The sequence below is a fragment of the Hydrotalea sp. AMD genome (genome assembly GCF_004100315.1).
Classification (GTDB): Bacteria; Bacteroidota; Bacteroidia; order Chitinophagales; family Chitinophagaceae; genus Hydrotalea; species Hydrotalea flava.
Genome location: NZ_SCKY01000016.1, coordinates 1 through 101,679, shown reverse-complemented (window position 1 = coordinate 101,679; position 101,679 = coordinate 1). Strand labels below are relative to the sequence as shown.

General features: G+C 36.8%; 77 protein-coding genes and 2 pseudogenes. 28 read left to right on the top strand and 51 right to left on the bottom strand.

What is annotated here, in order from left to right:
• The first annotated feature begins 25 nt into the window (after nucleotides 1–25).
• On the top strand, nucleotides 26–154 hold the full coding sequence (locus tag EO766_RS12910) for a hypothetical protein (protein ID WP_502697235.1): 129 nt from the start codon (nucleotides 26–28) through the stop codon (nucleotides 152–154).
• Here EO766_RS12910 and EO766_RS12905 read toward each other — a convergent pair.
• The 12 genes from EO766_RS12905 to EO766_RS12850 form a co-directional block, all read right to left on the bottom strand.
• On the bottom strand, nucleotides 129–3,128 hold the full coding sequence (locus tag EO766_RS12905) for a SusC/RagA family TonB-linked outer membrane protein (protein ID WP_179853196.1): 3,000 nt from the start codon (nucleotides 3,126–3,128) through the stop codon (nucleotides 129–131). The genes EO766_RS12910 and EO766_RS12905 overlap by 26 nt on opposite strands.
• A gap of 508 nt (nucleotides 3,129–3,636) precedes the next feature.
• On the bottom strand, nucleotides 3,637–4,446 hold the full coding sequence (locus EO766_RS12900; protein WP_074419255.1) for an alpha/beta hydrolase: 810 nt from the start codon (nucleotides 4,444–4,446) through the stop codon (nucleotides 3,637–3,639).
• A gap of 59 nt (nucleotides 4,447–4,505) precedes the next feature.
• Nucleotides 4,506–5,843, bottom strand: a complete 1,338-nt coding sequence (locus EO766_RS12895; protein WP_074419256.1) for an MFS transporter — start codon at nucleotides 5,841–5,843, stop codon at nucleotides 4,506–4,508.
• The gene (locus EO766_RS12890; RefSeq protein ID WP_074419257.1) at nucleotides 5,840–6,508 is read right to left on the bottom strand and encodes a bifunctional 4-hydroxy-2-oxoglutarate aldolase/2-dehydro-3-deoxy-phosphogluconate aldolase; all 669 of its coding nucleotides are present in this window, start codon (nucleotides 6,506–6,508) and stop codon (nucleotides 5,840–5,842) included. Before EO766_RS12890 ends, EO766_RS12895 begins: the two co-directional genes overlap by 4 nt.
• Entirely contained in the window at nucleotides 6,495–7,520 is a 1,026-nt protein-coding gene (locus tag EO766_RS12885) for a sugar kinase (protein ID WP_074419258.1), read from the bottom strand. Before EO766_RS12885 ends, EO766_RS12890 begins: the two co-directional genes overlap by 14 nt.
• A gap of 85 nt (nucleotides 7,521–7,605) precedes the next feature.
• Nucleotides 7,606–9,006, bottom strand: coding sequence for a glucuronate isomerase (gene uxaC / locus EO766_RS12880; protein ID WP_074419259.1), 1,401 nt, complete (start codon nucleotides 9,004–9,006; stop codon nucleotides 7,606–7,608).
• Between the two features lie 69 nt (nucleotides 9,007–9,075).
• Complete coding sequence (locus EO766_RS12875; protein WP_074419260.1) at nucleotides 9,076–10,716, bottom strand: UxaA family hydrolase; 1,641 nt, start codon at nucleotides 10,714–10,716, stop codon at nucleotides 9,076–9,078.
• Nucleotides 10,717–10,727: 11 nt separating this feature from the next.
• Nucleotides 10,728–12,269, bottom strand: coding sequence for a tagaturonate reductase (locus EO766_RS12870; protein WP_074419261.1), 1,542 nt, complete (start codon nucleotides 12,267–12,269; stop codon nucleotides 10,728–10,730).
• 6 nt (nucleotides 12,270–12,275) lie between these two features.
• Nucleotides 12,276–13,307: a pectinesterase family protein gene (locus EO766_RS12865; protein ID WP_074419262.1), complete on the bottom strand. Its 1,032-nt coding sequence runs from the start codon at nucleotides 13,305–13,307 to the stop codon at nucleotides 12,276–12,278.
• Between the two features lies 1 nt (nucleotide 13,308).
• Nucleotides 13,309–13,929, bottom strand: coding sequence for a hypothetical protein (locus EO766_RS12860; RefSeq protein ID WP_074419263.1), 621 nt, complete (start codon nucleotides 13,927–13,929; stop codon nucleotides 13,309–13,311).
• Between the two features lie 5 nt (nucleotides 13,930–13,934).
• Nucleotides 13,935–14,228: a hypothetical protein gene (locus EO766_RS12855; RefSeq protein ID WP_143439112.1), complete on the bottom strand. Its 294-nt coding sequence runs from the start codon at nucleotides 14,226–14,228 to the stop codon at nucleotides 13,935–13,937.
• Complete coding sequence (locus tag EO766_RS12850; protein ID WP_074419265.1) at nucleotides 14,221–16,023, bottom strand: SusC/RagA family TonB-linked outer membrane protein; 1,803 nt, start codon at nucleotides 16,021–16,023, stop codon at nucleotides 14,221–14,223. Before EO766_RS12850 ends, EO766_RS12855 begins: the two co-directional genes overlap by 8 nt.
• Before the next feature lie 176 nt (nucleotides 16,024–16,199).
• Between EO766_RS12850 and EO766_RS12845 the strand changes: the two genes are divergently transcribed.
• Nucleotides 16,200–16,739: an acyl-CoA thioesterase gene (locus tag EO766_RS12845; protein WP_245634889.1), complete on the top strand. Its 540-nt coding sequence runs from the start codon at nucleotides 16,200–16,202 to the stop codon at nucleotides 16,737–16,739.
• Between the two features lie 22 nt (nucleotides 16,740–16,761).
• Here the strand turns inward: EO766_RS12845 and uxuA are convergent, their stop codons facing one another.
• From uxuA to EO766_RS12820, 5 genes are all read right to left on the bottom strand, one after another.
• Nucleotides 16,762–17,934 (bottom strand): mannonate dehydratase, encoded by a 1,173-nt coding sequence (uxuA, locus tag EO766_RS12840; RefSeq protein ID WP_081298652.1) that lies wholly within the window; start codon nucleotides 17,932–17,934, stop codon nucleotides 16,762–16,764.
• A gap of 252 nt (nucleotides 17,935–18,186) precedes the next feature.
• Entirely contained in the window at nucleotides 18,187–19,821 is a 1,635-nt protein-coding gene (locus tag EO766_RS12835) for an endo-1,4-beta-xylanase (protein WP_074419266.1), read from the bottom strand.
• A gap of 26 nt (nucleotides 19,822–19,847) precedes the next feature.
• Nucleotides 19,848–21,629: a RagB/SusD family nutrient uptake outer membrane protein gene (locus EO766_RS12830; RefSeq protein ID WP_074419267.1), complete on the bottom strand. Its 1,782-nt coding sequence runs from the start codon at nucleotides 21,627–21,629 to the stop codon at nucleotides 19,848–19,850.
• A gap of 17 nt (nucleotides 21,630–21,646) precedes the next feature.
• The gene (locus EO766_RS12825; protein WP_074420120.1) at nucleotides 21,647–24,853 is read right to left on the bottom strand and encodes a SusC/RagA family TonB-linked outer membrane protein; all 3,207 of its coding nucleotides are present in this window, start codon (nucleotides 24,851–24,853) and stop codon (nucleotides 21,647–21,649) included.
• 125 nt (nucleotides 24,854–24,978) lie between these two features.
• Nucleotides 24,979–27,165: a glycoside hydrolase family 3 C-terminal domain-containing protein gene (locus EO766_RS12820; RefSeq protein ID WP_074420121.1), complete on the bottom strand. Its 2,187-nt coding sequence runs from the start codon at nucleotides 27,163–27,165 to the stop codon at nucleotides 24,979–24,981.
• A 173-nt stretch (nucleotides 27,166–27,338) separates the two neighbouring features.
• Between EO766_RS12820 and EO766_RS12815 the strand changes: the two genes are divergently transcribed.
• From EO766_RS12815 to EO766_RS12745, 16 genes and pseudogenes are all read left to right on the top strand, one after another.
• Nucleotides 27,339–28,361 carry a LacI family DNA-binding transcriptional regulator gene (locus EO766_RS12815; RefSeq protein WP_074419017.1) on the top strand — a complete coding sequence of 341 codons (1,023 nt, stop codon included), beginning with the start codon at nucleotides 27,339–27,341 and terminating at the stop codon, nucleotides 28,359–28,361.
• Between the two features lie 51 nt (nucleotides 28,362–28,412).
• Nucleotides 28,413–29,465 carry a LacI family DNA-binding transcriptional regulator gene (locus tag EO766_RS12810; protein WP_074419018.1) on the top strand — a complete coding sequence of 351 codons (1,053 nt, stop codon included), beginning with the start codon at nucleotides 28,413–28,415 and terminating at the stop codon, nucleotides 29,463–29,465.
• Nucleotides 29,466–29,498: 33 nt separating this feature from the next.
• Nucleotides 29,499–30,251, top strand: coding sequence for an SDR family NAD(P)-dependent oxidoreductase (locus EO766_RS12805; protein ID WP_074419019.1), 753 nt, complete (start codon nucleotides 29,499–29,501; stop codon nucleotides 30,249–30,251).
• A gap of 19 nt (nucleotides 30,252–30,270) precedes the next feature.
• Nucleotides 30,271–32,853 (top strand): glycosyl hydrolase 115 family protein, encoded by a 2,583-nt coding sequence (locus EO766_RS12800; RefSeq protein WP_074419048.1) that lies wholly within the window; start codon nucleotides 30,271–30,273, stop codon nucleotides 32,851–32,853.
• 1 nt (nucleotide 32,854) lies between these two features.
• Nucleotides 32,855–34,801, top strand: a complete 1,947-nt coding sequence (locus EO766_RS12795; RefSeq protein ID WP_074419020.1) for a sialate O-acetylesterase — start codon at nucleotides 32,855–32,857, stop codon at nucleotides 34,799–34,801.
• Nucleotides 34,802–34,809: 8 nt separating this feature from the next.
• The gene (locus tag EO766_RS12790) at nucleotides 34,810–35,604 is read left to right on the top strand and encodes a polysaccharide deacetylase family protein (RefSeq protein ID WP_218331788.1); all 795 of its coding nucleotides are present in this window, start codon (nucleotides 34,810–34,812) and stop codon (nucleotides 35,602–35,604) included.
• 36 nt (nucleotides 35,605–35,640) lie between these two features.
• Entirely contained in the window at nucleotides 35,641–36,717 is a 1,077-nt protein-coding gene (locus EO766_RS12785; protein ID WP_074419022.1) for an endo-1,4-beta-xylanase, read from the top strand.
• 11 nt (nucleotides 36,718–36,728) lie between these two features.
• Entirely contained in the window at nucleotides 36,729–37,004 is a 276-nt protein-coding gene (locus tag EO766_RS12780; protein ID WP_218331790.1) for a family 43 glycosylhydrolase, read from the top strand.
• A 20-nt stretch (nucleotides 37,005–37,024) separates the two neighbouring features.
• Nucleotides 37,025–37,608: pseudogene (locus EO766_RS18465) on the top strand (family 43 glycosylhydrolase).
• Nucleotides 37,553–37,762 carry a hypothetical protein gene (locus tag EO766_RS12770; protein ID WP_218330632.1) on the top strand — a complete coding sequence of 70 codons (210 nt, stop codon included), beginning with the start codon at nucleotides 37,553–37,555 and terminating at the stop codon, nucleotides 37,760–37,762. The pseudogene EO766_RS18465 and the gene EO766_RS12770 overlap by 56 nt, the downstream one beginning before the upstream one ends.
• Before the next feature lie 11 nt (nucleotides 37,763–37,773).
• Nucleotides 37,774–38,403, top strand: a pseudogene (locus tag EO766_RS18460) (beta-xylosidase family glycoside hydrolase).
• Between the two features lie 62 nt (nucleotides 38,404–38,465).
• Entirely contained in the window at nucleotides 38,466–40,115 is a 1,650-nt protein-coding gene (locus EO766_RS12765; protein ID WP_074420399.1) for an acyl-CoA carboxylase subunit beta, read from the top strand.
• A 16-nt stretch (nucleotides 40,116–40,131) separates the two neighbouring features.
• The gene (locus EO766_RS12760; RefSeq protein ID WP_074419024.1) at nucleotides 40,132–40,923 is read left to right on the top strand and encodes a PhzF family phenazine biosynthesis protein; all 792 of its coding nucleotides are present in this window, start codon (nucleotides 40,132–40,134) and stop codon (nucleotides 40,921–40,923) included.
• A gap of 56 nt (nucleotides 40,924–40,979) precedes the next feature.
• On the top strand, nucleotides 40,980–41,465 hold the full coding sequence (rnhA, locus tag EO766_RS12755) for a ribonuclease HI (RefSeq protein WP_074419025.1): 486 nt from the start codon (nucleotides 40,980–40,982) through the stop codon (nucleotides 41,463–41,465).
• Between the two features lie 66 nt (nucleotides 41,466–41,531).
• On the top strand, nucleotides 41,532–42,095 hold the full coding sequence (locus EO766_RS12750) for a UbiX family flavin prenyltransferase (RefSeq protein ID WP_074419026.1): 564 nt from the start codon (nucleotides 41,532–41,534) through the stop codon (nucleotides 42,093–42,095).
• A 7-nt stretch (nucleotides 42,096–42,102) separates the two neighbouring features.
• A complete protein-coding gene (locus EO766_RS12745) occupies nucleotides 42,103–43,131 on the top strand; it encodes a glycoside hydrolase family 53 protein (protein ID WP_287101261.1) in 1,029 nt (342 codons plus the stop codon).
• Nucleotides 43,132–43,288: 157 nt separating this feature from the next.
• Here the strand turns inward: EO766_RS12745 and EO766_RS12740 are convergent, their stop codons facing one another.
• On the bottom strand, nucleotides 43,289–45,829 hold the full coding sequence (locus tag EO766_RS12740) for an ATP-dependent Clp protease ATP-binding subunit (protein ID WP_074417551.1): 2,541 nt from the start codon (nucleotides 45,827–45,829) through the stop codon (nucleotides 43,289–43,291).
• A gap of 87 nt (nucleotides 45,830–45,916) precedes the next feature.
• On the opposite strand from EO766_RS12740, the gene EO766_RS12735 reads away from it, so the two are divergent.
• Together EO766_RS12735 and EO766_RS12730 are read left to right on the top strand one after the other, a co-directional pair.
• Nucleotides 45,917–46,321, top strand: coding sequence for an STAS domain-containing protein (locus EO766_RS12735; RefSeq protein WP_074419027.1), 405 nt, complete (start codon nucleotides 45,917–45,919; stop codon nucleotides 46,319–46,321).
• 136 nt (nucleotides 46,322–46,457) lie between these two features.
• Nucleotides 46,458–47,363, top strand: a complete 906-nt coding sequence (locus EO766_RS12730) for a ribonuclease Z (protein WP_074419028.1) — start codon at nucleotides 46,458–46,460, stop codon at nucleotides 47,361–47,363.
• Here EO766_RS12730 and EO766_RS12725 read toward each other — a convergent pair.
• The 6 genes from EO766_RS12725 to EO766_RS12700 form a co-directional block, all read right to left on the bottom strand.
• Nucleotides 47,360–48,514: an alpha/beta hydrolase gene (locus EO766_RS12725; RefSeq protein WP_074419029.1), complete on the bottom strand. Its 1,155-nt coding sequence runs from the start codon at nucleotides 48,512–48,514 to the stop codon at nucleotides 47,360–47,362. The genes EO766_RS12730 and EO766_RS12725 overlap by 4 nt on opposite strands.
• Before the next feature lie 71 nt (nucleotides 48,515–48,585).
• Entirely contained in the window at nucleotides 48,586–49,215 is a 630-nt protein-coding gene (lolA1, locus tag EO766_RS12720; RefSeq protein WP_074419030.1) for an outer membrane lipoprotein periplasmic chaperone LolA1, read from the bottom strand.
• Nucleotides 49,216–49,423: 208 nt separating this feature from the next.
• Entirely contained in the window at nucleotides 49,424–52,087 is a 2,664-nt protein-coding gene (locus EO766_RS12715) for an FtsK/SpoIIIE family DNA translocase (protein WP_074419031.1), read from the bottom strand.
• 140 nt (nucleotides 52,088–52,227) lie between these two features.
• Nucleotides 52,228–52,620, bottom strand: coding sequence for a DUF423 domain-containing protein (locus EO766_RS12710; protein ID WP_074419032.1), 393 nt, complete (start codon nucleotides 52,618–52,620; stop codon nucleotides 52,228–52,230).
• A gap of 2 nt (nucleotides 52,621–52,622) precedes the next feature.
• On the bottom strand, nucleotides 52,623–53,216 hold the full coding sequence (locus EO766_RS12705) for a shikimate kinase (protein WP_081298623.1): 594 nt from the start codon (nucleotides 53,214–53,216) through the stop codon (nucleotides 52,623–52,625).
• 9 nt (nucleotides 53,217–53,225) lie between these two features.
• On the bottom strand, nucleotides 53,226–54,410 hold the full coding sequence (locus tag EO766_RS12700) for an acyl-CoA dehydrogenase family protein (RefSeq protein ID WP_074419034.1): 1,185 nt from the start codon (nucleotides 54,408–54,410) through the stop codon (nucleotides 53,226–53,228).
• A gap of 273 nt (nucleotides 54,411–54,683) precedes the next feature.
• On the opposite strand from EO766_RS12700, the gene EO766_RS12695 reads away from it, so the two are divergent.
• Nucleotides 54,684–55,865, top strand: coding sequence for a cation:dicarboxylate symporter family transporter (locus EO766_RS12695; RefSeq protein WP_228733112.1), 1,182 nt, complete (start codon nucleotides 54,684–54,686; stop codon nucleotides 55,863–55,865).
• Here the strand turns inward: EO766_RS12695 and EO766_RS12690 are convergent, their stop codons facing one another.
• Entirely contained in the window at nucleotides 55,866–56,651 is a 786-nt protein-coding gene (locus EO766_RS12690; protein WP_074417561.1) for a S1/P1 nuclease, read from the bottom strand.
• 227 nt (nucleotides 56,652–56,878) lie between these two features.
• On the opposite strand from EO766_RS12690, the gene EO766_RS12685 reads away from it, so the two are divergent.
• Complete coding sequence (locus EO766_RS12685) at nucleotides 56,879–57,601, top strand: response regulator (RefSeq protein ID WP_074417562.1); 723 nt, start codon at nucleotides 56,879–56,881, stop codon at nucleotides 57,599–57,601.
• An 88-nt stretch (nucleotides 57,602–57,689) separates the two neighbouring features.
• On the opposite strand, the gene EO766_RS12680 is transcribed toward EO766_RS12685, so the two are convergent.
• Nucleotides 57,690–60,170, bottom strand: a complete 2,481-nt coding sequence (locus EO766_RS12680; RefSeq protein ID WP_074417563.1) for a S9 family peptidase — start codon at nucleotides 60,168–60,170, stop codon at nucleotides 57,690–57,692.
• 114 nt (nucleotides 60,171–60,284) lie between these two features.
• Between EO766_RS12680 and kynU the strand changes: the two genes are divergently transcribed.
• Nucleotides 60,285–61,550 (top strand): kynureninase, encoded by a 1,266-nt coding sequence (kynU, locus tag EO766_RS12675; protein ID WP_074417564.1) that lies wholly within the window; start codon nucleotides 60,285–60,287, stop codon nucleotides 61,548–61,550.
• Between the two features lies 1 nt (nucleotide 61,551).
• Nucleotides 61,552–62,163 carry an SGNH/GDSL hydrolase family protein gene (locus tag EO766_RS12670; RefSeq protein WP_074417582.1) on the top strand — a complete coding sequence of 204 codons (612 nt, stop codon included), beginning with the start codon at nucleotides 61,552–61,554 and terminating at the stop codon, nucleotides 62,161–62,163.
• On the opposite strand, the gene pyrF is transcribed toward EO766_RS12670, so the two are convergent.
• Entirely contained in the window at nucleotides 62,155–63,000 is an 846-nt protein-coding gene (gene pyrF, locus EO766_RS12665) for an orotidine-5'-phosphate decarboxylase (RefSeq protein WP_074417583.1), read from the bottom strand. The two genes, EO766_RS12670 and pyrF, sit on opposite strands and share 9 nt — an antisense overlap.
• A 55-nt stretch (nucleotides 63,001–63,055) precedes the next feature.
• A complete protein-coding gene (locus EO766_RS12660) occupies nucleotides 63,056–64,423 on the bottom strand; it encodes an alpha-amylase family glycosyl hydrolase (RefSeq protein WP_176712967.1) in 1,368 nt (455 codons plus the stop codon).
• A 248-nt stretch (nucleotides 64,424–64,671) separates the two neighbouring features.
• Between EO766_RS12660 and EO766_RS12655 the strand changes: the two genes are divergently transcribed.
• Complete coding sequence (locus EO766_RS12655; RefSeq protein ID WP_074419037.1) at nucleotides 64,672–65,763, top strand: tryptophan 2,3-dioxygenase family protein; 1,092 nt, start codon at nucleotides 64,672–64,674, stop codon at nucleotides 65,761–65,763.
• A gap of 6 nt (nucleotides 65,764–65,769) precedes the next feature.
• On the opposite strand, the gene EO766_RS12650 is transcribed toward EO766_RS12655, so the two are convergent.
• Nucleotides 65,770–68,340, bottom strand: a complete 2,571-nt coding sequence (locus EO766_RS12650; RefSeq protein WP_074420701.1) for a WD40/YVTN/BNR-like repeat-containing protein — start codon at nucleotides 68,338–68,340, stop codon at nucleotides 65,770–65,772.
• Between the two features lie 97 nt (nucleotides 68,341–68,437).
• Between EO766_RS12650 and EO766_RS12645 the strand changes: the two genes are divergently transcribed.
• A complete protein-coding gene (locus tag EO766_RS12645) occupies nucleotides 68,438–69,148 on the top strand; it encodes a hypothetical protein (protein ID WP_143439422.1) in 711 nt (236 codons plus the stop codon).
• A 554-nt stretch (nucleotides 69,149–69,702) separates the two neighbouring features.
• Here EO766_RS12645 and EO766_RS12640 read toward each other — a convergent pair.
• The 4 genes from EO766_RS12640 to EO766_RS12625 all read right to left on the bottom strand — a co-directional run bounded on the left by EO766_RS12640 (nucleotide 69,703) and on the right by EO766_RS12625 (nucleotide 72,514).
• Nucleotides 69,703–70,251 carry a cupin domain-containing protein gene (locus tag EO766_RS12640; RefSeq protein ID WP_074419040.1) on the bottom strand — a complete coding sequence of 183 codons (549 nt, stop codon included), beginning with the start codon at nucleotides 70,249–70,251 and terminating at the stop codon, nucleotides 69,703–69,705.
• Nucleotides 70,252–70,547: 296 nt separating this feature from the next.
• On the bottom strand, nucleotides 70,548–71,081 hold the full coding sequence (locus EO766_RS12635; protein ID WP_074419041.1) for a hypothetical protein: 534 nt from the start codon (nucleotides 71,079–71,081) through the stop codon (nucleotides 70,548–70,550).
• 68 nt (nucleotides 71,082–71,149) lie between these two features.
• Nucleotides 71,150–71,698 (bottom strand): cupin domain-containing protein, encoded by a 549-nt coding sequence (locus tag EO766_RS12630; protein ID WP_074419042.1) that lies wholly within the window; start codon nucleotides 71,696–71,698, stop codon nucleotides 71,150–71,152.
• A 249-nt stretch (nucleotides 71,699–71,947) separates the two neighbouring features.
• Nucleotides 71,948–72,514 (bottom strand): dihydrofolate reductase family protein, encoded by a 567-nt coding sequence (locus EO766_RS12625; protein WP_074419043.1) that lies wholly within the window; start codon nucleotides 72,512–72,514, stop codon nucleotides 71,948–71,950.
• A gap of 425 nt (nucleotides 72,515–72,939) precedes the next feature.
• Here EO766_RS12625 and EO766_RS12620 point away from each other — a divergent pair, with 425 nt between their 5' ends.
• Nucleotides 72,940–73,155, top strand: coding sequence for a hypothetical protein (locus EO766_RS12620; RefSeq protein ID WP_074419044.1), 216 nt, complete (start codon nucleotides 72,940–72,942; stop codon nucleotides 73,153–73,155).
• Nucleotides 73,156–73,424: 269 nt separating this feature from the next.
• On the opposite strand, the gene EO766_RS12615 is transcribed toward EO766_RS12620, so the two are convergent.
• The 8 genes from EO766_RS12615 to EO766_RS12580 all read right to left on the bottom strand — a co-directional run bounded on the left by EO766_RS12615 (nucleotide 73,425) and on the right by EO766_RS12580 (nucleotide 81,882).
• The gene (locus EO766_RS12615) at nucleotides 73,425–74,063 is read right to left on the bottom strand and encodes a hypothetical protein (RefSeq protein WP_074419045.1); all 639 of its coding nucleotides are present in this window, start codon (nucleotides 74,061–74,063) and stop codon (nucleotides 73,425–73,427) included.
• 213 nt (nucleotides 74,064–74,276) lie between these two features.
• Nucleotides 74,277–74,834, bottom strand: coding sequence for a lipocalin-like domain-containing protein (locus EO766_RS12610; RefSeq protein ID WP_074419046.1), 558 nt, complete (start codon nucleotides 74,832–74,834; stop codon nucleotides 74,277–74,279).
• A gap of 357 nt (nucleotides 74,835–75,191) precedes the next feature.
• Nucleotides 75,192–78,245, bottom strand: a complete 3,054-nt coding sequence (locus EO766_RS12605; protein WP_218330640.1) for a DEAD/DEAH box helicase — start codon at nucleotides 78,243–78,245, stop codon at nucleotides 75,192–75,194.
• A complete protein-coding gene (locus EO766_RS12600; RefSeq protein ID WP_074419445.1) occupies nucleotides 78,246–79,571 on the bottom strand; it encodes an ATP-binding protein in 1,326 nt (441 codons plus the stop codon).
• Nucleotides 79,572–79,579: 8 nt separating this feature from the next.
• Nucleotides 79,580–79,792, bottom strand: a complete 213-nt coding sequence (locus EO766_RS12595) for a DNA methyltransferase (RefSeq protein ID WP_074419444.1) — start codon at nucleotides 79,790–79,792, stop codon at nucleotides 79,580–79,582.
• 33 nt (nucleotides 79,793–79,825) lie between these two features.
• Nucleotides 79,826–80,236: a PH domain-containing protein gene (locus EO766_RS12590; protein WP_074419443.1), complete on the bottom strand. Its 411-nt coding sequence runs from the start codon at nucleotides 80,234–80,236 to the stop codon at nucleotides 79,826–79,828.
• A gap of 172 nt (nucleotides 80,237–80,408) precedes the next feature.
• The gene (locus tag EO766_RS12585; RefSeq protein ID WP_074419442.1) at nucleotides 80,409–81,209 is read right to left on the bottom strand and encodes an HTH domain-containing protein; all 801 of its coding nucleotides are present in this window, start codon (nucleotides 81,207–81,209) and stop codon (nucleotides 80,409–80,411) included.
• 187 nt (nucleotides 81,210–81,396) lie between these two features.
• Nucleotides 81,397–81,882, bottom strand: coding sequence for a hypothetical protein (locus EO766_RS12580; protein ID WP_074419441.1), 486 nt, complete (start codon nucleotides 81,880–81,882; stop codon nucleotides 81,397–81,399).
• A 95-nt stretch (nucleotides 81,883–81,977) separates the two neighbouring features.
• Between EO766_RS12580 and EO766_RS12575 the strand changes: the two genes are divergently transcribed.
• Nucleotides 81,978–82,430 (top strand): hypothetical protein, encoded by a 453-nt coding sequence (locus EO766_RS12575; RefSeq protein ID WP_074420699.1) that lies wholly within the window; start codon nucleotides 81,978–81,980, stop codon nucleotides 82,428–82,430.
• Here EO766_RS12575 and EO766_RS12570 read toward each other — a convergent pair.
• The 10 genes from EO766_RS12570 to EO766_RS12525 all read right to left on the bottom strand — a co-directional run bounded on the left by EO766_RS12570 (nucleotide 82,381) and on the right by EO766_RS12525 (nucleotide 101,255).
• Entirely contained in the window at nucleotides 82,381–82,710 is a 330-nt protein-coding gene (locus EO766_RS12570; RefSeq protein WP_143439138.1) for a hypothetical protein, read from the bottom strand. The genes EO766_RS12575 and EO766_RS12570 overlap by 50 nt on opposite strands.
• A 33-nt stretch (nucleotides 82,711–82,743) precedes the next feature.
• A complete protein-coding gene (locus EO766_RS12565; protein ID WP_074419439.1) occupies nucleotides 82,744–83,121 on the bottom strand; it encodes a hypothetical protein in 378 nt (125 codons plus the stop codon).
• On the bottom strand, nucleotides 83,121–86,333 hold the full coding sequence (locus EO766_RS12560; protein ID WP_074419438.1) for a type I restriction endonuclease subunit R: 3,213 nt from the start codon (nucleotides 86,331–86,333) through the stop codon (nucleotides 83,121–83,123). The genes EO766_RS12565 and EO766_RS12560 overlap by 1 nt, the downstream gene beginning before the upstream one ends.
• Complete coding sequence (locus tag EO766_RS12555; protein ID WP_074419437.1) at nucleotides 86,330–87,319, bottom strand: virulence RhuM family protein; 990 nt, start codon at nucleotides 87,317–87,319, stop codon at nucleotides 86,330–86,332. The genes EO766_RS12560 and EO766_RS12555 overlap by 4 nt, the downstream gene beginning before the upstream one ends.
• Before the next feature lie 113 nt (nucleotides 87,320–87,432).
• Entirely contained in the window at nucleotides 87,433–89,802 is a 2,370-nt protein-coding gene (locus EO766_RS12550) for an AAA family ATPase (RefSeq protein ID WP_074420698.1), read from the bottom strand.
• Between the two features lie 4 nt (nucleotides 89,803–89,806).
• Nucleotides 89,807–90,859 (bottom strand): restriction endonuclease subunit S, encoded by a 1,053-nt coding sequence (locus tag EO766_RS12545; protein ID WP_218836738.1) that lies wholly within the window; start codon nucleotides 90,857–90,859, stop codon nucleotides 89,807–89,809.
• Between the two features lie 64 nt (nucleotides 90,860–90,923).
• Complete coding sequence (locus tag EO766_RS12540) at nucleotides 90,924–92,498, bottom strand: type I restriction-modification system subunit M (RefSeq protein ID WP_074419434.1); 1,575 nt, start codon at nucleotides 92,496–92,498, stop codon at nucleotides 90,924–90,926.
• Nucleotides 92,499–93,155: 657 nt separating this feature from the next.
• Nucleotides 93,156–95,204, bottom strand: a complete 2,049-nt coding sequence (gene drmB, locus EO766_RS12535; RefSeq protein ID WP_081298712.1) for an MrfA Zn-binding domain-containing protein — start codon at nucleotides 95,202–95,204, stop codon at nucleotides 93,156–93,158.
• 2 nt (nucleotides 95,205–95,206) lie between these two features.
• Nucleotides 95,207–98,863, bottom strand: coding sequence for a helicase-related protein (locus tag EO766_RS12530; RefSeq protein ID WP_074420697.1), 3,657 nt, complete (start codon nucleotides 98,861–98,863; stop codon nucleotides 95,207–95,209).
• Nucleotides 98,856–101,255, bottom strand: a complete 2,400-nt coding sequence (locus EO766_RS12525) for a DISARM anti-phage system protein DrmE domain-containing protein (RefSeq protein WP_143439516.1) — start codon at nucleotides 101,253–101,255, stop codon at nucleotides 98,856–98,858. Before EO766_RS12525 ends, EO766_RS12530 begins: the two co-directional genes overlap by 8 nt.
• Nucleotides 101,256–101,679: the final 424 nt, after the last annotated feature.

The window sequence follows — 101,679 nt, the reverse complement described above, 5'->3', positions numbered from 1 at the left end:
ACGACGATACAAAAACAGGTGGAAGATCGAAAGAGTCTTTGCCTGGATTCAGCAGTTTCGACGTTGTCAAACAAGATTTGATTACTATGATGCTAATTTTCTCGGATTTGTACAATTAGCTTGTACAATTATATTATTAAGAAACTACTTTTGAGATACGCTCTACCAGTTTCAGGATCAAAAGGAACATTTTTATCAACACCAAAAGTCAACAAATTGGTACCACTTATATAAACCGTTACATTAGTTAAATGTGCCCTTTTGATTAATGATGATGGAAGCATATAATTCAATTGTATATTTCTTAATCGCACATAGTCTCCCTTATATAAATACCTGGTAGATATTCTGTATCCATTTTTATTTCCACCATAAATTATTTTTGGAACTCTGGTTATGTCACCAGGTTTTTTCCATGCATTTAACTGGCTGTTCATTTGATTGAAGGCACCATAATATGCACCATCACTGTTTAAATAAGACCCCCACTGATCAAATAAATAATTACCGTAATTATAAAACAATTGTGCATCTAATGAGAAGTTTTTATAAGTAAAACTGTTGGTAAATGAACCATAATATTTTGGAGCAGCCGACATGCCGGTTAAAGCCAATTGTGTAGCTGCATAATTATTGGTTTTTGTTTTACGTGAGGCATCTGTATACCAGTTAGGATCGCCATTTGTAGGATCTACCCCAGCATATTGACGCAAGTAAAACTCTTGTAAATCATGGCCAACAGTATAGTAAAATGCACCGGAACTGATTGATTTATTTTGGAATAATGACTCAACAGTATTTTTATTGTGGGCAAAATTAAATGTTACAGTCCAGGAGAAATTCTTTGTGACAATCGGTTTACCACCCACAGTTATTTCTATACCCTGATTTTTTACACTACCAACATTACTTAACTGACCACCAGGGAAACCGGAGGTTGGAGATAAAGTTGTATTGGCCAACAAATCAGATGTAGTTCTACTATAAAAATCAACAGTTCCAAATAATCTGTCTTTGAATATACTAAAATCAACACCCACGTCGAAAGGCTTATTTTTTTCCCAGGTCAGGTTCGGATTGCCAATATTTGAAGGGGCGCTTCCAGGTATACCTGTATAGTTATTTCCATAACCATAAGTAGCTAAAGCCTGATAATTACCGAAGCCTAATGAGTTACCATTAGAGCCATAAGAGGTACGCAATTTTAATAAATTTATCCATGCAATATTTTTCATGAAGTTTTCTTCATTCACATTCCAGGTAGCACCAATGGAGAAGAAATCACCATAACGATTATTTACCCCAAATACAGATGACCCATCTCTACGAAAACTTCCACTAATTACATAACGATTTTTGTAGTTAAAATCAGCATTTGAGAAAATTGAATTTGTAGCATTCCCACTTGGAAGAGCATAGGCTCTGGTAGGAGTAGCTGCAGATGCAAGATATTGTAAAGCAAGTGTTCCAGGGAAGCCCTGTGCCCTTGCCTGTAAAGTGTAATAGTTATATTGCTGTGCCTCGTAACCTAATTTGGCATCAAAATAAACATCATTTGCTTTGTTCAAATTTTGCCTAAAGTCAGCAAAATTACTCCATGTCCAGTCAAATACTCTAGTATAGGCAGAAAATGCATCACCACCATGTGAGTACCCATCACCATAAAATGGGTTTCTATATTGATCTTCCTGAATGGTAAAGTATTCACCAGAGTAACGGCTGGTAAATTTTAAGTTTTTTAATATCTGAAATTCACCTGAAACATATCCTCTTAAGGTGGTTTGTTTAGCTGTGTTCTTATTATAGGTTCCCTGAACGAGGGGATTATAGATGCCACCATGAAGAGGAAATTCACCGGCAGCATCATTGTATTTTAATGAACCATCAGCATTACGAGGGCTATACCAGGGTAATAAAAAGAAAGATTCTAAAACCGGATTTGCAAAAGCACCTCCGTTGTTAGGAGTTGACTGTTCGCTGGTACTTCCATTTAAACCAGTAGCAAAAGTAATTTTATCTGTTGCATGGTGCGTTACAGAAATACTACCATTGTACCTTTTAAAATAAGTATTCAACGTGGTACCATCCTGATTAAAATAACCACCACTGGCATAAAACTGTGTTTTATCGTTCCCGCCACTTAAACTCAAATTGTATTGTTGCTGAGTAGCATGGGGCTGATTAACCACATTAAACCAGTTGGTATTTACAGTTGAATCAACTCCAAAACCATTTACAGGATCATAAATGATGGCATTTGCACCTGTATTATTAGCTGCATAACCGGCATTGATTAATGCTTGTTGATAAACAGTCACTTCTTGTGAAGTTGTTAATGGTTTTACACTTGGATTGTATGCTCGGGTATTATCTCCAATTTCAGTACTAAAATTCAATCTGGTTTGTCCGGCTTTACCTTTTTTGGTAGTTACTAAAATAACACCATTAGCAGCACGTGAACCATAAATGGAAGTAGCCGCAGCATCTTTTAACACCGTAATACTTTCAATATCATCCGGATTAAGAGAACTCAAGACATTAGCTGTTGTAGTATTTACAGTAAAATCGCCTGTTGATGCAATAACGCCATCAATTACCCAAAGCGGTGATGCACTGGCATTGATAGAACCAATACCACGAATGCGGATATCAGTGGCGGAACCCGGTGCACCGGATGATGAGGTAGACTGTAAACCGGCAACATTTCCTTGTAATGCTTTATCAACAGATGTAAACGGTTTGTCAGCAACAACATCTCCTTTTAAAGTTGCTACAGCACCAGTTACATTTGTTTTTTTAGTAGTACCATAAGCTACTACTACCACTTCTGACAAATCAGATGAGCCGGACTGCATTTGTACCATCATATTTTCACGAATGGGTAATTGCAATGCGGCAAAATTAATAGCCGAAAAAGAAAGTGTTTTAGCAGACTCAGGTACTTTAATACTAAAGGTACCATCGGCATTTGAACTGGTGCCTAACTGGGTACCTTTCACTAAAATTGAAACGCCTGGTAACGGAGTACCCTTTTCGTCTAAAATTTTACCTTTAATCGTTCTAGTTTGCGCCCATAGTGAGCCGGAAGCCACAATGAGGCACAGGAAAAACGTCAGAAATTTTCTCATGGTTTTTGATGTTTGGTTTAAAAATGTTGCATTTGGGTAAATCATTCAAAACAATGAATGCTTGGCTATTATAAAAACTGCATGCATGCATTGCAAAGAATATATTTCTAAAAATTTCCTATTCAAAAACAGTTACAGTCAAGTTGTGTTAATTATAAAATGAGCGTCAATAATATAAATAAGCTGCATTGCTTATCATAAAAACGTTAAATAATTTTTATTTAACACAAGCCGTGAAGTTATTGCCAGACAAGCATTCCATCGCCTTAAACAAAATTATAATTTGCTTAAACTATAATTAATTATTGATTAAGAAAAATAAAATGACCCTTAGGTGGTAAAAAGCAATGCTAAGGAATTGCACTACGATTTAAGTGAAAATAAAATAAGGAGTTTAAAGAAAAAAAGAAGAACTTAAATGCCTGAATGTACAGCGCAAGCATTAGTTAAATAAGCGACTAATTCTTCTATAAGAATAAAAAATCAGACAGTAACTATAATATTAAAATTAATCAAAATGCAGTGCCTGCAACCACCCCATTACCTGATTGGGCCATTGATTTAACCAGGGGTCTTGCTGTGCCATACCAAAACCATGTCCACCATGATCATAAATAAAAAGTGAGGCTCGAACATGATGCGCATGCAATTGCTCATAATACATTAAACTGTTTTGAACGGGAACCGAAGTATCATCATTGGCATGAAAAAGGATAGCAGGAGGTGTTTTTGCAGTGATATTTTTTTCTGCAGATAAGCTATCCATTAAAGCCTGAGCAGCAGGGTGTTCACCTAAAAGCATTTTTCGGCTGTAGGCATGAACAAAAGGAGATTCCATTGTAATAACAGGATATACCAAAATTGAAAAAGCCGGAGTAATTGTATTTGCATTCATTGGATTTAAGGTAGAAATGGTAGCTGCTAAATGACCGCCTGCAGAGAAACCCATAACGCCAATTCTGTCCTTCCGGATACCAAATGTTGCAGCATGTTCATCAATATAATGCAAAGCCTTATTTGCATCATTGTATTGCGCCGGATATCGATGCCCTTGTTGTGCTTCATTGTTTAATCGATAATGCAATACAAATACATCAATACCATGTGTATTAAAAAAATGTGCCGGCAATACACCTTCTTTTTCCCAAGCCAGGTGTGTGTAAGCACCACCCGGACAAATCAAAATGGCTGTTTTTGCTGAGCCTGAACCAATTGCCCGGTAATATTCCATATATGGCCTAACAGAATCGAATCCGTTATTTACAATACCTGTTTCATTGTTGTTGTATAAATAAATACGTTGTTGCGCTGAGAGCATAAAAGTTATTTGACAAAAAATTACAAGGAGAAAAAATGATGAACGCATAGCTGTAACATTTACAAATCGGTAATCGGTTTAAATCGGGGTACCAACACTTTCATGATTGACCAAGCAAAAATGTAAGCAAAGGCACATACCAAAAATAAAATTAAATAAGCAGATTGTGGATTGTTTTTAAAAGCATCTGTTAACCAGCCTGCTAACAATTGCATTAATACACCTCCTATCCCACCTGCTAAACCACCAATTCCTGTAACTGATCCCACTGCTTTTTTAGGAAACAAATCGGATACAGTTGTAAATATATTGGCCGACCATGCCTGATGTGCCGCAGCAGCAATACAAATTACGATGAGCGCATAGATATATGCGTTATTACCAAACAAAGCAACATCACCAAAATATTGTGTTGCAATTAAAACAATTGGCAACAAAGCAATGAGCAACATTGCTTTCATTCTGGCTTTAAAGGTTTCCATACCTTTATTAATAAAATACATCGGGAATCCCCCGCCGGCTACACTTCCTATAATAGCCACTCCATAAACTGTGAATAATGGCAACATAATTGCTTCACCTTGCATGTTAAATTGCTTTTTCATATAATCAGGTAACCAGAATAATAAAAACCACCAAACACCATCCGTCAAAAATTTTCCTATAAAAAATGACCAGGTTTGCCGGTAAGTCAGCAATTTTATCCATGGTATTTTTTCTTTTATTACATCATCACTGCTACTTGGTATATCATCACTATGTATATATGCAAATTCAGCTTCAGATAATTTTTTTTGCTTTGCCGGTGTATTATACAATACAAACCAAAATATTAACCAGATTAAACCAATGGCACCCGTAAATAAAAATGCCATGCGCCAGCCTTCTACCTGACCATTGAACCAGGTATTTGCAGCTAACAAGGGAACGAGTAATGCAGCAATCATTGCACCTACATTGGCGCCACTATTAAAGATTCCAGTTGCAAGTGCTCGTTCTTTTTGGGGGAACCATTCGGCTACTGTTTTAATAGAAGCAGGGAAATTACCGGCTTCACCAATACCAAATAAACTTCTTACAATTACATGTTGATAAACTGCACCGCCACATAAAGCATTGAGCATACCCATAACAGACCAGAAACTCAAAGAAAGCGCCAATCCTAATTTGGTACCAATTTTATCTATAATGGCGCCTGCAAAAACTGTTACACCTGCATATAAAGCAGTAAACCAGGCAGTAATCATTGCAAAATCAGAATTCGACCATCCATATTTATCTGATAAAATAGGTTTCAAATACCCAATTACCTGACGATCCATATAGTTGATGGTTGTAGAAAAAAAGAGTAATGCAACAATAGTCCACCGATATTTACCAATTTTATTCTTTATCATGCAGTTTGTTTAAATTGTTGAATGATGTAAAGTATATCTTGAACCAAGCTGGTAAGCGCATCAAATTTTTTTTCTTGAATGAAAGCAGATGTAATCAGTTTACTTCCCATACCTACACCAACGGCACCGGCTTTTAGCCATGCCCTTATATTTTCTGCATCGGTTTCAACACCTCCGGTAACCAAAAAATCGATGGAGGGAAATAATGGTCGAATTGCCTGTATATAATGAGGCTGTAAAACATTACCCGGAAAAAGTTTTAATAAAGACCATCCTGCTGAATATGCAATATGAATTTCGGTAGGTGTCATACATCCCGGAATCCATAATATTTTGTTGATGTAGGCCACATCAGAAACATCAGCATCAAACACCGGGCTAATCAATACATCAGCACCTGCTTCAATAAATAAATTTGCATCCTGTGGCGTGGTAATTGTTCCTATACATAATAATAAGTCTGGCATAGTGCGATTACGCTCTGATACCAGTATTTTAAAATTTTGCAACGCATTTTCGCCCCTATTGGTAAATTCAATAGCTCTTATACCACCTTTGTATAATGCATGCGCAATAGCAATGGTTAATTCTGCATCAGCATGATAGTATAGCGGCAATATACCTTGTGATGTAATGATAGAAGCTGCTTGTTTACGATTGTGCATATTGTTGTATTGTTTTTTGTATGTCTGCAATAGTTTGTCGGGTAGTATCGCCCACTTCCTGCAATTTACCAAATGCAGCAGCTGCAGCAAAATTGAGGATAGTTTGTGGGTCTTTCTGTTGAATTAACCCAAAAATTAATCCTGCCATAAAACAATCGCCACTGCCTACTCTATCTTTTACACTTGTACAATGCATATTAGCTGAAACATATAATTGTCCATTTGTGTACAATGTACCATAGTATTGTATGCCTCCATTGAATGTGTCGAAACGAAATGTATTGGCAATGGTATAGCATTTAGGAAAATGCTGCAAAATATATTCAGCAGTTGAAACTGCATGCGTAAGATAGGCTGACTTTTCAACATCTTCTTGCCCTGATAGTTGAAGCGGGGCACCTAATAAAGTATTAGCCGACCAAATATTACCCATTATCACGTTGCAGTACTTAGCCAAAACAGGAACAATATTTGCCGGATTTCGATTATTTTGCCAAAGCGATGCTCTAAAATTTAAATCCAGTGAAATAGTTATATTTTTTTGCGAAGCTACTTGCAACATTTCTTCACAAACCTTTACAACAGTATCATTTAATGCAGGAACAATGGCTGAAAAATGTATCCAGTTAATTTCTTCAAGCACTTTTTCCCAATGAATGGTACCGGGCTGTAAAGTAACAAATGAAGAAAATTCCCGATCAAAATAAACGTGTTTATTTTTAACATCAGTACCCTGTTCTAGAAAGTAAAGCCCTATCCGTTTACCTTGCATCTGAATATGGGTGGTATCAATGCCATCATTCTTTAAACCCTGAATAATATCTTTCGCTAAAAAATTATCCGGCAATGCAGTACAATAAGCTACCGGCATATTCCATTGAGCCAGCGCATATGCCACATTTAATTCAGCTCCACCCACATAAACAGGCAGTTGATGTTGCTGTAACCAAACGCCATTTGATTGGGGCGACATTCTTAATAATAATTCACCAAAGCACAATATTTTTTTCATAAAAGTATTATACTAAACAAATTGACAACAAGGTTTTAATGAGCAAGAGAAGTGTAATGTAAATTCAAATTCCATTATTCGTTTTTTACCAGTTAAAATAATTTTTAGCATTGTAAAAGCAAATGTCCTGAATAACTTTTCCAATCCATGGAATATCATTCGGCAGTTCACCATTTTCAATTTCTTCTCCAAACAAATTACATAAAATTCTTCTGAAATATTCATGCCGCGGATAAGATAAAAAACTCCTTGAATCTGTAAGCATACCCACAAAACGACTTAACAAACCCATATTTGATAGTGCATTCATTTGTTTCACCATTCCGTCTTTTTGATCAAGAAACCACCATGCAGCACCGAACTGAATTTTACCTGCAACAGAGCCATCATTAAAATTGCCCACCATTGTTGCCATTAATTCATTGTCGGCAGGATTTAAGTTGTATAAAATGGTTTTCGCCAATCGGTCATCGTTATCTAATTTTCCAAGAAACTTAGATAAGTTTTTTCCTTGTTGAAAATCACCAATAGAATCCCAACCGGTATCGGGGCCTAATGTGGCTAACATACGAGAATTATTGTTGCGTAATGCTCCCAGATGATATTGTTGTATCCATCCTTTTTCCCAATTCCATTCTGCAAAATGAACCAACATAGCAGATTTAAACTTACGCTGTTCCAAATCATTTAAATGTTTGCCTGAATGTACTTTATTGAAAATACTGTCAATTTCAGAACCTGTAAAATCTTCTGCATAAATTTCTTCTAACCCATGATCACTTACACCACAACCCATTGAAGCAAAAAAATCATGTCTATTTTGTAATGCAAATAAAAAATCATCGAATGAAGAAATTGAAATATTGGTTACCCCTTCTAATTTTTTAAGATAACTATTGAACTTTTCGGGATCTGCCACGTTCATGGCGTTATCAGGACGAAATGCAGGCAAGATAGGAATTTCGAAGCCATCATTTTTTAACTTCTGGTGATATTCAAGTGTATCTGCAGGATCATCGGTAGTACATACGGTATATACATTCATTTTACGCAACAAACTTTTTACTGAATAATCAGGTTGCTGTAACAAAGCCGTGCATTGTTCATAAATACGATCTGCAGAATGTTCGTTCAATATTTCAGTAACGCCAAAATAACGTTTCAGTTCCAAGTGCGTCCAATGATACAATGGATTTCGTAAGGTGTAAGGAACAGTAGCAGCCCATTGCGTAAATTTATCTTTATCAGAAGCATTGCCTGTGCAAAATTGCTCATCCACACCATTGGTGCGCATGGCTCTCCATTTATAATGATCACCATATAGCCAAATTTGTGTAATATTTTTAAACCTTACATCGTCTGCAATTTGTTGTGGAGACAAATGACAATGATAATCGATAATGGGCATGGATTTAGCAAATTCATTATATAATTTAACTGCCGTTTTATTATGTAATAAAAATTCTTCATCTAAAAACTGTTTCATATTCTTGTATTTATACTTTCAATTAATCGTAATTTTTTATTCATCTGTAATACACGATGTAAGATTGTATTACAAACTTACACCCCGCTTCCAGGGAATAAAGTCATCCTGATTTAGTAAAACTGCTTTTGGTATTACTTCACCACTGGCTGCTTTAATACAATATTCTAAAATTTGTGTACCCATTTGTTCAATTGTTAAATCACCTTCAATAACGGGGCCGGTATTAATATCGATAATATCTTGCATTTTTTGTGCTAAAGCGGTATTACTGGATACTTTAATAACGGGACAAACTGGATTGCCGGTTGGCGTACCCAAGCCTGTAGTAAATAAAATTAAATTAGCACCACTGGCCGCTTTTCCGGTAGTTGCTTCCACATCATTACCCGGTGTGCAAACCAAACTCAATCCGGGTTTAACAGCTTTTTCAGTATAATCGAGTACGTCTACAATGGGTGATGTGCCTCCCTTTTTGGCAGCGCCTGCACTTTTAATAGCATCTGTTATCAAGCCGTCTTTGATATTTCCCGGAGATGGATTCATATGAAAACCAGAACCCACTTTTAATGCAGCGGCACTATATGATTGCATTAAATCAATAAATTTTTTGGCTATGGTTTCATTGTTCATCCTATCAATCAACTCTTGCTCTACTCCACACAATTCAGGAAATTCGGCCAACAAAACTTTGCCTCCCAAAGCAACCAACAGATCGGCACAATAACCAACTGCCGGGTTTGCAGAAATACCACTGAATCCATCACTTCCACCACATTTAACACCCAATGTAAGTTTAGACAACGGTGCAGGCTTTCTACCAATTTCATTGATTTGCATCAGCCCTTTAAAAGTTGCTCGAATGGCTTCAGCAATTAGTTTGCTATTATTACCAATTTGCTGCTGTTCAAAAACAAAAAGTGGTTTTTCGAAGTTGGGGGTATAGGATTTAATTTCTGATAATAATTCCTTTAATTGAAGATTTTGGCAACCTAAACTTATTACGGTTACGCCACCTACATTTGGATGATTGGAATAGGCTGCTAATAATTTACCAAGCACGGCTGCATCTTGCCGTATACCGCCACAACCGCCCTGGTGATTGAGGAATTTAATGCCATCAACATTTTTAAACAAGCGGTTTACAGCAGGCTTTGAAATAGTTTCAAAAGTAATGTCATCAATAGATTCATTATTTTGATAGGCTGCTATCAAATGCCTGGTAAAGTTTTTGTATTGATCAGTTACTGCATATCCCAAAGATTCCTGTAATGCATCTTTAATTACATCCAAATTCCTGTTTTCACAAAATACAGTAGGTATAAATAACCAATAATTGGCTGTTCCTACACTTCCATCGCTTCTATGATAGCCATTAAAGGTTACATTTTTAAATGCAGAAACATCCGGTGGATGCCACTGATAATGGCCTTCCCTGTAAGCATAAGGCTCTGCTGCATGTTTCAAATTGCCGGTAGTCATTAATGACCTTGCAGGTATAAATTGTTGGGCCTTACCAACCAATACGCCATACATAAAAGCAGCATCGCCGGGTTGCATATCATGTATAAAAAACTTATGCTTAGCAGGTATATTCTCAATTAAGGTATATTTTTCACCTTGAAAGGATACTGTTTCGCCATTTTTCAAATCGCGTAAAGCAACGATCACATTATCTTTTGGATGAATTTTTATAACAGAATTTTTCATAACAATTATATTTAAATAACAGCATTTGCATTTTGTTGCTGCAAACTATTTTTTAATACCTCTAATACTTTTCCTTCCATTAATTCTGTTAAGAAAGCTTTTACCTGAATGGCAAAAGTATTACTGGTAGTTGCATCCATTCCCATAAAATGTACATCTGTTAAAACAGTTTGAACTAACTCATCGATACTGCCAACTTCATTCCAAAGCTTATTTAATTGCAATGCAAAATCATCCTGAACAATTAATTGTTGATTGTGTTGTAGCTGAACGGGTTGCTCTAATGTATTCAATTCAGTTTTCATGAAATATAAATAACCCGCAAAACCCAAAGCCATTAAAGGCGGAACAGTTTTAAACTGTTGTAAATACTTTGTTATTAAAGGCACATTTCGCATCTTCATTTTAGAAGTATACTGCATGGTAATACTAAACCAATGGTGGGCAATAGCAGGATTTCTGAAACGATCCAGAACCTGCAATGCAAATTGTTTGGCTTTGTGCTGGGTTAATTTTTCACTCAGAATAACGGGTGTAATTTCATACAACATTAAATTCGTGATAAAGGAAGCCATTACTGAAATATCCATAGCATCTTTCACAGTATCAAAGCCGGCAAGAAATGCTAATCCGCACGAAAAAGTGTGTGTACCATTCAACAAACGCAATTTTAATTCTCTATACATGGAAATATCATCATCTATAATTACACCATTATCGGCTGCAGCAAAAGATAATATTGATTTAGTTCTATCACTCGATGTTTCAATTGCCCATAAACGATATGCTTCACTCATAATCATTAAATCATCCTGATAGCCTAATTGTTGAGCAGCAAGATCTGCATCCTGTTCAGGTAATTTACCGGGAACAATTCTATCAACCAGCGAGTCACAAAAATCATTGGCATCCTGAAGCCACTGAATAAATTCATCTTTTAAGCGGTTTATTTTCGCTAATTCAAGCACAATTTGTTTTAACTTTTTTCCATTATTTACAATCAATTCTGTGGGAATGATGACCATTCCACTTTCGGGCCTTCCATTGAAAATAGTGTACCGGTGATATAAGAAAGCAAGTAATTTCCCGGGATAAGAAACAGGTGGTGCAGCAAAAATACCATCTTTGGGAAGCAATGTAATACCCACCTCCGTTGTATTTGAAATAACAATCTGCATTTCAGAATTAGCAGCACAAGATAAAATTTCGTTCCAAGCATCATTAGCATTTAAAACCCTGCTAATGGCAGCATTTAACCAATATTCCTGAATAGTAGCATTGTTTTCAATACCTCTAACAGCAATCGTGTATAATCCATCTTGCTCGGCAAATGCATCAGCATTTCCGGAATTGGTTGATTTTACTACTACTATTCTTCCATTAAAGATACCTTTCTTATTTGCTTTATCCACAAAATAATCAGGTAAGCCTCTTAACAGCACACCCGTGCCAAACTGAATTATTTTTTCAGGCAATGAAAATATGGCTTCATGCGGCAACGATAGTTTGTTATTTTTTCGAATAGAAGCCAGTGTTTTTTTAGATAGTTGCATACGCTTTTAATTTAAAATTGGATTCCATTTATCCCCAAATATCCAATGTGCATTAATATTTTTAGCAAGTGGTGCCCCTTTTGCTGTTTGTAAATTATTTTTAAACCAGGCATAATCGCCACCGGCTTTATGACAGTTATTGTAATACACCCAATAGCCCCATTGTATAATATTGTTAGTAGGCACCAAATAAATGGGTTTGTTAGCCATATTTGCTGCGAAGTGACAATCAATTAAATAAAATTGTGCATCTCTATGAAACCTGCCTAATATAAAACCATCATATCCTTTAAACCGGCAATTTTTTAATACAGTTTTGGCATCTTCATTGGCAGAGCCATCATGCCAAATACAGGCCGGTCCGGTAGTGGCAATAAAAGTGCAATTCTCTGCATAGGCCCACCCCCGTGGGCAATAAAAATCAACACCGCCCATCATGGTACAATCTTTAAAATAAAACATACCTTCAGTTACATTCCACGGACTTACAGTATCGCCACCAAAAGCTTTTAAATTACAATTAATAATTTGTAAACGAGTAGTAGCAAATGTTCGCAGTGCCATTTGATGCCCATCTTTTCTTATTTTCTTTACATAGTTATCGACAGTATCTGAAGCACAGCGCACAACGCTTGTATTATTTTCAAAACCATAGGTATTTTGAATGGTTAAGTTTTTAATGATTATATCACTTCCACTTATATTTAGTGTTGCTACCCCCCAATCATCTGCATGATTGCAACGCCATATATCACGTGCAATAGATTGTGTAATGATGGTTTTGTTTTTATCTTCTCCTAACAATTCAATCCAATTGTGTTGTATAAATATTTTCTCGTTATAAGTTCCATTTCTAATAAAAATGACAACTTTTTTTGAAGTCTGTTCGGGAATGCTGTTAACGGCATCTTGGATGTGTTGAAAGCATGCAGGATTGTTTTGGCAAACAATAAGCGTATCGGCCTGAGCAGTTACATCTATACAAGTAGCTAAACTACTAATGACAAAACATATGAATATAGATAAGTGTTTTCCCATTTTATTGATGCTTTACTTTTTGAATAAGCCATTGAACCCAATTATTTGCAGCTGCATAATTTTGGTATTGTTCAGGCAATTTTCGTCCATCAGTATATTCATTATACAACCAGGGATCTCCGGCTACAAAAACAGTTCCTTTACCATAGTTTGCTACTGCAAAAATGGTTATATCCTTTTTAACTAAAGCTGCATAAGCAGGCTTTTTAACTTTGATGGAACAGATTTCCTTTTCAAAAATGGTTTGAACATCTGGTAAAATCGGATGATTATCCGGAACAGATATGGCACCATTTTCAAAATTTTTTCCTACAACCTTTTGATAATTATCTTCATTTAATTGAATGCCGAAACATTTCGTTAACTGATTCATGTGTACAAAATCTGCATTGCCTTTGTCATTATGCAAAATAGCCAATACCCGACCGGTATATTGCCATAAGGCAGTTAAATCCTTAAGTACCAGCGCATCTTCATAGTTCCATTTACGCCTAGCATTATTCGCATTTACATGTTCGCTTAAAATTGTTGCATCTGCTATTTTTTTTGACAACGCAATATCCTCACAAAATACAACCTGCGATGATGTGATGAAAAAAAACAGAAACAATATTTTTTTCATAACGTTTAATTCAATTGAACAACGTTTTTATTTGCGCCAAAACCGGTTTTTAATACTTGAATTGAATTTTGCAAAGAAGTGTTTTTCAATACAATGTTTTTTGTACGCCCACCTTGTACTTCCAATAACAATTGTGTATTTTTATTAAATTCAAACTTGTTAAAATAAATAGCACTACTGTTTAAAATGTACACCACCGGTTTAGTTTCCTGCACATTCAGATGAAAATTATTGAGCTGCATATTTTTAGCTTCTTCAATATCTACCCCCGCTTTCGTGTGTATAAATAAATCACTCAATTGTATATTTTTGTTCGTAAACATAATTGATTCTCTCAAAAAATGAAAGCGATGTATATTTTGTAATAATTTGTTTGGGATAACCTGTAAAACTGGTGCCTAAAGATAAATCATTAAAGGCTTTATCAATAGGTGTAAAAGTGGGGATGTTTTTGAATAAATCGTAAGTAGATTCTGTTCTTACCTGATAAGTTTCCTGCCCTAACAAAACATCAATATCATGCTTGCCACCTAAATTTTTAAGCGAATAAGTAAAAACATTTGAGTTATTGATAGATGTGCGATTGCTGGTATCTAATTCAACCACCGGCTTAGCACCACCTTGTATAATAGAAACAGGGCTAATAGAATCGCTGTATTGGCGATTGATATAATGATTATAGTCGTATCCGAAAGTAGAACGGAAGGTTAAGTTTTTGGTAATTTGATAACTAACGTAACCGGAAATATTCAAACCATCAGTTGATTTTTTGCGGTATTCAGCATTAGATAACGCAATGGGGTTGACTAAAAACAACCCGTTTCCGGTACTGTTATCTACTAAACTGGGGTCAATAACATCGGGAGTTGTAATATTGGGTGATAAGAAAGGCCTGTATTTTACTGTATTACGCAAACGGTTATATGTTGATCCATTGGGAGAAGATGTACCGGCACCATACACATTTTGGTTCAGATAACGAAAAGTGGCACTCATTCTTATTTTCTTTCCAATTCTTTGATCTACTCTTAAATTAATGAGGTTACGGTAATAGTTAGAATTTAATACCACTGTTTTATCAGTATTATTGGTGTAACTTAAATTAAAAGTGGTTTTATTATTACCTCCATTTACGCTAACATTATTGCTTTGCATCATACCATTTCTGCCCAACACTAATTTCTGCCAATCTACCGGTGCAATACTTTTATATACTGATAAAGTATCCCAGGTTGTTCCATAGGTTTTTGCAAATGTGGCACTATCGGTTGAATTTGATCTGGAACGCTCATAATTCCATCGAATAAATTCCCAGGGACTCATAACGGGAAGTTCTTTGGCTAATTTTTCTAAACCAATAAACCCGTTGTACGACATACGGAGTTTACCCTGTCTTCCGCCTTTTGTTGTAATAATAACTACGCCATTGGCACCTCGTGCGCCATAAATGGCAGTAGCTGCTGCATCTTTCAATACATCAATACTTTGTATATCTTGTGGCGCTAAAGAAGCTAAAGCATTTTCAATTTGTACCCCATCAACAATATATAAAGGAGAATTATCTTGTGTAATAGAACCACCGCCACGAACACGAATGGTAATATTTGCATCTGGTGAACCTTCAGAACTGGTAATTTGAACCCCCGCCAATCGTCCTGCTAATGCCTCGGCAGCAGAATTGATGGGAATATCTTTTAAATCTTTCGCTCCGACAGAAGATACAGAAGCCAATAAATCTTTACGTTTTACGGTTTGATAACCAATTACCACTACTTCATTGCCCGCATCATTCGTTCTGGTAAGGTGTACTGAAATATTGCCGGCGGCATGCACATCAACCGTTTTAGTAGCATAACCAACATAGCTGATCAATAAACTGTTTTTATCGCCATCATTAAGAACAGATAAAGTAAAATTTCCGTTATTATCTGTTTGAACACCTTTCTTTGAGCCTGCAATGACAACGGATGCACCGGCTAAAGGTTCATTATCCTCACCCACAACTCTTCCTTTAATTTGTCGGGTAGATATTTGAGAGAAGGCAGTAAAGCATACAGACAAGAGAATACATACAAGTGTGCCAATTTTTTTCATACAGCAATTTGTTTTTAAAACATACAACAAAAAAAGCCGGGTATTTATAACCCTTATTTAGCAATCGTTTAAAGCATTTGGTACTTCAATGCTAATTAGATATTTCGTGTTGGCATAGCATTAACAATTATTTTTTTACGCAAACGTTCCCGATAACGATGGAGTTGGTAATGCACATGACAACGAAACCTGCTTCTATCTTTTTAGCATCCATTCAACTATACCACTACTTACATTTATTTTTCCAGTTCAATGAAATATGTTATTTTGATAAAAAAAATATGGAGGGCTTTTTTAAAAATGTTACAATCCGTTGGAGTGATCTGGATCCCAATTTTCATGTAAGACATAGTGTTTATTATGATTGGGGTGCTTATGTAAGAATTTGCTATTTGAACGAAACCGGTTTAACGCCACAATTACTTTTGCAACACCATCTTGGTCCTATTCTTTTTAGAGAGGAAGCCATTTTTAAAAAAGAAATTCATTTTAATGATGTGATTTATGTAAATGTGAGTATGCGTTCAGCAACAGCAAGTGGTACCCGTTGGAGTTTACAACATGAATTACTAAATAAAAATGGAACTTTACATGCCATTATTAATATAGATGGTGCCTGGATGGATACGAAAGCACGTAAATTAACCGAACCACCTGAAATTTTTCTTCAAAAATTTTTAGCAATGCCAAAAACAGAAAATTTTATGCTTTTGTAATTGTTTGAAAACAATATGATATTTAGCTGCGCGATATAGCCAACTCTAATCCTCTTAATTCCGCCAAACCTCGTAAACGCCCTATGGCTGAATAACCGGGATAAGTTTTCTTTTTCAAATCATCCAACATTTGATGCCCATGATCAGGACGCATCGGTATACTTATTTTTCGCTGTTGCATAACTTGCCACAATGCTTTTACAACAGCATACATATCTACATCTCCTTCTAAATGATTGGCTTCATAAAAATTACCATCCGCATCTCGTTTTGTGCTGCGGAGATGAATAAAATGGATATGACCTGCAAAACGCTCAATCATGGCTAATAAATCATTATCAGCCCTTACACCAAATGATCCGGTACAGAAACAAATACCATTGGCAGATGAGGGTGCTGCTGTCAGTAAATCTGCCACATCGGCTTCAGTGCTTACTATTCTGGGCAAACCAAGCATCGGGTAAGGTGGATCATCAGGATGAATAGCCAATTTTAAACCTGTCGATTCGGCAACCGGAACAATTTGCTGCAAAAAGTAAAATAAATTTTGCTTTAATTTTAAAGCGTCAATCGCTTTATATTCCTGAAGTGCTTTTAAAATTTGTTTGGGTGTAAACCTTTCCTCACTTCCGGGCAACCCAAGGAGGGCATTATTAAAAAGTGTTTTTTTTTCTTCCTCATTCATTGATTGAAATGTGTGCCATGCATTTTCTTTTTCAATAGCTGTATATTCTGCTGCTGCACCGGGCCTTTGCAACATAAATAAATCAAATGCAATAAAAGTCAGTCGGTCAAAATACAAGGCTTTACTGCCATCGGGCATGGTATAATTTACATTTGTGCGCATCCAGTCTAATATGGGCATGAAATTATAGGTAATTACCTCTAAGCCACATTGAGAAAGGTTTTCAAGGCTTTTTTTATAATTAGTAATGTATACTTCGAAATTTCCTTTCTGTTTTTTGACAGCCTCATGCACGGGCAAACTTTCTACAACAGTCCATTTAAGGCCAACAGCCTCAATCATCTTTTTTCTTTCCAGAATGGCATCAACAGACCAAACATCACCTACCGGAATATGATGCAGTGCCGTTACTACACCGCTACAGCCGGCTTGTTTGATATCTTGTAAACTTACAGGGTCAGTTGGACCAAACCAACGCATGGTTTGTTGCATGAAATATTGTTGATTCATAGATGAACAGGAATTATTTTATAAAATATGCCGATGAAGAATCACCGGCAGTTACTAAACGACTACTTATGCATAAAGATAAAGCGATAAGGAGTTTTGTACACAAAATTTTTGGGGGAGACAATTCAACTACTATTTGTTTTATTGAATATTGTTTGTAAGTAAAAGATAAGCTAACAGGCAAAGGGGGTTTGTTGCCATGTTAACTTATCTTACTTAATATATGCACGGTTAAATCATTTGCATGAATTATTATTGTTGTGCTTTAAGTGCATTTAAAAATCCACTATATGCAGGTTTTCTTGCAAAATTGGCATCAAATAATAATGGGTTATCAACTTTTTTCTGAGATGTGATAATCCAACTTTCAGGATCATCAACGCCCCAAACTGTAATGCCATAGCGTTGCGCTTTGGGAATATATTTTAAATAAGAGTTTACAACATAATTATACATATCTGCCTGATAGCCATAAAATAGTGAGGTTGGCATAAATCCGGTTTTATCATTCGGATTAATACGAACATCTAATTCTGAAATTCTAATCAATAAGCCGGTAGCTGCCAGTTTTTGGAACATAGCATCAATACCTGCATAACTGGTATTCCAGGCAATATGCATTTGTGTTCCAATGCCATCTACTTTTGCACCATTTGCTTTTAAAAATTTAACATACGAAATCAACGAATCTAATTTTACTGAATTAGATTCTAAACCATAATCGTTTATGAACAATAATGCATTAGGATCTGCCGCTTGTGCATACTGAAATGCATGCAGGGGATAAGTATTTCCCATATAATTTGACCAAACCAAAACATCCGATCCTGTTATGGAAGTATTACTGTTATTGCGCAATGTACCATTATCGGCAAATAATTCATTGATAACATCCCAGTCTTTTACCACTCCTTTATATCGGGTAACTGTATTGGTAATAAAATTATTGAGTGCCGAATCTAACTTCACCGCAATTTGCGAGCCTGATGGCGCTGCTATTACCTGCTTTACACTGGCATTATCAATATAATAGGTATTAGCGGCTTGCCCCATGTCAAACAAAATTCTGGTTTGAGGTGAGTTTGCAGTGATTGTCCAGGTAATTAATTGCCAGCTTGTGCCAATGGTCTGATCTCCCTGATATTGGGCAGAACCACCGCCACTGGTTTGGGTAGAAAGACGGATAGAACCACCCGCAGCTGCTGCATATACCCAATAAGAAACGGTATATTGATGACCAACCGTTGTATTAAACAAATCACTGGCTACCTGAACTTTCCATTGACTACCGGGGTTGGCAACAGGATTAACCACCATCATTGCACGTGTGCCACTATGCACTTGACTCGGGGTTGTTGTTACAGAAATGGTAGCACCGTTAGATGCATTATAAGTTGACCAGTTACTAAAAGAAGTTGCATTACCCAACTCAAAACCGGGATTCGCCAGTAATTCAGTTGCTGCAGGAATTGTAATACCAGCATAACTTTTTAAGTAAGTAGCGTTTTGGTTTTGATGCCAGCCTAAAGTATGTCCATAAATTTGTAAACCTGCATTTACACATGCATTCACCAGTGCATCTGTATTGGTATAATTTAAACTACCATCATTTTGAACAATAGCGCCATGCTTCATTTGATAACCAAACGTTACACTATTTGCTTCCCGGGTAACTGTTCCGGCATAAACCGGATTATTCAACATAGGGGTGTAATCAATTGCCAACCCAAACGGAAAACCATCTGCTGTGGCTGCTGTTTTAATCAATCCGAATGTATCTGAATAATTGCCCGGATTCATAATATTATTTACCGGAACCTTTTTGCAGGAAGATAATCCTGCATAACAGCAAATCGGCAAGGCTATATAAAGCAATACTTTTTTCATATAATTTGTTTTCTTATTAAAAAAAATTAATACCCCGGATTTTGATATTGTGCCCTATTTGCATCAGCAGTAGCATTCAACTGACTTTGGGGAATAGGCCTGAGTGTATGAAATGGTTGAATATTTGCGGCACCATCCGGATTATACAATTGTACACGCTGCACCAATTTACCGCGCATGGCCAGATCGGGCCATCTTAGGCTTTCGCCGCATAATTCTCTGGTTCTTTCATCTAAAATAAAATCAAGTGTTACCTGCGATGCATTGATATCCATTGCAACTACACGGGCTGATAAGTCGGATGCAGATAAACCGGGCCTGTAAGCAGCTCTCTCCCGAATTACATTGATAAGTGTAACTGCCTGATTAACCTTTCCGGTTTGAAAAGCAGCCTCAGCAGCCAATAAATACAATTCAGATAATTTTGCAACAGGAAATGGGCGTCCGCCCTCATCATTGGCCTGCATTTTTTTACTGTCTTCATATTTGCGTAAAGAAGGATAAATATTTTGGGTGGTGGTACCTCCAATAATATAAAACTCTCTCGGAGCAATTACCCTGTAAGGTTTTGGAATGGCATTCATAGAATCGGCCATTGCATTGGTATATGCCAAAACAAAAGCGGTATCACCTACATTAAAACCGCCACCTGCCTGGGTTGCCAGCCATACCGTTCTAAAGCTGCCATCATATCTGCTATCATTCAATTTATCAGCAAAAGCAACATTATATAACCATGCTGTAGGGCAAAACCTTCTAATTGGCCTGCCATATAATACAGTTCTTGTTGCACATGGCGCAGTAGATGAATTTGCCTTAGGTGATTTAACCGTAGTATAATCGGGAGTAAAATCATTGCTTGCATCTACACCTTTACCGCCTCCAATGCCTGATGGATTACCTACTTCATTATCGTTATTATCACCCGGAATCCTTTCAACAGAGTATAAAATTTCCGGATTATATTCATTCCCTTCTCTATTCACATCAGCAAAATTTTGCAGTAAAGATGTTCCGTACTTAGCCTGATTATTAATTACTTCCATTGCGGCATTATAAGCATTTGCAAAATCAGAACTTTGTTTTGCGGCAGAGTATGCTCTAAAAATATAGGTTCGTGCCAGCATTAAATAAGCTGCCGCTTTTGAAAGTTTGAATGTATTGGCCGGGCGCTGGTCGGGCAAGTACTGTGTAGCATAGGTAAAATCATTAATCATAGCCTGATAATCTTTTACCAGCAAATCGGTGGTAGGTAAGCGATTAAAACCTTGATATGGAGTTGCGTTAAAATGCAAATCGCCTGCACCTAAATCAGTAGGTACTGCACCAAATTGTTCAACCAATAACAAATAGTATAACCCACGGAGAAAACGCGCCTGGGCAACAATTCCATTACGAATGGTGGTATCCATGTTTACAGTTGGGGCTAAATCAACCACTGCATTGGCTAAATTAATATTGGAGTAATTTCTGTTCCAAGGCGTCAATATGGCGCCGTTAGAAGCATCTAACGTATAATTACCTAACGTTAAATAATCAGCAGTACCACCGGCACCGGTTCTTGGCTGGTCTGCATAGGTCCATTCATCTGTTCCGTCACAGGTAATACCTACTGCACCTTCTGGGCCGTAATTAAAGCGCATACCGGAGTATAAAGCATTAACAGCACTTTGTAATCCGGTAGGTGTTTTAAAATAATCTACCGTAAAAACTGTGTAAGGGTGCTCTTGTAACTTTTTACTACACCCAACACTTAACATAGCAACCAAAGCAGCTGGTATGACTGAAATTTTATACAATGATTTCATATATATTATTTTAAATATTAAAAGCTAATATTGGCACCTACAATAAAATTTCTGGGAAGTGGTGTACTGGCATTAATGGTAACCATGCCATTATTACCACTTCTTAAATTTCCCGGATTTCCCACACCTGCATTACCTACATTGGTACCAATCGGGTCAATACCGGTTTGGTTTTTATAGGGAGAGAAAAGAAAACCAACATTATCTACTGTGAAATACAAGCGAATTGACTGTGCATTAACTCTTTTCAGCATGCGATCTCTAAAGCTATATCCCAGATTGATGCTTCTAATTTGAACAAAAGAAGCATTGTAATAACCGAGTGTTGTCCACGCAGTACTAATTGGACTGATGGATGTTGATGGCTCGGGAAACCAGTTGGTTGGGCTGGTTGGTGTCCAGTAATCTACTTTAATACCATTTCTTTTACCATCCATTACCGTTAAATAAGAAGCAACAGGCTGATGAATCTGACTCACCAATAACCCGCCAAATCGTGCGTACGCTACAATCGACAAATCGAAATTTTTATAGGCAAACCGATTGGTCATACCGCCTTGTAATTTCGCATCACCATTACCAATCACATATCTGTCATTATTCGCATCAATTTTACCATCCGGTTTTCCGCCCGGACCGCTATGGTCTTCTAACTTAATTTGACCGGGAACAGAACCATATTGCGCAGCTTGTGCAGCTTCATTTTTCTGCCAGATTCCCAACTTTTTATAATCATAAATTGCTGTCATGGAATAACCAACAAATAACTGATTGGCAATATCCTGTGCTATTCCACTACTTAAGCTAAGCAGCTTGTTCTGATTGAAGAACAAATTCAAATCAGTTGTCCAGCTAAACCCATGCCTGTTTTGAATATTGATGGTAGAGACGGTAAATTCCATACCCTGATTTTGCATAGATCCTACATTGGTTGTATAATTTCCTGAAACACCTGAAGTTGGAGGCAACACCACACTGTACAAAATTTTATCGGTATGCTGATGATAATATTCTATTGAACCGGTAATTCTGTTTTTCAAAATTCCGAAATCAATACCTACATTAACAGTTTTGGTATATTCCCAGTCTAGGTTTGGGTTTGGTAATGCAGAAACATTGTAACCTGTTACAACAGTTGGGCCATAATTATAGCGAATTACATTTCCCGGACTTGCCAAACCATTATTATTAGAAACCAGTCCTAATGATGAATATGGATTAATGGACTGATTAGAGGTTTGCCCAAAGCCTGCCCTTAATTTTAAATTAGAAAAGTTATTGGATAAAAATTTGCTGTTTCTAAAAAATTGTTCATTATTCAAATTCCAACCTGCAGAAACCGCAGGATACTGATGCCATTTATGCCCGTTGGCTAATCTTGAAGAACCATCTATCCTACCGGTGAGCGTTAGCATATACCGATTATCATAATTATAATTTAAACGCCCCATGTAAGATATCAGTGCCCATGACTGCTCACCTCCGCCTACTGCAGGTGCAGGTGTAGGATTTGACAGGCCTAAAGCATAGAATTGAGAAAAATTATCGGTAATTGAATCTTTGCTTACAGAAGTATTATGTGTGTGGTACTCCTGAATACTATACAGACCTGTAAAATTTAAACGATGTTTTTTGATTGATTTATCATAGGTTAATATATTTTCAACAGTATAACCCCAGGCTTCGGCATTGTTTACATAAGCAGTATTCCCTTTTTGAGGTCGGAAATAACTGGGATTGATGCCAGTGGGATCATCTGATGCCTGAAACTGATCATCTTCTTCCTGTGTATAATTTAAACCAATATTGGCACGGTATTTTAAACCGGGCATGATCTGATATTCAGCATACAAACTATTAAAAGTTCTTAATCTTCTTACTCTGTCAACCCAGCTATTGTTATTGTGATTAAGCAACAAGGGGCTGTATTGAATTTGTCTGTCATCATTATTGCCATTAGGTGCAGTAATTATTTTTCCGGTGCTATCATAAGCCGGCATTAAAGGGCTTAAAGCTAATATAGGGAACATGGGATTCACAAATTGAGAACCGTTGGTAACACCCACACTGTTCATGGTATTTAAACCAATTTTTATTTTATTACCTACTTTTGAGTCGATGGTTGCTCTAACAGAATAACGGGTAAAATCCTGTCCGGGTAATAATGCAGTTTCGTTATAATAACCACCACCGAGCGAGAATGTACTACCGTTAGCCGTTCCGCCTGATACAGTAATATTTTGATCCGTTTTATGAGAATTTTGATACATCAGATTCTGCCAGTCAGTAGATTTACCCGAAGCCATATATGCCAGTTCTTCCGGCTCATAACCCTGATTCCATGGAGAGATGTTGCGCATAGCCTGATATTCGGCGGCATTAAATACCGGATATTTATTAGATACGGTTCCAATACCATAATAGCCACTGTAGGAAACTCTGGTAGCGCCTGCTTTTCCACGTTTGGTAGTAACCAACAATACTCCGTTTGCACCCCTTGATCCATAAATGGCCGTAGCCGAAGCATCTTTCAATATTTCTACCGAAGCAACATCATCGGGATTAATATCATTTAAACTACCATCATAAGGAATACCATCTAATACCAATAACGGATCATTCGAACCACTGATTGACCTTGTACCACGGATACGGATTTGCGCACCTGAACCTGGCTTGGTTCCTACTGTCTGTATTTCTAAACCCGCTGCTTTACCTTGTAAGGCTTGTTGCATATTGGCAACCGGTACATCCCTTAAAGTCTGTTCATTTACAGAAGATACAGATCCGGTAACATCACGCTTACGTTGTGTTCCATAACCAACTACTACCACCTGATCTAAATCATTATTGGCAGATTGCAATTGAATAGAAATATCAGATGTATTTTTATTGATATCAATAAACTTGTTTTGATAACCAACATAACTTATTACTAAAGTTGACTTTTCAGGAACAGAAAGTGAAAATGCACCCCGTTCATTTGTAGTAGTGCCAACTTTTAATCCCTGAACAGTAACAGAGGCACCTACAACCGGTTCATTCTTTTCATTTACTACAACCCCTTTCACAATTTTTCTTGACTCATTATTTTGAGCATAAAGTAGCTGAGTGGAAACAATCAATAAAAAAGTTGAGAATATGGCTAATGAAAATGAGAAATGAAACTGCCGTATTAACCTGCCTGGCAGTTGCTTCATTTTTTGAGCAATCATTTTTTTCATAATTATTTGTTTTGGTATTTATTTATTTCTCTTTACTGAGTGGTTCAGTTTAATTATTTTTTTAAATTATTAGCTCGAATTGAAATTATATGGCATAATTAAATTAGTTAATAATGAAATAAAATTTAATTTGATATTATAGAAAGAGATGCTGGTTTAGAAGCACCTAGTTCAATGCTTCGTTTATCCGGCAAGGAGCCTCCTGCATAAATATCAATGGTTCCTTTCGGTAAATATGATTCACCTTTCTCATTTACCAATTCCAACATATCCGGGCTTATGATAAATGAAACTTTTTGAGATGCACCAGCACGAAGATTAATTTTTTTGAATGCTTTTAGAGCATAAACCGGCGCATCCGCAGGTGCATCTTTATGTTGAACATATAATTGCACCACTTCAGAACCATCATATTTGCCGGTATTTTGAACTGTAACAGTAAATTGAATACTGTCTTTTGCTTGAATATTTGATTTACTAACAACCGGCTTGTTATATGAAAAATGAGTGTAACTCAATCCAAAACCAAATGGATACATGGGTGTTGACTTCATAAAGCGATATGTACGGCCCTGCATACTGTAATCATCATAAGGCGGTAATTGATCATAAGACATAGGAAATGTAACAGGTAATTTTCCTGATGGTGAAGATTTTCCAAAAATAATATCAGCTACTGCATTACCCCCTTCTTCACCCGGATACCAGGCCAATAAAACCGCATCTGCCAATTGATGCACTTCTGACAAATTCATTGGACTACCACCTGTAATAATAACAATGATTGGTTTCTTATTCCCCTCTCTTAACTTTTTTAGAAAATCAATTTGATTTTGTGGAATATTATAATTTAAACGATCTCCATAGGTTGAAGAAGCAATTGATTCGCCTTCTTCGCCTTCCAATAATCCTGAAATACCTAATACAGCAATGGTTACATCAGAATTTTTAGCATCACCGGTAGTCCAATCAATTGGATTCGCAGATGGCCTGTCTAATAAACATCCCATTTTATATTGCAACTGACTACCCGTTGCAATATGATTAGCAAAACCTTCTAAAAACGTAACCAACCGGTTATTTACGCCATAATAGTTTCCTAATAACACATCAACGTTCGATGCGTTTGGACCTGTAATAAAATATCTCGGTAAATTATTTTTTAGAGGAAGTACACCATCATTTTTTAGTAATACAACAGACTGTAAGGCAACTTCTTTGGCTAATGAACGATGAGCAGAGCTATTAATAACTGACTCCGATATCTTGTTATACGGATTGGCATTTGCGTCATCAAACATGCCCAGTTTAAAACGAGTAGCTAACAGTTCTGCTAGTGCGCTATCAATTGTTGATTCATTGATTAAATGTTGGTGTACCGCATCAATCAAGGCAGGATATTCAACACCGCAATCCAAACTCACACCTTTTTCAACAGAAAGGGCAACCGCCTCTGCTGCAGTTTTTACATACTTATGGCCTTCATAAATATCACTAATTGCACCACAATCAGAAACAACATGCCCTTTAAAATTCCATTCCTTTCTTAATATATCATCCAACAAAAAAGTATTTGTGCAACAGGGCTCATCATTCGTACTATTGTATGCACACATAACAGCCTCAACATGTGCATCTTTTACCAAAGCTTTAAAAGCAGGCAAATAGGTTTCTCTTAAATCTTTTATAGAAGCAACCGCATTAAAGGAGTGACGCAATCGCTCCGGCCCACTATGTACCGCAAAATGTTTTGCACAGGCAGCTACTTTTAAATAATTGGGATTATTGCCTTGCAGTCCTTTTACAAAAGCAACGCCAATCTTTGCAGTTAACATTGGATCTTCTCCATAAGTTTCCTGCCCTCTTCCCCAACGTGGATCCCTGAAAATATTGATATTAGGTGTCCAAAAAGTTAAACCAGCATATTGTTCATAAATACCACGTTTTACAGATGCAGTATACATAGCCCTTGCTTCATCGGAAATGGCTGTAGCCTCTGCAAAAGCAAGGCTATCATTAAAAGTAGCAGCTAAACCAATTGCTTGCGGAAATACCGTTGCAACACTAGACCTGGCAACGCCGTGCAATGATTCATTCCACCAATTATAAGAAGGTATGTTTAACCGTGGAATAGCAGGGCTGTTATTCATCATCTGACTTACCTTTTCTTCAAGCGTTAAGCGACTGATAAGATCATTTACCCTGACAGGTATAGGAAGAGCTGGATTTAAATAAGATGCAGATTGGGCTATAGCAAAATGAATTTGCAGCAACAAAAAGAAGTAGGTTAATTGATAACTAAACCTTTTCATAAAGCAAGCATTTTAGGTAACAGCAAACCTTTTAACAGGTCATAATTTTATAAAAGCATTCGTTTGACAAAACGAATATAGAAAAGAATTTTAAAAAATGCAACCGATTGCAAAAAAATTTTAAAAAAAATTAGAATTACTTTGTACCGCTTACTAATTATACATTATTGAACATGGCTCCTGAAAAAGAAGTTACTATATACGATATAGCACGGTATTTAAACTTATCGGCGGCAACTATAAGCCGCGGATTAAAAGACCATCCTGCCATCAACAAAAAAACAAAGAAAAAAATTATAGAAGCCGCAAAAACATTAGGGTACCGCAGTAATATGTTTGCCAGTAATTTGCGGACACGACAAACCAAAACTATCGGTGTAATTATACCCCGTTTGAACAGCTACTTTATGTCAACGGTAATTGCAGGCATTGAAAGTATTGCCAATGAAGAAGGCTATAACCTTATCATCAGTCAGTCGCTGGAAAGTACCGAAAAAGAAGCTGCAAACGCCATTACCATGTTCAACAGCCGCGTAGACGGGGTGCTGGTTTCATTAGCATCAGATACAAATAACGTAGACCACTTCAACGCTTTTCTACAGAAAAAAATTCCAATCATTTACTTTGATAGGACAATGGCTACATCTGACTGCATGGGCATTTCGATCGATAATTTTAAAGCAGCATTTGAAATAACTACGCATTTGATTGAGCAGGGTTGCAAACGCATTATGCATTTGGGAGGAAATATTACCCGCAACGTATATGCCGACCGTTTAGCCGGCTATAAAGCAGCTTTAAAAAAAGCAGGCCTACCTGTTCACGAAAATCTGATACAATTCAGCAATTTAAGCGATGAAGCAGGTACAGAAGCAGGAAAATACATTTGTTCGCTTACTCAAAAACCAGACGCAGTATTTGCCGCAAACGATACCTGTGCCACTTATTGTATGTTGTATTTAAAACAACATGGCTATAAAATTCCTACCGACATTTTGTTTGCCGGATTTAACAACGACCCCATCAGCAAAGTAGTAGAACCCAATTTAACTACTATTAATTACCCGGGCTATGCTATGGGGCAAATTGCGGCCACTAACCTCATCAATCACCTTAAAGGCATAGCCGATATCAGCACAACAAATATTGTTATTCTAAGATCCGAACTCATTATAAGAGCATCTTCAAAAAAATAAAAATTTGTCAATTGGTTCAAAATACAGAACTTTACGCAACCGATTGCAATTATGACCCCAAAAAAAGATGTTACCATATATGATATTGCCAGGCAGTTGAACATTTCTACATCAACTGTAAGCAGAGCTTTACAAGACCATCCGGCTGTAAACAAGCTTACCAAAAAAAAAGTATTCAAAACTGCCAGAGAAATTGGCTATCAATACAACACTTTTGCAGGCAGTCTTCGTAAAAAATCAACCAGTACCATCGGGGTAATTGTGCATGAATTAAACAGTAATTTTATTACTTCCGTTTTAGCAGGAATTGAAAAGGTAACTTCAGAAGCCGGTTATGATATTATTATTGCACACTCATCAGAAAGCTATACAAAAGAAGCCGCTAATGCCGTTAACTTATTTCATAAACGCGTAGATGGATTAATTGCATCATTAGCATTCGACACAAAAAATCTCGATCATTACCAACCTTTTCATAAAAAAGGCATTCCGATAGTGTTTTTCGATCGGGTTGAACCAACCGATAATAGCACTGTTGTAGTAATTGATAATTTTAAATGTGGATATCAGGCAACCAAACATTTAATTGATCAGGGCTGCAAACGCATAGCACACATAACTGCAAGCTTAAACAGAAATGTGTATGCACAACGATATCAGGGTTACAAAAAAGCCCTATCTGAACATAATTTACCTTTTGAAAAAAAACAAGTTATTATTAATGACCTGAGCGAGGAAGCTGCCCGTAATGCAGCATATCAATTATTACAATGTACACAAATTCCGGATGGTGTTTTCATTACAAATGATTTTACTGCAGCTGTCTTTATTCAAACATTAAAAGAAAATGGCATTGTAGTTCCAGACGATATTGCCATAGTAGGTTTTAACAATGATGCCATTAGTAAGTTGATTGAGCCAAAAATTACTACATTTAATTATCCGGGTATTGAAATGGGTGAAATAGCCGCCAGGCAACTGGTTGCTCATTTAAAAGGCGAACAAAACCTGCAGCTCACCAATACAATTATTATCCGTTCTGATTTAATTATACGGGAATCTTCTCTTAAAAAACATACCCCACTTAGTATTGCCGGAACCTAAATAAAGAACACACTAAAAAATAATTTAATTAGCATGACTAATAACAAACCTTTAAAAACAGCTATCGTTACCGGTGGTGGCTCCGGAATAGGATTAGCAATTACTGAATTGTTCATTCAAAATGGCATACGAACCATTATTATTGGCAGAGATGTAAAAAAATTGCAAGCAACTAAAGAAAAACTAGGCGAATTATGTATTCCCATAGCATTTAATCTGACAGAGTTTGAAAAAATTTCGGAATTAACAGATTCACTAATAATGGAATATGGCCCCATTCATACGTTGGTAAATAATGCAGGAATTAATTTAAAAAAAGATTTTATATTAGTTACGCACCAAGAATTTGAAAATATACTATCAACAAACGTAACAGCGGTATTTGCACTCTCTAAAGCGGTGGTTAAACATATGCGGTCTGAAAAAAATGGCAATATTATCAACATTAGTTCAATGGCTTCGCAATATGGCATTCCAAAAGTAATTGCTTATACCGCATCTAAAGCTGCTATTGAAGGCATGACAAAAGCAATGGCAGTAGAGCTTTCGCCAATGGGTATACGTGTAAATTGTATAGCACCCGGATTTATAGCTACTGAAATGAGCGCCAAAGCACTAAATGACGATAAAGAAAGAATGCAAAAGGTACTTTCAAGAACACCTCTTGGCGTTTTAGGAAAGCCTGAAGATATTGCTGCGGCAGCTTTATTCCTATCATCAGATGCTGCAAAATTTATTACCGGAACCATTTTGCCTGTTGATGGCGGCAATTCAATTGGCTTTTAACCTCAAAAAGAATGATGCTATGATAAAAAAAACAATAGCAATTGTTTTATTCATCGGATGTGTGCATGCAATGTTCGCTCAATCGTTTATTGTTTTCAACAAACAGGAAAATACCTGGAATATAACTGACCCCAAACAAAACCTGTCAATTTATACCGATGATACAGATGACTGGCTGGTGCAAAAATCAGCAGCTTTGTTGCAATCTGATTTAGAAAAAGTGATTGGCAGAAATATTGCACTTACACATGATTTACAACATGCACAGGAAAATTTAATCATAATTGGAAGCATAAAAGGTTCAACAACTATCAACAGTTTAAAAGAATCTCATCAAATAAATGTAGATGCCATTAATAGCCAATGGGAAGCTTTTCAGTTACAAACAGTTGAAAAACCTTTTAAAAATGTATCGAAAGCATTCATCATTACCGGAAGCGATAAACGTGGAACGGCTTACGGAGTATTTGAGTTTTCGAAACAAGCAGGAGTTTCTCCATGGTATTGGTGGGCAGACGTTCCAATTGAACAGCATAAAAATATTTTTATAAAAAATGGAATACACACATTCAAATCTCCAACCGTACAATACCGAGGCATATTTATTAATGATGAAGCGCCTGCATTTTCAGGATGGGCAAAAGAAAAATTTGGCGGCGTTAATCACCATGTGTATGAAAAAATATTTGAATTGCTATTACGTTTAAAGGCAAATTACTTATGGCCTGCTATGTGGGGCAATGCTTTTAATAATGATGATACCCTTAACCCGATTTTAGCAAATAAATACGGCATTGTTATGGGCACATCGCATCACGAACCAATGATGCGGGCACAACAGGAATGGAAACGATATGGGCATGGTGAATGGAATTACCAAACCAATCAGGCTGTATTAGATTCTTTTTGGAAAAAAGGAATCGAGAATATGGATCATCACGAAAGCATTGTTACCATTGGTATGCGTGGTGATGGGGATGAACCGATGACGACCGGTACTGCTACTGCATTATTAGAAAAAATAGTAGCACGTCAAAGAAAAATAATAGAAGAAGTAACACATCTACCTGCAGCAGAAACGCCACAAGTTTGGGCATTGTATAAAGAGGTGCAAGATTATTATGATAAAGGCATGCGTGTACCCGATGATGTTACATTATTATTGTGTGATGACAACTGGGGCAATATTAGAAGATTACCAAAACTTTCTGATACAGGAAGAACCGGAGGTTATGGCATCTATTACCACTTTGATTACGTAGGTGACCCAAGAAATTACAAATGGATTAATACCAATAATATTGCAAGAGTTTGGGAACAAATGCATCTGGCCTATGAATACCATGTTAGAAAAATATGGATTGTAAACGTTGGAGATATAAAACCAATGGAATTACCCATTAGCTTTTTTTTAGATTATGCATGGAATACGCACCAATGGGATGCAGATAAAATATTGCAATATCATGTTCAATGGGCTACACAGCAATTTGGGAAAAAATATGCCAATAAAATTGCAGACATCTTAATTAAAGATGCACAATATAATAGCAGAAGAAAACCGGAGTTATTGTCACCGGAAACTTATAGTCTGATACATTATCATGAGTTCCAAAGAATTGTAGATGAATACACTCAAATTGAAAATGAAGCAACAAAAATTAATCAGTTGTTGCCACAAAAATATCAGAATGCATTTTATCAATTAGTATTATATCCGATAATAGCAAGCTCCAATTTGAATAAGATGTATTTGGCAGCCGCAAAAAACAGATGGTATGCCAATCAAAACAACAGTAAAATAGCACAATTATATGGCGATAGTGTTCATTATTTTTTCAAAAAAGATTCGTTGATGGCCAATTATTACAACCACGAGCTATCCAATGGGAAATGGAATCACATGATGGATCAAACACATATTGGCTATACCTACTGGCAACAACCGCCGGTCAATAAAATGCCGGAAATTTATTTAACACCATTTTCGGATAGTACCCATCATCAATCAGAAAAAAACACAAAGCAAATTCATCCAAAATTTTTTAACAATAGCATTGCTTCAAAAAATAAAAATTATTTCATGGAACAAGATGGATATGTGTCAATAGAAGCAGTACATTTTTCAGAGCAAACCCAAAGTAATGGTATGCACTGGCAAAAAATTCCATATATCGGTAGAACAAACGGTGGTATTACTGCATTTCCAGTAACGGCACAACAACAAAATACAGGCACCAATGCCACTACATTAGTATATTATTTTTATGCAACAGACACTGGTAGTATAAAAATAAATGCATACTTCTCTCCCACATTAAACATCCACCATGATGAAGGACTAAAATATGCAATTGCAATTGATCAGGAAACGCCTCAAATCATATCCATCAATAAAAATGATGATAATCCAAGAAAATGGGGCAAATGGGTGTCAGATAATATCATTATTAAAACAACCGGCCACCATCTTCAACAACCCGGATTACATAAAATAACTTATACATTAATTAACACAGCCGTGGTGCTTCAAAAATTAGTGATTGATCTGGGTGGTTTAAAAGAAAGTTATCTGGGACCACCAGAATCAAAAAAAAATTAAAATGAAATACCTCATTCCCATTTTTTCATACTTCATACTGTGTATGCATCAACCGGCATTAGGGAATGTAACATTACCCAAATTGGTTGGTGACAGTATGATATTGCAAAGAAATGTACCTGCTAAAATATGGGGATGGGCATTGCCGGGTGAAGCAGTTCATATTCAATTTATTTCAAAAGATTTTAACACCATTACCGGAAAGAACGGGCATTGGGAAATTACATTACCGGCTATGCAGGCCGGTGGCCCTTATTCCATGAATATAATAGGTAGCAATCGCATTGTATTGAAAGATATATTCATTGGTGATGTTTGGGTATGTGCCGGACAGTCAAATATGGTACATCAATTGGGCATACATCTTTATACTTACGCCAATGAAATAAAGCAGGACAATTTCCCACAAATCAGGCAATTCATAGTGCCTGCCACTGCCAATTTATTAAAGCCTGATACTAATTTTACTTCAGGCAGATGGAACTCTGCTACCGGACAAAATTTGCTGCAATTTTCAGCAGTTGCCTATTTTTTTGCAAGAAAATTATTTGAAAAATATCATATTCCTATCGGCATTATTAATGCTAGTGTTGGCGGCACTTCTATTGAAGCCTGGATCAGTGAAGCAGGATTAAAACCTTTTTCTGATATTCAAAATTTAATACAAAAAAACAGAAATAACGAATATATACAGAAAAAAATAAATAAAATTTTGGCAACAAATAAAACTTTACAAACCATTTTGGAAGATGATAGAGGAATAACAGAAAGCCCAAAATGGTATGATACCAATTATATTCCTAAAGAATGGCACAACATGAATGTGCCCGGATATTGGAACGATCAAAGTATCCGTAATGTAAATGGTGTGGTATGGTATAGAAAAAACATACACATACCCAATACTTTCACTGGCATTGCTGCTGAATTAGCATTAGGCAGAATAGTAGATGCGGATGAAGTATACATCAATGGCATATTAGTTGGTAAAACTGCTTACCAATATCCACAACGTTACTATCATTTGCCTACAGGTATTTTAAAACCAGGTAATAATACCATTGTAATTAGAATTACGAATACAAATGGAAAAGGTGGTTTTGTGCCGGATAAACCATATTATATTGCCGCTGCAAATGATACTATCGGTTTAAAAGGTGACTGGCAATTTAAAGTTGGCATAGCATTGCCTCGTAATCAAATATTTTCCAATAACTTTTCAATCCAAAATCAACCTGCCGCTTTATACAATGGAATGATTGCATCCATTACAAATTACACTATCAAAGGAATATTGTGGTATCAGGGTGAGAGCAACATCTCAAATGCAGCACTATATATTCGACTATTCTCTACACTTATTCAAGACTGGCGTAATAAATGGAGGCAGGGGAATTTGCCCTTTATTTATATTCAACTTCCCAATTATGGAGCAGTTCATTATGAACCTACAGAAAGTGATTGGGCTATTTTGCGTGAAGCGCAATTAAAAACATTAGCAGTTCCAAATACAGGAATGGCTGTTACAATTGATTTAGGAGAATGGAATGACATTCATCCTTCCAACAAAAAAGAAGTGGGCATCCGTTCAGCATTAGCTGCCGAAAAAATTGCTTATCAGGAAAACAATATTGTTTATTCCGGCCCAATATATCAATCTTCAAAAATAGAAAGTGATTCCATCATCATCCGCTTTAATCACGTAGGGAATGGTTTAATATCCATTGATGGTGAGTCTTTAAACCAATTCGCAATTGCCGGAGCAGATAAAAAATTTGTTTGGGCAAATGCAAAAATTGAAAACAATACAGTTGTGGTTTGGAATAAAAATATTCAACACCCTGTATATGTTCGATATGCATGGGCAGATAATCCGCGTGACGCCAACCTATATAACGCGAACGGATTACCGGCTGCCCCCTTTAGAACAGATACAGATAATAAATAATGAAAACAATGAATTTATATTATTTATTTATTGCACTTTTATTTCCGTTATCTGCCCTTTTTGCACAAACAGATACTACATGGAATCAAAAAAAATGTGCAGTTGTACTTACTTATGATGATGGTTTAAATATAGATCTTAGTCATGTAATTCCAGCTTTAGATTCAGTGAATTTAAAAGCTACTTTTTATATATCAGATTATTTCAACGGTTTGAATGCTCAGCTTCTGCAATGGAAAAAAGTAGCAGCTGAGGGGCACGAACTTGGCAACCACACCATCTGGCATCCTTGCGATAGCAGATTATCGGGAAGAAATTTTGTACAATCTGATTATGATTTAGCCAACTACACTGTAAGAAGAATGGATAATGAAATTATAGCCATGAATAATTTCTTACAAGCTATAGATGGTGCAACAACCCGAACCTTTGCCTACCCATGTGGTGATACTAAAATACATGATACGGATTATTTAGCACCCTTATATAAAAATTTTATTGCTGCCAGAGGTGTAACACCCATGATGCAAAAAATAAACGAAATTAATATATACAACATAGGCTGCTACATCATGAATGGGCAATCTGGTGCAGCAATGATTGAGTTGGTTAAACAGGCTGAACAAACCCATTCCTTATTGGTATTTTTATTTCATGGGGTTGGTGGCGGGCATAGTTTAAATGTTAGGCTGGATGCGCATCATGTATTATTACAATATTTAAAAGCCCATGAAAATAGCATTTGGGTTGCACCGCTAAAAACAGTTGCTGCTTACATCAAAGAAAAACAAAACAAAAAATAAACAATCATCTACATTTTTATTTATTAAAACTTTACCATGAAAAGAAAACTTTTCCTTCTCACTACTTTTATAGTCCGAATTTTATGGCATGCAGATGCACAAAACAAATTGGGTTTAAAAGACTATTACAAAAACTATTTTCCTATAGGGGTGGCAGTAAGTGCCAAAAACATCATGAGTAGCGATACAACATTTATTTTAACGCAATTCAATAGTGTAACACCGGAAAATGCCATGAAAATGGGGTCCATCCACCCTAAAGAAAATGAATATAATTTTAAAGAAGCAGATGCCATAGTAGATTTTGCACAACGCCACCACTTAAAAGTAAGAGGCCATAATTTGTGTTGGCATGAACAAACACCTGATTGGATATTTACGGATAATGAAGGAAATCTGGTATCAAAAACCGAACTCTTAAAAAGATTAAAAGACCACATTTTTGCCGTAGTAAAAAGGTACAAAGGAAAGGTTTATGCATGGGATGTTGTAAATGAAGCCATTGATGATAACAGTACCCATTTACTACGTAATTCATTATGGTACCAAATATGTGGTATGGATTATATTATAAAAGCATTTGAATATGCACATGAAGCTGATCCCAATGCCATTTTATTTTATAATGATTACAATACAGAACGACCTGAAAAAAGAGCCAGAGTGTTTCAATTATTAAAACAACTCAAAGCCCTGCATGTACCGGTAATGGCAGTGGGTCTGCAAGGACATTGGAGTATCTATGAACCCACGCAAACTGCATTGCAAACAACCATTCAATGTTTTACAGCATTAGGGCTTCAGGTGCAAATTACAGAACTGGATATTTCAATTTACCACTGGGAAAAAAATATCAGAACAAAAACCAATACAGATATCGATACATACACTGCTGCATTAGAGAACAAACAGGCACAACAATATAAAATGGCTTTTAATTTATTTCGGCAAAATAAAAAAAGCATAACCGGTATTACGTTTTGGAATTTGACAGATAAATACACTTGGTTAGACCACTACCCAATTCCCGGAAGAAAGAATTATCCTTTATTATTCAATGCCAACTATCAACCCAAAAAAGCATATTGGGATGTGGTGAACTTCAAACAATAATTTCTGAAAACATGAAAAAACTGCTACTACTTCTTGTAGGATTATATTTATGGGAAACAGGTTTTAACCAAACAACCATAGAATACCAAAATCCAATATTAGCCGAATTTTATCCTGACCCCAGCATTTGTAAAGTAAAAAATGATTATTATCTCACCAATTCTACTTTTGCCTGTTTTCCCAGGTTACCTATTTTTCATAGTATCGATTTATTGCATTGGGAACAAATTGGCTTTGCATTAAACAGACCAGAACAACTAAATTTATTAGATGACGAAGGGGTTTAAGGGGTTTATTTGCTCCTGATATTAGTTATCATAATGGTACATTTTATATTGTTTGTACCCTTATTGATAAACTGGGTAACTTTATTATTACAGCGAAAAATCCGGCTGGTCCCTGGAGCAATCCTGTTGCAATACAGGAAATAAATGGCATTGATCCTTCTCTATTTTTTGACACAACTACAAACAAAACCTATTTATTATACAACAGTGTAGCACCCAATAACAAGCCATTATGTGATGGCCATCGTACAATTAGAATGGTTGAATTTGATATTAAGCATTTAAAAGTAATAGGTGAGGAAAAAATTATTGTAAATGGTGGTACAGATTTATCGAAAAAACCTGTTTGGATTGAATGTCCACATTTGTTTAAAAAAGATGAATATTATTTTTAATTGCATCAGAAGGTGGTACAGCCTATAATCATTCTGAAGTAGTCTTCAGGAGCAAAAAAATTGAGGTATATTATGATTCTTATCATAATAATCCCATCTTAACACAACGTCAATTAAATCCCAACCGACCTTTCCCCATCACAACTACCGGGCATGCTGATTTTACTCAATCAAAAAATGGAGACTGGTTTGCTGTTTTTACCTTATGAAGCCGACTATTATAATACAGGAAGAGAAACTTTTATGGCACCGGAAAAATGGATAAATGGATGGCCTGTTATAACACAAGGTAATGAAGTGATTCAATACCATAATCCCAAAACAAATACTTTACAAGAAAGTGCCACACATATAATTATTTAAGTTTAACATGCATCGATTCTTTTAGGAACCAACAATTAAACTTAAGTTGGCAATTTTTAACAACCCCATTAAAAAAATGGTGGAACTTAAATAAAAGTGGGCTAACCATTCAGCTACAGCCTGTTACCTGCAGTGATTTAACAAATCCCTCATTTTTAGGCTGGCGACAATCACACTTAAAAGAGTATGCCAGTACACCTTTATCTTTTACTACCAAAAATGAAAAAGCCGGTTTACTAATTTTTCAAAATGAACATACTTTTTATTATTTGTGCCAATCTATTGAAAATAATGAACCAATCATTCAATTGTTTCAGGCGGAACATTCTGACACCGCTTCAAAAATAAAATTGGTTGCTTCTAAAAAATGACAATTTCCACTTCAACTTAAAATTGAATCAAATAATTAATTTTATTCATTTTATTATGCAACAAAACAAAACGAATAGTAATTGCTAAAAAGAAATTTAGATGCAAAAGTTTTGAGCACAAAGGTTGCCGGTGGTTTCGTTAGTTGTATGTATGCCTTATACGCCACATCATTGAGAAAACAATCAGATAATCAGGCCTTATTTCATTGGTTCACAATTTGTAATCAGGATACGATATATCCAAAACTAAATTTTAAAATTGAGCAATAAAACTATACTACGTTTCCTTCCCACAACAATTCCCTATTTTTGTCATACTAACAATTGTTCGTATGACAGATATTGAATTTAACAGAAATGAAGATTGGATGAAATTAGCAAATAGCGCAGTTAAAAAGCAAAAAGAAAAAATATGGCTGGGGGGTGGAAAAAAAGCCATAGAAAAACAACATCAAAAAAATAAACTTACGCCCAGAGAACGTATTGATTATTTAATTGATAAGGGCAGGCAATTTTTAGAATTGGGAACATTTGCCGGATGGGATATGTATCATGAGGAGGGTGGCTGTCCTGCCGGTGGCACAGTGGGTGGTATTGGAACAATTAGTGGCCGTCAATGCGTTATCATTGCAAACGATCAAACTGTAAAAGCCGGCGCCTGGTTTCCAATAACCGGGAAAAAGAATTTACGGTTACAGGAAATTGCAATGGAAAATAAATTACCCATTATTTATTTGGTGGATAGTGCCGGCGTTTACCTGCCTTTACAAGATGAAATTTTTCCAGATAAAGATCATTTTGGCCGTATTTTCAGAAACAATGCCAAAATGAGCGCCATGGGTATCACACAAATTGCAGCAGTACTGGGTGCCTGTGTTGCAGGTGGTGCTTATTTGCCTATTATGAGCGATGAAACATTGATGGTTGAAGGGAATGGCTCTATTTTTCTAGCAGGCTCTTACTTGGTAAAAGCAGCTATTGGAGAAGTAATTGACAATGAAACTTTAGGCGGTGCCATTACGCATACCGAAATTAGCGGAATAGCAGATTATCGGTTTAATACTGAACAAGAATGTTTAGACCATATTAAAAGAATGATACAGCAAATGGGTCATTTTCCCATGGCGGGCTTCAATAAAATTACAGCGATACCCCCATTTAAAAATGCAGAAAAAATATACGGTATCATGCCGGTTGAAAATGCCAAGCCTTATGATATGCATGAAATCATTGAAAGAATTGTGGATGCAAATGCTTCGGGCACCGGCAGTTCTTTTGAACCTTTTAAAAACGATTATGGAAAAACAATTATTTGCGGATATGCAAGAATTGAAGGCTGGAGTGTAGGTATTGTTGCCAACCAACGCTTAATTACAAAAAACAAAAAAGGAGAATTACAAATGGGTGGTGTAATTTATAATGATAGCGCCGATAAAGCTGCTCGTTTCATTATGAATTGTAACCAAAAAAAAATACCAATTGTTTTTTTACAAGATGTTACGGGTTTTATGGTTGGCAGCAGAAGTGAACATAGTGGTATCATTAAAGATGGTGCAAAATTAGTGAATGCGGTTGCCAATTCTGTAGTACCAAAAATTACCATTATTATTGGTAATAGCTATGGGGCTGGTAATTATGCCATGTGCGGAAAAGCCTATGATCCACGATTTATTTATGCATGGCCTAGTGCTAAAATTGCCGTAATGGGTGGTGAACAGGCTGCTAAAACCATGCTCCAAATTCAGGTGGCAACCCTAAAAGCACAAGGCAAAACAATTACTGAGGATGATGAAAATAAACTATTGAATGATTTAAAAGAAAAATACAATCAGCAAACTACTCCTTTTTATGCGGCTGCACGGTTATGGGTTGACGAAATTATTGATCCTCTTGCTACAAGGTATTATATTGCAGCAGGAATAGAAGCAGCCAATCACAATGCTGATATTCCCGATTTCAAAACAGGTGTTTTTCAGGTATAATCATAAAAAATATTGAATGAAAGCTTATCCAATTTATCAGGTTGATGCGTTTACAGATGTGTTATTTGGTGGCAATCCTGCTGCAGTTTGCCCTTTACAATCATGGCTTCCAACAACTACTATGCAACAATTGGCCATGGAAAATAATTTATCCGAAACAGCATTCTTTGTGCAAAAAGGTAATTTATTTGAAATCAGATGGTTTACGCCTGAAATAGAAATTGATTTAGCCGGTCATCCTACATTAGCCACTGCATTTGTAATTTTCAATATTTTAAAAACTGCAACCGATACAATTCAATTTGAAAGTAAAAGCGGTACTTTAATTGTAAAAAAACAAGGCGATCGTTTCATAATGAATTTCCCTTCCAGAATGCCAGTAAAAAAAGAACAGGTGCCACCTGGTTTACTAAAGGGATTCAATATAGTACCTTTATCAGTTTGGAAGTCGAGAGATTATTTACTCATTTATCCTGATGAGGCTACTGTTCAAGCATTAGTGCCGGATTTTAACCAACTCAATACTGTTGAAACACTGGGTATAATTGTTTCTGCTCCTGGCAATGCATCTGATTTTGTATCAAGATTTTTTGTACCCAATTCTGTTATTGGGGAGGACCCTGTTACGGGTTCAGCACATGCAACATTGATACCCTACTGGCATCGGGTGCTAGGCAAAAATCAAATGCTTGCCAAACAAATATCTAAGCGTGGTGGTAATTTATGGTGTGAGATGTTAAACGACCGCGTTACCATTGCAGGTAATGCTATTTTATATATGAAAGGTGAATATTATTTATCGGAATAAAATATTTTTTCGTAATGGCTTTATATTGATTCTTTGATTATCTGTATGTTTACAGCATGCAAGCCGCTCAAACAACACTTAAAATTTATACAGATGGCGCTTCCAAAGGCAATCCCGGACCCGGAGGCTACGGTATAGTAATGCTTTGGGGAGAAGTTAAAAAAGAATTATCAGCCGGATATCGGCTTACCACGAATAACAGAATGGAATTAATGGCAGTAATTGTTGCATTACAGTCGCTCACCAAAAAAAACATACCTGTTACTATTTACACAGATAGTCAGTATGTTGTAAACAGTGTTGAGAAAAAATGGCTTGATAACTGGATTAAAACCAATTTTAAAGGTGGTAAAAAGAATAAAGACCTTTGGTTAAAATACCATCAAATAGCTAAAAATTTTGAAATAAAATTCAAATGGGTAAAAGGGCATGCCGATAATCAATGGAACAACCGTTGTGATGCATTGGCAACTGCTGCTGCAGATGCTGAGAATTTATTGATTGATGAGGGTTATGAAAATGAAGTGAATTTATTACAATGAGTAACAATTGATTGCAGTTCATGATAACTATTAAGGTTTATTTTTGTTATGTAAGCAAATAAAAATATGCAACATAAAATCATTGTAGCGATAACAGGAGCAAGCGGATCTATTTATGCAAAATTATTATTGGATAAATTAGTTGCACTCAAAAATCAAATTGCTGAAGTGGGTATTGTAATGAGTAATAATGCCAAAATTGTATGGGCTACTGAATTAGGCAATTCTGATTATCTCCAATATCCTTTCAGATATTATGATAAAAATGATTTCAATGCTCCGTTTGCATCGGGTTCAGCTAAATTTAATACCATGATTGTTGCCCCTTGCAGTATGGGCACCATGGGCAGAATTGCAGCAGGTGTCAGCGATGATTTACTCACCCGTTCAGCTGATGTGATATTGAAGGAAAGAAGAAAATTAATTTTAATGATTCGAGATACACCCTATAACTTAATTCACATTAGAAACATGGAAACAATTACCCTTACAGGCGGAATTATTTTACCAGCAACCCCATCCTTTTATCATCAACCCACTACCATAGAAGCTGTTGCCGCTTCTGTGGTTGACAGAATTTTGGATATTGCCGGTTTGAATATTGAAACATTTAGATGGGGAAGTAAATAAAAACATTATGAAAAAAATTTTCTTACTCATTGCAGTCACCATTTGTTGTTTCAATATGGGTTGCTCAAAAAGTCAGCCAGCAGTAACCTACAGTCGTAATGATACTACACTTTTTTTTAAGGGTGCCGATGTTAGCTGGGTTACAGAAATGGAAGCAGCCGGCATTTCATTTTACGATTCAACCGGTACTAAAGCTGATTTATTTTCTATATTAAAACAAAAAAAAATTAATGCCATTCGACTAAGGGTTTGGGTAAACCCCACAAACGGATGGTGTAATACCAACGATTTAATTGTAAAAGCAAAAAGAGCCCAACAGGCAGGCATGAAAATTATGCTCGACTTTCACTACAGTGACAGTTGGGCTGATCCGGGTAAACAACCCAAACCTGCCGCCTGGTTAAACTTATCGTTTCCCTCACTGGTAACAACATTAGGTACTTATACTACCCAAGTATTACAAGCTTTGCAACAACAAAACATTACCCCCACCTGGGTACAAATAGGAAATGAGGTAGACAATGGAATGTTGTGGGAAGACGGCCGGGCATCTACCCATATGAATCAGTTTGCAGCACTTATTCAATCGGGATATACTGCGGTAAAAAGCTTTAATGCAAACATTAAAGTCATTGTACATGTATCAAATGGATACAATAACAGTTTATTCCGCTGGCTGTTTGATGGTTTGCACGCAAATGGTGCACAATGGGATATTATAGGTATGTCATTATATCCGGATAGTACCAATTGGCCAACTTATAACACTCAATGCATTGCCAATATGAATGATATGATTGCCAGATATCACTCATCGGTTATGATATGTGAAGCAGGAATGCCGGTAAACCAACCTACTATTTGTCGTCAGTTTTTAACTGACCTTATTCAGAAAGTTCGTTCTATTCCCAATCAACAAGGTATAGGTGTATTTTACTGGGAACCCGAATGCTACAATAACTGGCAGGGTTATAATTTGGGTGCTTTTGATAATGCAGGGAAACCAACCGTAGCAATGGATGCATTTCTGCAATAAAAAGAGGCTGTATCAAAAGTGCTATGCAGCCTCTTTTTACTCGGTAAGAGAGGGCAGAGCATTGGAGAAAATTTTCGTTTATGCAAATCTCTGCCCCTTCTTTTTGCTTTTAATACATCCTCATACTCATTCACGCATCAACAATGAAATATTTCAGTTATGCTTTCGCATTCTCTTCTTCCGGAGCTCTTTTTAACTGAAATATAATTTTCCCGTTTTCTTTATCGAGCGAAGCAATTAATACATCGCCACTTTTTACATGCATATTTAATATTTCCTCTGCCAATGGATCTTCCAGATATTTTTGAATGGCACGATGTAAAGGTCTTGCGCCGTATTGCACATCATAACCTTTTTCGGCAATAAAGTCTTTCGCTTCATCCGTTAATTCAAGCGTGAAGCCCAGATTCACAAGGCGCTTCATCACACCCTTCATCAAAATATCAATAATGCTGAAGATGTTTTCTTTGGTAAGAGCATTAAAGATTACCACATCATCAATCCTGTTTAAGAACTCAGGTGAAAAGGTTCTTTTCAAGGCCTTTTCAATCACTGCTTTATTATTTTCTTCTTCATTCTGAATTCTGGCTGCTGTAGCAAAACCAACACCACTACCAAAATCTTTTAACTGTCGAACGCCAATGTTGGAGGTCATGATAATCAAAGTGTTTTTAAAATCAATTTTCCTTCCTAACCCATCTGTCAGTTGGCCGTCATCCAACACTTGCAATAAAATATTATAAATATCTGGATGTGCTTTTTCAATTTCATCTAACAAAATAACGCTATATGGTTTACGACGTACTTTTTCTGTTAATTGGCCGCCTTCTTCATAACCAACATAACCCGGAGGTGCACCAATTAAACGGCTTACCGTAAATTTCTCCATATATTCACTCATATCAATACGTATCAACGCATCTTCCGAATCGAACATATAACGTGCTAATGAACGGGCCAATTCTGTTTTACCAACGCCGGTAGGGCCTAAAAATATAAACGTACCAATAGGTTTCTTAGGATCTTTTAACCCCACTCTATTTCTTTGAATGGCTTTTACAACTTTACTAATAGCTTCTTCTTGTCCTACTACCATTCCTTTCATATCGTCAGCCATTCGGCGAAGTTTATCAGTTTCAGCTTGAACCATTCTTTTTACGGGTATACCGGTCATCATACTTACTACTTCGGCAATATCTTCTTCGCCAATAGGGTACCGCTTATTTTTACTTTCTTCTTCCCAAATAAGTTTAGCCTTTTCTAATTCTTCACCCAAACGTTTTTCTTTATCGCGTAAAGCAGCCGCTTCTTCAAAGCGCTGACTTTTTACTACCCGATTTTTTTCGTTTTTAACTTCTTCTATTTGTTTCTCTAATTCAACAATTTCTTCTGGAACATTGATGTTTTTCAAGTGTACCCTTGCGCCTACTTCATCTAATACATCAATCGCTTTATCGGGTAATAACCGATCGGTCATATACCTATCGCTCAATTTTACACAAGAATCAATAGCCTCTTCATCGTATACTACATTATGAAAATCTTCATACTTGCTTTTAATGTTGTTCAAAATCATAATGGTTTCAGGAACACTTGGTGGCTCAACCAAAACTTTTTGGAATCGGCGATCTAATGCCCCATCTTTTTCAATATACTGCCTGTATTCGTCTAAAGTAGAAGCACCAATGCATTGCAATTCACCACGAGCAAGGGCGGGTTTAAAAATATTAGAGGCATCTAATGAACCACTGGCGCCACCTGCACCAACAATGGTATGAATTTCATCGATAAACAAAATAACGTCTCTGTTTTTCTCTAATTCATTCATAATAGCTTTCATGCGCTCTTCAAACTGACCTCTGTATTTGGTACCTGCTACCAGTGCAGCCAAATCGAGCGATACAACTCTTTTATCAAACAAAACCCTACTCACTTTGCGTTGTACAATACGCAATGCTAAACCTTCTACAATGGCTGTTTTACCTACACCCGGTTCGCCAATTAAGATGGGATTATTTTTCTTTCTGCGAGAAAGAATTTGCGAAACCCTTTCAATTTCAGCCTCACGGCCTACAATTGGATCTAAAGAATTGGTTTCCGCCAATTTAGTAATATCGCGGCCAAAATTATCTAATACCGGGGTTTTACTTTTTACATTGCCTTGTTTGGCTGAACGTTGCTGATAGGCTTTTTGTTTTTCATCATCAAAATCATCTTCACCCTCATCAGAGAATTCATTTTTGGGCGGAGGTGCTGAATTGGTACCTACCATTCCCAGTTCATTTCTGAAAATATCATAGTCCACATCAAACTGATTTAAAATTTGCGTAGCGATATTTTCTTTATTCTTCAGAATGCTTAACAGTAAGTGCTCTGTTTCTACCAACGGACTTTTTAATGCTTTGGCTTCCAATACGGTTACCCTTATTACCTTTTCGGCTTGTTTGGTTAAAGGCAAACTATTGATGTTGGCAATATTTTTTCCTGTTTTATCTTTTACGGCCAGTTCAATTTCCTTCCGTAATTCATACAGGTCAACATTCAATTGCTTCAACACTTTTATAGCAAGATTTTCACCATCTCTAATTAAGCCTAGCAACAAGTGTTCTGTGCCAATAAAATCATTCCCCAACCGCAAAGCTTCTTCGCGACTGAATGAAATGATTTCTTTTACCTGGGCTGAAAAATTATTATCCATAATCTTTTTGGATTTATACAATTATAACGAATATTTTTGATCAAAGTTGCTTTCAACTTATTCACAAAATGTTTAGAAATTCTTTTTATGAAAGTCAAAATTGATACCAAGGAAAAATTTACCGTTTTAACCCCTGAAGTACCTAATATTTATGACAATATGGCTGATGAATTGGCTGCTGCATGTCAACAATTTCTTCAGGCGCCTATCAAAAATCTAATTTTAAAATTAAGCAATGTTCAAGATATTGACGGCAATATAGCGCAAAAGATTATTGATTTGCAACAAAGTTTTTACGATAAAAGTGCTTCTTTTCTGGTTTGTGAAATGAATAAAAATATTGAGGCTGTTTTTGAACAGAACGATTTGATTGAAATGTTGAATTTTACGCCTACAGAATGCGAGGCATGGGATATTGTTCAAATGGAAGAGATTGAACGGGAGCTTTTAGATTCAAACGATTTTTCTTTTGATACGGATGATATGTCATAAACTGTTTTTTAGTTTTACATTCATTTTTTTATTATATTGAAGGAAAAAGAGCAGCATTCAATATAATTTTTAACAATTTCTTGCAGCTATTCCGGTATTAAATTGCCTCCCATACACTGCAAAAAAAATTCACAATATGTTTGGTGTAACTATTTTAGGGAATAACTCAGCGCTGCCGGCTTATGACCGTCACCCTACTGCACAGGTAGTTACCCTGAACGATCAGCTTATATTAATTGATTGTGGAGAAGGCACACAAACACAATTGTCGAAATACAAAATCAAACGAAGCAAAATCAATCATATCTTAATCTCGCATTTACATGGCGATCATTATTTTGGATTGCCGGGATTAATTACCAGCATGGGTTTGTTAGGAAGGGAGCAAGATTTGCACGTGTATGCACCTGCTGCATTAGAAACAATTATTCAATTACAATTGAAGGCAGGAAATACCGATTTACCGTACACATTGCATTTTCATGCCTTAGAAATGTATGATGATTTATTAATTGATGAAAAAAAATTTAGTGTTCAAATTTTTACTACTGAACACCGGGTACCATGCTGGGGTTTTATTATAAAAGAAAAACGAATGCCTCGTAAAATTAATAAAGAAGCGGTACTGCAATATGCAATACCGGCTTCATTTTACGAAGCCTTACAAAAAGGTGAAGATTATACAAACAAAGCAGGCAATACCATTCAAAATAATGTATTAACGATTCCAAATAAAGCATCCAAATCATATGTGTATTGTGCAGATACCCGCTATGCCGAGAAAAACATAAGTGTATGCAGCCATGCATCATTACTATATCATGAAACCACTTATTTACAAAACTGTGAAGATAAAGCTGCGTTACGATTTCACTCTACTTCTATACAGGCTGGTACATTTGCCACAAAAGCCGGTGCAAACAAATTAATTATTGGCCATTTTAGCAGTAAGTATGAAACATTAGATCTGTTTTTAAAAGAAACACAGGCTGCTTTCGCCAATACTGATTTGGCATTAGAAGGTGTAACTTTTTTGGTTTAATACAGTTGCATCAGCCAACGATAAAATGCAGGGAACTCCTCTCTCCAGTATTTTTCCTGATGTGTACCCGGCGGATACACAGAGCGACGAATAGTATGGCTGGGGTAAGCATCTAAATTTTTGATCACCTCATCCATATCAGACAACATGGTGGCACTCTCTTTCCCACCTGCATAAAAATAATAAACCGGTTTAAAATCAGCATGCACAGCGGGTTTTAATTGTTGTGGCGAATAAAGCCAAAATGCCGGTGAAAAGATGCCGGCAGCGCCAAATATATTGGGGTATTTCATGAATGCATAGTAACTAATGATAGCTCCCATACTGCTTCCGGCAATATAAGTATAATGTGGCCCTTTTTTGGTTCTGTATTTGCTATCAATAAAAGGCTTTAATGCATTAACAATAAAATTTATATAATAAAATCCTTCTCCTTTTACGGAATCTTTGCCCACTTTTCCTGCAGGAATGGTATAAGGGCTGTATTCGCTCAAACGCTTGTCCCCACCATTATCAATGCCAACTACTATACAATATTTACCTAATTTTTGCGCTAGTGTATCCAAACATTCATCAATGCCCCATTCGCCTGCAAATGCAGTTTGGTCATTGAATAAGTTTTGTCCGTCCTGCATATATAAAACGGGATATGTTTGGGTTGACTGGTAGTAATTTCTGGGGAGGTACAGCCAAATTCGCCGGGTGCTATGTAATTGTGGAATATAAAAAGCAGTATCAATAATTGAAACTTGCGGACTGGCGGTATAGGGTTTGGGTTTTTCAGGGTAATCATCTTTCCAACCAGCAATGGTAAAAGAAGAATCAATATCCGAATCTACCTGTAAAACCCTGTCATTCATATCACGCCCATCTGCCAAACATTCCACTTTATCAAAACTGCCTCTGGTAAACTTAAAAGCATAATTACCCGGTGTCATATTTTTAATTACAATCCCCACCCTGCTTCCACCAAATGGCTTTAACCGATATTGCTCATCTTTCGGATTCCAGTTGTTAAAATTACCACTTACATAAATGGGCTCATCTTGCCGAGTAGCCACTTTTGTAACCATTAACTTAACGTTAAATTGTGCCTGTACTACCGGTATAAGCAGGAGTAGTAAAGCAAAGCTGAAAATTATGTTTCGCATGTAATAAAGTTAAGTAACCCACATAAAAAAAGCCACCTTTTAGAGTGGCTTATGATTTATTTCATTCATTTTTAATCTAATAATTCTGCATCGGCAGGATAGTTGGCGCGGTTAAAATTAAACATGCCATCCGGCAACTTCGCTGCCGTATTCATGCTACTGATTAACACCACAGTTTTATTGTTGCTTTTATCTAAAATTACCGCTTTTGTTACTAAGTGTTTGAATTTATTGATAAACAAATCAACTTTTTGGAAACTACGCCTGTCATCTTTTGGAAACATTTCTATTTGATAACTACTACCGTTAGAAGAAATGAGTTTATAATTAAAATCTTTATCATAAGAACCGGATAGTAATTTTTGCGGGCTCAATGTTGCTGCACTTTCTTCTACTGAAGATTTTGTAATGGTTTTATTGCCATCATAATTGTAAACATTGGTGCCATCACAAATAATAACAGTTTTACCCTGTTTCAGTAAATATTTATCACCTTTCATAGAAAGCGTTCCTGCTTTAATACCATTGGGCTTTCCTTTACTGGTAATGGATTCCAGCATAAACTTTGCAGTAATTCCTTTGGCTGATTTTACTTTTTCTCCTACCTCATTTAAAACCTTTTTAGCTGCAGGATCATTTTGTGCTTTTACCTGTATTGACGTTCCAATCAATAATCCTGCAACAAAAAACAAATACTTCATTGTTTAAATTTAATTTGAAAAATGAATCAAAACAGCACTGATTAGATCAAACTTTTTTGATTTTTTAAATATTGGGCGCAAAGATAGGGCTTTAAAAATTTTAGACCTGTATTCAGGTGGTTTGTTTAGCGGTTGTTAAAAAAAATGGAGGTTAATGAATGCGTTTCAGCTAACAAATCATCTATGGAATGTTTCAAATCAGCATTTGCTAAGGAATAGAATGCAGGTATTCTTCCAGTTCCGATTCTGTTTTAAAACGTACTTCTCTTGCTTTACTGCCCAAATTAGGCCCAACAATGCCGGCGGCTTCTAACTGATCCATTAACCTGCCGGCCCGATTATAACCCAATTTCATTCTTCGCTGAATGAGCGAAGTGCTACCTACCTGATTTTGCACAATTAAACGCGCTGCATCTTCAAACAGTGGATCACGATCTGTAACATCCATTTCTCTGCCTTCCATATCTTTTTCATCTACATATTCCGGCAATAAAAATGCTTCAGGATATCCTCTTTGTTCCCCAATAAAATTACATACCTTATCTACTTCAGGTGTATCAACAAAAGCACACTGTAATCGAACAATTTCCCCATTGTAATTAATCAGCATATCGCCTTTCCCAATTAACTGCTCTGCCCCTCCTGCATCTAGAATGGTTCTGCTATCTATTTTAGAAGACACTTTAAAAGCAATTCGGGCAGGAAAATTGGCCTTGATGGTTCCTGTAATAATATTTACCGATGGTCTTTGTGTAGCAATAATTAAGTGTATACCAATTGCCCTGGCCAATTGCGCTAACCGGGCAATGGGCATTTCAACTTCTTTACCGGCAGTCATAATTAAATCTGCAAATTCATCTACTACCAATACAATGAATGGAAGGTATTGGTGTCCTTTTTGCGGATTTAATTTTCTTTCTGTGAATTTTTGGTTGTACTCTTTAATATTTCTAACACCTGCTTCTTTCAGCAAATCGTAACGGTTATCCATTTCAATACACAAAGCATTTAATGTGTTTACCACCTTTTTTGTATCGGTAATAATAGCTTCTTCTTCTCCTGGTAACTTGGCCAGAAAATGTTTTTCAATAACCCGGTACAAGCTCAATTCTACTTTCTTAGGATCAACCAGAATAAATTTTAATTGCGATGGATGCTTTTTGTAGAGCAATGAAACCAAAATGGCATTCAAACCCACCGATTTACCCTGACCGGTAGCACCTGCCATGAGTAAGTGAGGCATGGAAGCCAAATCAACAATAAAATTTTCATTGTCAATTTTTTTACCAATGGCAATAGGTAATGAAAAATTATTTTTTTGAAATTTATCGCTCGATATCAGCGTTCGCATACTTACCACCGTTTTCCTGATATTGGGTACTTCAATACCAATGGTACCTTTGCCGGGTATAGGTGCAATAATTCGAATGCCTAAAGCAGCAAGACTTAGTGCAATATCATCTTCCAGATTTTTAATACGGCTAATACGAACTCCAGGGGCAGGAACAATTTCATATAACGTTACTGTTGGACCAACGGTAGCGGCTATGCGTTGTATTGCAATATCATAGTTTTTAAGTGTTGCAATAATTTGATTTTTATTTGCTTCTAATTCATTGGGGTCATGTACAATTTTTTCACTGCCATGTAAATCAAGCAAATCAAGGGTTGGAAATTTATAATTACGCAGTTCAAGTGTAGCATCATAAGGCTCATCTAATACCGGCAATGCTTTTTTTGCAGCAACAAAGGCAACCTCTTCGGAGGCAGGTTTTATTTCTAATTGCATATCAACCGAATCATCTATCATCAATTTCGGCTGCATGCTAACTGATGCATGTTCATGAATAGTATTATTTTGAATGACTGCTTCAGGTTCTGTTGCTGTGTCTAACTCCGTATGCTTATGCATGACATCAACAGACTCATCTGCAATTAATTCTGATTTTTCCAAAGCTATGCCCTGCTGTTTTTCCTGCAATTCAAAACGGATTAAAGGATTAGAGGCATCCATCATTGCTGATTCATCAGGCATAATAACGGTTACATTTTTTCCTCCGTTTTTCAGTTTGTTGGCTGTAACCCAAGCTTCATCTGTTGCAGGATATACCTCCAACGGCACTTCTTCAATTTGTTTATTCTCAGCATCCCATTGTTGGTAAACGGGTATTTCATCAGCAGAAAGTGTTGTGGCTTCATTTGAAGTGATTGGCTGTGAAACATTCCGGTTATTTTTACTGATGCGCTGAGGCCATTTAGGGAGTTTAAAAACAGGATTGAACCGCCATATTACATAAGCAAAAACAGCTATCAGTAAAAATGCTGCGGTACCCAGTTTACCCATCCATTTAATGAACCAGCTATCCAGCATATTGCCCACTGCACCACCCCATGAAAACTGACTGTTGGGTGTAATAAAAGCTGCGGCTACACTAATAATCAATAATCCCACTAAAACATAACGCAAATTTCGCTGAATGGAAAATACCTTTTTGCTAAACAATCCATTTACCCCAATTACAAAGAAAAAAGTACACAACAAATATGCTGCAATACCAAAACCCTTGTACATAAAAAAATGTGCCATATAAGCGCCGGAAACACCAAGTAGATTGTTAATTTTCACATCTTCTAACGAAAATATTTTTATGCCGAATTGCTGCACTTTATCCTGATCATCCTGCCAGGTAAATAAATAAGAAGTAAAAGCAATAAAAAGAAAAAAAGCAAATAAAAGGGCTACCGCACCAGCAATTTTTGTAGTGCGCTCATCCTTCACCACTTCAGATACGGAAATATCTACCTCTTTATCCGGTTGTAATTTTTCAGGATCTGGTGGCGGCGGCACATTTTTTTTTAAGCGGTTTGCCATACTAACAAATATAAGCGAACTACTTGCGAAATTGCCATATTAGAAAAGTATGTGGATTATTTATTGGCAGCGCATCTTTTATTCAGATTACTAAAAAGCCTATCTTTTCAGTGATATAGTGGGAATGATTACAATCTGTATTAGCTTTTCCGATTAAGGGCGACTACCATGCAAAACCATCCTGCTATAAAAAACACCCCTCCTATAGGTGTAATAGGTCCCACCCAAATTAATCCACTGGTATGATGCATGGCTTTCATGATGGTGATGGCATACAATGAGCCACAAAAGAACAAAATACCCACAGCAAAAAATCGGCCTGCTATACGCATCCATTTTCCCGGAAACGATTCGTATAATATCCCTGCAAATAACAACGCCAATGCGTGAAACATTTGATAATGAATGCCTGTTTCATATACATTGAGGGTGTCTGCATCTACCCATTGTTTAAGCGTATGTGCGCCAAAAGCACCTAATATTACGGTAATTAAACCCAGCCAGGCTCCGGTTTTTAAAAATCCTCTAAGCATATTCACGATTGGTTGATGTTGAATTGTTTATTTTCAAAAGATTGTATAGCTGTAATCATTGTTTCTATTTGAAGTTGTTCGCCTTTTAAGTGAATATCGGCTTTACCATAAAAACGGCTTCTTTCTGCTAATTTTTCCGATAAAAAATGCGTGAGTGCTGCTGTATTTTCAAAATTGGCCACCAATGGGCGATGCGATTTTTCTTTGAGCAGTCTTTCAGCCAAAGTATGTACCGGTTCATCAATCCAAATAGTAATCCCGTGTTGGTTCATCCATAACATATTATCATGAAAACAGGGAGTACCTCCACCCGTGGCCACTACAACGCTATTTTTATTGCTAAAAGTTCTCAGTTCGGCTGCTTCTTTTTCCCGGAAAAATGTTTCTCCCTTTTCATTGAAGATGGCAGCAATAGACTGTTGGTATACTTTTTCAATTTGTGCATCTAAATCTACGCCTCCAAAATTCAGTTGCCGGGCAATAGCTTTACACCAGTAACTTTTACCGCTGCCCATCATTCCCACCAAAAAAATGGGGGGAAATTTTGATGATGTCTTTGTTTGACTGAATGATTCATTGTTCATATATAATCTCATCAATCCTGCTTATGTAAATGCATTAAAGCCTGTAATATCCATTCCAGTAATTAAAAGGTGAATATCATGCGTTCCTTCGTATGTAATCACACTTTCCAGATTCATCATGTGGCGCATCACTGAATATTCGCCTGTAATGCCCATGCCACCCAATATTTGCCGGGCATCTCTTGCAATATTTGCGGCAATTTCACAACTATTCCGTTTAGCCATACTTACCTGAGCCGGTGTTGCTTTTGCTTCATTCATTAATACACCCAAACGCCAAACCAATAGTTGTGCTTTGGTAATTTCTGTAATCATTTCAGCCAGTTTTTTCTGCTGCAACTGAAATGCACCAATCGGTTTCCCAAATTGAACCCTTTCTTTGCTGTATCGCAAAGCTGTATCATAGCAATCCATCGCTGCTCCCAATGCACCCCAAGCAATACCATAACGGGCTTTTGTTAAACAATTTAAAGGACCTTTTAACCCTTTAACATTGGGTAAAATATTGGCTTTAGGCACTTTTACATCATGAAAAACCAATTCGCCGGTGGCACTGGCTCGCAAACTCCATTTTCCATGTGTTGTGGGTGTTGTAAAACCTTCCATACCTCTTTCTACAATTACGCCCTGCACTTCACCCGCTTCATTTTTTGCCCAAACTACCGCAACATCAGCAAATGGCGCATTACTAATCCACATTTTAGCACCATTCAAAATGATATGATCGCCTGCCTCTGTAAAATGGGTAAGCATACCCGCAGGGTTACTGCCGTGATTGGGTTCAGTTAATCCGAAACAACCCAACCATTCACCAGAAGCTAATTTGGGCAGATATTTGTTACGCTGTTCCTCATTACCATACGCATAAATAGGGAACATCACCAACGAGCCCTGAACACTGGCAGTAGAACGAACCCCGCTATCACCCCGTTCCAATTCCTGCATCATTAATCCATAACTAATATAATCTAAACCGCCACCGCCATATTGTGCCGGAATGGTGGGCCCGAAGCAGCCTAATTGACCCAATTGTGATACAATTTGTTCGGGAAAAGTTGCATTTTGTGCATATTCTTCTATAATGGGCGAAATTTCTTTTTTTACATAATTACGCACAGCATCCCGTACCATTTTGTGTTCTTCGGTTAATAAATCATCTAACTGAAAATAATCTGGTGACTGGAATAAATCGGTTCTGGCAGCCATATTCTTTTTTTTATTAGAATGAATCGTTGAATTTCAGGAAAACAGGTTTTAAACTACACACCTAATACAATTAAAACAAATGTAACAAGATGCACACATCTCTCCGCATTTTGTTACATTTTTCTTTTAGGATTGCCCTTGCTTCGAACGCAATATTGATTGATGAATTGAATCTTCATCCGGCATCTGTTTTTTTATGAATAATATTTAATGGGTTTCAACTTTATATTTGTATATCAACTACTTGAACATTACACTGCTAAACAAGCTATTTTGAAAAAAATTCTCAGCCACTTAACTTTTTATGTTTTTATTGCAATTATTGCTGCTATTGCATTGGGTGTTTTTTCCCCGGATACAGCCGTTTCCATGAAGTTTTTAGGCACTTATTTCGTTGATTTAATAAAAATTTTTATTGTTCCCATTATTTTCTTCACCATTGTATTGGGTATTTCGAGCATGGGCGATTTGAAAAAGGTGGGCCGAATTGGTATAAAATCCATTATTTATTTCGAGCTCATTACAACGCTTTCCTTGTTGATTGGAATGGGTGTAGCGTTAATACTTAAGCCTGGAAATATTAATAAACAGTTATTACCTGTGGCAGCAGCGGTAAAAGCAACTACTGCATCCGAATCATTTAACTGGCTCAGTTTTTTGCAATCCAATACCACCATTCAAGCTTTATTATTGGCCATCATTGCAGGAATTATTATTAACAAACATAAACACAGAATCAACATTATTCATCAACTAGGCAAATTATCACATTATGTTTTTATTGCACTAAAATATGTGATGTATCTGGCGCCGGTAGGCGCTTTTGGAGGAATGGCTTTTACCGTAGGTAAATTTGGATTGGCTACGCTGCTGCCACTTGCCAAATTAGTGGCTTGTGTTTATGGAGCATCTGCCTTGTTTGTTTTTATGGTATTGGGCAGCATTTTAAAATATTACAATTTAAGTATCTGGAAATATTTGGTGGCTATAAAAGAAGAGCTTTTATTGGTGTTGGGAACCTCTTCATCAGAAGCTGCCTTGCCTACTTTAATGTCGAAACTAGAAAAGATGGGCTGCAGTAAAACGGTAGTAGGTTTGGTAATACCTACCGGTTATTCATTCAATTTGGATGGTACTTCCATCTATTTATCAATGGCAGTCATTTTTATAGCACAATTGTATCAGGTACATTTAAGTTTTGAGCATTTACTGATGTTAATACTGATACTAATGCTTACCTCAAAAGGAGCTGCGGGTGTCACCGGCAGCGGCTTTATTGTATTAACCACTACCCTTACTGCCATACACACCATACCTGTAGAAGGTTTGGCATTTTTATTAGGAGTAGATAAATTTATGAGTGAAGCAAGAGCCATCACCAATTTAATTGGTAATGGCGTTGCTACCATTGTTATTGCAAAAAGCGAAAAGGAGTATGTGAATCCTGCTACCTGATTATCCAAAAATCTGATTCATTAAACCGGCCAAATGCACACCGCCTTTTAATAATTGCTCATTAGCAGTTTGAATATGGTCGTACACATATCGGTAACTTAATTTTTGATCGGGTGCTTTTACTTCAGCATATAGTTTTTGTGCTATAACATAAGAGTCATAAATCCATTGACTAACGGGTTGCTGCATCCAGGCCTGGCGTTGCGCTTTGTTGGTATAATTGATGGCATTGGTATATTCCGTATAGCTTAACTGCTCACTGCTGATTAATTTATCATCCCAAACCGAATGTAAATTGGTAGGCTGGCCAAACCAAAACACTTTAATTTTATTTCCGCCGGCATCTTCTTCCCGGCTAACGTGCATGGGCTGATGTACATCCCCAACGATATGAATCAATAAACGTACATACATTTTTTTGACATCCTTCGATAAGTCTTTGCGTTTTAATTCATTGGCTAAAAAATTAATTTTGGTATATGCATCTGCAATGGTATCCTGCGCCAGATAAGCATTCAATTCCTCCTGCGTTAAATTATCGGCTACATTTATGTAATGCCATGGAGAGATATAATCGTATTCATGATCAGATCTTACAAAATCGGCCCATGTACTGGCTAAAGCCATGGTTTCATTGCCTAAAATATCTTTAATGGCTGCAGCAGCTTTTGGAGTTAAATAACTTTCAGCTATCTGGCCAACTACCCGATGGCCTAACATGCCCCATGCCATTGATGTTAAAGGCACATAAAACAGTATTGCAATAAAAAATAGTTTTCTTCTCATAATCTCATTTTTAAACGAAAATAAAAGATGCTGTTTAAAAAAATGGATTAATAAATTAAGAATGGTTAAATGGGTGAAAATATCTGTTAAAAAGGATTTTTGGAAAATTGCTGCAAAAAAATGTAATTTGCTGCTTGAAATTGTCCCCAACAAATCAAAAAAGAAGATAAAGCATGAAGTTTAGTGGATGGCAGAATTATGCTAATTATTAACCAATACTTACGTGCATGTACAGATTTGTTATGGTAGATGACCACTACCGAACCCATTGGCGCTTTAGAGATTTTTTTATAGAGCGTACCGACTTTGTGATGGAGAAGGCTTGCTACTCCGTTTATGAATTTTTAGTGTATATCAAAGACCTGGAAATTGCAAAGAAGCCCCTGCCTGACTTATTGGTAATTGATATTAATATGCCCGGAGCAGATGGAGCATCGCTTGCCCATTACATGAAGATTTTTTATCCCAATATTAAGATTTTAATACTCACCGTTCATGATACGGAAGAAAACCTATTTAATGCCACACTTTGTCTGGCAGAAGGGTTTATCATGAAGCCCTTCTTTGAAGACCTGATTATTGATGCTTTTCAAAGAATTATGAATGGTGAGGAGTTTTATCTGGATCCCAGAACCTCATTGCCTTATCCTACCATCATTGAAGATTCGTTAGCTTATCGGGAAGTAAAAATCAGAAATGTTAATCCATATAATTATACGGAATTAGAACGCAAGTATCTTATTTTTCATGTAATGGGTCTTACTGTTCCGCGTATGGCTTATTTGCTGGATATTACAGAAGATGAAGTGCGTAATTTGCATGAATTAATGGTAAAAAAAACCGGCATTCAAAATGTTCCAAAAATTAAAGAAGACAGTAATCTGCGTTATTTTTCCATTAAACATAACTTAGCCCGAATGGCCGATTACAGAGCTTTTCTAGCAAGCTAACTTTACAAATAAAAATAGTCTTATAAAAAAGGCCGCCCCATTTTGGAGGCAGCCTTTTTATTGTCTGAAACTTGTGTGCTGTTCGTTTTTACTTACTCATGGGAATATCATTATCCATTTCAGTAATATCTACATTCCGCTCAGTATGATCGCCCATTAAGTATTGTGAAAAATAATCGGCCATGCGCCACCAGAAATACTCAGTCATATCACCATAACCATGTCGTTGGCCGGGCAGCATTATCAAATCGAATCGTTTATTGGCTTTTATGAGTGCATTAGCCAAACGAATGGTGTTGGCAGGATGCACATTGTTATCAATATCGCCAGTAGAAAGCATTAGATGACCTTTTAAATGGCTGGCAATGGTTGGATTTTTATCGATACTATACACAAAACTGGTATCGCCTCCCTTAATTACCTCTTTTACACCATGATGCTTCTCACTCCACCAACGGTTATAAATACTGTTATCATGATTACCCGATGATGCAACGGCTACTTTAAAAAAGTCAGGATATACCAACATGGCAGCTGCACTCATAAATCCACCCCCACTATGCCCATGAATACCCACACGATTGATATCCATGAAACTATATTTATTACATAACTGCTCTGCAGCAGTTTTTTTATCGGCCAAACCATAATCACGTAAATTACCATATCCATACGTATGGTACCATTTGCTGTAAGAAGGGTTGCCACCTCTGTTTCCAACTGTTACTACTACAAAACCCAATTGTGCCAACCGATCGGTTCTGTTCATATTGGTAGAAAATGCTGTATTTACTGCCTCCGTTTGCGGGCCTGGATATACATATTCTATTACGGGATATTTTTTGGTGGAATCAAAATCAAAAGGTTTATACAATACACCATATAAATCGGTTATACCATCATCGGCCTTTACACTAAATGGTTCGGGAAAATGATAACCGGTAGCCATTAAAGCAGATAAATCTGCCGTTTCCAAATTCATAACTGCTTTACCTTCACTGTTGTATAAAACAGAGGCAGGCACAGTATTTACCCTGCTGAAATTGTCTACGAAATAACGGTTATCATCATTCATCTCCACCACATGATCAAAATTCCCCGGATTAAGTAAGGTTAATCCTGTACCGTCAAAATGAATACTATAGGCATGCAGGTAATAGGGATTTTCATTTTTCTCTCTGGCATTGGCAGTAAAATACAATATTCTTTTATTTGCGTCAATGCCTAATATATCCTCGCAATGATAAGGGCCTGATGTGATTTGGTTTTTGAATTTTCCATTGCCATCATACAAATAAAAATGACCCCATCCATCTCTTTCACTCCATTCAATAAGTTCTTTGCCATCATTTACCAGTCCTAACCTCCTTACCTCTATATAAGTATTAAAACGCTCTTCAATTAATGTTTGAATAGTATCGGGCATTACCCAGGCTTTGCAAATATCAATTCTTTTTAAATCGCGGCTGGTACGAGTAAAATAAAAGGCCTGATTATTACCTAACCAAATGTTGGGGCGGGTATCATCATCCCGATTATTCTTTTTATCAGGTGCTGCCCATATGCTAATGTCCTGATCTTTAAAAGCATTTACTTGTAATTCTTTGCCTTCCTGTTTTTGCATGTCAAAAAGATACAAATGATCTACCGGTGATTGTTTTTCACCGGGCATCCAATATTTATACGTTTCTAAAGTAGGCCGGGGTTGTGCAATGCTGTTAATGACCCATAAATCCTGTACATTCCGATTATCTACCCTGGTTAAAGAAAAATAACGGCTATTGGGCGACCAATAAGCCCAAACAGCTTTGCGTTTCTTTTTATTTTTTTCCTTATCTACATTCGATTCACCGGTTCCTGATAAATTAGAGGTGTTGTAATAACTAAAATTTTCAATTCCATCTTTTGTTAAAGCATTTTCTACAATGGTAGAATCGTCTTCATTTTTCAAAGCTCTTTCATAATTCAGCTTATCCATCCAATACAAATTATTCTCTCTTCCAAATAAAACAATGGAACTATCAGGCGAAATATTTGCCCAGGCGGGTTTGCGAATCGGGCGCTTAAAATCTTTCAGTTCCACCAACTCATTGGTATTGATGTTGTATTCAAAATAAAATACTTTTTTCTTTGGTGGGGTTGCTTCATTTTTATTTTTGGAAGTATCGGTTTGCACTTCGTCTAATGAGCTTTTAATTTGAAATTGAATCCAGTTTTCGTCTTTAACAAATTTCAAACTATCAATCGGCAAATGCTGTGCATCAAAAGGGTCTTTTACAATTAGTGTAATGGCAGCAGCAAGCTTATCATTATCAAACAATAACTTTTTTTCATTTTTCGACGGATCTATCAAGAACCACTTTTTACCTGCTGTGGTTTCATACATATACCAAAAACGATTCGATTTTTTGAGCCAGTGCGGATCAACAGATGTACTAAAAATCATTTTCTTTAATCTGTTGGGCGAATATTTTGCGGCCATTTCATAATTGGCTTTTATAACCAATTGTTGGGCATACAATATGGATGTACACACCAATAACACCATCAATAAAAATAATTTTCTCATAGCATTTTTTTGGAAGATTAAAAATAGCCAATTAACCAATACGCAAAAAACCGCTTATCCATAAACAGCCGAAAAATATTTGAAGCAAATAGAGTTAATTTGTACAAACAGAAAATGATGACAGCCTACAGTACAGATTTTGCATTTGCTAAAAATGCCGATGAAAATGATCTTTTAAAAATATATCGTAATGCGTTTTATTTCCCAACCATTCATAACAAAGCGGCCATTTACTTTTGTGGCAACTCATTAGGATTACAACCCAAAAAGGCTGCAACCATCATAGAAACGGAATTGGCTTCCTGGCGTAGCTACGCCATTGAAGGCTTTTTTACCGGCACCCATCCCTGGTTGTATTATCAGGAATACTTAAAACCGGCACTGGCAAAAATTATGGGATGCTTGCCACATGAAGTAACGGTGATGAATACCTTAACGGTGAATTTGCACTTACTGCTGCTCAGTTTTTATAAACCTGATACAAAAAAATTTAAAATTATTATGGAAGCCGATGCTTTTCCTTCCGACCAATATGCGGTTGAAACACTGGTTAAACATTTTGGTTTAGATCCTGCTACTGCTATTATTGAAATTGAACCGAAACCGGGTAATAAAACTTTACAAACCAAAGATATTATTGACACCATTGAAAAAAATGCTGACCAATTAGCCTTGGTTTTAATAGGTGGCATTCAATATTATACCGGTCAATTGTTTGATATAAAAACTATTACAGCTATTACACACAAAGCAGGTGCCGTTGCAGCTTTTGATTTGGCACATGTTGCCGGTAATGTACCGGTTCAGTTACACGAATGGAATGTAGATTTTGCCGTTTGGTGCAGTTATAAATATTTGAATGGCGGGCCTGGAGCAATTGGTGGTACATATATTCATGAACAATATGCCACCGATATTAACTTTCCGCGTTTAGGTGGATGGTGGGGAAATGATGAACAAGAACGATTTAAAATGGAAAAAGGTTTTAAACCAAAAAACAATGCCAGCGGTTGGAACATAAGCACTACACAAGTGATGAATACTGCCGCACTAATGGCATCGCTCGAAATTTTTGAAGCAGCAGGCATGGATGCAATTCGCAAGAAAAGCATAGCATTAACCGGTTATCTGGATTTTCTATTAAAGCAATTACCCGGTATTGGGTTTGAAATGATTACACCCGCAGCACCTGAAGAACGGGGTGCACAATTATCGCTTTATTTTAAAGAAAATGGCAAAACCATACACAGCAAAATGTTGGAAAAAGGAATAATAGTAGATTTCAGAGAACCGGGGGTAATTCGTATAGCTCCGGCACCATTGTATTGCAGTTTTCAAGATATATTTGCATTTTATGAAATATTAAAAAATGAATTTTAATATGAAACCGATTCATCAATTACTTTGCCTCGGCGATTCCTACACCATTGGTGAAGGTGCACCATTGTATGATAGTTTTCCTTATCAACTGATGCAGCTGCTTCGCCAAATGCAGATTCATTGCAATGCGCCCGAAATAATTGCCCAAACCGGTTGGACCAGTTTTGAGCTGGCAGAATATTTAATTCATCACCCGTTCAGCACAAATTATGATTTTGTAACATTATTAATTGGTGTTAATAACCAATACAGAAATTCCGATATTATTGAATTTGAAAATGATTATCAATTCCTGTTACAAAAAGCCATACATTATACAGGGAACCAACCTGGCAAAGTAATGGGCATTGCAATTCCCGATTGGGGTTATTCGCCTTTTGCAGCGCGTAAACATGCAACAAACATTGAAAAAATTCACAAAGAAATTGATACATTGAATGTTATTTGTGAAGCACTTTGCAACAAAGCAGGTGTACATTTTATCAATATCGCCAACTTAACAAAGTATATTGTTGAAGAAGGATATTTTACGGATGATGGGTTACACTACACCGCTACAATGTATCGGCAATGGGCACAAATGATTGCAGCACTGATAAAAAAATTACAGTAATTTTTGAGAAAGTATCTGTTGCATAATCAATTGGTATTTTGCAGCTGCTGCAGCTGCAGTTATTTGAAAATTTTCAGTATCATCTGCATAAATAATGCTTCTACTGGCATTTACTAAAAGTCCAACATTTTTATTCCACCCAAAATCAGCCACTTCATTTAAATTGCCGCCCTGTGCACCAACCCCCGGCACCAGAAAAAAGTGTTCCGGAACAATTGAACGAATTTGTTTCATTTCCACAGTTTTGGTTGCACCTACCACAAACATTAATTGCTCAGTTGTTCCCCAGTTTGCTACTTTTTCTATAACTTTTTCGTACAGTTTTTTTTGTGAATAAGCACCGGAATTACCGCCTGTTTCCTGAACGATTAACTGTTCAAAATCTTCACTGCCTTTGTTTGAAGTTAAGCCCAATACAATGGTGACTTTCTGGTTATACTCTAAAAACGGACGAATACTATCTTCACCCATGTATGGCGCTACTGTTACAGCATCGAAAGGATATACTTCAAAAAACGTGCGGGCATATTGTGCAGCAGTATTGCCAATATCGCCGCGCTTTGCATCAGCAATAGAAAAATGCGTAGCTGGGATATAATGCAAGGTTGCTTCCATTATATCCCAGCCCTTTGCACCCATTGCTTCATAAAATGCAGTATTGATTTTATAACTCACACAATAATCTTTCGTTGCATCTATAATAGCCTTATTAAATTGAAGCACAGCATTGGGCTGCTGCTGTAAATGTTTGGGCAGTCGCTTTAACTCTGTATCTAAACCAACACATAAAAAGCTGTTTTTATTAATGATGTGTTGTGTTAAATTCTTTAACTGCATGATGAAATTATTATTATATAAAATGTATTTTTTTGTTAATGCAATGAAATATATTTTAATATACAAATACCTTATAACCCCAGGCATTTAATGGCAATGACATGCCTTTTGTTACACTCACCTTTTCATTCGTAAATAATTCAGTAGTATTACCTATAATTTGTGGATGATTCAATGTAACGGTAATGGGCTTACTACTCCAGTTCAAAACAACTAAAACTTTTTTATTGTTCATGGTTCGTAAATAAGCAAATACTTTATCATCGGCATTGGTATGAATTTGCATAAATGTTGCATTTGCAGCCAAAGCTTCATTTTCACTTCTTAAATGCAATAACTTAGCATAAAAGGGTGCCCGTTCGTATTTATTAAATATCATAGTATCTTTATCAAAAAAGCGAATAACCCTTAATACAGGTTCTTCCTGGCCGCTGTAAATGAGGGGAACACTTCTCACAATTGTTTGCGTAAATACTGCAAAAGGGGCATGACTGGCGCCGGGCATGGTTGAGAAATCGGCTCCATTCCAGCTATTCTCATCATGATTACTGGTAAAATACATGCGCAAGGCATTTTTGGGAAACAAACTATCTGTTCTATGCAAGGCACTATCTATTGCATAAGCCGGCTTTTTACCTTTTGCAATTTCTTTCATGATATTAAAATCATTCCAGGTATAAGTGGCATCAAAACCATCTTCATTTAAAGCAGGCTTATCGCCTTCGGCCAACATAAAAATATTTTTATCTTTTCTTAATGTAGCAATGCATTTTTTCCAGAAATCATCCGGAACATCACTGGCCACATCACAACGATAACCATCTATTCCGGTAGAATCAATCCAATATTTCATTTGCGCAATCATTGTATCGCGTAATTCATTATTGGCATAGTTTAATTTACGCGTATCGGCCCAATCTGCTGCCATTGCAGGTTTGCCTGTACTGTCTTTCACATAAAAATCAGGATGTTTGGTTAACCAATAATGATCGGCTCCTGTATGATTGGGTACCCAGTCTAATAGTACTTTAAAACCTTTTTCATGGCATAATGCAACCAACTGCTTCCAACCTGCCATTGTACCAAATTCAGGATTTACATCCATATAAGTACTTACTGCATAATAACTTCCTAAGCTGCCTTTACGATCTGTTTTGCTGATGGGATTAATGGGCATAAACCATAAAGTTTGTACACCCATTGCTTTCAGTCGGTCTAAATTGGGCTCAAAAGCTTTAAAAGTTCCGGCAGCAGTGTACTGACGGATATTTACTTCATAAATATTGCCCTGCATAATCCAGGCAGGATGGCCATCAATCATTGCAGTATCACTTTTAGCTACTGCTGATTGCTGATGGGATGACTGGTTACAGGCGGTTAAAAAAACAATGGCGGTTAAAAAGCTCAGGAATGATTTCATCATTTTAAAATTTAATTTTTTAATCCCGCATACTGATGCACACCAAACAAAAATAAAGTTCTTGGCTGAAGTATGCTTTGGAATTGATGTGTAAAATAAACACATTTAAGCAAGTTTAAAAAATATACCAGAAATATACCAGCAAAATGGCATAATGGATTGCAGACAAAACAAAGAGAAAATTAAAAAAACAAAGGAATCTGAATCAGAAGTTTTTTATTTGTACTATTTACCACATTAACGATTGCGTTATGGCAACAAATCAACCTTATTATCATAACTATTTGCAATTAGATAAAATTTTATCCAGCCAGCAGCCCACTAGTTTTGAAAAAGGAAATGAGCCGGCACATGATGAAATGTTATTCATTATTATTCATCAGGCATATGAGCTTTGGTTTAAACAAATTTTATTTGAGATAGATAGTATTACTGCCATTTTCAGAAAAGAAACCATAAATGATAATACGGAAGATGCGGGTATTATTTTGCAGCGCATTAAAAGAATCAACACCATCTTGAATTTATTAAACCAACAGGTACGCATTTTGGATACGATGACACCACTGGATTTCCTGTCGTTTCGGAATTTACTTGTTCCGGCATCCGGCTTTCAGAGTTTACAATTTAGAATGATTGAAGTCAAATTGGGTTTAAAAATGCAACAACGACACCGATCTGATTATTACAAAAGAACCAACAATGGCGGCTTTACGATGACAGATTATTCAATCATTAATGAGGCAGAAGCTACACCATCATTAGCTGAATTATTGAACAAATGGTTAGAGCGTATGCCTTATTTAAAACCGGATTTATGGAAAACTTACCGGCCCATTTCATTAACTCCATCTTCTATTACAGAACACCCTTTCTGGAATGATTACAGACATTTATATGTTACAAGCTTAAACATACATGAAAAAAATAAATCAACAGATTTTGATTTTGTTTTATTCAATCAAAACAATGGTAATCTTACAGAAGAAGAATGTACAGCACTCAGACACCAGTTTACCGCATCTGCACTGCAATCGGCCTTATTCATGATTCTATACAGAAATTATCCTTTGTTCCAAACTTCATTCCAAATTATTGATGCATTGATTGAAACAGACCATTTATTAAGCACCTGGCGCCATCAACATTTAACAATGGTGCGCAGAATGATTGGCATGCGCGTTGGTACCGGCAATACCAGCGGAGCCGGCTATTTAGAAGGCGCTGCACAACAACATTTTATTTTTAAAGATTTAGCCGGCCTGTCTACCTTTCTGATTGAAAGAAAAAAACTACCGGCCTTACCTGAAGCTGTTTTACAGCATATTACTTATACATTGTAGTATACATTATTTTTTAAGTTTTGTTTGTACTTCATTAAGTGGAGCAATATAAATGCTGCGCCCATGTGTTCCTAATATAATTTCGTTGGCAATAGGTTGGATGGCAATATCGTGTATCGGAATACTAAAAGGCAAACCATTATCCCATCCCATAAACGTAATACCATTGTCGGCACTTACATACAATCCGCCATCAGTACCCACGTAAATTACATTTTTGAGTTTGTTGTCTTCTTTTATAACATTGATTGATTCATATGGCAAATCAGCACCAATTGACTTCCAGGTTTTGCCATAATCATCGCTTACAAATAAATAGGGCTTAAAATCATCATTCCGATAACCATTTAAACTTACATACACCCTGCTTTCTTTAAAAGCACTGGCAGTTACCCTGCTAACATATAAGCCTTTAGGTAAACCATCCTGAATAGATTGCCAGGTATAGCCATCATCAAAACTAACATGTAATGAACCATCATCGGCACCGGCATACAACAAACCAAACCTCAAAGGACTTTCACTAATGGTAGTTAATGTGCCAAATGGCACATTGCCCTGTGGTGGATTGGTTGTTAAGTCATTACTTAATGTTTCCAAATCTTCGCCCCGGTGCAATGAACGTTGAAATTTATTACTGCCATAGTATAAAATATCCTGATTATGTCTGCTTAATAAAATAGGTGTTTGCCAGTTAAAACGCAATGGCGCTTCTCCTAAATCGCCACGCGGATGGATATAAATAGTTGAATCCTCTTTTGCATTAGCAGCAGTAACCAACTTTATTGAACTTTCCGATTCTCCCGGAACTGCATCTGCGTCCGGCTCATCAACAGATGCACGCCTGTTTTTATTGCTACGCATATAATTTCCAAACTGAAATCCGGAATAAACCGTTGTATTATCGCTCCAATCAACCTGCACCTGCATACCATCGCCACCGTTAATTGGTTTAAACGCATAGGAACCACTCGCCATCCATCCGGGATTCTCTTTATGGTTTGAAGGGCCGAACCAACTGCCGTTATCCTGTAATCCACCATAAACATTGTAAGGGGTAGCCATATCATAAGTAACGGAGTAAAACTGACCAACGGATGGGGTATTCGCCTTAAACCAATGCGCACCATCATCATAAGTAATATTGCAACCTCCATCATTACCAATAATCATGTGTTGATCATCAGCAGGATTTATCCAGGCTATGTGATGATCGGCATGGGTTAATACATTATTAATTGGTTTAAATGTTTTACCACCATCCTCACTTAATTCAACATCAAAACCGGTAATCACCAATTTATCATCATTGGCAGCACTGGCAAATATTTTACCAAAGTAATAGCCATAGGTATTGTATAATTTCAATTGTTTATCATTCATTTTTTTCCAGGTTTTACCTGCATCCTCACTCCTGTATACTTCGCAACCAATAATGGGTGTTGTGAATAAAGCAGTATTTGCATCCATTAAATAATCCCAAATACAGGTGGGCTTTAATTCATTTGCTTTAACTTTTTCTTTAATAATTTCTGCGGTGTATTTTTCAGGAATCCCATTTCTACGCAGTCGTAAAAAAGTATTTAATTTTTTATTATCTAAAGCAAGGAATGCTTCTTTCGATAAATCTTTAAAATCAGTGAGGGTGTATTTTGATGTATCGGTCATTTTTTTTGCAGTATCGGGCAAATGAAAATTATTATCTACCACAGCATACACCCAATTGGAATGTTGATGAGCAGTTGCTAACCCAATTCTGCCAACGCCTTTGCCAACCGGGAAACCTGCACCTTCATTCGTTATCAACTTCCAGGAATTACCGCCATCCGTACTTTTATAAATACCGCTACTCGCTCCACTTTCTTCAAAGTTAGCAGCAGTGCGGGTTCTGTACCATGCCGCCGCATACAATACCGATGGATTTTTTGATTGAATATCCAGATCTACTACTCCTGTATTTTCATTCACAAACAAAGTTTGTTTCCAGGTTTTACCACCATCTGTTGTTTTGTATACACCCCGCTCTATATTGGGAGAATACAAGTGGCCCAGTACAGCAACCCATGCAATATTTTTATTGGTGGGATGTAGTACAATTTTTCCAATATGATGACTTTCAGGTAATCCCATGTACTGCCATGTTTTACCACGATTGTTTGATTTATATACACCCAATCCTGCATATGATGAGCGACTGCTATTTACCTCGCCTGTACCTACCCAAATGGTACCGGATGTCCAGTCAACCGCTATGGCCCCTATTGTAATCACTTGCATACTATCAAAAACTGGGGTAAAGCTCTGTCCGTTATTTTGGGTATACCATAATCCTCCGGTTGCATAGGCCACATAAAACTGAGTAGGGTTTTTAGGGTTTACGGCTAGGTCAACAACGCGACCACTCATAATGCTGGGACCTACATTTCTAAATGGAATTTGATTAATAACTGATTGAGCTATCAAGGCCGATTTTTTCTCCAATCCCTTCAATCTTTGATCAGCTGAAGTTGGAGGCACTTGTGCAAACAGGCTTATGGCAATACACAAGCATACAGTGGTAAAAGTTAGTTTTAGCATAATTTTCTCATTTAGCATTTCATAAACGAATGCGGAACTATACCGTAAACCTTAATTGCGGAATAAAAAGTACATTCGTAAATCTAATATACAATTTATGCGTTGGTTAATCATACCGCTTATAACTATTTTTCATTCCGGTGTTTTTGCACAATGCAAAACTTTTATGATTTCTGATCGTGGAGATACCCTGAATTGTATAGATATGAACAATAAAAAACAGGGTAAATGGCTCATTCATTTAGATGAATTAAGGGGTGAACCCGGTTATGAAGAAGAAGGAGAATACAAAGACAATTTGAAAGAAGGCAGATGGAGAAGGTACAGTTTGATGGGTGATTTAATTGCCGTTGAAAATTATCGCTGGGGAAATAAAGACGGCCAGCAGGAATATTTTTACAACGGTTCACTTGAACATGTGGAAAGTTGGAAAGCAATAGACCCACAAAAAAAATATGATACCATTTATGTTCCCGATTTGTATGATGAATATAAAGTTGACAAAAAAATCATTAAAATTAATGCATATGCGGTGAAAGACGGGGTTTGGAAATATTATTTACCGGGATCTTCTTCTTTAATAAGAACAGAAACCTACAGTTATGATGCCATCGTAAAGCCAAAGCCCGTTGGTGTGCATCAAAAAGACACTTCAGCAAACACAATCAATAAAAATACATTATTGCAGGATAGTTTACCAAAAGAAAAAGTAAACACCGGTAATAAACCAAAAGAAATTTTACAATTCGAAAAAAAGAACCAGCATCGAAAAAAAGTGAAAGTACGGGATGGAACAACAGGTAATTAAATACTACCTTTTATTATTTTGCAAGGGTTGGCATGCAATTTTTTTCAGTTGACTTTGATTGTTTTGAGGGGATTTTTTTTTATAAATATTGATGGTGTGTGAACAGATAAATTTTAAGTTTTATTTCACCTGTACGCATACAAATAGCTATTTGGAATAAATGAAGATTGGGGTTAGTAGCTGCAAGCTACAAAAAAGTACGCGTAGGCTCAGTCATACGAAGATTGAAAATATTTAGGTTGCTGCTGTGCTGGTATTTTATAATGTCCTGCCCGGAGCCGCCACCGATTGAAAAACTGCTGATGAAGATAACAACAAAAGCTGATAGAATCCCGTCGGCTGGATATGGGCTGATAGCGATATGAAGCTGAGAATATATTCGTCTGCCAGCATAGCAGCAAACTTCCTGTTATGTGTTCGCCCTTCGTCTTGGTAACTCGAATTGAAAGTTTGTGTCCACCGTGGGATTGCTTACAACGGTTCGCAAATTGCCGAAGGTGGCGTTTAGTTTCACGTCATTGTCCCCGATTGAAAAACTTACCCGTCTATTGGCTCTAATACTCACTATATTTTTTGTAATATTTTTTGAACCCAAACAAACGAGCTACGCCACCTAATACGAAACTCATTATTTTTTGGGCAGGAATTGGTGGTCCTGAAATATAAATTTCGTATGTGTTGCTCATAGCCATTACCTGCAGGAACTTTGGAGAACCGTCCGCTTTAGTTTTGCCATCGTTAGCCAGTCCAAAAAACTGCTCAAAAAATATTTCTGTTTTCAGTGCCGGTTCAAATTTTATTTTCATTTTTACAGTCGTGTCGGGCGAATTGTTCCACCATTGGTGTGGTTGCCCTTTAGGAACAACTATTTTGTCTGACGCGCTTAAATGCTTGGTTTCTCCATTCAATTCAAGTCGAAGAGAGCCTGATAGTATTTCAAAATGCTCATTTTGCGAAGGGTGAATATGCCTCACGGGAACATAGCCTTTTGGCGCAACATCAAACTCAAATAAAATGTATTTACCATTGGTGTCGGCACTTGTTTCAACCCAGGTAATTTTTTCACCAGTAATTTTGTTTGTGATTGTTTTTCCTTTTTTCATATTGATGTGTTGTTATTTCTGTTTGGTAACGTTAAGCGATTGTTTGTTCGTTATATTTTTCTTAAAAGTTCGTGTGGGGCTGTCCCACGAAAAGGTTGTCAACCTGAACGCTGTCCGAGAATAAATGTCTGTCCATCCACAATTTTATAAACACAATGCCGTGGGCCGCCCTACTTCTGTTCCGCGAAAGTTCCTTTAAAAAGTAATATGCTTTGCAATAGTTTCCAGAAAGAAAAAATAAAATACTGCAAATGCCTTCACACGACTTTTTAAAAGCGAAAACGATGTTACAAAAATCATTTTCCGCCTTTTATCCTTTTGCCATTATACCAAGTTGAGCCATTCCATACAATGATAGCAACACCCTCATCGTTCGATTTACCAATTTTCCAATTCTTTCCTTCCTGGGCCTTCATCAATTCAATCGGATAATCGCTATCACCGGTTAATCTCCAACTCCCTTTAATAATCTTACCATCCCAACTGCTGTTCCAGGTGTAGCTACCGTTTCCATCAATTCTTATACTTCCCGGAAGTACTCCGGTACCTGCTGAAGTTCGGAGTACCTCAGTTTTGTTTGTATAATCTGGCACAGTGTAGGAAGTACCGGGAACCCAATAATTATATAAACCAAAGAAATAACTCACTTCCTGCTTTCCATCTCGTGCTACCTGCCCCTGCTTTTTACCTGTTGGTTTTATTTCCTGCCCTTTATAAACCTCTATTTCTTTCGCCTTATAGGGTTTTATTTCCTGGGCATTAGCGCTAATAGAAGAAAAGATTGTGAATGCCAATGATAGTACAACTGATGTTTTATTTAGTGTCGACATAAGTGAATTTTATTTTGACTTGTCCTAAAAAAAGTTTACACATTTTGGTTAATAATACTACTACAAGTTTACATAAAATATGTGTTAATACCTATGAGCTTACTGATAAAACCAAGAAGTTTAATAGCTGCATCAGGTGGATTTTTGGCAATGATCTCGTTACGGTAATTGTTCATGAGCACACTCATATACAGTATGGACTTCAGGTTCATTTTAAAATCTTTTGTTCTGTTGTCCGTAAGCTTGTCAAGCACTTTGCAAACGTCTTCAAAATAATTTTCCATTCTAAGAGCAGGCTGGTGCGTATTGTAAACCGTCACAATTTTCTCAGTCGGGTTCCTGAAGGCATGAGTCACTCCTTTGGGAACCGTGAGTTTGTCACCCTTACTTGCAGGCAGCCATTTGTCTTTTAGAAAAAATTCCATCTCACCTTCCAGCACTTCATAGGTTTCAATGGCGTGAGGATGCGTATGCACCAGCGGGCCTTTCATGTTGCACTTTGGTAATAATTCCCAATGCAAGTCTAATGACTTTCCTCCTGTGTCAGAACCAGCTTGCAAAACGGTAAACTTCATACCAACCGGTGTCATGTCAAGCACTTGATTTTTTGTAGCCATGTCTGATAAAGTTACTTTGTAGTACTGTACGATTGCTTGCCGCTAACGAACAGGTATTGTCGAAGTGCAGGAAATAGAAGAATTCCGTCCGCCCCGGTTAACTGCAGCTGAATAAAGATAAAAAAGTTGTTGATAAGAACTAAGACTAAATTACTAACGTCAAGCTGATATGAAGCTAAATTGAAAAATAACAGTTGAAACAGGGCTTCCGTCAGCCTGCACTGGCGTTTTTATTGACAGTCAATTGATTTACAATTTTCCATAATGAAGTGCAATTACACCACTCGCAAAAGTTTTAGACTCTATGAATTTCAATTTAGTAGTCCCAGTTATATCTTTAAATAGCGGCATGCCTTTTCCTAATATTATTGGATTAACAAAAAGCCAAAACTCGTCAATTAATCCTTCATTTAATAACGATTGTGAAGCACTAGGACTTCCAAATATTAAAATATTTTTCCCCTCCTGTTGCTTTAATTTATTGATGTTGTCCGAGAGTTGGTCGCCAATAACTTTGGTATTGTGAAGTCCAGTTTCATAAATAGTTTTAGATAATACAACTTTTGAAACTTTATTATACCAATTTGAATGCTCTATGTCATGTTTTGTTGCGTTTAGTTGTTCGCCTGCTTTTGGCCAATAGCTTTGCATCATTTCATAAGTCACCCGGCCATAGAGTGCTGTGTCTGCTTGTGCTGTCATTGTTGCAACAAAATCAAACATTTTGTCATCTAAATTTATCCAATCCATTTCTCCGTTAAGTCCTGCTACAAAACCGTCAAGTGAAGTGTGCATAAAGAAAATTAAGTTTCTCATTAAATACATTTATTAATTAATAATTTTTTGTCTGTCAAAGCTTTTATAGTGTTGAACTACGCTTGCAGGCAACGTCAACACATTGGCGATGACATGGAATTCAATGTACCTTTCGCCGGAACAGAAGCCGAATAAAGAACTAAAGTACAGAATAAGAACCAAAGTTCAACAGAGAGTTTTCAGCCGGAACAGAAGCCGGATAGCGAACAAAAAGCTGACGAAATGCACGTCAGCCCTGCTATCGTCAAGTCTCCATGTAACCTAAAAAGCTCGTTAAAGAAGCTGTTGAGGCAGTTAAGGTAGCAGTCAATCAAAAATTGCTGCAGTAACTTTTAATTTCATTACCCAAAGCCGACCGGGTATTCTTTCGTCATCGTAAGAGAATCTGGAAAGATTTGACTCGTTGCAAAAACAGAATCAAAGGTATGCTTGCATTTAGCGGTATGGATATTCCTGAACAATATGACAATGCAAGCTGGAGCCATAATTTTATTAACTGGCTAAAAGCTTTGGACTGCAAACAACAAAGCCGCAGAAGGGCACTTGATTATATGATTTCGCAAATGGAGTATTTACGAAAAGAACTTTTATCAATCAGCAATGGCACTGTATTTCCAGGAACAAATAAAACGAAAGGATAGTAAAATTGTAATCATAAAAATTGTAAGAATACTTTTCAACAGGATCCGCTTTGTGCTAATCAACCAACAATCTTATGAATTTGGAATTGTAAAATATTCATGAACCCTGACTACTAAACATGAGGTGTAAGCAATTTACTGCGGCAAGTCTGTAGCAGGGTTTATTTATTTAAAAAAAATAACAAAAACAATAATATTCACAACATGCCAAAAAAATAACCGACAGGCTACCTTAGGTACATAGGATACATTTGTTGGCTGCCTTAATTCTATTTCAATTTATAGCTTGATAATTCCCAAATGCCGTTTCCCGGCAGTGGTCCTAAGCTGTATTCATTTTGATAGAACTTTGTCATTCCAATATTTGGCGTTAACCAAATAGTGTCTTTGGTGAACGAATTAACAACGTAACCAACCGTTTTTGATAATTGGAAAGTATTATCAAATGTGCCTGCTGGAACTGTTAAGTTGCTTTCATTTAAGACTTTTGTTGTGTCACCAAAAAATTTGTCTGTAAACCATTTGTTGTTTACTTGCAAAGGAAAAATATATCTGCGTTTTTCGTCGGGCATTGGGGTTGTACAAGTTAAACATGGTACTCCATAGAAAACTGCCTTTTGTTCGTCAACAACTACGAAAGAACTATCCAGTAAATATTCTTGATTTGTTGCATCTTGTAAAGTGCTTGTCCAAATTGTTGCGCTTTGTCCATCTGGAAGTGTCCCAGTTCCAACAATGTCAACGAAAATGTATTGTTCGCTATTAGAGCCGTCATTGTACTTATAAACCCAATAATTACCTACCTCATTAGGGAAAACTTGATTTGAAGGTGTGTTTGAAGGCGGATTATTTTCTTTATCGCATGATGCGATGAAAAGCAGAAAGAAAAAAGTGAAGTAAGATTTCATAATCTATCTTTTTAAAAGATGACAATTTTATCCACCGAAACAGTGCAAAGATCATGGCAGACAAAGGTTTCGGGCTTTGCGTTGGTGGGCTTTTGAAACCGAAAACTGTCTGCCAGCATCAACGTTTATTAATTGCTCAATGTTTCTATTCCCACTGTCCGCCCACTAACGCAAAACCCGTCGCCTGCTGGCCTTATTGGTAAGCCATTGTCTTTACTTTTGTCGAACCCATTTTAACCTGCGATTTCCATTTAGAATTTTCAGTATTAATGTGTCGCCGCTAAAAGTAAATGCCCGTTTGACGTCTGCCCCCCAAACCGAAGGAATAGAACTTGTTATACGTTTATGCGTAACAATGTTTGCGGTGTCGTCAATACTGTAATTTGCTACATAAACATAACTTGATGAAAATTCAACAACTGCTGCTTTGAGGTCTGGTAAAGACATTGAATCTACTTTCTGCTTAACAAAGTTTTCATTTATTGATTCAACCTCAGTAAACCATTTAAAATCTTTGTATCCTTTTGGTGTTATTTGAACTGCCATGTGTCCTAATCCGTCATATACAATATAACTGTCTCCACCTTTTGCCCAACTATCTTCATGCCATGTACCTGTTGAGTCTTGATTTTCCATTATCAATAATTTGTACATTCCTGCTAAGGATACTTTTTTGGAATTTTTTGATTGATTTGAACAACTTGTCAAAAACAATATAGTTACAAATAATATTGTTAGACACTTAATATTTTTAGGCTCTGGAATTGTCATAATGAATTATGGTTTGTCAAAATTACTATTTGAATTCCGTCCCCCCCGGCTAACTGCTGCTGAATAAAGATAAAAAAGTTGATGATAAGAACTAATGCTAAATTACTAACGTCAGGCTGGATATGCAGCCCAACAGAGTTATTACAACAGTTAAAACACGGCTTTCGTCAGCCTGCATTTTGGCAATACCCCTGCTGTATGTTCGCCCTTCGTCTTGGTAACTTGAATTGAATGTCTGTGTCCACCGTGGCAGGGTGTGTCCCGGAAGCGTGGGAACAAGGCAGGCTCTTTTGCAAGGTTGGCTTCTGTGTGGTGGCTTTGTGTGTCTTGCAAATGTGCCTGACTTGGTGTGTAGGGTCAAACAATTTGTTCTTCCAGTAAGTCTTTCCAGATTGCGAATCCCTTTTTATTGTCAGAATAATCATGCATTATCCGATGGAAACCAGTCGGTTGCCTTTCAAGGAAAACCTGTCTGCCTTTATTTCTGATGATGCTTAATTGGTCGTCAATTTCTTTCAATTTCATTTTAAGTGTCGGTTTGTCTTTAGGAAAATGCCACAAGTAAGTTGCTTCTTCCGTGTCCAATGTCTCCAAAACAATGTGAAACTGTTCTTTTCCTGACAATAGAAATACAAACGAAAATGGACTTAATACAAAACGAATTTTCAAAGTGCTTCTATCGTGTCGTTGTGCTAAGAACTGCAACTGCCTATAATGCTTGTAATTTTCTTTCTTCAATATATTTTCAAGCAATTCTTCGCCTGAACTGTAAAGCGAATTGCTGTTCTGCCCCTGTATTTGATTGATGTCTAAAAGGTTCTCTGATTGCTGCAATGGTTTTCCAATAATATTTTTTGAAACGAAACTGAATTTCACACCTTCAATCACCTCTCGATTTATTTTGTCAATATCATTTGATGTTGCCAATTGAGAAACCAGTTTGCCGTCATCAAACTCTGCACAAATTTGAATCTTCACATTCTTTGATTTAAGTGCTTTTGCAAAGTAGGGTTTCAAAACTTCAAACTCCGGTCTTATTTCAAGATTCTCAATTTCAAATTCAAGTTCGGTTTTCAATTCGGGAATTATATGTTTGAACAAAACACTGCAATAACGAAATTCAAGTTCTCCAATCAGGATTTTTATTTCTTTATCAATGGTAATGATATTTGAGTGTTTAACTTCTTCTTTTGGTTCATCAAATAATGTTGCCTGTCTATCAATCTTCCTGTAAAAAGTGTTTCGTTTTAGAAATAGTTTGTTCAAATAGTCAATTTTAATATCACGGTAATCATAAATAGCCGGCGTGACTTCTGAACGTTGAACTCTGCCAATGTATTGAATCAACTTTCCCTCAAATGAAAACGGATATACAAGAAACAAACAGTTGGCGTTTTGTAAGTCAGTTCCTTCACCAAAGAATTGTCCTGTAGTAATGAGAACTTGGTAATTACCGCCTTTCAGCATTTTCCATTTAGAATTTCTGTTGGCTTCTGAATCATCACCACTCAATGTTATCGTCTCATAAGATTGTTTCAAATACTGGTTTAGAGAATCAATGTGTTCCTTTCTTTCAGTGATTATCACAGCTCTTTTGCCTTTTTTCAATTCAGCATTTACATCATTCAGAATTAACTTGTTTCTTGCTGAATCGTGAATTAGAATTTTGGAAAGAGTTTCAAACGGGTCTGTTTTGGAGTTGAAAGGAATATCAAGTTCAGAATTTCTAATGATAATTTTGGCTTGCTGTGAATTGCTGATTTCACTGGATTTTATTTCAGTAATAACTTCTCCTAAATAAATGAAAATAAGTTTGCCGTCATTGTATTTTCTGAATGGCGTTGCGGTTAACCCGTAGAGATAAAATGTTTTAAGTTTCGCTACTGTATTTCTGAATGTTTCTGCCGGAATGTGATGACATTCATCAATGACTATAGTTCCAAAATTGTTTTTCAGAACCTCACTATTCCTCTTTTCAATTTCCTTTGTTAAACTTTGAATTGTAGCAACTGTGATTTTATTTCCAATCTTACTTTTTCCTTGCCCTATTTTTCCTATTTCGGTTTTGGGAATCCCAAGAAAAGTTTCAATCCTTTCTATCCATTGCTCAACCAATTGTTTCCTGTGAACGATGATTAAAGCAGGTTGCTGTTTATCCGAAATTATTTTTAATGCAACAATTGTTTTTCCAGAACCGGGTGGAGCTACAATTACCCCTAAATCTTTCTTAGTAATTGATTCTACAACTGTTTGCTGATGGTCTCTTAGCTGGGCATTGAATAAATACGGTATTGATTTATGCTTTTTTCTGTCATCAATGAAATCATGTTCAATTTTATTCTCTCTGCAGTAGCGAATTAATTTTCCTATGAAACCTCTTGGAACTATAACTTCGGTTTCCGCTTCTTCCACAAATTTGAAATAACGTTCTGTGCCGAAAGTACTCTTGCCTATTTTCTTTTTGATGATAAACTCTGTACTTGCAAAATTTAATTCTTCTTTCAGAAAATTTATTAATGGAGTTATCATTCCTTCACGACTGATTCTTGCTTCGTTACATAATGTAATGATTAATTTTCCATTGCTTGCTTTTGGTGGAGTGGAAATAGTGAGCGTTGAAACTGATTGATAATGTTTGTTTAATTCTGAAATGGAAACCCTCTTGATGTTTTTCAGGAATTCAAACTGTTCTTTTATTGGTTGTAAAGTTTCTGCATCAATAAAACAACTATTTCCTTGTTCCAATGTTTTTTTGAATAGCGGCAATGCAATTAAATTTCCTAAGCCTTTCCTAGAATGAAAATCCTGATTGGGAAATAAACGGTCAAAACTTGAACCCTTGTCAAATATTGAGAATGCTCCCGATTGTTCAAGAATGGAAATGAAAATCTTCCTGCTCCTGATTGCAGGGTAGGGATGTTCAAAAAAAATCCATACATGTCCGCCTTTGCCTGAACGAGAACGTTCCAAATATGCAGGTATTCCTTTTTCGTTACATACTTTGAGAAATTTTCTTGAATCATGAACCCAATTGTCCTCATCAAAGTCTGCTGCAAGAAACCATGAAGTATTATCAGGCAGTAACGGATAGATTCCGATATATTGCTCTCCTTTTAAATGTTTGGCAATTTCATCATCAGTAAGTCTTAGGTATGTTTTATCTGTATAGTTTTGAAAAGTCCCGCCCTTCATTTTGTGAGCCCGGTATCTGTAGGGGTCGAAATGATATGCAGGCATATAGCCGCTTTTATCAGCTTTTTCCCATCGAATGGCAAATACATCCTCCCGGCCCCTGAAGACCGATTTAAATAATTGTATCTGATTTGCGGAGTTCTCATTCATTGCTGTTTCCCTTAAAAAACCGGCCAATTCCCGGCCAATTAGCGGCCAATACGGCCAATTAGCGGCCAATTATTCTTTTAACTCATACTTGCTTCCCCTTCCTTTTGAACCGGTTTGTTTTATTAGCTCTTTACCAATCAAGTCCTTCAATTCTTCAGTAGCCAGTGTCTTAGCAACTGCATTTATTTCCTGATATTTTGAATTGGTAATACTGCCGTGTTCAACAACATACAATATCGCTTTTACCTGTCGCTCATTCAATCCTAATATTTGTAGCTGGTATTTACTGTATTTATTTTTAAAGAGGGTTACCAATATGCCGCCATCCTGTTCAATAATTTCAGGGTCAGGTAATCCTGCTTCTTTGCAGGTACTGATAATCTTTAATGTTCCGCTTCTCCAAGCATCAATGTAGCCGCCCTTAAAACATACATCGGCGATTAATAAATTTCTTGGCCTTGATGGATGCTGCCGTTTGAGGGAATCCAAACTGATACCGGCAGGCAATTCGCCTTCATTCCAGATATTAAAGTGGTTGTCGAACATACGCATCTGCACAACAGATGAACCTAAGTAATTTCTATGCACTAATGCATTGAGCAACATTTCACGGAGTGCTGCGATAGGATATTCACCTTTCTCAATTCTTTGTATGCCTTCAAACGAAATAGCACGGGTTAGAAACTTCCGGTTTAATTGCTCCAGCACTTCTTTTAGTAAATAAACAATATTGCCTTCAACTGTCTCCTGGAATCTCAGGTCGCTGCTGTCTTTACCGAAGCGGCCAATTTTTACAACGCAATTATTGAAAAATTTTGCCGGGTTCTTTCCAAACAAAACAATGGCTGCCCTTTTAATGTTACCATTATCATCTGTCAGGCGGAGCTTGGCAATCAAATCTGCTTTGCTTAATCCCTCCACATCTGAAATCCTTCCAGCATGAAGTGAAGCTGCTATGTATGATTTTAAACTGGCATCATCAATGTCATCAAGTGTGGCTGTTGGCTCCGCAACTTCATCCCATGTCTTACCACTTTTACGAAGTAAATAATCGGTAAGTGCTGCACCAATCAATTCTTGTTTGGTGCTTCCGCTGCGGTAGTAATACCTGCCACGCAAAGAAATGGGTACTGCATAAGGCTGCGTAATTATTTCAAGGTAGTACAAACCTTTTTCTTCATGCAGATTTATATCAAGTAAAATCCCCATCAGGTCTTTTGCCTTGTTAGGTATTTCATCCATCAGTTTTTTGTAATCACTAATGCCGACTACTTTGCCATTATCATCTTTACCAATGACTATTGCACCACCTTGTGCATTGGCAAAACCACAAACCCATTTCAGGTAGTCATCATGCCAACTTTGTTTATATTCTATATTTTGTTGTTCGGGCATTCTGTTGATTAAATTTTCTTTTTTAATTTATCAGATACAACTTTTTTAACTTCATTTACATTTTTTTTCGCTTCGGTAAAATATTCTTTCTTCAATTCAATTCCCAAATATTTTCTTCCGTTTAACGAGGCTGCAACTGCTGTCGTTCCTGAGCCAAGAAATGGGGAGCCTTCACTGGCATATCTATGAGTTGAAATTTGCAACAAAATTTTCTGGCTCATCAGGTGTCAAAATTATTTTTTTTATCTATTGTCTTAATCAAAACAGTTTTGTTTCTTCTTTGCATACCAAGTCATACTACCAATTTTCGTATTTGCAAATTTCCCAAAATACCCAAATAGTCCACCAACTCCAAATGTCCTAACAGCCCAACCAATTTTTTCTTTGTCTAAATACTCTACACTTTTAATTTGGTTTCTGTCAATTTTAACGTCTGATAAAAGTCTATGAATAATCAATTGGTCAGTCGAAAGTTTATAGTCAATTGGTCTAAATGCGAATGCAATAAAATATATCAATAGTAATGCAGCAGTCGTGTAAATTGGAATTGCTCTACCTGTGTCTTTGAATATTGAGTATTGCCCAAAAATTATAAATGCAAATAATAGAGTTACTCCAATTGTGACTCCTTTTGCTAAATTGTCTAACGATGTTTTGTATGTCATTATTTGAAATTTTAGAGTGTTGAAAAATGCTTGCAGACAACGGTTTAGGGCTTTGCGTTCGGGCGGGTTTCCGGGCACAAAGTTTCAATTTATTACTAAAGTTTAATCGAAGCACAAAGCTCCAAGTTTGCACGTCAGCCCGCCTGACGCAAAACCCGTTAGCCGTTCGGTTTTATAATTTGTCTGTCAATTCTTGAATGATTTGTTGTTTCAATTTCTTTTTAATTTCAGGTGCTTCAAGTTGTAAATATTCAAGACCGACAAATGAATTTCCTTGTTTTCTATTTTGTCGTGGTTCAATGCTTTCAATAAGAATTGCCTCTAAAATGTCGCCCAAATTTTGAATTGTAAAGTCTTTGAATTTTACACCTAAATTTAGTTTTGCGTCCTCTGTCACTGGATAAAAACCGAACCAACTAAACCTGTCCCAGCGTCCAGCAAGTCTGTCTGTCGTGTGGTCTTTTAGTCTTTTGCCAAGAGACTGTTCAATTGCTTGGCCAACATAAACTGTTTCCCTGCTGTCATGCAATAAATAAATACCAATTTGGTCTTTAAAGTTTACTTCGGTCGCACCGATTTGTTGAATGCCCAATAAGTCTGGTTGTGATTTCCAATAAACAAGATTTCTGTTCCAGTAAATTCCAAAAGCATTTATGATTTTATGGCTGTCTTTAGTTACAATTTTGTCGTTTACAATTTCAGGTTCGCTGTCGTCAATGTCATTGTCGTCAGGTTGATTTAAAAACTTGCGTAAGATGTAATAACCTTTGGCTGTTTTTGCAAAGATTGATTTCTCTTTCTTTGTGTTAATGTCAGTTGTAAGGTTTGCACTTACCGTGTCTTGCGGTGTTGCTCCCAATGATTTTCTGTAACCTCTTTCAGCAATAAGTTCAGCAATTTCTGTGTAGTGAAGTTGTTTCTTTTCTTCATTCAACACTTTTTTAATTGCTTCTTTCCATTTTAATTCAGCCATATTTTCTGTCTATTGAATTTTGTTGTTAAGTGTCGTCCTAAACTGACCGCTAACGTTCACGCATTTGCGTTAATGCGGTATTTGAAATTATTTTGTTGAATTAATTGTTTAGTCCAGTAAAGATAAAATGTTCATCACTTGAATTGTCGTCTAACCGCATTAACGCAAATGCTCTTGTTATTTGCAGCTATTTTTTTATAAACTCTGCAACGATTTCAAATTTTTTCTGTCCAATCTGAACTCCTGATGATCTGGTAGAGTTATTAAGATCATGGTTGTCAAGTAATATATATCCAAAATGAGTACAACCTATCTTTCTTTGTTCACCTGGAAATAATGTATATAATAATGTATTTGAAGTAGTGTCGTCATTTGTCAAAGTAGTAATTTTTACTGTAAAAGTTTTGCTCTTCGATGATGATGTATTTGTTAATACTACTTCTTTAGGTACGACTTTCATTTGGTTTATTAAACTGTCAGCCGTTTTTTTATTTTTGAATTCTGTCTCTTGAATTTCCATGTTATTTCCCCCAATTGAAATATCTATTGGCATACTTCTTTTTGTCCATATATAATCCACATTATCACAAGTATTGTTTATGTCCTTAAAGGTAAGTTTGCCGTCTTTACAACTTATAAAAAAAATAAAAAAAGCTAAATATAAATATTTCATATTGAATAGATTTAGTTGCAAATAACGTTCAGGTATTGCTGCAGGTGGGGATTTTATAATGTCCTGCCCGGAACTGAAGTTAAATAGAAATACAAATGTTTAATGTTTTAAAAAAAAGCCGACCTGCGTTTCGTCTGATGGAACAACTGCCCAGTAGCCATATGCTGCTGATAATTATTCTGTCAAGCCGCTATGACTCCAAACCCATGTTGGCAGTAGCCTTAGTCATGTCAACGGAAATGATTGAAAAACTAAAGAAACTGCGTCCTTTGTCGCCCACCGTTAACCAAAAGTATGTGGATGTCAGTTTAAAAATTCTTGATGCAGCCAAAGTTCTGCACCAAACGTACACTCTGGAAGAACTGCATGATTTCGTGTTTTTCAAAGAAGTCCCACAACGCAAGATTAGTCCAGAGCGGCTAACTACTCACTTGTGGGAAATTGTCAAAGAACATTGGTCGGCGACAAAAGCCGAAGGTGAACTTGCTGAAATTTTGGTCAGTCCAGCCTTTCAACAAAAACTCCAATCTGGCAGTTGTAGTCAGTAGGGTCAGATGGCGAAAGCATGTTGATGCCGTAGCCGTGCCCCATTTCATACAGATGCTCTTCCAGTTTGAAATTGATGTTAACCACTTTGCATTTATGTCCCTCAAGGGTTACGATGTCGCCAACAGAAATGAATTGAGAGTTGTCCCACTCTTGCCGCTTAATGTTCAGCAAGTCGTCAAGGTCCTGACGATTGTAGATGTAGCAAATTTCACGTTTGTTGTCGCCGTGATACTTAAAGAGCATTCGTGCAAAGAAGCGTTCTCGCTTTGGTTGTGTCATAAAAGAAATGTTTGTATGGAATTTGCCGAAAGGTTACTGCCAACGGTTCTGAGCTTTGCGAAGTGGCGGATTTTTAGCACTAATGTTTATTAGAATTCCGAATGTTGAGCCTTGCACAAAACTGTCATAGAAGCACGTCAGCCGCCATTTTGCAAAACCCATGTTACAAGCTGGCCTTCTGTCCACCGAGTAGTTGAAACGCTTTGCTGTCAATGGTTTTGGTGTCTGTTTAGAAACTGATTTTTGTCTGTCGTTGTTCTGTGCGTTTGCGTATTTTTTATTTTCAGAAGGGTCGGGAAATTTTTTTAATTCAATTTTTTCAGGGTGGGGCAGGCACACTCTTTGCCAAGTTTTGGCTTGCGGGTCGGCTGGTGCGACTTGGCAATGTGTGTGACTGCTGCGTGGGTTCATTACTGTCTGTTTTTCTTAAAGTTTTCTGCTTGCTCAAATATCTCTACATACACTTCATCTCTCTCCACTGGTGGATAGCCGAACTCATCTAAAATCAAAATCAACTCCACTTTCAAGGCTGATTTTATGTCGTCACGTTTATTCCAGTCAGGGAATTTGGCTTGGCTGTCAACAATGAGTTTTACGGCTTTGGATAAGTCAATGAGTTTGTCGTCAGGGTAGGTGAAGTCGTATTTTTTGCAAAGCTCTTTTAATATGTCGTAAAAGGCTTTTTCTTCAAAGTCAATTCCTAATTCGTCACCTGTTTTAAATTCTTTGTGAACGTCCCAAATAAGGTTTGTCAAGGCTTCTGCCATTTCCTCATATACTTCGCTTCTCAAAATGTCGTTTGCGTCACGGTTGTTGTAGCGTTCAACGATGGCTTGCATTTTCTTGGTGAAGTCAATGCCTTTTACTTTGTTTACTTTTCTGATTTCTCCAATAACTTTAGCAAGTAGCTGTTGAAGCAATTTGATTTTCGTGTTCGGCAGTTGGATTTTATCAATCTTAGCCAAATAGTCTTCATCAAAAATGTCTTGTTCGCTTTCTCCTTCTTCTCCAAGTTTGAAAATTTCTTCTACTCCATCACTTTGCAAAGCATCTTTTATCATTTCCCTTACTCTTACGTTCATCTGTGCTGTGTCAGGGGCATTGCCTTTGGTCAACTTGAAAACAATGGAACGAACTGCCAAATAGAAATGGGTGTAATCTCTTTCGGTTTGGGTCAGTTTTTCGCTTCCTGCACAAATATCATAAGCGGCTTTCAGTCGCTTCACCAAGCCCATAAATCGGGTTTCCATTTCTTTGGTTTGCTGCACAAACTCCGCAGCCATATTTAAGGTGTTGAGTTGCTCTATGGTGCTGCCTTTGAAATACTTTGTATTGTCAAACTTGTGCATCAGTTTAGCCAATAAATCCAAGTGGTCTTTTACCACTACCAACGATTGGTCAATGTCTTCAAAATTATCTTCATCGCCTTTGTTGTATTTGGCAAGGGCAAGATTCATTTGTTTTTTGATACCAATGTAGTCCACCACCAAACCTTTGTTCTTGCCTTCAAACTTGCGGTTTACCCGTGAAATAGTCTGAATTAAATTATGTTGCTGGATCGGCTTGTCAATGTAAATGCTATCTAAGAACGGAACATCAAAACCTGTGAGCCACATATCCACCACAATGGCGATTTTGAAATTGGATTTCGGATTCTTGAATTGTCGGTCAAGTTCTTTTCGGTCATCAGAAGTGCCCAATAAATCCCAAAGTTCTTTTGGGTCGTCTTTGCCTCTTGTCATTACTAACTTAATGCGTTCAATCGGCTTAAGTTCCCGCTTGTCTTTGTCGGTTAATTCTGCACCTTCTTCCGCTTCTCTTATTTCGTTCCATTCTGGTCTAAGGGCAATGATGTTTTTGTAAAGTTCATACGCAATTTCACGGCTGCTGCTCACAAACATTGCTTTTCCTTTTACGGTGGCACCCTCTGAAATTCTGTTTTCGTAATGGGTTACAAAGTCACTGGCAACTTCTTTCAAGCGGTCAGGGTCGCCAAGTATGGCATACATATTTGCCGTTTCCTGTTTGCTTTTGTCAATCTGATATTCGTTGGCTCCCAACTCGGCTGCTTCTTCATAGTATTGCTCAATCTTTTCCAGTTCACCGTTTTTCAAAGCTACTTTTGCGGCTCTGCCTTCATACACAATCCTTACGGTGATTTCATCCTTCACCGATTCTGTCATGGTGTAGGCATCTACTACTTTACCAAACACATCAAGCGTTGCATCAATAGGTGTTCCTGTAAAACCTACATAGGTTGCGTTGGGTAACGAATCGTGCAGGTATTTGGCAAAGCCAAAAGATTTCTTAACTCCGCTTTCGGTTACTTTTATTTTTTGGTCAAGGTTTACCTGACTTCTGTGTGCTTCGTCCGAAATGCAAATCACATTTTCCCTTTCGGTAAGCAGTTGGGTATCTTCTGTAAACTTGTGAATGGTGGTCAGGAAAACGCCACCGCTTTGTCTGCCTTGTAGTTTGGCTCTCAGGTCGGCTCGGCTTTCCACACTTTCCACGGTGTTGTCGCCAATAAATCCTTTGGCATTGATGAACTGTGTCGACAATTGGTCGTCTAAATCTGTTCGGTCGGTAATCAAAACTATAGTGGGACTTTCAAAGTATTCACTTTTCATCAATAACCTTGTCAGGTAAAGCATCGTGAAACTCTTTCCGCAACCTGTGGCACCAAAATAAGTTCCGCCTTTTCCGTCTCCTTCGGGTTTTTGGGCTTTTTTGATGTTTTCATACAAAGCTCTTGCAGCGTAATACTGCGGATAACGGCAAACGATTTTTTCTTCCTTTTTGCTGTTGTCGGGTATGTAAATGAAGTTGCGAATAATGTCACGCAAACGGTTTTTATTGAACATTCCCTGAACCAGCGTAAACATTGAATCTATGCCGTCAACGTCCTTGGCTAGCCCCGCCACTCTACGCCAGGCATAGAAAAATTCGTAAGGGGCAAAGAACGAACCTGCTTTGTTGTTTACGCCATCACTGATTACACAAAAAGCATTGTATTTGAAAAATTCGGGAATATCTCTGCGGTAACGAACCGTTAATTGTTTGAAAGCATCATAAATGGTGGCTTCTTCCCGAATGGCACTTTTGAACTCAAATACCACCAAAGGCAAACCATTGATGTAAATAATGCCGTCAGGGATTCGTTTTTCATTGCCAATGATTTCCAACTGATTCACAAACTTGTAAATATTCGTATCTGCTGGATATTGTTCTTCGGGTTCGGCTGCTATGGAAATTACTTCGTCTTCGTTGGGTTGGCGGTGTTTGTTGAGCCCTGCATAATTGAGAAGCTGAATGTAAATGTCTTTTTGGTTGCGGTCTTCTCGTTTCAGAATAAAACCGTCCGCAAGCATTCTCAAAAAGGTTTTGTTGCTTTCGTATAGGTCTGATGATGGAAGCGATTTGAGTTGAAGAATAATTGAATTGGTTTCATTGAGTGTAATACCCTGCGGTGCATATTGCATTAAAAGAAAATTTCTCAAATCGTCCTCAATCAATACTTCATCGGGCTTTCGGGCAATGGTAATGCCCAAATGGTGGGGAAATCCTTCTTGCCCCAACAACTCGGTAAACGCCTTTTCTAATTTTTCTTCGGTAAATCTCATTTTTTAGGCTTCTTCAATTTTTTTATGTCTTCTTCCAGTTCTTTCAGGCTTTGCTCTTTCTCTAACGCCTTTTGTACAAGTTGGTATTTTTCAAATTCTTCACCCGATTTTTCCAATGCCATTTCGTGGCTTATTTTTCCGGCATGGGTCAATAATTCCCTGCCGTTTAGTTGCAGAATAGTATCCAAACGCTCAATCCAATCTTTCATATACATAGGGATGCGTTGCTGTGCCATGGTTTCAGCAAAGGCAAGGTATTGTTCCACTAAAAGCCCAAGGAGTTTTATTTCATCTTCGTTCAGGTAGTTTTTAGCAATGCTTACGTCAGTTTTTTTTATAGAAACGGTTCCTTTTTTATCATACGACTGCATACCCATCAACGGCAGGGTAGCGTCTGCCCTACGATATACCAACTCGGCTGCTGTTTGCTGGCTGATGGCCCACAGGAGTTTGTTTTGCACCACTTTAAAAAACTCAATGGTCTTTTCATCTTTTGGGTCGTAATCAATGCTGGTGGTGTAGATGTCTTTGATTTTCTGATAAAAAAAGCGTTCCGAAAGGCGTATTTCCCGAATGCGTTCCTGCAGTTCGTTGAAATAATTCATCGTATTGCCGCTCTTAAAGCGGTCGTCATTCAGGGTAAAACCTTTAATAATGTATTCTTTCAACCGTTGGGTAGCCCAAATGCGAAACTGTGTACCCTGGGGCGATTTTACCCGATAGCCAACGGAAATAATGACATCCAGATTGTAGTAAAACGGGGCTTTTTGCTGAAATTCGGAAATTCCGAATTTCTTCATTGTAGTGGTTTCTACCAGCTCGTTTTCCTCATAAATGTTTTTAATGTGCTCGTTGATGGTAGATTTTGCCTTACCAAACAAGGTTGCCATTTGGTCTTGGGTTAGCCAAACGGTTTCTTCTTCCAGCCGCACATCTATTTTGATGTTGCCTTCCTGGTTTTGGTATATGATGATTTCGCTGTTCATAATTGTTTATGGTTAATTATTAATGATAAATGTTTGATTTCTTTAACCATTAACCATTTATCATTAACCATTGTATTTGCCTTTTCTAATTTTTCTTCTGTGAATTTCATTGTCTAAACGTCATGGGAAAAATTATATAAATAATCCATCATTTCTCTTGCAAAACTCCTGATGTCTTCTTCATTGCTACTTGTGAAAATGTGATTATCACCATTTAATGTAGTTCGGAATTCATGAAATTTTGCTCTTACTACATCTTTATCTGAAAATATTTGATCTATCTTATCGCTAAGGTTTGAACAGGTAATTCCATTTTGCTCAAACTCTATCAATTTTCCTATATAAAAATGTGGGAAATATTGGCTTTCCAAAAAAGTCCTTAGATATGTCCTTATATCTTCTTCACTTTCCCTATTTATAAATCGATATATTTTTGAAACAACTCTTTCATAGGTCGTTTCGGTGAAGGTTTTACTTTCAATTCTTCTTAAAAAACTTGTCGAATCGTTTTGAGCAATCTCTATAAAAGAAATAGGGAAATCATCATTCATTGCCCTTTCAAGAAAATTTCTGATAAAGTGTGAATAATGAGTTAGTACAACAATTTGACTTACACTGCGCAGGGTTTCTTTGATTCTATTAATGGATTTTAAAATGCGATTATCATCAAAGCTTGTAACTGGGTCATCCAATACGATTATTGCTCTTTGTTTTTCATCTGGTGAAAGAAAATCCAATCTTGCCCAAAATAATGAAAGTGCCAAGGCACGCTTATCTGACTCACTAAATACCTTGGTAATATTAGAGTCATTAATTTCTACATTCTTGAATTTTACTTTTAGAAAATATACTGGTTGATGACCTCTATTGTCTGTACCTCTTTCTAGGGTGAAGTTTTGACTGCCAAACTGCTTAAAATGATAATCAATTCGAGTATAGAATCTGTCAAGATATTGATTCTGATTGGCAGATAAAGCCTGTTCATTAGCAATTATTCTTGTCTCAATAACAGTGATTTCTCGTTGCTCCGCTTGATAAGAAACACAAGCATCATTTTGCTCAACTCTTGCAATTGCTCTTTTTTTAATCTCAATTTCTGTTTGAAGTTCAGAAATTTTTGTTCTTATCTGGGATAAGTCACGATATGGCTCTTTAAATAATTGAATTGCCTCTCTTATACTTTCAATGGTTTCCGCAATCGCTGATAAATTACTTTGGTAGCTAACATGACTTTCTAATAAGCCAGTAAAATCAATTGATTGAACAGGTTCATGTGGTTTTCTTTCTTTGATGTTAAAAGCTTGAATTACCTGTTGAGAATAGTGACTTGTAAGGTCATTAAGACCTGTTTCGTTTGCTGAATCTATTAACTCATTTAAACGAGTAACTAATGCAGTGAAATCCTCTGTATTTATTAACTGAGTATATTGTAACAATAAAGCCTGCTTTGCTATGACCAAATTTAATGAATTGTAGTTAAGTGCTCCCCACTGTCTTCTTAAGTTTTCAACTTTATTTTCAATATCGGAAATATACTCTCGGTATGCTTCATTAAAATATGAGTGGTAAGCATTAAGTAAATCAGTGGCGTTTTCTAAAGATTGACCACAGAATGAGCAATTATTAGAATCATTTTTTCGAGTGTCTAAACCCTCTTTAATCCATTGCGTGGCGTTTTCAGTTATTTCAAAATTATTTTCAATATGCTCTTGAAGTTTCGCAATTGCAGCAGAACTAATCTCGTTAAACTCACTCTCTAATAGAACATTTGTTTGGTTAGTTAAATCTTGGATATTATTTGTGGGAACAATAAACTGGGAAAAATCTTCAATTGATAATATTTCTGTAGGTCTCTGAAGTCTCTGCTGTTCTTGCCTTAATCTTTGTTCTAATTGAGATAATTGTTGCCTTTTATCTTCGATATTTATCGAGTTTGGGTCTGTAGTCAAAAATGGTGCATACTCTTGTTCTTGCTTTCCTCTTAAATACAATGGAAGCAAATTTGGAAGGTTGCTTTTTTTCTGTCTTAATACTCTTTTATCTTCTGCGATTTGGGTTGCAAGTTGAACTCCTTGTTGTCCAAGAATAAATCTTGTGAAATTTTCTTTATTCTGTCGTTCAATGGAAAGTCCTGTAAATAAATTTTTGTGAATAAAGTCTGAACCAAAAATATGTAGGTAATCATTTGAATGTACCTGTGTCCATGAAGTATTTGAAAAAATACATGGCACTTCATTAGTTGATTGATGTGGCCTGACTGATATTCGAACACCTTGATTTGAAGGAACATTAGGTATTGATTTTCGTGTTGTTATAAATGACGGGTCATTATCTTTGAGTGAAGTGAGTATGTCTGTTAAAGTTGATTTACCTCTTGTGTTAAGCCCGTATATAAAAGTGAGTTTCTCAAATTGAATTGAGCCACCATTATCAAATTCTCTGAAACTGCCAACATTGTTTATACTTATTATTCTCTTTATCATACGTCTAATTTTCAATGGTTTGCTTTTCCATCCTCTCCACCACACCCCGCATCAACACAGGGCAAAGCGGTTTGATGGTATTTTTCAATTGCTCATTGATTCGTTTGCGAGTTTCCAGTGTGTGGTAAATGGTTACGATGGCTTCCTGCACTTTGATGTCGGGAATAGGCAATTTTACATTGCACATATCAGCCCAATCAAAGGTTTCTCTTGCACTGCCCCAAGAATGAAATCTTGCGTATCGGTCAAATTCTGACCGTTTGAAAAACAAGAAAAGATATTCGGGCAATAGAACAGAAGTATCTTTTACTCTGAAAACTGTGTAAGTGCTGGAAACAAGACCTGCTTCTCCGTCTAAAATTGCAATTGAAATTTTCTCTCCGTTTCTTGAAGTAACTGAAACATAACCGAACTCTCGTGGACGAACAATTTTATAATTCGATAAATCAAGTTGATCTTTATTAGATTTGGTTTCCATAAAAACCTTGTTCACACTTATTCCAATGAGATTATCAATCTGCAAATCATTATTCCTTTCATCCGATTGCTCAATATATTCACCAAGCACTTTAGGCTTTTCGGTTTTAATCAGGTTTTCAATGTAAGTATCACATATCAACTGCAAATCTGCTAAGCTGCTTTCGTAGGCTTTTTGGTTATTGAGTAAACCTTGATACAATGCCACATACTTGCGTTGCTCGTCAATGTCGGGAATGGGGATTTCAATATCGCAAAGGCGTTCCCAATCTAAACCACCTCTGACACTCGAATCGCAATAAGTCCAAGCCCTTCTGTCAAATTCAGGACGTTGAAATTGCATCATCAAATATTCGGGTAACAATTTGTTTTTGTCAATTACTTCAAATGTGATGTATGCAGGTGAAACAATTGCAGGTTCTTCATTAACAAACAATGCAACTGGTAAAATTTCATCTCTATTAACGTGCATTAAGTTTGTGGCAAACTGACCTTTTTGTATAAGTTTGTATTTAGACAAATCAAGTCCTGATGCATTGGCAACTGAAGGCATAAAATTCTTGTAAATGTTTATGCCCATAAGATTTGTTGTAATCAAATCCTTGTTTCGATTATTCACAAGCCGTATATAATTGCCAATTCTTTTAAAGCTCATATCCCAATACCTTAAAAGCGTTTATCAATTGCTCCTGTGATGCTTTTTCTTCTTTCAGCAGTACTGCAAAATCCTTTTGGATGCGTTTCATTTCGGTGTTGAAGTCAATGCCGCTGTCACGGTCAACAAACTCAATGTATTTGCTCGGCACCAAAGAAAAGTCGTTGGCTTTAATCTGCTCAAAGTTGGCTGAGTAGCAAAATTCAGGAACGTTTTTATAGGTATTTTGCCAGTCGGTTTGTTGCCAGTTGTGGTAATTCTCGGCAACTCTTGCTATTTCATCATCCGTCAGTTCAATAAACTGCTTTTCAAACTCCACACCCCAACGCCTCAAATCCATAAATAAGATTTCCTGCTCACGGTCTCGGTAGTTTTTCATTTTGCCGTTTACTTCTACGCTTCGGGCTTTCTTGTTTTTATTGATAATCCAAAGCGTAACGCTGATGTCGGTGGTGTAAAACGTATCTCGTGGAATAATCACAATGGCTTCCACCAAATTATTTTCAATCAGCTTTCTGCGGATTTTATATTCTTCACCATTTCCACTCAATGCACCATTCGCCAATATGAAACCAGCCACTCCGTTTTCGCTGAGCTTGCTCACCATATTCAAAATCCAGCCATAGTTGGCGTTGCTTTTGGGTGGCACATCAAAACCTCTCCAACGTGGGTCGTCTAACAATTCATTTTCTGCCCGCCAGTCTTTTTGGTTAAAGGGTGGATTCGCCATTATAAAATCGGCTTTCAGGTCTTTGTGTTGGTCATTCAGAAATGTGTCAGCGTGTTTCTCACCAAGGTTTGCCGAAATTCCCCGAATGGCAAGATTCATCTTTGCCAGTTTAAACGTGGTAGGCGAAGACTCCTGTCCGTAAATGGAAACTTCTTTTTTATTTCCGTGGTGGCTCTCAATAAACTTGATACTTTGCACAAACATTCCACCACTACCACAAGCAGGGTCATAGATAATTCCCTTGTAGGGTTCTATCATTTCGGCAATCAGTTTTACGATGGTCTTTGGCGTGTAGAATTCTCCTTTCCCCTTGCCTTCGGCAATGGCAAACTTGCCAAGGAAATATTCATACACCCGTCCGATAATATCCTGCTCTTTGTCTTTGAGTGTATTTACCTTGTTGATTTCGTCAATAAGTGAAGAAAGTTTGGAGGTGTCCAAGCCCAAACGAGAATAGTAATTGTCGGGCAATGCACCTTTCAAAGCCTTGTTGTCTTTTTCAATGAGGTGCAAGGCGGTGTCAATCAAAAGCGGTAAACCTGCACCGGCTTGATTTTTCTTTTTGATGATGGTGCTCCACCGTGAATCTTCTTCTAAGAAAAACACATTGTCCTTCGCATAAAAGGCTTCCATTTCCAGATACTTCTCTTTGCCTTCGGCAATCAGTTTTTCTCTGTGTTCCTCAAATTTGTCGCTGGCAAACTTTAAGAAAATTAGCCCTAAAACAACGTGTTTATATTCGGCAGCATCCACACCACCACGCAGCTTGTTAGCTGCTTCCCAAAGGGTCAGTTCAATTGGTTTTTCTTTTGTTTCTTTCTTCTGTTTCGCCATTTTATGGTGTCAATATTTAAAATTTTTAATGTCTGCTAAGTTAAGTTTTATCGTTGCATTGTCGTCATAAGTGCGTTGGCAAAAAAATGGCTCTTTTGGTTTTGCGAAGCGTTGGCTTTTGTGTCGGGCAAAACCAAATGTGCCATTTGTGCGGTGGCAATAAAATTGAATTAAAAAAATGTGCGGTGGGGAAAATAAAAAATACAGAAGGGTAGGCAATGAGTGTCGGCTCAGTTGCTGTCCGTTTGAAATATGGTCTGTATGTTGGTCACCTGTCAAAATTAGCGTTTCAATTTATGTTTATTGTCGTCTGCTTGGTCGTTGCTGTGTCGTCTTTTATTCCGTCCGCCCCGGCTGACCGCTGCTGCGTAAAGATAAAAAAGATGATGATATGCACATAGCTAAATAGATAAGGTCAAGCTGGATATGCAGCCCAACAGAATTACAACAGTTGAAACACGGTTTCCGTCAGCCTGCATTTTGGCAATACCCATGTTGTATGTTCGCCCTTCGTCTTGATGACTTGAATTGAAAGACTGTGTCCACCGAAGTAGGGTGTGTCCCAGAAGCGTGGGAACAAGGCAGACTCTTTTGCAAGGTTGGCTTTTGTGTGTCGGCTTTGTGTGCCTTGCAAATGTGCCTGACTTGGTGTACTGGCTACTTGAAGAACCCATAGTTTTTGTCAATCAAAATTCTCCTGTCAAGAAACGAATTGAATTCTTCGCATGAAGTTTCGCTTATCAGCAAACACGAATAACAAGCTGCGTAATTAAGTCCTCCAACTCCTTGTCCATCGCTTTCATAGCAAATCGGGTCGCTGCTGCAATCTCTGGCTCTCAATAAGGCTGAAGAAAGAATCTTGGGAAAGTTTTCGCTGTCGGCTTGCTTAATCAGTCCGCCAAAACTTCCTTCACTTCCTGCAATGGTGTAAATCAAAAGTCCGTTCATTGCATCGCTGTCGCAATAAATTCTTTCCGATACAGAAGAAGAAGGATAGCCGCAAAGAAATTCCAACTCCTTAATGATTAAGTGAGAGAAGCTGTGAATGAGAAGAAACTTTGCCAAGTGAATTGTATTCGTGAACTTATCCTTGCTTATCATTTCGTTTTGATTCATTCGCTGATAAAGAGTGAGAATTTCAGATTTAGCTTTTTCATTCTTCATCAAGTCATCCACAAAAGATTTCATTCTTTCATCGTTCCACTTGATAAAAATTCCTTCTCCGAAATTTTCTACTCCTGTTAAATACTCCGTCTCGTTTGGTTTGTTGACTGTGAACTTTGCTTTCAACGGAATGTCTTTGTTGTCAAAGCGAATAAACTTGTCTCTGCTATTAGAAAAAGTATCTCTGTCCATAGGGCTTAACCTTGTGTAGCCAGTTTGAACAGATGTCAATTTTAGCCGTTTGATTTTTATGATTTTCTCAAAGCCAAAATTCTTTAGAGTATCGTTCAAAGGAATGTCTTCAAGAATCAAATCCTTTTCATCTGATGTGAAGTTTCCAGTTTTCAACAAATACTGATATTCATTCAGCAGATAGTGATATTCGTTTTTGCGAAACTCAGTTTCAGTTAAATAAACTCCTTCGCCTAAAACCTGCTGAATGTCTTTCAATGCAATCTTGGTAACTGCTGCAATTTGTTCGGGTGAGTTTCCTGTTGTGCTCAGTAATCTAATTGTGGCTTTCTGGTCGTGAGTAAGTTTTATTTCAGGTTGTGGGATGAACAAACTGTTCATTACGATTGGATAATAAATACTGTTGCTCGTTCTGATTAACGGTTTGAAAAAAACTGTATAAGTTTTTTGCTGACTGTCTGTAATGGTTCCCTTTCTTCTGCGAAGATTGAAGAAACCTGCAAGTGTTTTCTTTCGGTTGCAACTCTCACATTGAATTGTGATACCTGCTAAGTCAGAAAGTTTTGTTGAACGAATGTATTGAAGTGAAACATTATCACAGCAAGTATCTTGTCCTAAAAGGTATCTGCCGCTTTCAAGTCCTTCTGATTCTTCATCGGTGTTATTGGCTCCTATTCTTTGAGCTGTAATCCATTTCGTCCAGTCAATATCTCTAATCTCTCCGTCAGGCGAAACGAAAACAAAACGGACTTGCTCCAACTTGTGATATTTTCTTTTCGGAGTCCCTGTAAGCAAATTGTCTTTGTAACAACAATAGCAATTCGGTCTGCCTGAAAGTTTTGTATCGTAAACAAATCTATCTCTGATTCTGTCAGGGTCATTTATTCCCTCATCGTTTTTTAAAACATCTTGCCAACCATTCCACCATTCACCAATTGTTTTAAACCTTTCGCATGTCTCACAAAAAAACCATGTCGGAAAATATTCTGCTCTTCCAATCTGATTTTCCTTCGCTGGCATTAAACGGTTGTCCTCGTTCTGTGCATTTGGCGGAACTTGAATTATTCTTTGAAGGTTTTGAAAAATTCCTGTGCCCCTTAAACGATTCAGTAAACGAGGTTCTTTGATTTCAAAAATGTAATTGCCATCATCATCTGTCAGTAAATAATTGCTTTGATTGTTTGCATTAAAAAACCACCACTGATTTATGTCCATCACTTTGTAAGCACCAACTGGACTTTCAATTATTGCCTGAACTCCTGATGTAGCAGTAACTGCCTTTCGTGTCTGTGTATGTATGAAGCGTTTCACTGTTCGCTGTGATTTTCCCTTCTTAAAAATATTTGCCATAGTTAATTTGTCTGTAAATCGTTTATGCGGTAATAAGTTTCTGTGTCGATATCACGAAGTGAATTCATAGTCAGCCAAATTTCTTCAAAGGGGTTCACATCGGTAGATGTCTTTTTCAAAAGCGTTGCGTAAGTCAGATTGTTGATTCGCTTTTTCTTCGCTGCCCAACTCTTAATTAAGTCATCAAGCAAAGTGTTTAAGTAATCGCTGTTGCCGAATCTACCTGTGATGTAAGTTTTAAAAGCATCTGCCATTTCAGGTTCAAAGTGTTTTGCTTCGGAATTTTTTGTCAAGCCCGAAACACTGTTTCGCATAAAGGCAACAAACATTGTTGTCAGCATTTTGCGAATTGTATTTTCAGTAAAAGGAGTAACACTTAACGGCTCAACAAATTTGTAATATGCCTGATGAAACGAATTGAAATTTTCAAAGTAGGATTTATCTCTTGCCTGATTTGGATTGAACAAAGAGAAAACAATTCCGTCATGCTTTCTTCCTACACGACTGCTCGCCTGTATGTATTCCGCTATGTTTCTGGGCATTCCGTTTACCAACATTACATTCAATCTGCTCACATCAATACCAACTGAAATCATGTTTGATGCAAGAACTAAATCCAAACCATCTTTCACATATTCATTTCCTTTCTCCGAAGTTTCAGTTGCGAATTCATCTTCCAACCTTTTCAAAGTCGCTTTGATGTTGTTGCTTTCAATTCGGCTTGTAAGCTCAAGTGAACGACTATCAAGGTCTCTTATCAAATAACGAAGTGCAGAATTATTTCCGAAGTGTCGGTAGAATAAAACATTGGTGTTGATTTGAATTTCATCATTGGTCTTGTTGTAAATCTTCCCTACATCTTTCAATGAGTTGTAGTAAGAAACAATTGTCCAATAAAGATTGAACGCTTTCAATTCATTCTCATTGAAAAGTTTTATTCGTGTGAAAAGCAAGTAGGGAAGAACCCAAAGTTGTGTATTGATTCCCGTTTTTCCTGTTGGCAAAAAACCAACATATTTTCTCTTGCTGATTGTTTCCTTCGCAAAGAAACTGTCGCTGTAAGAAATTCCTGATGGTGGAAAAATGTTTACTTGTTTTCCTGCATACAAGTCGCTAATTTGATGTGAAGTGTTTCGTGTTGTTGCAGTTGAAGAAATAATTTTCGGTTTGCGATTTCCCTTGCTACACAAATAATCAATCACACTTTCAAAGATTCCAACAATTGAACCCAATGGTCCACTAATCAAGTGCAACTCGTCTTGAATTATCAAGTCAGGTGGAAGTGAATCTGAAAACGAATTAAAAAACTTATGTGTCTCGCCTTCTTTTTGTGAAGCAAGAATTGCAAACTTGTCAACCGTGGCGAACAAAAGAGTTGGCGGTTGCTTGTAAAGCATTTCATCAACTACCTGTATAGGCAATCTGCTTGCATGAAATGCACACTTGTTATTCACACACTTGAAATAAAAATATCCCTGTGTGCCTGCCTGACAATCGTAACCGTGTGTCCAACCAGTTGCGGTTTTTGAAACCAACTTTGTTCCGCACCAGGGACAAGCCGTAAGTTGCAATCGGCTTGTGTACTGGTCTGCCTTTTCAAAATTCCCTGTGGCATCTTCCACAATTTTGTTTGCATCATCAGTTCTGTTTGGTGATGCACCTTCTCCAACCCAAAGCCCGATTGAAATTTTTTCCTTGTGCAACTCACTTTCAAAATTTCTTCTCAAAAACTCCAATGCTAAAATTAATCGTGATGCTCTTTCAAATTGTTGTGATGTGAGCAAACGCAAAGTGTAACGCATCAGAATACTTGTTCCCTTTGAAGTTTCTGCATTGTTGCTCAATCGTCTCCAAAGAATTGTAAACGCTGTTGCCGTCAAATATGCTTCTGTCTTTCCGCCTCCTGTTGGGAACCAAATCAAATCAACAATCTTGTTTCTGTCGTCTGAATTTTCATCAATGATTCCTTCAATGCACAAAAGCATAAAAGCCAACTGAAACGGTCTGTATCGTGGTGGCTCTGGTTTGTCGGGATTGATAAAAGTCCAGTCGTTGTAATCTTCAAAAAACTTTAGCGAACTGTATTCTGCTTTTTCAACTTCATCAGTCAAGTGGCGTTCCTTATTTCCAAATCGTCTGTCGTTGCTAATTATCATCTGAATAAACATCGCAGTGTTCGCCAACTGAAAACAATGAAATGCTTTTTCGCTATCGTCTTTTTCTAAAATTTCAATTCCTCGGATTAGCCGTTTGTGATTTGCTTCTTGTCGGCTGACAAGGTTGTTTGCAATCTTTTTTTCTTCTCCCTGAAAATTGTTTGCACTCGTTTGTTGTGTTGCAATCCATTTCTCGTAAAGCGAAACAAAAAGTTTTAAACTCTTTATGATTCCTTGTTTGTCGTCATTGAAATGTGAAAGCTGTTTTACTTCTAAACATTTATTCAAAGCATCAAAGTCATTCGGAAAATCTTCTTTGGAAAAATCATTCTTCATTCCATAAACAATTCTTTCAGGCATGAAAGCAGTTTGAATTACTGTTGGCGTTGGTGAATCATTCCATTGAACTGAACAGTTGTGTCCAACTCCGTAACTCTTGATGTCTCGGTAAATGAAATTGATTTCGTTTTGCTCCTCGTCAAACGGATGCAACTCTGATTGCGACTTGTAAGGTTTGAGAGAAATGTTTTCTACTGAAACATTCGTTTGAAACAAACACTTACGATTCAAGTTCTCATTTGAGTTGCTGTATTTATTTGAAGGGTGGCTTGAATTATTCAGCAAAAGAATTTTCACATAGTTGTTGCCTTTGTATTCGTAGGTCTTAACCATGTAGCAAACTGAAAGGACTTGACTGCCGTATTCCTTGTGAAATATTTCAACCGGCTCTTTTGTATTTGCAACTGGAATTTCTTTGTTGAGAATTTCAATCGCTTCTCGTTTCCAAATTCTACCCAAAAGTTTTTCAAGAATATGAATGTGCTTGTAAACTTCTTTGGTTCCAATGTTTTTGTAGTTCCTGAATTTGTCAAAGTCCAAATATTCTCCGCTTCTTTTTTCTCTACCGCCTCGGCTGCCGTTCAACTTTCTTGAAAGTTGCATGAAGCCATCGTTGTATGTGAGAATGTCTTTGAATGAAAGTTGTGTTTCAATTTCAGCATCAAAGAAACTTTCAAAACCTTCTTTGGAAATGGCAATTTTTATTTCGGGTTGAGGTGGTTCCAACTGGTCGTAAATGCCAAATGAAAAATTCACTCCGATAAATTTTTTCGGCTCAATGCAAAAGGTAAAACCTATGTGGGTAGGGAAGAAAGCGTTTTGAATTAACTGGTAATCTTGTGTATCAGAAGTTTGAGAATTGTCTTCTTCGTTGCCTTCTTCCTTTTCTTCGGCATCACCTGTCTCTTGCCTTTCTTCTGCATTGTCATAATCATTCTCGTCTGTTTCTGATTGGTTGTTGCTGCTCTCAATATCTTCTTCTGAAAGTGGATTGCCCGTTGAAGTTGGAAAATCCTTTTGCGGAAATAAAATTCCTGAATAGTATCTGTTCAAAGGATAATCAGAAATCAGTTCTTCGCTGTCGGGAACTCCAAAAATGTCAGAACCAGTTCCGACTAAACCTTTTTGTATTTCTGTATAGAATGAATCTCTGTAATTAGTCATCGTTATTTGTTGTAATTAATTCAATGTCTTTGATAGTTTTCATTGGTATTTGCGAAACGATATTTTCAATCTCTGCTGTTGTCAGCCACTCGGAAATAAATTCGTCTGCTTCACCTGTAGTAATGAAGTGATTTATGCTACTGCTGAACTTGAAGCCGTATTCAATTTCTTTCCCTCTGTATTCTTCAATCTTTGGTTTCATTGTGTTTTTCAAAAAGTCAAATGAAAGCCGTGGGTCGTTAATTGTTTTGGCAATAATGATTAAGTCAGAAAAACTTCTTGGGAACATTACTTCACCATCAAGATATTTTCTGAAAGTGTATTCGCTTACAGAAAAATGATTTCTCACTAACTGCAGATAAAGCGGTTCAGCCATTATGTTGTTTTGATAAACATCATTCAAACAAGTCCGCCAAAGAAGTGAATACTCGTCTGCCTTTTTCATCAGTTCAGGATTCTTCAACTCCATAATGTCCCTCAAAAGTTTTTTGTCGGGGTTTGCATAAATCAAAACTTTGTCGCCAATATTCAAATCTTCTACTAACACAAGATACTTTTCATTGCCTTGAATTTTCAGAACTGTTTTTGTTGACGGCAGTTTCATTTTGCTGCTGTCATTAAAAGTGATTCGGTAATTGTCGGTTTCTCGGTGGTCGTGTCTTGTTGAAGCAAGTGCTTCAATCAACTCATCGTAGCTTGAGAACTGATAATAGTTGTCGCTGAACTCAACTCCGCTAATCTGAAAACGGTCTTGCGAAATGTATTCCTTGTTTAAATCTGAAATGTAAGTTTCAATGTGGTGCTTCAATGCCCTTTCTTCAATGCTGTAAAGGAGAAGTTTGTATTCCGATTTGGCTTTGCCTAATCGTTCAATCAGCCTATCAACTTTTCCGCACCCATAAATTGAAGAAATCACTTTGTGATGTTCCTCATTTGAATCATCACTCTTTGAATAAGAAAGAATTTCTGTTTTCGTTCCGTTTGCAGTCAGCGAATAAAAAGTTCTGTTCGGATTGCTTGAATGATGTGATGCTGCACTTTGCAACTGGGTAATGTCTTGAAGTGATTTCACTCCGACATGATGATGAGATTGCCTTGCAATCTCATTTAACTCTGCTTTGTTGGCGTTGCACAAAAACGAAGGCAAAACAAGTTGATGAATTTGCGTTTGATACGATTTCAGTTTTTCAGTTTTGTTGTTGCTTCTGATTGCCTTGATGATTTCAGCAAACTTTGCTGAAATAGGTTTTTGATATTCGTCAAAATCAAAGTCAGGAAAAATGTTTCCTAATGTTTCAATCAGAAGTTGTTTCAATGCAACATCAAACTCTTGTTGGATTAGTTGGAGTTTTGCAAATGTTGTTTCTTGTTTCAGATTCCAGTCGTAATACAATCTTCTTATGAAACGATAAATTGATTTCAGTCCGACAGTGTGCTTGGTTTCAATTTCTCTGATTGCCTGATAAAATTCTGTGATGGCTTTTTCAAGTTCGTTGTTGTGAATTACAATCGGTCTGTGCTGAATGTTCCTTTCGCCTTTGAAGAAATTTATTTCGGGAATTGTCCATTTCCATCTCAATGGAATCTGGTTGTTGCCTAAATCAATCTTGATATCTTTCTCACCGATGAAAATGACCTTAGTAAATCGTCTTTGATTGTAATAGTTGCGAATGATGTTGATAGAGTTCTCAAACTTGGAACTACCAACAAAAATGCAAGTACTGAAAGTCACTTGCTCTCCGTTTATTTCTTGTTGTTGGTAGTTGTCAAGAAGATTTATGTTTTTTAAAACTGCAATCTTAGGCAAAATTGGAGAGTTGTATTCAATCTCTGTATTTCCATTTTCGTTTTCAGAAACGAAACAAGCTGGATATTCCTTCGGGATTGTAAGAAATAAATTACGGTTCCCAATTATCAATAATTTTTCATTGTTGTAGAAATCGCTTTGGTTACAGGCTTTAAAGATGTTCTGAAATGAGGAAATTCTGTTCAATAAATTTCCCGCCCTTTCAATTTTGTAATTTGAAATTGGTATGTATTTATTTAGATTTTCAACTTTACGTTGAGAATCGAGTTCAATTTGTGGATGAATTTTTCTAATTGTGTAAGGGCTAAGAAAAGCTTTAAGAGCAGACTTACTATATGTTAACTTGATATTTTTAAGGAGTGCTAATCTTTGACCAGGCTTAAAATCAAAAATTTTGTTTGTATCGCATAATTTAATGCATAATGTGGTAAGGATGAATTCAAGGTTTAGCATTTTTTCGTCTATGATGAAGTGCAAGTTTTTGTTGCAGTTGTTTATAAAGTTTAAATGCAAACTGGAAATATCCTTTTCTGTCTCAAATTTGGAGAGTACGGAATTGAGATATTTTTCTGGAGCTTGTAGCACTGGTAGCTAATTTAGGTTTTAATTGTAATTTTAAGCAGAAGTAGTATTGATAATTAAGCTTTGTCAAAATAGGGTTAGTTGTCGGGCAAAAATTTATTGCTGATGTATTGAACAAAGGATAATAGATGTTCGTCAGCCGGGGTGGTTAGGCTGTGCGTTGGCATTTTTAGCTCTTTGCAAGGTTGGCTTTTGTGTTTTGGCTTTGTGAGCCTTGCAATGTGCTAAAAATGGCGTTGGGCAGCTTGGCAAAGTCATGTTACTTTGAATTTAAGTAGGATGCTGTTTAGGGTGACATACAACGATCACGGCTTGGCGATGTGGTGGTGTTTGAAAATCGTCAGCCGGTAACCGCAGTTAAATTTAAAAATAAAAGTTCATTGTTTATTCTATTGATCGGCGTTATTCATCGGCTGGAACTGAAGCC

Bases quoted from the DNA above. Each gene is read 5' to 3' on its own strand.
- EO766_RS12905 (WP_179853196.1), bottom strand. From the start codon at position 3,128: ATGAGAAAATTTCTGACGTTTTTCCTGTGCCTCATTGTGGCTTCCGGC.
- EO766_RS12900 (WP_074419255.1), bottom strand. From the start codon at position 4,446: ATGCTCTCAGCGCAACAACGTATTTATTTATACAACAACAATGAAACA.
- EO766_RS12895 (WP_074419256.1), bottom strand. From the start codon at position 5,843: ATGATAAAGAATAAAATTGGTAAATATCGGTGGACTATTGTTGCATTA.
- EO766_RS12890 (WP_074419257.1), bottom strand. From the start codon at position 6,508: ATGCACAATCGTAAACAAGCAGCTTCTATCATTACATCACAAGGTATA.
- EO766_RS12885 (WP_074419258.1), bottom strand. From the start codon at position 7,520: ATGAAAAAAATATTGTGCTTTGGTGAATTATTATTAAGAATGTCGCCC.
- uxaC (WP_074419259.1), bottom strand. From the start codon at position 9,006: ATGAAACAGTTTTTAGATGAAGAATTTTTATTACATAATAAAACGGCA.
- EO766_RS12875 (WP_074419260.1), bottom strand. From the start codon at position 10,716: ATGAAAAATTCTGTTATAAAAATTCATCCAAAAGATAATGTGATCGTT.
- EO766_RS12870 (WP_074419261.1), bottom strand. From the start codon at position 12,269: ATGCAACTATCTAAAAAAACACTGGCTTCTATTCGAAAAAATAACAAA.
- EO766_RS12865 (WP_074419262.1), bottom strand. From the start codon at position 13,307: ATGGGAAAACACTTATCTATATTCATATGTTTTGTCATTAGTAGTTTA.
- EO766_RS12860 (WP_074419263.1), bottom strand. From the start codon at position 13,929: ATGAAAAAAATATTGTTTCTGTTTTTTTTCATCACATCATCGCAGGTT.
- EO766_RS12850 (WP_074419265.1), bottom strand. From the start codon at position 16,023: ATGAAAAAAATTGGCACACTTGTATGTATTCTCTTGTCTGTATGCTTT.
- EO766_RS12845 (WP_245634889.1), top strand. From the start codon at position 16,200: ATGACAACGAAACCTGCTTCTATCTTTTTAGCATCCATTCAACTATAC.
- uxuA (WP_081298652.1), bottom strand. From the start codon at position 17,934: ATGAATCAACAATATTTCATGCAACAAACCATGCGTTGGTTTGGTCCA.
- EO766_RS12835 (WP_074419266.1), bottom strand. From the start codon at position 19,821: ATGAAAAAAGTATTGCTTTATATAGCCTTGCCGATTTGCTGTTATGCA.
- EO766_RS12830 (WP_074419267.1), bottom strand. From the start codon at position 21,629: ATGAAATCATTGTATAAAATTTCAGTCATACCAGCTGCTTTGGTTGCT.
- EO766_RS12825 (WP_074420120.1), bottom strand. From the start codon at position 24,853: ATGAAAAAAATGATTGCTCAAAAAATGAAGCAACTGCCAGGCAGGTTA.
- EO766_RS12820 (WP_074420121.1), bottom strand. From the start codon at position 27,165: ATGAAAAGGTTTAGTTATCAATTAACCTACTTCTTTTTGTTGCTGCAA.
- EO766_RS12815 (WP_074419017.1), top strand. From the start codon at position 27,339: ATGGCTCCTGAAAAAGAAGTTACTATATACGATATAGCACGGTATTTA.
- EO766_RS12810 (WP_074419018.1), top strand. From the start codon at position 28,413: ATGACCCCAAAAAAAGATGTTACCATATATGATATTGCCAGGCAGTTG.
- EO766_RS12805 (WP_074419019.1), top strand. From the start codon at position 29,499: ATGACTAATAACAAACCTTTAAAAACAGCTATCGTTACCGGTGGTGGC.
- EO766_RS12800 (WP_074419048.1), top strand. From the start codon at position 30,271: ATGATAAAAAAAACAATAGCAATTGTTTTATTCATCGGATGTGTGCAT.
- EO766_RS12795 (WP_074419020.1), top strand. From the start codon at position 32,855: ATGAAATACCTCATTCCCATTTTTTCATACTTCATACTGTGTATGCAT.
- EO766_RS12790 (WP_218331788.1), top strand. From the start codon at position 34,810: ATGAATTTATATTATTTATTTATTGCACTTTTATTTCCGTTATCTGCC.
- EO766_RS12785 (WP_074419022.1), top strand. From the start codon at position 35,641: ATGAAAAGAAAACTTTTCCTTCTCACTACTTTTATAGTCCGAATTTTA.
- EO766_RS12780 (WP_218331790.1), top strand. From the start codon at position 36,729: ATGAAAAAACTGCTACTACTTCTTGTAGGATTATATTTATGGGAAACA.
- EO766_RS12770 (WP_218330632.1), top strand. From the start codon at position 37,553: ATGCTGATTTTACTCAATCAAAAAATGGAGACTGGTTTGCTGTTTTTA.
- EO766_RS12765 (WP_074420399.1), top strand. From the start codon at position 38,466: ATGACAGATATTGAATTTAACAGAAATGAAGATTGGATGAAATTAGCA.
- EO766_RS12760 (WP_074419024.1), top strand. From the start codon at position 40,132: ATGAAAGCTTATCCAATTTATCAGGTTGATGCGTTTACAGATGTGTTA.
- rnhA (WP_074419025.1), top strand. From the start codon at position 40,980: ATGCAAGCCGCTCAAACAACACTTAAAATTTATACAGATGGCGCTTCC.
- EO766_RS12750 (WP_074419026.1), top strand. From the start codon at position 41,532: ATGCAACATAAAATCATTGTAGCGATAACAGGAGCAAGCGGATCTATT.
- EO766_RS12745 (WP_287101261.1), top strand. From the start codon at position 42,103: ATGAAAAAAATTTTCTTACTCATTGCAGTCACCATTTGTTGTTTCAAT.
- EO766_RS12740 (WP_074417551.1), bottom strand. From the start codon at position 45,829: ATGGATAATAATTTTTCAGCCCAGGTAAAAGAAATCATTTCATTCAGT.
- EO766_RS12735 (WP_074419027.1), top strand. From the start codon at position 45,917: ATGAAAGTCAAAATTGATACCAAGGAAAAATTTACCGTTTTAACCCCT.
- EO766_RS12730 (WP_074419028.1), top strand. From the start codon at position 46,458: ATGTTTGGTGTAACTATTTTAGGGAATAACTCAGCGCTGCCGGCTTAT.
- EO766_RS12725 (WP_074419029.1), bottom strand. From the start codon at position 48,514: ATGCGAAACATAATTTTCAGCTTTGCTTTACTACTCCTGCTTATACCG.
- lolA1 (WP_074419030.1), bottom strand. From the start codon at position 49,215: ATGAAGTATTTGTTTTTTGTTGCAGGATTATTGATTGGAACGTCAATA.
- EO766_RS12715 (WP_074419031.1), bottom strand. From the start codon at position 52,087: ATGGCAAACCGCTTAAAAAAAAATGTGCCGCCGCCACCAGATCCTGAA.
- EO766_RS12710 (WP_074419032.1), bottom strand. From the start codon at position 52,620: ATGCTTAGAGGATTTTTAAAAACCGGAGCCTGGCTGGGTTTAATTACC.
- EO766_RS12705 (WP_081298623.1), bottom strand. From the start codon at position 53,216: ATGAGATTATATATGAACAATGAATCATTCAGTCAAACAAAGACATCA.
- EO766_RS12700 (WP_074419034.1), bottom strand. From the start codon at position 54,410: ATGGCTGCCAGAACCGATTTATTCCAGTCACCAGATTATTTTCAGTTA.
- EO766_RS12690 (WP_074417561.1), bottom strand. From the start codon at position 56,651: ATGAGAAGAAAACTATTTTTTATTGCAATACTGTTTTATGTGCCTTTA.
- EO766_RS12685 (WP_074417562.1), top strand. From the start codon at position 56,879: ATGTACAGATTTGTTATGGTAGATGACCACTACCGAACCCATTGGCGC.
- EO766_RS12680 (WP_074417563.1), bottom strand. From the start codon at position 60,170: ATGAGAAAATTATTTTTATTGATGGTGTTATTGGTGTGTACATCCATA.
- kynU (WP_074417564.1), top strand. From the start codon at position 60,285: ATGATGACAGCCTACAGTACAGATTTTGCATTTGCTAAAAATGCCGAT.
- EO766_RS12670 (WP_074417582.1), top strand. From the start codon at position 61,552: ATGAAACCGATTCATCAATTACTTTGCCTCGGCGATTCCTACACCATT.
- pyrF (WP_074417583.1), bottom strand. From the start codon at position 63,000: ATGCAGTTAAAGAATTTAACACAACACATCATTAATAAAAACAGCTTT.
- EO766_RS12660 (WP_176712967.1), bottom strand. From the start codon at position 64,423: ATGATGAAATCATTCCTGAGCTTTTTAACCGCCATTGTTTTTTTAACC.
- EO766_RS12655 (WP_074419037.1), top strand. From the start codon at position 64,672: ATGGCAACAAATCAACCTTATTATCATAACTATTTGCAATTAGATAAA.
- EO766_RS12650 (WP_074420701.1), bottom strand. From the start codon at position 68,340: ATGCTAAAACTAACTTTTACCACTGTATGCTTGTGTATTGCCATAAGC.
- EO766_RS12645 (WP_143439422.1), top strand. From the start codon at position 68,438: ATGCGTTGGTTAATCATACCGCTTATAACTATTTTTCATTCCGGTGTT.
- EO766_RS12640 (WP_074419040.1), bottom strand. From the start codon at position 70,251: ATGAAAAAAGGAAAAACAATCACAAACAAAATTACTGGTGAAAAAATT.
- EO766_RS12635 (WP_074419041.1), bottom strand. From the start codon at position 71,081: ATGTCGACACTAAATAAAACATCAGTTGTACTATCATTGGCATTCACA.
- EO766_RS12630 (WP_074419042.1), bottom strand. From the start codon at position 71,698: ATGGCTACAAAAAATCAAGTGCTTGACATGACACCGGTTGGTATGAAG.
- EO766_RS12625 (WP_074419043.1), bottom strand. From the start codon at position 72,514: ATGAGAAACTTAATTTTCTTTATGCACACTTCACTTGACGGTTTTGTA.
- EO766_RS12620 (WP_074419044.1), top strand. From the start codon at position 72,940: ATGCTTGCATTTAGCGGTATGGATATTCCTGAACAATATGACAATGCA.
- EO766_RS12615 (WP_074419045.1), bottom strand. From the start codon at position 74,063: ATGAAATCTTACTTCACTTTTTTCTTTCTGCTTTTCATCGCATCATGC.
- EO766_RS12610 (WP_074419046.1), bottom strand. From the start codon at position 74,834: ATGACAATTCCAGAGCCTAAAAATATTAAGTGTCTAACAATATTATTT.
- EO766_RS12600 (WP_074419445.1), bottom strand. From the start codon at position 79,571: ATGCCCGAACAACAAAATATAGAATATAAACAAAGTTGGCATGATGAC.
- EO766_RS12595 (WP_074419444.1), bottom strand. From the start codon at position 79,792: ATGAGCCAGAAAATTTTGTTGCAAATTTCAACTCATAGATATGCCAGT.
- EO766_RS12590 (WP_074419443.1), bottom strand. From the start codon at position 80,236: ATGACATACAAAACATCGTTAGACAATTTAGCAAAAGGAGTCACAATT.
- EO766_RS12585 (WP_074419442.1), bottom strand. From the start codon at position 81,209: ATGGCTGAATTAAAATGGAAAGAAGCAATTAAAAAAGTGTTGAATGAA.
- EO766_RS12580 (WP_074419441.1), bottom strand. From the start codon at position 81,882: ATGAAATATTTATATTTAGCTTTTTTTATTTTTTTTATAAGTTGTAAA.
- EO766_RS12575 (WP_074420699.1), top strand. From the start codon at position 81,978: ATGTTTAATGTTTTAAAAAAAAGCCGACCTGCGTTTCGTCTGATGGAA.
- EO766_RS12570 (WP_143439138.1), bottom strand. From the start codon at position 82,710: ATGACACAACCAAAGCGAGAACGCTTCTTTGCACGAATGCTCTTTAAG.
- EO766_RS12565 (WP_074419439.1), bottom strand. From the start codon at position 83,121: ATGAACCCACGCAGCAGTCACACACATTGCCAAGTCGCACCAGCCGAC.
- EO766_RS12560 (WP_074419438.1), bottom strand. From the start codon at position 86,333: ATGAGATTTACCGAAGAAAAATTAGAAAAGGCGTTTACCGAGTTGTTG.
- EO766_RS12555 (WP_074419437.1), bottom strand. From the start codon at position 87,319: ATGAACAGCGAAATCATCATATACCAAAACCAGGAAGGCAACATCAAA.
- EO766_RS12550 (WP_074420698.1), bottom strand. From the start codon at position 89,802: ATGATAAAGAGAATAATAAGTATAAACAATGTTGGCAGTTTCAGAGAA.
- EO766_RS12545 (WP_218836738.1), bottom strand. From the start codon at position 90,859: ATGGGCATAAACATTTACAAGAATTTTATGCCTTCAGTTGCCAATGCA.
- EO766_RS12540 (WP_074419434.1), bottom strand. From the start codon at position 92,498: ATGGCGAAACAGAAGAAAGAAACAAAAGAAAAACCAATTGAACTGACC.
- drmB (WP_081298712.1), bottom strand. From the start codon at position 95,204: ATGGCAAATATTTTTAAGAAGGGAAAATCACAGCGAACAGTGAAACGC.
- EO766_RS12530 (WP_074420697.1), bottom strand. From the start codon at position 98,863: ATGACTAATTACAGAGATTCATTCTATACAGAAATACAAAAAGGTTTA.